Source organism: Bifidobacterium gallicum DSM 20093 = LMG 11596 (assembly GCF_000741205.1).
GTDB lineage: Bacteria > Actinomycetota > Actinomycetes > Actinomycetales > Bifidobacteriaceae > Bifidobacterium > Bifidobacterium gallicum.
The window spans coordinates 173,015-288,357 of record NZ_JGYW01000005.1 but is presented as its reverse complement, the minus strand read 5'-3'; the positions used below and the strand labels follow the sequence as shown (position 1 = coordinate 288,357).

The window sequence follows — 115,343 nt, the reverse complement described above, 5'->3', positions numbered from 1 at the left end:
TTGGTCATGTGGGCTTTTTGGCCGAATTTGAAAGCTTCCAGCTTGATGATGCGATCGACCGCATCACTGCACGCGATTACATGGTGGAAGAACGGTTGGTGGCGCATGTAGACGTGTGGTTGCCAGGCCATGACACCCCGTTGGTGGACTGGGCGTTGAACGATATCACGATTGAACGGTCGGATCGCGGCAAAATGGTGGAATTGTCGATTGCCGTGGATGGTGTGGAAATGAGTTCGTTCGGCTGCGATGGCGTGATCGTGTCGACGCCCACGGGATCGACAGCCTATGCGTTCTCGGCCGGAGGACCGATCATATGGCCGGATGTGGAAGCGCTGCTCATGGTGCCGTTGGCTGCGCATGCACTGTTTGCGCGGCCGATTGTGATCGGTTCGGATTCCACATTGTCGTTCTATATTTCCGAGGATTCCTCGTCCGACGGTTGGATTTGCTGTGATGGACGCCGCCGACGCCAACTGCCCAAGGGCACGCGTATTGACGTGCGTCAATCCTCAGCCCGACTCAAACTTGTTTCGTTGTCACAAGTGCCGTTCACAACGCGATTGGTGACGAAGTTCGATTTGCCTGTTATCGGTTGGCGTGAACAAGCGCAAATCGACCATGGCCACCATCAGCCGTCCCGACAGGAACGCGATCGTGACCATCACCGCAATGCTGAAGGGGTGGAACACGGCACCACCTTGCACGGACTGGTAGACTATGACGACGTGCAGCTCGACTAAATGGCATGCCGCATACGTCATGGATGCCGTGAACGAATGCGCTGCACGTAAAGGACTTGCATGCTTGAAGAACTTGAATTGACTGACTTGGGGCCGATTCCCCATGCCACGATCCAACCCTCGGCCGGTATGACGGCGATTACGGGTGAGACTGGTGCGGGCAAATCGATGCTGCTCAACGCAGTCAAACTCATTTGTGGCGGTCAAGCTGACTCGTCACGTGTGCATCCGGGGTCCATCCGAGCATGGGCACAAGGCATTTTCGTGGCCAATGACGGTGCAGCCGCATGGCAAGCGGCCAAGGAAGCCGGTGTTGAGGATGATGATGGCGAACTGTATTTATCACGTACTGTGCCGGCCCAAGGGCGTTCACGTGCCGTGCTCAACGGTAAGACAGTGCCCAGAACCGTGTTGGCGCGTATCAGCGAGGACCTGATCACCGTGCATGGCCAAGCCGACCAGTTGCGTATCGCATCCCCGGCCCGGCAACGTGAGTTTTTGGATGACTTCGCCAACAATACCGAGCAGCGCATCGCCTATGAGCAGGCGTGGCGCGCCTACCATGCCGCCGTACAACGGCTTGAACGGTTGCGCACCCAGGAAGCCGACATGATTCAGCGCGCCGATTATTTGCGTGAATCAATTGCTCGCATCAACCAGGCCGACCCGCAACCAGGACAGTTGAACGAGCTTAAAGCGCACCGTTCACGTATTGAAAACGCCGCCCAAATTGAACATGGTGTATCGATGGCGATGGCCGCATTGGACGGGGCGCCCGAAGAAGGGGTGGAAGGCACGATCAACATGTTGGGCCATGCCGCTGCAGCATTGCGCAACATCCATGTGGGCGGCGTGTTTGACGAACTGGCTAACCGTCTCAACTCCACCGTCGCCGAACTTGACGATATCCGCTTCACGCTGGCCCAACAGCTACCTGATGAACATGACGCAGCAGATCTTGACGAATTGAATGCGCGTATCCATGAACTCAACGAACTCGTACAACGCTGGGGTCCCACCCTCGACGACGTCATCGCATGGCGTGACCAGGCCATGCTGGATTTGGAAGACATGGATGCCTCACCGGAAAAACAGGCCGAATTGGAAAAACAACGCGATAAGGCGTTGAAACACGCGATGACAGCCGCCAGGGCATTGCATGACACGCGAGTCAACGCCGCGCAAGCGCTATCAGTCAATGTGACCAAAGAACTGGACTCGTTGGCCATGCCGGGAGCCGAATTGGATGTGCAAGTGCGTGAACGCGCCACACTTGATGCCAACGGATTGGACGATGTGGAGTTCCTGTTTCGGCCGTTCCCCGATTCACCACCATTGCCCATGGGCAAAAGTGCATCCGGCGGTGAGCTGAGCCGTCTGATGCTCGCCATGGAACTGACATCGGCCAGCACCCACATGCAGCAGCATGCCAAGGGGGAGCCGGCCATGACGTTCATTTTTGACGAAGTGGACGCGGGTGTCGGCGGCAAAGCCGCCATGGAACTGGGACGCCGTCTGGCAATCCTGGCACGCAGCGCACAAGTCATTGTGGTCACGCATTTGCCGCAAGTGGCAGCTTGGGCATCCAAACAATTTGTTGTGACCAAAGGTGATGGTCCTGGCGGCATCGAAACCACCGTGCGTCAAGTTGAGGGCAACGAACGTCTGAAGGAAATCGCCCGCATGCTGTCTGGCTCCAGCACCAAGACATCACATGCCCACGCGCAAGAACTGTTGGCTGAATGCGTGTTGTGATCAGGTTCGCAGCCCCGTATGGTCAAGCACAAACACGCCACTATGCAGAGGTGTCACACTCAGGGAGGAAATCGTGATGGACACACCAGTCGCACAAGTCAACGCTGGCAAAGCCGCAATCTTCGATTTGGACGGCACATTGCTCGACTCGCTTGGCGTATGGAAACAAGTCGACGAAATCTTTCTAGCCAAACGGGGATTCGCTGTGCCCGACGACTACATGCAGACTATCGCCGCGCTGCAATTTCATGAAGTTGCGGCGTACACGATTGAGCGTTTCCATTTGGATGACACGCCGGAAGCGCTCATGGCCGAATGGGATGAGCTGGCTGCCTACCAGTACGCGCATGAGGTGGGCACGAAGCATGGCGCTCGCGAGTATTTGATGCAGCTCAAACGCACAGGGGCCAAACTGGCCGTGGCCACCACATTGTCGCCAGCGTTGCGCCAGCCCGCGTTGGAACATGTAGGGTTGTGGAACCTGTTTGATGCTGTGGTCGGTGTGGAGACAGTGGCTCATGGCAAAAGTGAACCTGATATTTATTTGCGAGCTGCCAAGCTGGTTAGTGTGCCAGCTGACCATTGCACCGTGTTTGAAGACATTTTGCCGGCCATCAAATCGGCGAACCGCGCAGGCATGACCACGTATGGCGTGTATGATCCGTCGTCGGCGATGCTGTGGGATCAGATTCAGCGGGAAGCCACTGGCACGATTCATGATTTCACGCAAGCGCCGCGCGTGTTGTGACGCGGGGAATTGCGGGGTGGAATCGCCACGCGGGGTTGGCGGAAATAAAGATGGCCAAACACAATGATGCCCGTCCGTACAGGAACCGGACGGGCATCAGTAGAACAGAGCCGGGGTTAACGGAACTTTAGAGTTCGGCGGCCGATTCGGCAACGAACCGCTGCATGCCGTCCACGGGCACGACGTCACGGAAACGCACATCAGCCGTTTCCAAATTGCGCAGCATGGCCGGAATCGTGGTGCCGGTGGCGCGGGAAAGTTCATCCATGCACTCAAAATCAGTGCCCGTGGCATCCAAGCCCAACGACTCGTTGACAACACGCGGGAACTTGTACGGGCTGGCCGTCGCCAACAGTACGCGCGGAACCTGCGTGTCGCGTGGCATTTGCTGCATCACGTAGTACCCGCAAGCCGTATGCGGATCGATGACGTAATGATGGTCGTTCCAGCACTGGCCAATCATCTCACGCACCTGGTCTTCATCAGCCCAACCCGTGTTGAACACGTGACGGATGCGTGCGAGCAACTGTTCGGGAACCTGGTAGGCGCCCCATTCGTTGAGGTCGTTCATGACGTCGGCCACGAGATTCGGGTCGTTTTCCGCCAAATAATAGAGCATGCGTTCCAAATTCGACGACACGAGAATGTCCATGGACGGCGAAATCGTCTCAAAGAACGGGCGCTGCTTGTTGTACGTGCCCGACACGAGGAAGTCGAACAGCACATTGTTCTTGTCGGACGCCACCACGAGGTCGCGCACGGGCAGGCCCATGCGCTTGGCATAGTAGCCGGCCAGAATGTTGCCGAAGTTGCCCGTGGGCACAATGAATTCGACTTCGTCGCCCACATTGATCGCCTGGCTTTCGAGCAGCTGGGCATACGCGGCGAAATAGTAGACGACCTGCGGCACGAGACGACCCACGTTGATTGAGTTGGCGGACGAAAGCACCACATGCTCGTCCGATTTGAGCTGTTCAGCGAACTGCGTGTCGCCAAAAATGCGCTTGACCTGCGACTGCGCGTCGTCAAAGTTGCCTTCCACAGCGCTCACGTGCACGTTCGCACCCTGCTGCGTGGTCATCTGCAGCTCCTGCACACGGCTAACCTTGCCTTGCGGATAGAACACGGTGATACCGGTACCGGGCACGTCGGCGAATCCGGCGAGCGCAGCCTTGCCCGTGTCTCCGGACGTGGCCGTGACAATCATGATTTTCTCACCGTCGCCCGTGGTGGGGGAGGTGCAGGCCATGAAGCGCGGCAGGATCTGCAGGGCGACGTCCTTGAACGCGCAGGTGGGGCCGTTGAATAGTTCGAGAATGTAGTCGTCGCCAACTTGCTTGAGTGGTGTGATGCGTTCATCGGACCACTGCTTGCCGTAGGCGCCGTCAATGCAGGCGCGCAGTTCCTGCTCGTCGAAGTCGTCGAGCAGCAGGCTTAGGACTTCATAGGCGATTTGCTGGTAGCTTTTGCCGGCGAGCGACGCGACGTCGACTTTGGCTTGGCCCAGCGCGTCGGTGACGAACAAGCCGCCGTCATCGGCGATGCCCTTGCGAATGGCCTGCTTGGCGGTGAGTGAATCGGTAACGCTTCTGGTGCTATGGAACGTGTTCACTGGTCGATGTCATCCTTAGCGACTGGGGGATAATGCGAGCACCAGTGTAGCGGCACTCGTGGGCAGTGAGGGGGGAAGTCCCAAGCATTGGACGATATGGTGTCAACGGCTGCGAAGGTTGGCAGAAACGGTTATTGTTGTCAAATATATCACATGCATGGCAGGGTTTTGGTGCACCCCGTTTGTGTGGCGTACCGGGCTGTGAGCCGGTGAGCAATCAATGGAAGTGAGGAATGGCAGTGACAGCGCAGCAACAGGAATCGGCGGCAACGCGGCAGGCGGCTGGCGGCAATGATGTGTCCACTGTTGACGCGACAGTGTTCAAGGCGGTATGCGACATGGCGCAACGTGCGCGTGAGGCGCAGCACCGGTTGGCTGCGGCCGATGCCGCGCATAAGAACGCGCTGCTACTCGCGATTGCCGATGCGCTTGATCATCGTGCCGATGAAATTGCCGGCGCCAACGAACTTGACATGCAGGCCGCGTTTGATGCGGGCATGGATGCGGGCAAACTTGACCGTTTGAAGTTTGATGTGACGCGTGTGGCCGCGGCCGCGCAAGGCGTGCGCAATGTGGCGTCGCTGGCTGATCCTGTTGGTGAAATTGTGCGTGGATACACGTTGGAAAACGGTGTCAAACTGCAGCAGGTGCGTGTACCGTTCGGTGTGGTCGGCATGATTTACGAAGCCCGTCCGAATGTGACTGTGGACGTGGCCAGCTTGTGTATCAAGTCGGGCAATGCGGCGATGCTGCGTGGCGGCCACGCGGCTGAACGTACGAACGCAGCCACGCTGGCGATCATTGGTGACGTGTTGGAATCGTTCGGTTATGACCGTGGTCTCGTCGCCACTGTCGATCAGTACGGACGTGCTGGCGCCACGGCTTTGATGGAAGCCCGCGGGTTTGTTGACGTGCTCGTGCCGCGTGGAGGGGCCGGCCTGATTCAGTCGGTGGTGCGCAATTCGCGCGTGCCTGTGATTGAAACGGGTGCGGGCAACGTGCATATTTATGTGGACGCTACTGCCAACCTAGACGATGCGGTGCGCATTGTGATCAATGCCAAAACCCAGCGCATCGGCGTATGCAACGCCGCTGAAAAACTGCTGGTGCACCGTGATGTGGCGGCCACGTTCCTGCCGATGGTGGCGAGCGCGTTGAGCCAGGCCGACGTGGTACTGCATGTCGATCCCGTCTCGCGTGCGCTGATTGAAGCCGGCGGTATTGAAGGTGTGCAGCTGGTGGACGCCACTGTGGCGGACTGGGACACCGAGTACCTGTCGCTGGACATGGGTGTGCTCGTGGTCGACAGCGTGGATGACGCAATCGCGCATATCAACCGCCATTCCACGGGACATACCGAATCAATCATTTCCGAAGACTACCGCAGCATCGACGCGTTCACGTCGCGCATCGATTCCGCTGTGGTCATGGTCAACGCCTCCACGCGTTTTACTGATGGCGGCGTGTTCGGGTTTGGCGCCGAACTGGGCATTTCCACGCAGAAAATGCATGCGCGCGGTCCCATGGGCTTGTCTGAAATGACCACGACAAAATGGATTGGTTACGGCATGGGTCAGGTGCGCGCATGAGCACAATGATGATGTCCACTACCGTCAACCCGTCCGATGCCGCCAAGGACATGACTGACGGGGAGCCGCCGTCCATGCAAGTGGCGCGGCAACACGAGGAATCCGCCAATGGCTACGCCGTCGACGAACATGCCGACGTGACCAACGAGGACAGCGAGTGTCGCGACGTTGACACAGGCGCCACAGCTGCAGATGCAGACACGAACGCAGACGGTGATGATGCTGACATGGCCACGTCCAGCATGGAAAATGATGGGGACGATAGTGCCGATGACATCGATGCCGAATCATGCGACCCGTCCACCTGCGACAACCCGTGGCACTGGGATTTGACGAACCCGATGATCGGGCTGAAAATCGCCTCCGAACGCTTAAGCATCGTCCGATACGTGTTCCTCGTGTCCATCGAGGATGGCATCGCATCCGCCGCGCAACGCGCCTCACTGGAATATTCGGACGCCGTGCTGATCGGCTGGCCCGAAATGGATTCCGCACAAGTTGTCTCACCCACGGCGCTGCAATGTTCTACCATGCGTGAACTCATGCGCCAATTGGAACATTACATCGCCAAATTCAGTGCGGACGAAGCACGCGGCGACATTGACGGCATGACCAACATGCTGATCGCCATCACGCATCGCGTCGCCGAAATCCGACGCATCTACGAACCCTCCTTCCCGCTACCGACGTTCGCGGAAATCCGCCGTGTCGTCCAGGACGAATGGAACGAGGACATGGGCAAAATCGACCCGGATGCCACAGGCGATCCTGAAGACACGGCCGTGCAAGGTACCCTCGACATGGGGGCCGATCCCGACGCGGGCCCGTCATTGGCGGAAGCGCTCGCCGAGGAAATCCGCCACGAGGACGGATTATCGGCGTAAGTTCAACAGGTGAAACAAAACCCAGAGTGTTGAGTGGACGAGGACACGACTTTCATCATGGCACACAAGGAACCAATGGCGCCTGACACGCGAGTCTCGAGTGACGCGACGGCAGCGTACAGTGGCGCTGAACCGGGTCGGCGTATGGCTGAACTGTCGAACCAGCCGCATGCCGCAGCGCACGCCGTAGATATGCAAGCGCGACGTTCAGCGCGTGGCAACTGGCATACACGCCCGCGCATCGGCATCATGGGCGGCACCTTTGATCCGATTCATAACGGCCATTTGGTCGCCGCGTCCGAAGTGTCATGGGTATATGATCTTGATGAAGTGATTTTCGTGCCGACAGGCCGGCCCGTGTTCAAACTGGACAAACAGGTCACCAACGAAGAGGACCGGTATTTGATGACGGTCATCGCCACGGCATCCAACCCCAAGTTCACCGTGTCGCGCGTGGATATTGACCGGCCAGGCGTGACGTACACGATTGACACGTTGCGTGACATCCGCGCATTGCATCCGCAAGCCGAACTGTTTTTCATCACGGGCGCGGACGCTGTGGCGGAAATCATGCAATGGAAAGACGCGGAACGCATGTTCGATGTGGCGCATTTCGTGGCCGTCACACGCCCCGGGTATTCCGCGGCATCCGCGCACAACCTGCCCAAGGGGCGCGTGGACATGCTGGAAATTCCCGCGTTGGCTATTTCCTCAACGGATGTGCGCCACCGTGCGGCCACGGGCGAGCCCGTATGGTATCTGGTGCCTGACGGCGTGGTGCAATACATCGGCAAACACGGGCTGTACCGGCAAGACTGAGCTGGGACCGGCGTGCCGGAAAGCCAGAGCTAAAACCAGAGCCAGCATGCCGGCGTGCCGGCGTGCTGCGGATGCGCGGGCGACTGACTGTCAATCCATGGCGTGGCGCTCGCGTGCCCATGGTAGTGACGGTGGTGACGCGCCGATTTGCGTGTCCATCATCGGCGCATTCTGCCGCACCCGTCGTATGAGCGCATTACACTGGGGGTTCGGTATCACGCACCCTTAATGTCTGGAGATACGGTGAGCTCAATCCTTGAAGGAAAGCCAGATAAAAACCTCATTCTCGTCACGGGACGTGCCCATCCGAAACTGGCTCGCGATGTCGCCGACCAGTTGGGCATCGATGTGCTCGAGACCACCGCATACGACTTCGCCAACGGGGAGATGTATGTGCGGTTTACCGAGTCGGTGCGTGGCGCCGATGTGTTCGTGTTGCAAAGCCATTCGTCGCCCGTCAACCAGGCGATCATGGAACAACTGATTATGATTGATGCGCTCAAGCGCGCTTCGGCCCGCTCGATTACGGCGGTATGCCCGCTGCTGGGCTATTCACGCCAAGACAAGAAGCATCGTGGCCGTGAACCCATTTCCTGCCGTCTTGTGTTTGACCTGCTCAAGACCGCAGGCGCCGACCGCATCATGAGCGTGGATTTGCATGCTGCACAATCCCAAGGATTCTTTGATGGACCAGTGGACCATCTGATCGCGATGCCCGTGCTCGTGGACTATATTCGCGACCGTTTCGAAGGTCATCTTGACAATGTCACCGTTGTCTCTCCCGATGCGGGCCGTATCCGTGTGGCCGAGCAGTGGGCGCAGCGCCTGGGTGGCGGCCCCTTGGCCTTTGTGCATAAGACGCGTGATATCACGCGGCCCAACCAGGCTGTGGCCAACCGTGTAGTCGGTGACGTGGTGGGCAAGGATTGTGTGCTCGTTGACGATCTGATCGACACGGCCGGCACGATTGCCGGCGCCTGCCATGTGTTGCGCGATGCTGGAGCCAAGTCGGTGACCGTGGTCGCCACGCACGGCGTGTTGTCCGATCCGGCCGTACAACGGTTGAAAGAATGCGGTGCCACCGAAGTGGTGCTTACCGACACGGTGCCGATTCCTGAAGAGAAACGCTGGGACGGTCTGACGGTGCTGTCAATCGCGCCGCTGCTGGCCAGCGCGATCAAGGCCGTGTTTGCCGACGATTCCGTGGCTGAACTGTTCGACACGTATCCCGAACATCACGGCACGGGATTCAAATTCGCCTGACGGCCGCAAACGGTCCGTTCGGCGTGTAACGTTGAAATACCGCCCTTACCGCCAGGTAGGGGCGGTTATTTTTTGCAACGGACTGGACTTTGTCGGCCCTTGTGGCATAATAAAGCGTGGCGGTCACGACCGCCGTTCCCCCATGGTGTAATGGCAGCACACGGGTCTTTGGAACCCTTTGTCTTGGTTCGAGTCCAGGTGGGGGAGCACCCATGGCAATGGTCCGACATCGGTTCGTCGATGTCGGACTTTTGTATTGTTTGTGGGCATATATGGTCGGCTTGTCGCCAGAGCGCATGATTGACCCGTCATGATGCGCTTCACGCATCCGGGCCAGCCGGGCACCGATGGCGGCCTGAACAAGGAGATCAAAACTGTTGCTGGTACTGGCAGGCACCATCGGGGCAGGAAAATCATCGCTCGCAGGCATCGTCGGGTCGCATTATGGCACTGACGTGTTCTATGAATCGGTGGATGACAATCCCGTACTTGACTTGTATTACAAGGATCCCAAGAAGTACGCGTTCCTGCTGCAAATCCATTTCTTGAACAAGCGGTTTGAATCCATCAAGAAAGCCTACAAGCACAACAACAATGTGCTTGACCGTTCGATTTTCGAAGACGCGTTGTTCCTTGACTTGAACGTCATCAACGGCAACGTGACGCGCACGGAACAGCATATTTATCACGAGTTGCTCAACAACATGATGGAAGAGCTTGAAGGCATGCCGAAGAAGGCACCGGATTTGCTGATCTACATTGACGTGAGCTTTGAAAAAATGCTCGAACGTATCAAGAAACGCGGCCGCACTTTCGAACAGATTGAAAATGACCCGTCGCTGTACCACTATTATCAGCAGGTGCATGACGCGTATCCACGCTGGTTTGACGAATACCATATGAGCCCCAAGATCCGTATTGATGGCGACACCTACGATTTTGTCAATGACGACGCGGCCGCCGACCATGTGCTCGCCCAAATCGATGATGCGTTGCGTGACCTACGCTGAGTGTCGGGTCGCATAAGCGCGCCACAACGGCGGTATCAAGATATTCCAAACAGCCAAGGACCAGCGCGTCTTGGCCGTTTTCTTCGGCTTCGTGGTGTACGCTCAAGAGCGTTCCTGTTGAGTGCCGTCAAAGGTGCGGATGCGCGTCTTGGGCTGCACTTGACAATCCATCCACGTCACACATCGGCTGCATGGGCAGCCCAGGAGGCAGGAAAACCATGGCATTGACGGCGGCGATTGTTTTGGCGGCAGGTGAAGGCACGCGCATGCGTTCCTCAACTCCCAAAGTGCTGCACGAGTTCGCGGGCCGCACATTCCTGCAACGCGTCATGACGTCCGTGGGCCAGCTGGGTCCGCAAACGCTGGCCGTTGTCGTGCATTACCAGGCTGAACGTGTGGCGCAAGCAGCCCGCTCATATGACGCCGGCGTGTGCATTGTCGACCAGGATGACATTCCTGGCACGGGTCGTGCCGTGCAGTGCGCGATGCAACAGTTGCAACAAGACGCCCCCCTGGAAGGTCCAGTGCTGATCGCCGCTTCCGACATGCCGTTGCTTGACACGGAAACATTGAACCAGCTGCTTGATTTCCATCACAACAGCGGCAATGCGGCCACCGTGTTGACCACAATCCTGGACGATCCGACGGGCTACGGCCGTATCATCCGCGACTCGCAAGGCGACGTGCTGGGCATTGTGGAGCAGAAGGACGCCAACAGCAATGAGTTGGCCGTACGTGAGGTGAACACGTCGGTATATGTGTTTGATGCCGCCGTGTTGAGCGCCGCCATCGCGAACCTGGATTCCAACAACGCCCAACATGAGTTTTATTTGACCGATGCGCTCAAAGCCGCCAAAGCCCATGGCCGTGTCGGCGCGTTCGCCGCACCCGATCCGTTGAGCGTGGAAGGGGTGAACGACCGCGTGCAACTGTCACGACTGGCCAAAGCCTACAACCATCGCATCGCCGAAGCATGGATGCGTGAAGGCGTGACGGTGCTCGACCCCGACACCACCTGGATTGAAGACACCGTCATGATCGGCCAGGATGCCGTGATCCTGCCGGGCTCGTTCCTCAAAGGCAACACGGTCATCGGCGCACAAGCCCAAATCGGCCCCTACACGACGCTGATTGATGCCAGGGTCGGCGAAGGCGCTGTCGTGGAGCGTTCCCGCGTACAGGAATCGCATATCGGCGCGCATGCCACAATCGGCCCATGGACGTATTTGCGTCCGGGCAACGAGCTGGGCGAAGGCTCGAAGGCTGGCGCCTATGTGGAAATGAAGAAAGCCCATATCGGCAACGGCACCAAAGTGCCGCATTTGAGCTATGTGGGTGACGCCACGCTTGGCGAGCACACGAATATTGGCGGTGGCACCATCACAGCGAACTATGATGGCGTGAACAAACATCACACCACCATCGGCTCGAATGCGCATGTGGGCGCTGGCAACTTGTTCGTCGCCCCAGTCACTGTCGGTGACGGCGTGACCACAGGCGCCGGCTCAGTGGTACGCCATGATGTGCCGGCTGACGCGCTCGTCTATTCGGAAAACACCGAGCATGTCGTGGAACATTGGCAGCCCAAGTCCGGACAGTGAACCGACCGCGACGAATGCCTGGGGTTAGCTGCCATGAGCGCACGGGGCCGATGGAACGCCCCGCACCATTCCAACTATCCTGATCAACACCAATACCGCCCCTGATCACCACAGGTGATCGACACACGTGAAGGAGCACACCACTTATGACCGCATTGCAAGAATCCATTGATCTTGTGCGCACGGCCGCCCAAGCCGCCGACCGTCTCAAAGCCACCGACCCGGTCGCCTATGATGTCAGCGACCGTCTGGGCATCACCGACGCCATGCTGATCGTATCCGCAAACAACGAACGTCAGGTGCTGGCGATCGCCGAAGAAATTGAAAAAGACCTGTACCTCAACCACAATCATCTTGAACCGCGCTCGCGTGAAGGCGTGGCCGAAGGCCAGTGGATCCTGATCGACTACGGCGACATCATCGTCAATGTGATGCACGACGATTCACGCTTGTATTACAACCTCGAGCGTCTGTGGCGCGACTGTGAGAGAATCGCATTGGATCTGACTGCCAACGGCCCTGACGACACCACCGACAGCGTTGCGGACGCTGCCGACTCGTCTGAAGAGTGAACCTCATGCCTACCACACGCACACTCAACGGCCAGAGCCGCACGCTGACCATCGTGCGTCATGGCCAGACCGCCTACAACAACCAGCATCGTTTCCAAGGTCGCATCGACATTCCGCTCGATGAAACGGGTCTATGGCAAGTCGCCCAGACCGGCCATGCTCTGCGTGAGTTGTATGTGCACGACCATACGGACTGCCATCCGTTTGTTGTGTCATCCGATTTGACACGCGCCATGCAAACGGCGCATGCGTTTGCTGATGCACTCGGTTTGCAAGTGCATACGGACAAACGGCTGCGTGAACGCTGTTTTGGCGATTGGGAAGGTGAATCGGTGGAAGATGTGGCCGTCCGCTTCCCGCAGGATTTCGAATCCTGGCGTGACGGTGGCGGTGGTGAGATGCGTCACGGCGCCGAAGACCGCATGGCTGTGGCATCGCGCGGCATGCAAGCCATCGCCCACTGGTCGCGTGTCGCCGGAGCTGACAGCGACCTGTTCGTGTTCTCGCATGGCGCGTTCATCGAGCAGACATTGCAGGGCATGTTCGGCATTGCCCAAGCGTTTCCCGACTTTGTGTCCGTTTCATCAATGCGCAACGCGCATTGGGCGCGGTTGACCAACGCGATGCTGACACAGCCTGACCGTTGGATCCTCAACGACTACAATCACGGGCCGGCCATTGCCGACACGCCCCAATGGTACGAGCCCCACACCAACACGCAACAATCCGCCTGACCGCAACGCTTGGGCAGCTTCGTATGCCAATGCCGCGTTGCATCAGGCCACGGAGGCAAGGTGGGCAATAATCATGAAAAATTTTTTCAAAGGCTTGAGTTTCTCCCAACTGTTCGCGGGTGCGTTGGCGGCCGTCACCTCGTTCCTGCTGTCGGCGAAGATCGGCATTGCCGGCTCCGTCATCGGCGTGGCTGTCGGTTCCATCGTGTCGGCCACGGCCTCGCAGCTATATAAGAACGTCATTGACGAGTCGGGCAAAAAAATCAAGAAACAGAAAACCACAACGATTGACGCTCCAACACTGGACGAACTCGACGCGGCACGCACCCAGCAGTTGCCAGCAATAGGACAGTCCGAATCCGAGCAGTCCCAGCAGCCTACCGACTCGCAAGGCACCGACTCACAGACCGCCACGCGCACCGTCACGTCCACCACGATCATCACACCGTCCGACTCGAGTCCGATTGCTGACGACACTACGGTGCTCAAGCAGGAGGACGATTCGCGAACCCGGCCCGACACAACGGCTGAGAGGGATGCGAGCCAGGCGGAAACTGCGGAACAGAACCCGGGGCAGGCATCAACGCAGGATAATCAAACGGCATCGGAAGATGCGGTGCGTCGCGCCCGCCGGATCAAGCGCGTGGGCATGGTTGTGGCCATTGTCAGTTCGCTGGTTGCCGTGGGGCTTACGGCGTGGCTGATTTTGGCGTTTACGGACGGCAAGGGCACGGATTCCGTCGTGCGTGACGTGGTGACGCCAACGCAGTCCGTGACTCCTTCTGAACAGCCGCAGGGCACGTTGCCTGTGACTCCCGCGCCTGAACCGACGCAGACGCCGTCCGCCACACCGTCATCTCCGAGCCCCTCGGACTCGCCGTCGCCAACGCAGTCACCCACGCCGTCTCCCACGTCACCTTCGCCGACTCCGACGCTATCCGACTCGCCCACGGATCCCGTGACGCCGTCTCCAACCCCTTCAGATTCACCGACTCCGACACCGTCCGACTCGCCCACGTCACCAACCGACGACAAGGCGGCCGACAGCAAGTCAAGAGACAGCAAAACCGGAGCCGACGCCGCGCGTGGTAGCCAGACGGGAGATGCACAGGGGAGCGCGTCCGGTACGTCCGCCCAGTAACTGCCACAGACTGGTGATGCCGCACGCAAGCGTCGCGCACGGCAAGGGTCGCGGGGATTTCATTGATTTCCGCGGCCCTTCGCATGGCGTAACGAGCCCCACATCCCGATTCCGTACATACGCTGCGACACGCCGAATTTGCATGCAGGCGGTGAGTGTCGTAATATAACAAACCGTTGCCTTGGAAACACGGCAGCAGAACACAACTCAATATTCGGGGCTATGGCGCAGCTGGTAGCGCATCTCCATGGCATGGAGAGGGTCAGGAGTTCGAATCTCCTTAGCTCCACCAACGCATCACCAAGGTGGTGCTTAGGGCATGGCCAATCAGGTCAAGCTTTCCTTCGGGGCTATGGCGCAGCTGGTAGCGCATCTCCATGGCATGGAGAGGGTCAGGAGTTCGAATCTCCTTAGCTCCACCCACGAACCGGAATCCTTACGATTCCGGTTTTCTTGTAGTTGGGCAGCCTTACGGAAAAACATGGTGCCTGCATTCCCACGCATCCATGGGCGCAATTTCAGGATGTTCCCTGTTCGTTTCCGATAGAGTGGACAGTACTTCACGAACACTTCGCGAAACGAAAGGAACCGCCATGGTGACCATGACCCCGGAAATCATTGAATTTGTCAACGAAAACCTGTGCTGGGTGACAACGATCAGCCCGGAAGGGGAGTTGGATCTGGGCCCCAAGATGTCAATGTTTGTACTCGACGACTCCCACTTGGCCTACCACGAGCGTACGGGCGGCAAGGTTTATGAGAATTTGAAGTCGGGCAGCCCCTTGGTGGTGGCATGCGCGAATCTCGCTGAAAAGGTCGGCTACCGTTTCCGCGGCACGGTGACGTTGCACACGGAAGGTGAGTTGTTTGATGAGCAGGTGCGTTTGGCTGCCGAGCGTGGCACGAAGGCGCCTGTGTGCATTCCCGTGCTGGAGATCACGCAGATTGATGATTTGACGTCGGGCGCCAACGCGGGTAAGCGTATCGCATGATCGATCACGTCATCTTCTTGCGCCACGGGCGCACCGCATTCAATCTGGCCCGGCGTATGCAAGGCCAGATTGATGTGCCACTTGATGTGGTTGGCCATTGGCAGGTCGATCAAAGCGCTTACGCGCTGGCGCAACGCTATTACTGGGCGAAAGTGTCCGGTTTGGCGCACCGGGCGGGTACGGCGTCGCGTGACGGTTCAGCCCATGCGTATATGGCACCAACCGTGCCGGCCGACTATGTGACGCCAAACGAGGGACGAGCTCAAGAACTTGAGGCTATGGGTGAGCAAGTAGCTGCGCAGTACCGTGAGGTGCCGGCGTCACAGCGCACGATGCTCGTCTACAGTTCCGATTTGTTGCGGGCTCAGCAGACGGCCCACGCGTTCGCCGACATCATGGATTTGCCCGTGCATGTGGATGCGCGGTTGCGTGAACGTGATTTTGGCATGTGGGAAGGCATGACACGTGAGCAGATTGCCGAACAGTATCCGGAAGGCTACCGTTCCTGGCGGTTGCATCAAGGTGGTGAAGCCGCGTTCGGTGTGGAAAGCCGCTACGATTTGGGCCAACGTGGCGCCAAAGCCGTATGCGATTTGTGCATGGACGCGAATGCGGCTTGTACGGGTTCGGGTGACGAGTCCCATGTCACGTTGATGGTCGTGTCGCATGGTTCATGGATTGGTGCCACCATTCAGACGTTGCTCGGGTTGGATGTCAATGCCAATTCCACGATCAACGGCATGCGTAACGCGTTCTGGTCGACGCTGACCCCTCCTGACGGTGAGCAGATCACACCGGGTTCGTGGCTGCTGGACTCCTATGATGAGGGGCCGGCCGTCGCGGCGATGACTGATTGGGAGAACGGACCGCAATCCTTGCATACGGCGGACATGCCTGTGTGGAAGTCGGTCAGTGGGCCCAAAGCCTGAACTGATCATGACGAACCGGTGGTGACGCACTGGTGGCGGGTGGCTTGCGATGCCCATCCGCCATCGGTTCGCGCATAAGTCGGCACGGTACGACTACAGTAGGCGTTTGGCCGAAAATCCGCAGTCGGGCCTGCACGGTGTTCCTTGCGGGCGCATGGCGTTACGGGTTTGGGCTGGTGTGGAACGTGCCGAGGTGAGCTTGGAACGGCTTGGTTGCCGATGGTTCCACACGTCTTGGCGGATGCCGCGGTTGCCGGCAGTGGACCTATCGGAAGGCGGTGACGATCATGCTGCGCATGTTCAGCACAATCAACGGGCAAATGGAACAGATTGACGAGCCTTGCGAAGGCGCCTGGCTGAGCCTGGCTGACCCGACCGACGTGGAACTGGCCACAGTCTGTCAAAAAACCGGCATCGATCTGGCTGATTTGCGCGCACCGTTGGATGATGAGGAACGTTCCCGTGTTGACGTGGAAGACGGATACACGATGATCATTGTCGACATTCCGACAGTGGAAAGCCGTGGCGGCCGTGACTGGTATGAGACGATTCCGTTGTCAATCATCTTGACCAAGGATCTGATCATCACCGTGTGCATGCAAGACACTCCGGTGTTGCATCCGTTCATGGAGGGCACGATTCGCGGATTCAACACGGCCATGCGGTCACGTTTCATTTTGCAGATCCTGTATCGCAACGCCACGATGTATTTGCGCTATCTGCGCATCATCGACCGGGAAACCGACAAGCTTGAACTGCGGTTGCGGTCGGCCATGCAGAACAGGGAAATCATGATTTTGCTCGAAATGAGCAAAACATTGGTGTATTTCGCCACGTCGCTCAAATCGAACGAAATCGTCATGGAGAAACTGACGACATTGCCCCGGTTCAAGCAGTATGCCGAAGATGAGGATCTGCTCGAGGACGTCATCATCGAAAACAAGCAGGCCATCGAGATGGCGAACATTTACAGCGGCGTTTTGGCGAACATGACCGATGCGTTCGCGTCGATCGTGTCGAACAATTTGAGCAATGTCATGCGTATCTTCACGATCATTTCGATCACGCTGTCGGTGCCCACGCTGATTTTCTCGATGTATGGCATGAACTTTCAGGCTGGCATGTATGGCATGCCATTGTCGGGCTCCCCATGGGGGTTTGTGATTGTGATCGCGATCGCCGTGCTCGTGTCGGTGCTTGTGTCCTGGTTCCTGACACGTTCACGACTGTTCAAATAACCCGTTGGCCTCAACTCTTGACCGTGGAGGTGTGATGTGATTGGACGTCAACCATTGCATCTGGTGCGTCGTGGCATGGCCGTAGCGGCCAGCGTGGCCATGTGTGCGGCCATGGCGGCATGCGGCACGTCGGTGTCGGTGACACCGCAAGGCCAACCGGACGGTCCTGTGCTTTCGATTGGCATTCCCGTTGACGAACCCTACATGGGGTGGTATGCGGACGGATCGTTTTCCGGGTTTGATGTGGACGTGGCGCGTTATGTCGCCCAAGTGTTGGGCTATGGCTCTTCACAAATCACCTTCCACGCTGTGACACCCGCGAACGCGGCCGCCAAATTGCAGGACGGCACGGTGGCGTTGGTTGTGGGCGACCAGACGGTGCCTGCGGGCGATGATCAGGATGACGCCCAAGATCCGCAAGTTTCCGTGTCCCAAGCGTATTTGCGTGTGCCGGATGCGTTTCTGGTGGTCGAAAACGGGGACCATACGTTGACGCGGCCTGACCAGTTGCAAGGCCAAAGTGTGTGCGTGGTTACGGGCACGGCGGATCGTGCGCTGGTGCAGGAGACGGTGTCCGACGTGCATGTCAGTGAACAACCCTCATATCCGCAATGCGTGTCCGCATTGTTGACGGGAGTAGTGCAAGCTGTGGCCGGCAGTGAGCCGGTGATCCGCGGTTTGGCCGCGCAAACGGGTGACCAATATACGTCGGTCATGGATGCCACGTTCGGCTCACAAGGCTATGGTGTGGCCGTGGCCGGTGACAAAGCCAAAATGCTCTCACTTGTCGATGACGCGATCGGCCAGATGATTGCGAGCGGCGAATGGACCCGAGCCATGGAACGCTTGCAAACTGACGAACCGGGACTCAACGGCGGCAAATCCGTCAAGGCGCCCACGGTGCATAAGGCTGACGCGAAGCAGTGAACGATAGCTGCGAGAATGGCAGAGGGTAGGCGGTGATGCCTGGTTGTCCCGTCTCACGAGCTGTTGGCGACGCGGTGGATGGCTAGGTTGAGTGGCATTGTCACATGCTGGCCATGATGCGCCGCCCTGTCCACAGAAAAACCCATACTTTTCCCTATGAGTGACACTGAGAAAAGCGCAATCGCGCCGTCCGATGAGACGAGCACGCCGTCGTTCCGCTACGATGCCGCACTCGCACAGACCATCGAAGAGAAATGGCAAACGATTTGGGACCAGCAGGGCACGTTCTGGGCTGCCAACGTCGCTGGTGAGCTGACGGATGGCCAGGGCCGTCATGCTGAGGGCCGTCCTTCATTCTTTGCGATGGACATGTTCCCCTATCCGTCGGGCAAGGGTTTGCATGTGGGTCATCCGTTGGGCTATTTGGCTACGGATGTGGTCAGCCGTTATCACCGGATGAAGGGTGAGAACGTGCTGCATGCGATGGGCTATGACGCGTTCGGTCTGCCGGCTGAGCAGTATGCGGTGCAAACTGGCCAGCATCCGCGTGTCACGACGGAGCAGAACATCGCGAATATGCGTCGTCAGTTGCATCGTATGGGCTTGAGTTTTGACGACCGTCGTTCGTTCGCGACGATTGAACCCGGCTATGTGCGTTGGACCCAGTGGATTTTCTCGCGTATTTACGATTCCTGGTATGATGCCGAGGCGACCAATCCGTCGGGCACGAAGGGTTGTGCCCGTCCGATCAGTGAGCTGGAAGACGAGTTCCGTTCTGGCAAGCGTGCCATTCCGGGCCATGAGGGTCAGGCGTGGGATTCGTTGAACGAGGCGGAGCATGCTGATGTGCTCAACGAGTTCCGTTTGTCATACATTTCCAAGTCCCCGGTCAATTGGTGTCCTGGTTTGGGCACGGTGTTGGCTAACGAGGAGGTTACGGCCGAGGGTCGTTCGGAACGTGGTGATTTCCCCGTGTTCCAGCGTGAGCTGCGCCAGTGGTCGATGCGCATCACCGCGTATGGCCACCGTCTGATTGAGGATTTGGATACGATTGACTGGCCGGAGAAGGTCAAGCTCATGCAGCGCAACTGGATTGGCGAATCGCATGGCGCGTATGTCGACTTCCGTGTGCCGGCGGCAAACGGTGATGAGACGCTCAAGGTGTTCACCACGCGTCCCGACACGCTGTTTGGCACGACGTTCGCTGTGGTCTCGCCTGAGCATCCGCTGCTCGCCCATGTGCCCGAACAGTGGCCTGAGGGCATCGACCCGTCCCAGCGTGAGCTGTGGACTGGCGGTTATGATTCGCCGGTGCAGGCTGTGGCCGCGTATCGTGCGGCCGCCGAGCAGAAAACAGCGCGTGACCGTGTGGAGGATGCGGGCAACAAGTCCGGTTTGTTTACCGGTTTGTTCGCGATCAACCCGATCACGGGTGCGCGTCTTCCCGTGTTTACGGCGGATTACGTGCTCATGGATTACGGTACGGGCGCCATTATGGCTGTGCCTGGTGGTGACCAGCGTGATTATGATTTCGCAATCAAGTATGGTCTTCCTGTTATCTACACGGTTGAGCCGTTGCCGGATTGCGGCATGACGCTCGCTGATTTCGAAGGGCAGGCTCCTTTTGTTTCTCATGATGGCATCGTGATCAATTCCAGCGTCGACGCCACCGCGTCTCGTGGTGATGCGTTGTCGCTCAACGGGCTGCGTGTTGATGATGCGATTGCGAAGGTCAACGAGTGGCTTGACGAATCCGGTCAAGGTCAAAGCACGGTGACGTTCCGTCTGCGTGACTGGCTGTTCAGCCGTCAACGCTACTGGGGTGAACCGTTCCCGATCGTCTATGGTGAGGATGGCGTGCCGCATCTGCTGCCTGATTCGATGCTGCCGATCAACTTGCCTGAAGTGCCCGATTATGCGCCCAAGACGTTCGACCCTGAGGATGCTGATTCAAGTCCGGAAGCCCCGTTGAGCCGCAACGAGGACTGGGTGAAGGTCACACTCGACTTGGGCGACGGTGAACGCACGTATTACCGTGACACGAACACGATGCCGAACTGGGCGGGTTCGTGCTGGTATTACATGCGTTATCTTGACCCGCATGATACGACGCATATGGTCGAACAGGATGAATACGACTATTGGATGGGGCCGAACCATAATGCGACAGCCGGCAAATCCGGTGGCGTGGACCTGTATGTGGGTGGTGTGGAACATGCCGTGCTGCACCTGTTGTATTCGCGGTTCTGGCATAAGGTGCTGTTCGACTTGGGCTACGTGGATTCTGCTGAACCGTTCCACAAGCTGTTCAACCAGGGCATGATCCAGGCGTATGCGTATCGCGATGAGCGTGGCGCCTATGTGCCGGCTGAAGAAGTTGAGGAAGTCGCCGGTTCGACTGATGGTGGCAACGAACCACAGTTCACGTGGCAGGGTGAATCGGTGCGCCGTGAATTCGGCAAGATGGGCAAGAGCCTGAAGAACATTGTCACACCTGATTACATGTATGAAAACTATGGTGCTGACACGTTCCGTCTTTATGAGATGAGCATGGGTCCGTTGGATGAGTCGCGTCCATGGAACACGCGCAACGTGGTCGGTTCGATGCGTTTCCTGCAGCGTTTGTGGCGCAACGTGATCGATGAGACGACCGGGGAAGTCACGGTCGCCGATGTCACCCCGGATGACAAGACGTTGAAGCTGCTCAACAACACGATCGCCGATGTGACGGTGGAAATGGAAGCGATGCGTCCGAACACGGCGATCGCCAAACTCATCGTGTTGAACAACCATTTGACGGGCTTGGACACGGTGCCGCGTGCCGCGATTGAACCGTTGATCCTGATGGTGGCGCCTGTGGCTCCGCATGTGGCGGAGGAATTGTGGTCGCGTCTGGGCCATGACACGTCTCTGAGCGCCCACCCGTGGCCGCAGGCTGATGAACGTTATGTGGGTCAGGACACGGTGACCGCTGTCGTGCAGATTAAAGGCAAGGTGCGCGCCAAGCTTGAGGTCAGCCCCGACATTGACGCTGCCACATTGGAAGAAATGGCGTTGGAAGCCGTGCAGGACCGTTTGGGTGGCAAAGCGCCACGCAAGGTCATTGTCAAGGCTCCCAAGATCGTCTCGATTGTGCCAGCGGAATGATACATGCCTGACGCGTCTTGCCTCATAGCATGGCATCGCCTGAGGCGCAAGCATGGTGGATAACGGTTTGGTTTTCCACAATGGTTGTGCCGGCTCGACAACACACCCATGGTTGCCACACAGTGGAACCATGGGTGTGTTGCATGATGGGCAGGAATTGTTGCATCCGCCGCTGCCGCCAACCGATACGACGCGACGTTCAAGCGAACGCTCGGCGTCGTTGGAGTCGGTGGTGCGGGTGCGTGCGTCGGATGGCGCTGACGACGCGGTGGTGCATCAGCGGCGCACGGCTGCACGCGTGCTGATCGATCCCAAGCATGCAATCATTGTCATTCTCGTGTTGTTGGCCGTGTTGGCGGCCAGTGTGACGATGCTCGTGCAACAGGCGCTCAACATGGGCGCGTTGAGTGTTGCCGGGGATGCGGGTGCCGCGTCCAGCCAGACGGACCACGGGTCGGCTCATTCTTCTGGTTCCGGGCAGCCGGATACGTCTGGTGCGCTTCATGATGACACCACACCAACCCCTCAATCCTCGTCGGACGTTGGCGCACACCCATCCGACGTGCAAGCCTCGCCAACTCCTTCCGCATCATCGCCATCCGCTCCTTCACCGTCTGCTCCAGCTCAAACACAACCTGCTGAATCGTCGGACAGTGTCGATGAGGGGTTGATTGACTTGAATACGGCGAACGCTGACCAGTTGCAAACGATCAACGGTGTGGGACCGGTGATGGCGGCGCGCATTGTCGAGTATCGTAACGCGCACGGACCGTTCACGAGTGTGAACGAACTGATGGCGGTCAAAGGTATTGGCGCGAAAACACTGGCGAAAATCGCGCCGTTCGTCACCGTCAACGTGAAAGATGCGCGATGATGGCGTGGGGGAGCGTGCAGGCGTGGGCGCGCGCATGGTTGCGCACGTTGCGCATGCCTGACGGATGCGCGCCCGTGTCGCGTATTGCCGGTAGCCGTGACTGGCGGTTGCTACCGGTTGCCATGCTGATGTGGGCGGTGACGTTGGCGATGCAAACCGTATCCATGCCATGCGTGGTCGATCGGAGCGTAATCATCTGGGCGATTGGGCTGGTGGTGTTGGCGCTGACCGTCATGATGGTTGCTGTGATCAGTACGGGGCGCGCCTTGAATGCGTGTGGTGGTGGCCGACGTCATGTGGGTGGCCAACTGGTCGTCATGCTCACAGCCGTGCTGGTGGTCGTGGTCAATGTGGGGGTGCGGCAGTTGTTGGATCAGGCGGACCCGGTGACGTTGCTCATGGGCAGCGAGTCACAACGGGCCGTACCACGACAAGTGTCAATCACGTTGCGTGAGCCTGCGCATGCCAGCACCAAACGTGGCATGGATTGTCAGGCGCGGGCCGTGGTGGATGCCGTGCAATCCGATGGTGTGATGCAACCGTCGCATGCTGCCGTGTTGGCGATGGCGACGTATCCGGATTGCAGCCAATGGTATCGTGGCGCCACCATGCGTATGCGCGTCACCTTCACCCAAGCGGCCTATGGTCGCGAAAGCGTGTGGGTGTTGGCATCGCCCGAACCGTCTGCTGGAGTGTCATCAGCATCCTCAACGGCGAGCGCATTGCAAGGCTCGGTGCACGCGTCCTGGTGGTGGCGTGGCGTGAACCGAATGCAACGGTCACTGCTACATGCCACGCGCGGTTTGCCTGACCAAGGTCGTGTGCTCGTGCCCGGTTTGGCGATGGGCGTGTTGGGCCATGACAGTCCTGTCGCTGTTGAGGGCCAGGAGATTGTGGATGCGGATTATGCTCAATGGTTGACGCAACGGTGCAAAGCGGCCGGCATCATGCATATCATGGCGGTTTCTGGCACGCATTTTGTGCTCGTGCGACGCTTGTCGGCGTTCATATGCCATCGACTGTTGGCACCGCGTTGGATGAATGCGGGGATGGCGTTCATGTTGTCGAGCGGATTGGTGATGCTGATGCAACCTTCCGCGTCCGTCAACCGCGCGTTCGTCATGTCCTGGTTTTCCACCGTGGCCATGCTGGCCGGGCGACGCGCGCAAACCGGGCACGCGTTGTCGTGCACGATGATCGTGATGCTCATGGCCGATCCGACCGCGGCCAGTGACTTGGCATTCGCACTGTCGGTTGGCGCCGTACTTGGTATCTCCTGGTTGGCGCCAGTGTTGCAACACTGGTGGCGCACCTGGCTGCCGCGCATGCTGGCTGACATGTTGGCGGTCAGTGTGGCGGCGCAACTGTTCGCATTGCCCATACAAACGCTGATGCAACCGGCGCTGCCACCATGGTCAATAATCGCCAATCTTGTGGCCAACCCGTTGTTGGACGTGGCCACCATATGCGCGTTGGGCGCATTGATGACCAGTTGGCTTATGCCACAGTTGGGCCACATGCTCGCCTATGCGGCGTCCTGGGGGACGTGGCCCATTGCGCTCGCCGCCCAATGGTGCGGTGACGAACATGCGCAGATTGACTGGATGCCAGGCTGGCAGGGTGCGCTCATGTTGGCGCTTGTGTTCGCGTTGATGCTCATGTGGGTCATATTGGCTGCACGCGCAGGCCACATAGTGACGGCCATGATGAACAACGGGACGAGCCCGATGCGACGTACGTTGAGTAATCGAATAACCGTGTGGCGTGAACAAACGTGGACGGAACTTGACACGGTGCAGTGGAAGGAGCGTGATCATGCACGCAAAACGCGCAAGCGATGTCCACCGATACGGCGACATTGAAACCATGCGAGCAAACCAGTCGGCCAATTGTGTGATCGTCCAAGGGGGCGACGCGTTCCTCAACCGTCAACAAGTGCTGGAACTGGTGCGGCAAGCCAGCGAGTACCATCCGGAACGTGACGTGGTGGAACTGGATGCAACCACAGCCACGCCGATGATGTTTGAGGAAGCCATCAGCCCCAGTCTGCTGTCCGACGCGGCGAACGTGACCGTGTGGAACGTGCAGAACGCGGATGAACCGTTCATCAATGCGATACTCGAGTGGCTCAAACAAGCCGGACACGAACCCGACCCGTCGTTCGTGGTGGTGTCCAAAGAAGCGGGACCCAAAGGCAAAGCGGTAATCGAGCGGTTGAGAAAAACCGGGGCGCAAGTGCTTGACGTACCCGATTTGAAAAAAACCGATGCGAAACTCAACTATGTGCTGCAACGTTTTGAACGTCACCAGCGGCGTATCGAACCGATGGCCGCCCAACAGTTGGTCGCCGTGTTTGGTGAGGATATCGGCGCGTTGAACGCGATGTGCGAACAATTATGTTTCGACTTCGACGAACCGGTTACGTTGGACCTGGTGGAACGCTACCTGGTTGCCAACCCGCAGGTCACGGGATTCAACGTCGCCGACCTGGCGTTGGCCGGACGTGTCCAGGATGCCGTCATCGCGTTACGCAACGCTGTGGCGCAAGGCACCGAACCAATCCTGCTCGTCAGCGCGTTGGCGATAAAACTACGCTCCCTGGCCAAAGCCGGAGCGGTCAAAGCCGGACAAATCACCGCGGCGGAAACGAAAATGGCGCCGTGGATGCTCAAAAACGCGACCAAACAGCTGCACGGATGGACCAGTCCGGGACTGGCCCGATGCATCCGTCTGCTGGCTTGGGCGGATGAACAATGCAAAACAAACGGAGCGGACCCGCTGTACGCGCTCGAACGATGTGTAAGCAGCATCGCGGCGCGAGGCATGCATTAAACCGATGGCACCACGTGCCCGCATTGGAAAGGCAATCATGAACGAACCGACCATCCGTTGGCAAGCACCCAGCGCTGAACACATGCGCCAAGCCGGCGCACGCATCGCCAAACTCGTACACGGCGGTGACGTAATCTTGCTGTCCGGCCCGCTAGGCGCCGGCAAAACCACGTTCGCCCAAGGATTCGGGCGCGCATTGCACATTGACGAACCCATCGTGTCACCCACGTTCACAATCGCGCGAGAACTGAACGGACAATTCCCGGACGGCACACCCGCCACGCTGATCCACGTGGACGCCTACCGGTTGGGCGGCAACGATTATGCGCCGGGACAAAACAGCGTCGACCGGCTGTTGGACGAACTGGAATCGATTGGCTTGGACGAGGAACTCGAATCCCCGGGAGCGCACAGCGTCATCCTCATGGAATGGGGTGAACAAATGGCGGCAGCGCTCGCACCGCAACGGCTCGAAATCCATATCGACCGGCCATTGGCTGAACCGGACACGAACCATGAGGCAAATTCCAAGCCGATACCAAGCGAAGACGCCTACGGTGAGTTGACGAGTGAAGGCGAGCGCACAATCACAATCACCCCAGTCGGCGACCAATGGGTTGCACGCTTGCAAGACCACTTGGCGTGACCTGGCAAACCTTGCCGACGCAACGCCTTCATCCCACATTCGAAACGCCGCCAAGAAAGCGGCCCCAAACGTCGACCAACCGTCGACACTAAGGAAGCGAGCATGCTCACACTCGTCATCGACACCTCATTCGGATCGACCGTCGGATTCGTCGGACACGCCCCGATCCTCGACGCTGATTCACGCAGCCACGTTGAACACTTGCAAACCAACATTGATCAGGCAGCCCAACAGGCCGGCATCAACCCGCAGGACATTCGACGGATCGTCGTAGGCCGCGGACCGGCCCCCTACACGGGGTTGCGCGTCGGACTGGTCGCAGCCAAAGCGCTCGCCGTCGCCACAGGCGCCGACGTGCTCGGCCAGGATGATCTGACACCGAACGCGACAATGATGCGCCTGGCCCACCTTAAGGATGCGCGCGTGGCTGACGTCGATTTTCTGGCCGACGTGCCGCAAGCCGTCAATCAGGACAGCGCCAACACCGTCTATGCCACGTTGTGCGTGAACGATGCGCGACGCAAGCAACTGTATTTCACGTTGATTTGCGAACCGTATGCGGATGAAGGCGCACGCACCGTGCTCATCGACATGGACATTGATGCGGCCGACTCAATCGTCACACGCGTCAACACGGCTGTGGCGGCTTACGAAGCCGAGCATGCGGGCGTGCACATGGTGGTGGACGTGGCGGGACACGGCGCCGGAACCTATGCGGACAGTTGGCAAGCCATCGCTTCGTTGGGCAGTGTCATCGACCATTCATTGCTGGACTGCGGAGCCGCCGGACTCGAGGAATTCGCCGCTTGCGCACAACGCGACAGTGACCACAGTGACGCGGGCGTGGATGTGGAACCGTTGTATTTGCGCCGCCCGGACGTGTCCGTACCCAATCCGCTCAAGCATGTGCTCAACCATGGGGCCGCTGACAAGAACGAGACGGACGGCAGCGGGCAGGCGAATACGGCGAGCACGAATACGCCGGATGCCAACGATGGGCAGGCCGGGCCCACCGACTCCCGCACCACGGGGCAGTCGCACGCATGATCAGCGATATCACGAGCCTTGACCGTGACGACGTGGTCGACGCGATCAGCATGCTCGAAACGCAACTGTTCGGCGCGGGCGCATGGACCGCCAACATGGTGCGTCAGGAACTCGACGCGCCCGCGCGCACCTATCTGCTTGACCTCGACGAAACCACACGGGCAGACGAAAATCAACCCGCGGTCAATGGCATGATGGTACGCGGCTACGCGGGATTCTGGTATGACGGTGATGACGCGGAACTCATGACCATCGGCGTCAACCCCGTCTGGCAACGCCAAGGCGTGGCCAGCATGCTGTTGCGCCAACTGATTGCACAAGCCCGCGACCAAGGCGTCGCACGCATGCTGCTCGAGGTGCGCACCGACAACGAACCGGCGTTACGCCTTTACGAACAGTTCGGATTCACGCGTCTGGGACTGCGCAAACGCTACTACATGCCCGAAGGCAAAGACGCTTACACGATGGCGTTGGACCTGCAACCACGCGTCGTGGGATTCCAAGCCGCGTAAACATACGAGACGGGCCGTCTGCATGAAGCGACTGGCCTGATGGTGGTTGACGCGCTCGCCCTATGGTGTGAGTAGGCTGGAACCGATCAAAGAATTGGCGGCCGCCTTCCACATGGGCGTGCGCCGCATGGTGTCAAGGAGCGGAAAAGAATCCCATGAGCGAACCGATTGTGCTCGGCATTGAATCCACGTGCGATGAAACGGCGGCCGCCGTGGTGCAAGGCGGCGTGCTGCTGTCCAACGTGGTCGCCTCGTCGATGGATGAGCACGCCCGTTATGGCGGCGTGATTCCCGAAATCGCGTCACGCGCGCACGCCCAACAGTTCACACCGGTGGTCACGCGCGCACTGGCGGACGCCAACATGGATTTGGCTGACGTGGACGCGATCGCCGTGTCCGCCGGGCCCGGCTTGGCCGGATGCCTGGCTGTGGGCGTGTCTGGTGCGAAAGCGTTGGCGTGGGGTGCGAACAAACCGTTGTATGGTGTCAACCATGTGATCGGTCATATCGCCGTAACCCAACTGCAATTCGGGCCGTTCCCGACAGACACGCTGGCCCTGATTGTTTCCGGCGGACACACGTCACTACTGCACGTGCGCGACGTGGCACGCCACGTGGACGTGGTAGGCACCACATTGGATGATGCGGCAGGTGAATGCTTCGACAAGGTCGCACGCCTGCTGGGCTTCCCGTATCCGGGCGGACCACACATCGACCGTCACGCCCAGTTGGGAGACCCGCATGCGTTGCGCGTGCCGCAAGGCTTGACCCAAGGCAAAGCCGGCAAAGCCCATCCCTATGATTTCAGCTTCTCCGGAGTCAAAACCGCCGTGGCACGCTGGGTGGAACAACGCCAGGCGCAAGGCCTGCCGATTCCCGTGGACGACGTGTGCGCATCATTGGCCGATTCCGTGGCCACCGTGTTGTCACGTAAAGCCATGCAAGCCTGCGAAACATTCGGTTCCAACACGTTGATCGTGGGCGGAGGGTTTTCCGCGAACTCGCAACTGCGCGCCAAACTGCAAGAATACGGTGCGATCCAAGGCGTGGACGTGCGCATCCCCGAATTGCAACTGTGTACCGACAACGGCGCCATGGTGGCCATGCTCGGCTCCAACCTCGTCAACGCCGGCGTGGCACCCTCATCAGCGGACTTCGCGATTGATTCGGCCATGCCAATGAACCAAATCGTGATGCCGTAACCCATGGTCCATCGCCATGATGTGCCGTGCGTCTCATGCGGTTGCGACAACAGGTGCCGACACGTGGCGACAAGTGACCAACAACGCGAAACGCCGATGATTTGCGCTCACATCGCATTCGTGTAATATTCATGTCTTGTGCGCTGGAGAAATCCGGAGCATGACATTCCTGCGTAGCTCAGTTGGCAGAGCATCCGACTGTTAATCGGACGGTCACTGGTTCAAGCCCAGTCGCAGGAGCCCGTTACGAATCCCTACGGCATGTGCCGTAGGGATTTTTCGTTTCAACGGCAGACGTCAATCATCATACCGTTGCTGCAACGGATTCCTGATGCATGATCAATGGGCACGCGGGACACGTTGATTGTGCGACTGGTTGGCCGTAGCATGGGTGATTCAACCGGCATAGGGGCGGGTGCATAGGATCGCGGATGATCAAGGGGGATAGGCCATGGGAAAGCGCAACGGGGTAGGTGTGCATTGCGGCAACACATGTGCACCTGAAGAGCGTGAACGGTTGTGCACGATGCTGCCATTGTGGTTGACGGATGTGATGTGGGGAACAGAGTGTGTTGATGATCCTTCGACGCAGCGAGCGTTGACCAAGGGCGCTATGGCGATATGCACGTTGTGCGCGTTCCGGTTGGAATGTTTGGCACAAGCCATGGCGTGCGGTGAACAGGACGGCATTCACGGGGGATTGCGCATCAGCACGCGTCGTCGCCTGGCTGGATGGGTGCGGGCTGATGAAACGGATGGTGTGCGCTCGCGGCTGGGGGTGAATGCTGTGTTGCGATGGTTGCGTGGCAATCCTCAGGCCATTGCCATGGCTCAGCGTGCGGATGGTGATGAACGCCGTCATGAACGTCAAGGTGTGCGTATCGGGTTTCAACCGGCGGATGTTCGTGTGGTGGTGTGTGCCGTGGTGCGTTTGGTTGGTGTCAGTACGAACGCGTTGTGCATGGCTTTGGCGTTGCACCGTTCGGGTTATGCGGTGCGATTGGTGGATGCGTCCGTATCGGGCGCGTTGCTACATTGGCGTGAGCGCGTGGCCGGCCAGGGTCATACTGATGTCATACGGGTTGATGATATGGGTAGGTATGATGAACCGTTTGCGGGTTTCACTGTGGTTGATGCGGGGTCGCGTGACATGCGTCGGGTATGCGGGCTGGTTGACGCCTGTGATGTGGCATTGTTGTGTACGGATACCAAGCCGGACCATCTGCAACGCACGGCGCAAGCGCATGGGTTGATGGGTGCTGCGCATAGCGTGTTGTTGGGTCGTTGTGATGAGGATGGGGAACGCGAGGCGCGCGCATGGTGCAAGCAGCATGGCGTGGGGTTGTGCGCTACGGCGATAGTTGAACAGGAACGCTATGGCGATCTGGTGAATGGGGGTGTGATGCCATCACGGCTTGGCGTGTTTGCGGCATTGGCCCAGGAGCTGGTGGCGCAACTGCCGTATGTGACGGCTTGTTGACCACATGCAGTGTGGCAACGCTTGAACAGTGGTGCGACTCCTGCAATAATAGACCATTGGTTGGGGCTGTCAGGGTTGATGGCGAACCATGATGCTGCGGGCATCATGACAGGACGATGCATGAGGGGATGACGGTATGCAAATCAACAAGGCGTTGCATCATACGAGCGGTCAGCTGACACGCATGAAGAACCATAATCATCAGGATTTGACGTTGCGTCTGCCAGCGCAGGTACGCATATGGGTGCGTGTGCAAGCCGCGACGCAAGGTGTGCATGATAGTGATGTGGTGCAACGCGCGTTGGATCATCATCTTGACACGCTGCACCCGTCAGCATGCCATAACTGCAAATATGGCCAGTCTGGTGACATACGACGGTTGAAAGCCCGGCTGGGCAACAGTACGAAACGTCAGGTGATTGAGAAAAGCGCCATGTTGAACATGAGCATGAACCAGGCCATCGCCACCTGTCTGACTTTGGAAATGAACGACTCGATTTGAGCTGTGCTTGCTTGGCATGCGTGCCTTACGTGTGGCATATGCCAAGCCATGCGAACAGTCACAGTGCAATGATGCCGCTGACCATGTTGTATGCGTATGACGTGACGCATTGTGACACTCTGGCCACGCGTGGCCAGAGTGTCACACCGGGATGATGCCGTTGGTTGAACCGTTGCTATGACGCCACAACTGCGCCGGTTGGTGTGCGCTGCCGGCGTGGTGGTGTGGTCCGTGAACCGTGTGCCCGTATCTGATGATGGTGTGCGATGGCGAAAGCCGCCATCGCCAGCTTCTTACAACAATGGGGCTGGCATACCGTCAGGGGAGGTTCATGTGATGGGCACGCATACGAATCGTAGGGGATGTCAACGTGTGGTGGCAGCGGCGTTGAGCGCCGCGTTTGTCATGGGATTCGCCGCGCCAGGCGCATACGCCACCGGTGGTGAAGGTGACCAGAGCGGTACGGGAGGCAGCCAGGCCATGGGCTTGGTATGGGCGTACAAGGATGAGAACACTGGATCGTTCGGTCCGGCATCGGATATGCAAAGCGTACTGAACGCCTACCAGTCGGTGAACCTGCCGATCAGTGACGCCGGCCGTACGCGAGCGCAACGCGCCTTGGATGAGTCACGAGCGGAATGCGAATTGACGTTCGCCAACAAACATCCGGGTGAGGGACCAGCCAATTGCCGTGTGGTCGGTGTGGGTGTCGCCTACAACTCCACGTTGGGTAAGGATGACGGGTCAGGCAAAGCCGTCACCAGCTCATGGATTGATGAATGGAACAACACAGTCGCACCACGTACGTATGCGCATGAAGGCCAAACCTACCGGGTTGGTGACCCGTTTGAAGATGATCCATCCACGTCGGTGCGTGCACTGATGGAACGGGGCGCGAACAAAGGGGACACGGGCATCATCATTTTGACGTTGAACAAATACCAGCCGCAAGGACCCCAGGAGTACGACCTGTCCGTCAGTACGCAAACCGCAGCGACCACCACGTCCGCGGGCGCAACAAACCCGGTGAGCGACACGATTAAGCTCTCACGGGGCAACTCGGATATCACTGAACAAGTCAATGGCACAATCACGTTGACGTGGCGTGGCGTGGACGGTTCCACACGGCAAACATCCAAGCAGTTCAACGCCACCAACAACGCGAACACCACTGTGTCATTCACCCACACGCAAGTGGATTCCTCTTGGCAATGCTGGCCTGCTGGCAAATTCTGGTTTGACGTGACCATACCCAAACAAGGCAAAATGAAAACGGCCGCAACCCATCAGGGAGAGAATGACGCGAAAGAATCCTGGTCATCCACACTGCCCGACCCCAGCAAGACCATCGTCAACGCGGCCGGTGACACCATCGCCAATCCCAACGAATACCTGCCATCAGGCAGTTTGTACACGGCAACAATAACGGCACAATCATCCGCGTCCACACGATTCTGGCTCTACGACACAATCCGCTTGGGTGCCGACCGCGTGCATATCGGCGCTGTGGACCATGACGACCTGTCCGCCGTTTATGTGACCGATCCGAGCGGCAAACGCGCAGGGGCTGACATCAGTGTCGACGATTCCGTATCAGGACAACGCACCGTCAAAGCGTTTGTGAAAACACCGGCATCCGGGTTGTACACGCTGGTTGTACCACAAGCCACCGTGCCTTCCGACAAGGATTATGTGATTCATGACGACTCATCAGCATGTTGGAACGGGGACGGACACATGTGCCAGTCCGGCAACGGGCGTGAAGTGACCAAAGTGACCCCAACCCCCAATAAAAGCTGGGTGTTGGACGAGCAAGGCGTATTAAGCGCGAACGACCCGCAATGGACCAACAAGACAGGAGCTGACACCAAAACATTCGTACCCGGCGACAGTGTAGGAGCCGTAGTCAACGGTCGCATACCCGCGCACCTGTTCAACATGTTCACCTCCTATCAGATCATCGACGATTGGACCGCATCAGCACCATACATCGATTGGAACCGTCCCCAGGATGTGCGCGTATACGTGGACGGTCAAGACCAAACCAACGAATTCGATATCACCATCGACCCCACTGCACACCGCACCATCGCCACCGCACATTCATCATTCCTACGCGCCACCGCGTTCAACACCACCGACAAAACCGTCACCCTGTATGTGGCCGGCGTATTCAAAAAGAACCCCACCCCAGGATCCAACACCACGATGACGAACGCGGGCTTGGAAATCTGGAACAACGAAGACAAACCAACCAACAAACCACCCGTCTACACCAGAACCCCACACCCCAACAAAAGTTGGAGTGTTGACGAAGGTAGCGCGAACCAAAGCGAAGACCCCGAATGGACCAACCAGGTCAGCGCCGATCAACGAACGTTCATCCAACACGACACGTTCGCCGTAACAGTCAACGGACTGCTACCCAAAAACCTCGCCAAAGACCTGCACACCTATCAGATTGCAGACAACTGGGACCAAGCCGCCACCTACATCGACATGGACTCGCTGAAAGCCACCATCAGCGTAGACGGCGTCGACAAAACCAGTGAATTCACCATCACCACCTCACAACACACGACCACTGCCACGGCCAAACCAACACTGCTCAAAGCAAGCGCCAACCAAACCAACGACCGGACGGTACGCATGGTCATCACCGGCACGTTCAAACCCAACGCGCTCAAAGCCGGCCACAGTGTCACCATACCCAACCAGGGATGGGAACAATGGAACAACCAGCCCGTCACCACCAACCAGCCGCCAGTAACCATCTGGACACCCAACCCGGACAAAAGCTGGGTGCGCCTAGGTGCAGACGGCCAATGGGACACTGTCATCGACCCGAAAGAAACCAACACGACAGGAGCTGACAACATGGTCTTCCTCGACGAAGAACGCGTCGCCTCCGTCGTCAACGGCACCATCGCAGCCAACCTGGCAACAACACCATCCGCGCTCGCGCTCATCGATGATTACGCCAACGCCGACTATATTTGGGATGCTGACGATCCGGCGGCCTACAAAGTGTATGACGTTGACGTGGACACGGATGCGGCATCCTCATTTACTGATATCGCGCGTAAAGGACGCGACGTGACAGCTCTGTTCACCATTGCCAAAGATGGCACGATGGTGACAGCCAACGCCAAACCCGAATATTTGGCGCAGCTTCAAGGCATGGGCAAAGCGCGCCAACTCACGTTGCTCATCCCGGGAACCATACGGTATGCGCATAGTCAAGGCGCCGCGCAAGTACGCCACGACTTCGGCAAGCAAGCCGGTGACGAAGTGGCGTTCTGCACCAGTCCGCAAGGCCAGGCGTTGACCAACCGTGGTGCGCAAACCATAGCGGACACGCGAGAAGCAACCAATGAACCCAAAATCTGCGGCTACGTGCCTCCAGTAGTCAAAGACGTGGTCGCGGAAGCATCCCAAGGAGGCGACCAGGAAAGCGTGAACGGCAAAACCGTGTTCCCAGGTCAACGCGTCGAATACCAATTGACGACACATCCCAAACTCGCCAGCAACCTCGCCTACGACGTGCGCCAAGTGATTATCCGAGACGAATACGACCCATACTTGCATCCAGACAGGCAAACCATGGAAATCACCGACCTGCACACCGGCAAAAGCGTATCCAAACAACACTATGAAACCGTATGGGACGACACCGCCCACACAGTCACCCTCACATTGCGCGACGACTACGTGGCCACGAACTGGCCCAAAGGATCCGACCCGAGCATCATGATCCGGTTCGAAGGCACCGTAGACAACAACGCGCCCACCGATAGGAAAGTCGCCAACAAGTGGGCGTTGACGCTCAACAACGCGCTCACCCCATCCAACATCGTGCACAACACGCCACCCGACACGACGCCCGACAAACACATCACCCAACAGGACGCGAGCATCGACATTGACGGCAAAACCGCGTTGCTCGGCGACACCATCTACTACCAGATCACCTTGGATGCAGCCAAGCTCACCGAACACAACACCGCCTACCAAGTCCACCGGTTAGGCATCATCGACGACTGGGACGAAGAATACCTGCGTCTCAACGAACCAGCCGTACACATCCTCAACGACAGCGGCCAAGACGTAACCGACGCGTTCAACATCCAGCACAAGGACGGCGTCACCTACGCATTCGCCAAACTCGCCGACACCCACATCCCTGCAACCGGTGAAATCATCCCGGGAGACCCACAACCCGACGATCTGGCCGCCTACGCGACACGCGACCATGATCCGCTCACCGAACCCAGCATCGACCAAACCATGCTAGGGCACACCTACACTCTCGTACTACCCATGAGCGTCATCAAAGTCAGCGACAACACCACCATCACCAACCAGGCAACCCAAATCACCAACAACCATCGCGTGCAAACACGCCAAGTAAGCACGCCACTACAACCAATCAACCCATCCAAAGACGTAGTCGTCACCATAGGGGAAACCAGCGCCAACAACACCAGCATCCGCAAAGGCCAAACATTCCTCTATCAACTCGACTCGAGCACACTGCCAGCCAACCGCGCCTACCCGCAAATCACCCAATGGGACATCACCGACCCATTAGACACCACCCACGACCGATACACCGGCCAATGGGCCGTATACGCCACCCATGACGTATACGATGGCGACATGATCATCGCCACCACCGGCGAACGCATCGCAGGCACCACCATCGACCCCACCCCCTACGGAGGTGAACTGTTCACCCTACAACACAACAACCAAGGCGAACTCACCATCAGCGCCACCCGACGCTGGCTCGACCTGGCAAGCGCCGCAGACACCATAGGATTCCGCGTCTACATACAATGCGAACGCATCGCACCAGGAGACCACATCACCAACACATTCCAAGAAACCATCAACGGCACCACACGCCCATCCAACACAGTCACCACGCACACACCAGACCTGACAGCCAGCATCACCGTAGAAAAATACGATCTGGCCACAGGTCCCAAAGAAGGCGACCGCGACACCACAGACAAGGCACTCAACATGACCAGTGACACCACGCCAATCGGCATCACCATCACCAACACATCCAACACCGACGACACCGGCGCCGGCATGAGCCTGACCAACCTCACCCTCAACGACCAACTCATCAACGGATCGGGCGAACTGACCAACATCACCTACCCCGACAACTGGAACGAACTCATCCTCAAACCAGGCCAATCCATCACCCTCGAAGCCACACTCACCGGCGTCCACGAAGACGACACGCATACCAACCGCATCAACGTCACCGCCACGCCCATCATCGAATGCCCCATCACCGACCCCGACCCATTCGACAACACACCAGGCACCAGCGCCAACACACACTGCGCCGACACGCAAGCCGTAGCCGACCACGACGACTGGAACGGCAAACGCCCCGCAGCGCTCGCCCACACCGGCACAAATGTCATGTGGATCGTGATTGCCGCACTGGTAGCCGTATTCGTAGCATGCGCGCTCATAGGATTGGCATCAGCGCGTGGCATACGCCATGCACATCGCAAGTCTGGCGCGCACAGCAACCGTTGATAACACTCAAGCAGTCCGTCGCCTGAGTCCAACACACAACAGAGAAAAGCGGTCCTATGGGCAGTACCCATAGGACCGCTTCATATGCCTGCCATTATCGGCATACATATTTCTTCTCATCAATTTTTCGCGCAATATCATTCAAATCCTTATCCATGGCACGGTCTTCCGTTGAACCATCACGCAACTTGGGAGCCTTGCAATCAAGCATGTATTCATGACTGAAATAAGCTGAAATCGCAATAACAATAATGGCTAATACCACCCAACCCATGACCACCTCCTCATTATGGTTTATTTGTTATGCCAAAGCCGGTGAGTGCCGTACATGCCCTGAGTTGGCTTACAGTACCGTGCTGAGCCATGTTCCTGCAGGAATCGAGCGTCGGTATCCCATGGTCGTACCATTGGTTGTGCAAGTAAAAGTCGCATCGCTTAAATGGTATGACGTCAGCATTTGCATTTGCTGGGATGAAGCCAAGAAGTATTACAGTACTGAATAATGCACCTATTAAAGTTTTAGCTTTATTCATATGCACCTCTCGTGAGAGTATTTGAATGTCCTTCCCAATGATATGCATATATAATCTAATTTTAAATAAATAATATTTATAAAACAGAACATGTGTGAATCGAAAAGCATGTAGATGGGATAAATTTTAATAAAATGTATATTTTTGAAGCTATGTAAGGGACGTCCAACGTATTGCTCTGAAACCATATCGTTCATGAATAGTTGTTTATAACGCCAATATTCAAGTATTGGCGCGCCTTGCCAGCCAATACCCTACGATAAAGAAATGCAAGCGACAACAAACCACCACAAGGGGTGACCATGGCGGACGCCGTCAACGAATGGGAGCGTCTCGCCCCCACCTACAACGAAGGCGTATTGACACTGCTGCGACGCGACCAATCCCAGATGTACATCGCATTACTACGCTACGCATTCCAACCACTCGGCGCGGAACTCTACAAAGAACGACTCATCATGCTCTTCAACGAGGGCCTACGCCAACTCACCCAAGCCAACCTCATCGACCAAGACACACGAGACAATCCCGCATCCCCACTCCACAACGGCGAAACACTACTCGTGGAACTGAGCAAAGAAGAACGCGGCCGATACCTCTGGATCGCCAGCATCCTCGACCAACACACCCAACGCTACAAATACACCATCACGCCACGCTGCCGACGCGCCATGGACGCACTCGAACAACTCGAAGACAGCACCACCATGCTCTCCGGCGCACAAACCAACAGCATCATCGACGTAGTGGAACGCGTACGACGCAAACTCACCACCGACCCAGCCGAACGCATCCAACTACTCGAAAACGACATCACCCAACGCCAACACCAAATCGACCTACTCAAAGCCGGCCTTGACACCGAAACACTCACCCCACGCCAAGTAGGCGATGAAATCGGCGTAATCCTACGCATGCTACGCGGCATCCCACGAGAACTCGCCGAACTAGCTATGACCGAACAACACAACGCCAGCGACATACGATTACGACAACAAGACCACAACCTCGACGTCGACGACATCCTCAACCTCTACCACCGCGACTACCGCATGGCATTCGAAGAATCCGAACAAGGCCAACGATTCCACGAAGCGTTCCAAATCCTATTCGACGAAGGCGGCGCCACCCAACTCGCCGACTCAATCGCCGCCATCCGCGCCAGCAACCTCGTCACAGACGACAACGCACGACTGCTCAACACCGTCAGCATGGAACTCGAACGCGTCGAATCCGGCATCCTCAACGTACAAGACAAGCGACGCCAATCCGACATCGCCGTCCAACAACTCGTCAACCAAGTCAGCAACACCGTCTACCGCACCATGTCAACGGCACTGACCACATTGTTTACAACCGCCGGCCACGTCACCGGACCAGCATCAGCATCCCCATTCATCACCCAATCCGCCGAAGGCAGCTATCTACCCGTTCCAGAACGCGCGCTCGCAACAGTTGTGAACGTTGACGTTCCTGAGCTCGGGGTTTCGGGTGACGTTGAACCATTCGACGTGGGCGACATGATCCGTAGGGGAGGCCCGCAAGTGCGACGCATCGCCACGTTGATTCTCGAGCAGCCCGTGCTGCAGGACGATGGGATGATCGATTTGGCTGCCAGTTTCAACACTCTGGGCGCCCAGGACCGTCGCGCTTGTGAAATAGTTGGCTTGCTTACGCTCGACGGCCGTCAGGAGCCTGGCACATCGCTGTGGCGGTGTGTGGGCGACGACGGCACTCCCGTGATTTGGCGCACCCCTTCTTGGATTATTTCCGCAGACCACCTCATGGCAATCGTAAAGGACATGACATGAACGACACGATCGATACCAGTTTCGACGAAAACGACACCAACCCGGAAGACATCGCCAACCCCAACGCTTTGTTCCCGGAGGACTGTTCCGTCATGAGCCTTGACGCGCGCCGTGCAGCCATCGCGCTCAAAACCGAACGCTATATCACCGGTGAACTTGTCAGCATGGTCAACGACCACTATGAAGAAGTCGTCACTTCGTTGAACAACGACCTGCTCGAACTGCATTATTCGGACACTTACGATGTCATGTATGCCACGCCCGTATCCCAACAGGAAGGGTTGCCGCGTTCCGTCAAGAAACGGTCACGCCTGAACGCCCCGATGATGCAATTGCTGTGCATAGCGCGTGACCGTGTCGCCGAATGCGAAGCGCAACGCATCATTCCCGAGGAATGGTGGATTTCGCGCAGTCTGATCAAGACGGCGTTGACCACGGGAGCCGGATACCTTGCCTCACGCATTGATGAAGCCGGTATCGACGCTGAAGTCGACAGCCTGATTCGTAGCGCCATCAACTACGGGTACTTCCAATCCTTGGAGGACGATCCCGACACGTATCTGGTCCAACGCATTGTGCCGGCCATCATGACGCTTGACCAGGTCCGGCAATGGGCGGCCCAAGCCAACCAGCCGCCCATGGATACGGCACCCGACATATCAACGGTTGCACCACGCGCCACCATGAATGATGTGATAACGGATGAGCCCACCACGCCCGGCATGGAAGTCACGGCGGTAACCACGCAATACACGATGGACGACCTCTTCGAAGAAGGACAATGATATGCGCGACGATACCACAGCGATAATCGCCAACCGATGGATGCTCCACCAACGCCAACTGGTCAATTGGGGCAGCTATGACGGCTACCATACATTCGAACCGTCATGTGATCCGACGATGCCTGTCACGCTGTTGACAGGGGCCAGTGAATCAGGCAAATCCACGCTCCTCGACGCGCAAACCTCACTGTTCTATCCCACTGGCATCCCGTTCAACAAAGCATCCAACTCAGGTCGTAGCGAACGTAGCGACTACACCTACATTCGAGGCCTCATCGCCAAAGGTGCGGACGGTAACGCCACCTATCTACGCGGTACTGGTTCCACAGGCATGCCGATGCCCGTGTGGAGCGCCATCGTAGACACCTACATCAATCACACGGACGGTTCCACAATCAGTTGCGCCAAATTCATGACCCTCGCAGCCGGAGCCGATAGCAGCAGCATCCACAAATGGTTCCTGGTCAGCGATGAACCCATCGATCCGCGTCTTATGGACCGGTATCGCAATGAACCATTCAACAAATCGCAATTGCGGGCCACCTATCCGAACGCCCAGATTTACACAACCCAACAGTCGTTTCAAGAAGTCATGTGGCGTCGACTCGGTGTCAACGAGCATGCGTGCCGCATGCTGTACCGCATGCAGTCGGCGCAAACACCCAACCAGCTTGACGACATCTTCAAACAAGGTGTGCTTGACGTTCCGCAAGCCTTGCAATACGCCAAAGACGCCGTTGAAGACTACGAACGCTACACTGAGATTTTCAACGAACTCAAGAGCAAACAACAACGGCTCAACCAAGTTCAAGCCATCCTTAGCCAATACGAGACCTACGAGGTCAGCCGTCAACGCACGCGCCAATATCTGCCGATTGATCCGCAAACATCAGAAGGTGAATCCGTCATCCTCGCATGGATCAATACGAGTTTGGCACACCATGTCCGTCAATCCATTCCGCAGTTGGTCACCGAGCGTGAGCATAACAACCGTATTCTTGCTTCGGTCCAAGAAGATGCCGCCAAAACCGAAGAACGCATCAAGGAAATCCAGGCGCAACTTGACAAACATGGTGGCACCCAGCTTCCACGACTCGAGGAACAACGACGCCACGCAGTCAGTGATGAACGGCGCGCGCGTAGCCATGTCAATGAGCTACGCCCACTGCTCGAACCATTGGACCTCACCATGCCCGACAATCAGGAAGCATGGGAAACGCTGCATGATGAAGCTTCGGATTTCTTAAATCATGAGCATGAGCGCCGTATGGAACTCGACGATGCAACAATGAACGCCACGCTGTCCGTCCGAGAAACCCAACAAGTCCGCGACCAGATCAAAGCCAAGATCACACAAACCCAACAGCAAGGCGTGCGTATCGCCGCCGACAATGAACGCGTTGCCGCACGCGACGCGCTGGCCCAAGCCGCAGGTTTGAGCGCACAAGACCTACCCTATGTGGCGGAACTCATGGATGTGCGCAAAGATGAGGAACAATGGCGTGATGCCATGAATGTCGTATATGCGCCATTAAGCCAGATCATTCTCATTGACCGTCGCCATGAACAAGGATTCGCCAAAGCTGTCAGCGAGCATCTGGATGCCCATGCGATCATGCGGCGCAATTGGCGGTTCGTGGACCTCGATCAGCATTATGACGATGCGCCCAATGAAAGCATGCTTTCAGAAAAATTGCGGTTCAACGATACCAGCCCGTTCGCCGCATGGGTACGCCATGCTGTGCAACAACCCCAATATGACGCCGTTTGTGTGGAGCATATCGATGACAGCATCACAACACGCCAAATCCAAACGGATGGACAGTTCAAGGAAGGGACCCGAGGCGCGTATGGTTCCAAGAACATTGCCGACCTGATCGGATTCGTAGACCCGGAATACTTGGCGCAACTGGACACACAGTATCGGGCAGCGCAGCTGCGTTACAACGAAGCGGAAAAAGCCAGGTCCGCAGCCAAGGAAGCATTGAAGACGTTCGAAAACCAGCATGACCTCTATCGTGACGTAACCAAGCTGACATGGAACGAGGTAGACGTGCGCTCAGCGGTGCGCACAATCAAAGACCTGGAAGAACGCATCACACGCATCACAAGTGATCCTGATATCCAGCAGCTTACCGAACAGCTTGAACGCTGCCAGCAGGACAAACGTGACATAGACCAGCGTGTGGCCGAACTGACCAACCAGAGTAACCATCAGCAACGTTTGATTGAACTTGAACAACACTGGTTGAAAAACGTGCCTGAATCGGCCGTCGGGAAGACACATGTCACACCAACGGCACAGCGTGAACTGGCCGTCCTGGATCCGCACGCCATCGAATTGATGCGCCAAACCATAGACAACCAGTTCGGAGCAGCCAACACGACTGATAGTGAACGCGCGGCAATCATCGTGGGATCAACCAAAACAGGTGACACGAAAGTCCCTGACGACGATGACATCGCGCGGTTCAGGGACATGATCCTTGGAAAAATCAGTCAGGCAGCCATGGCCAAACTCAAAGAATGTCGCACCTTAACCGATGAGCAAGCCACAGTAGTCGAACAAAGCATGTCCGCATACGTGGCGAACCATGCCGACGTGGTGGGACCATTGGAACCATCGGTCAACGATATTGAAGGATATCGCAACGAACGGCGGCAGTTACAAACCCAAATCGCGCCGACAGCGTTAGACGAACAATACCGACTCTGCCTGGGACGTATCCAAGATTCCCTGACACAAATCAACGCGGCATTGCGCAGTGACACGCGCAAAATCACAGATACGTTAGACAACATCAATACGATGTTCGAAAAGTTGCCATACGGCCCAAAAAGCGGACGCATGCGAATCCAAGTGACCATCAAACCGCCGTCACACACGTTCAAAAACGCGCTCAACGATGCAATCGACCTGATGCGCGACTGGAGTTTACAAGGAGCACATACGCGTAGCCAGGACGAAGCGACATTCCAAGAACTGCAGCCAATCATCACAATGTTGACCACACTGCTCGGCAAAGTCAGAAACCAACCAGGCGTTGAACAATACGGAGCCTTCGACCTCGACCCACGCTGCCGCACAGCATTCGCCGTGGACGTGGATAACCCCGACGGCACAAAAGAACATCTGAACACCACAGGCGGCAAATCAGGCGGCGCATTACAAGAATTGACGTCGTTCGTGTACGGCGCGGCATTGATATACCTACTCGGAGGAGACGTGGACGGCCATCCGGGATACACCACAATCTTCCTGGATGAAGCATTAATCAAAGCAGACGGCAATTACACGGTGCGCGCACTCAAAGTACTGCCCATGCTCGGATTCCAAATCATCGTCTCGGCTCCCGAAAGCAAAACATCAGAAATCATGCGTCTAGCCACCAAAGCCGTGGTAGCCGTCAAAGATCCCAAGCAGGAACGCACCACGCTACGGCGCGCAGAACGGGAAAACATGCCGTGAGCAATCAAGAGCACTGATATGACACCAGATGCGCAGTTCGCGCTTTATGAGGAAGAGGTAGTGAGGTATGGCTGACTCCGGTGACCAAAAGATGCGCTCGCAGTTCCCGGACTTGGAACGTGTACGTACGCAAGCGAACCGTGATCTGATAAGGAATTTATCTGACACAATGGTGCCTTGGCCTCGACGCATACCATTCCGTTGGCCGACACAAGCCATACTGGAATCGCACGCCAGCGCATGTTATGCACATGAGCGTAGTGTGCGAGAATATTGCACGCGCCAAGGGCTTATGCGAAGCGAAGTGACCAAGCGCATCGGCGGCCGTTCCGTAAGCTTAACTGGTGCCATTATCATCCCGGATCAGGAAGCGGCACTGCGGGTTGCTGATGTCGCAATACGGAAGCAATACGCACAGGGAATGACTCGCATACGCCAGTTGCACGATCAGCTTGCCGTCAGTGATCAGACAGCTAGGCGCGTTATACACCTCATGCGAACCGAGAGTGATATTGACTTTTTGTTGCTTATCCAAGCGACCCAATGTGTCAGTAATGTGCTGAAGGAAATGGGATACAGACTTGATTCCGGATTCCTTGATATTGGCTGTGAAGACTGCGCTTCAACTACTACTGTGCCACGATGTGCACCTCATGTGCAATGTGTCACTGATGAGCAGGGCAAAACATCACGGGTGATTCATTTGCCGTGGTCCGCTCGGGAACTGCCGCTCGCAGGATTTAGTGCGAAATGGTTAGGTTCGCAATCATCAGTTAGAAGACGAGCCTTGACTGCATTGCTTGGTTTGGATGGAATACAGTTCGTGGAACGGCCGGGGGAATTGCGATTACGATATCTTGCTAACGAGTATGAACTGTTAATCAGCAAACCGTGGACACCAGACACGGATCACCAAGTGGATATGGTGATTATTGTCGAGAACAAAGATACCTATCAGCACATGCCAAATATGCCACAGTTTGGTCGAGGTGTTGTTGTGTTTGGACAAGGACGCGTAGCGCAAAAACTGGTATCACAACTGCTACCTTGGATCACGCAAGTGCCTGTGGTGTATTGGGGTGATATGGATGCCGATGGTTTGGAAATTCTGGACGGATTACGTGGGTCTGGGGTGTGCGCCTATTCAGTGCTTATGGACGAAAATGCGTATGCGGAATATGCGGATTTCGCTACAGCGCTAGATGCGGCGAGCCGACCTATCGTATTACATGCGCCCAAGCAGACTCCATCATTGACGCCAGATGAACGTGATTTGTATGTAGCTTTATCTGAGGGAGGCTCACATTCCGAGGCGCCTCGCATAGAGCAGGAGCGTATTCCGTTAGACGTGGCTTGCCGTGCGATTGCTGCGATTATGCGCAATATGCAGAAGGAAAATGGCATGCGCCCTGATGAAGATGCAGATTGTTGTGTGGATGATCAGACGGGGGATAGGTAGCAATCTTTGACTGTTGGGAAATAACTGTTGGGTATTAACATATAGTTCCTATCCAGTATGGCAGTTTTCCATATCGATGCAACACGCCGATTTGCAATAGTTGGGGATGTTGTGTAAGTTTACTGACTGTTGCCGGAACACAACGAATCTGGTAGCGCGCATTCCTGCGTAGCTCAGTTGGCAGAGCATCCGACTGTTAATCGGACGGTCACTGGTTCAAGCCCAGTCGCAGGAGCTTGTAGAGCGAAGGCCCATCGGAAATCTGATGGGCCTTCGTTGTTTTTGCGAATGCGTGAGGAGCAACCATGAGCCTCAATCAGGAAGACCGGCGCGCGTTGGAAGAACTGTGCGCGGAAACGTTGGATGAACGCCTTGCTTATGTGCGCAAGCCATTCATGGTGCTATGGGCGGCCGTGCAAGAAGCTTCGGCTGAAGTGGAAGAGGATTATGGCCTCTCGGCCGATTTGGCACAGGTGTGGGTGGCTGAACAATTGCGACGTATCGCTGATTCGCTCGTGGACCGTTTGGCTGAGAAATCCATTGCGCACGGCATGAGCAAATCCAATGTATCCAGGGCTGCCGGAGCTGCGCCGTCGAATGCCAATCGGCGCTTCCCGCGCCTGAGGGAGGGAGCGGTGCGCGACCGCATGCTCATAGATGAGGTCCTTGACCAGTTCGAATCATGAAACTCGGGTTCATCATGCGGATGGGCATACCGGAATACATGAAGCTATGGCGCTGAGGCGACATGCAAGGCAGTTATGCACATACCCGTGCCCGGCGCCATTGTTCTCCACAATCATCGTCAGCATTTGATTCTTGATGCCTTTCTGCTGCACAGTACAAGCATGACTCAACACGAAGTGTTTGCGGATTCGTTCCACGGATTCAACGATGAAACCGTGCCATGAATCTGCTGTTGAATCGGCTGCTATGCAAGCAGCGCGCAGGGATGCGCAAGGGTGAGGGGAGAGGCCGATGGCGGGTCGATCATTATGGGGTCCAGGCATGCGCCACCATGAGTATGTCAAGTATTGCCAGCGTATGATGCGTCGGATGCAGGAACGGTGGCGTAAGCAATGGGCGGATATGCAGGGGCGCCTATATATCACCTGCTGCATAGGCATGTTGGCGCTATTGTCCATGATGGCGAGCTCGTCATGGGTGCCCTTGGCATCAGCTACACAGCAGTCAACATGTCAGGCGACGTTGCTGGCGCCTGTGGCCAATGCCCGGATCATCGCAGCGTTTGATGGTCCTGCGCAACCTTGGCTTGCCGGACATCGCGGCGTTGACATGGAAGCCAAGACTGGCGACCAGTTGCGCGCACCGCTCGATGCCGTCGTTTCTTTCGTAGGATCAGTGGCGGGAAAGTCAGTGGTGAGCCTTCGTGGGGAAGTGGGCACCTTGACTTTTGAGCCGGCGGCCACACAGTTGTCGGTGGGAGCGAGCGTGCAACAAGGCGAGGTGTTTGCACATGTGGAGGGGCATTCCGACCATTGTGATGACCATTGTGTGCACTGGGGTGTCAAGGTTGGCAATCGTCAATACCGAGACCCTGAAGCATTATTGACTGCGCAACGCATCGTGCTCAAACCATGGTAGGTATGCCTCGCGTAATGAATATACGGTGATGCAGGCACAATGCGGCTCGCATGCCATGGCATCATGAAAATCCAAGAAACCAGCGGCCGAAACCCAAGATTCCAAGAGCTCAAACAGTAGGAGTCCTACTGGTCACAGGCCTGCATCAGCCAATGAAATGTATCCGGGATCGATCAGTTCGCGTTTGAGATTGCCTGCATAGACCACAGTCACTGGCCAGCTCAATATTGAGGTGCGCATTGCCCCTTCGCCCTGTACGCTCAGGAAATTCAGTGTCGACAATGATTGATCGGCATTGAGCGTGTTGCATATGATGGCCGCCTTATCCGCGAATACATTGCGATCCTCGAATCCGGTCAACCATTGTTTGCCATTGACGATGTCTTGCATATTGCTCACATAAGCGCCGAATCCCGTCACCAAAGGCCAAGCGTCACTGGATTTCACCACGGGGCGCGATGCATGATCACCATGATCACTCTGTGGCACAGTGGGTGCTTGTTGGGCATCCGGCACTTGGGCGCGCTCCAGATCTTTCTTACCCGTGATATTGCTGACAATGCTTAGAATGTCAATCGAAGGGTTGATATCTGCCGCTGACCCCACATAATCCAATGCTCCCAGTTCAGCGACCACATTGTTGGCCACATAATCGTTCATCGCGATGACTCCGTCGATGGCTGCAAGATGGTCATCATCGCCATCGGCCTCAAGGCGTCGTTGCAATTCATGTTGTACCATGTCGGGTTTTGTGGCTTTGAACGAGACATCTTTCCAATCCTCATTTGTGGTTTGCGATGTCAGCGTGCCTGAAACGGAGCGCATGGTGCCATTGAGAAAATATGGGCGTAGTTCTTCCCACATCCCAGTGAATGCCTGCTGATTGAACAATGCAGTGGGATCCGTTGTCTCGTCGGCGTTTGTTGGATCAGTCCCTAGTGGCAGCAGTATTTCAACATATTTGGGGTTGTCTTTGGAAACGCTGTTCATGGCGAGCTTGTTGATCATTTGGCGCGCTTGCATGCGACCAATCGCGGCGGCGTCAGCAAATTGGATGTATGCGTCAGGAGTGAATTCAGGAATCATGTCACTCAACACGACCACATGCATGCCCGCATGCTTGGCCAAGGTAAGTGCGGAAGCTAGACGGCTCCAGGCGCTGGCGTCATCCGTGTCACGCTGATCCGGCAATGGCTGGCTGACCAAATCGCCATAAGCCAGCATCGTTTGATCACGATGCACAGCTGGAGCGACCATAATCGTGGTGGCATGGGATTCATTCTGTGCATCAGCGTATGGCTCATCTTGATTGTTGCCGACTTGCTGCACCACATAATCCTGAATCGTATGGCTTTGTTCTTCCAACGTTGACGACGTTGTTGACATGATATTTTTCTTGGTGAATCCCTGACTGACCAACGCGTTGGTGACTGCAGGAACAAATTGGTTCCACCGATTGAGCGGTACGGACGTGGCCAACGTAAACTCTGTGGATGGCGTGAACAATGCCACATGACCATGGTCGACAGTGACCGGGGTGGTGGACGACGCGGTGGACGATGTGGTGCCACAGGCTGCCGCTGTCATGATCAAGGCCGTGGAGAGCAACCCCGCGACTGCGTTGGTGAGACGTTTAAGCAAGGGATGGTTCAATCGACTACGCCGCCTTCTGCAAGGAATTGCGCCACGCTATCGCTTGCAAGAATCCAACGGTGTTCTGGTGGGTCACACCGTGACACCGCGCTGCATACAACAATGGCATGGCACAGTGTGGGACGATCCCACACCAATGCCATGCCATTCTACCCATGACGCATGCCTAGCAACCAATGACGTTCCTCACGTGTTGTGATGTCGCCTTGGTGTCTAGGTGGGGAAACTACTTGGTCTGCAATGCTTTGGCCAGTTCCTCATCGAGGGCGTCCATGAACCCTTCAGTATCGAGCCACTCATGATCCGGGGCAATCAGCATGGCCAAATCCTTGGTCATGCGACCGGACTCAACCGTGCTCAAAATGACCTGTTCGAGAGTTTCGGCAAAGTGGGCCACTTCAGGTGTATTGTCGAGCTTGGCGCGATGCTTCAAACCGCCAGTCCACGCATAGATGGAGGCAATCGGGTTGGTGGAGGTCTTCTCGCCTTGCTGCCAACGACGGTAATGGCGCGTGACTGTGCCGTGTGCCGCTTCCGCTTCCACCGTCTGTCCGTCCGGGGTCATCAGCACCGAGGTCATCAATCCCAGCGAGCCAAAACCTTGGGCGACGGTATCGGACTGCACATCGCCATCGTAGTTCTTGCAAGCCCACACATAGCCGCCATGCCACTTGAGCGAGCTGGCGACCATGTCGTCGATGAGACGATGCTCATAGGTCAAGCCGGCCTCTTCAAAGCGCTGGCGATATTCCGTTTCAAAGACCTCGGCGAAAATATCCTTGAATTCGCCATCGTAGGCTTTGAGAATCGTGTTCTTGGTCGACAAATACACCGGGTAGCCGCGCAACAAACCATAGTTGAAGCAAGCGCGGGCAAATCCGCGGATGGATTCATCCAGATTGTATTGGACTTGGGCCACACCGGCACCCGGATAGTCATACACTACATGCTGAATCGGCTCGGAGCCGTCGCTTGGGGTGAACGTGACAGTCAACTGCCCAGCGCCCGGCACCTTGAAATCCGTGGCTTTGTATTGATCGCCGAATGCGTGCCTGGCCACCACAATGGGCTTGGTCCAACCTGGTACCAACCGTGGAATGTTCGAGATGACGATAGGCTCGCGGAAGATTGTGCCGCCAAGAATGTTGCGGATTGTGCCGTTGGGCGACTTCCACATTTTCTTGAGACCGAACTCTTCCACACGTGCTTCGTCAGGGGTGATGGTGGCGCATTTGACGCCAACATGTTCGCGTTTGATGGCTTCCGCCGCGTCGATGGTCACCTGATCATCCGTGGCATCGCGATTCTCGATACCCAGATCGTAGTATTCGAGATCGATGTCCAGATAAGGCAGGATCAGGCGGTCCTTGATATCTTTCCAGATGACTCGCGTCATCTCGTCACCGTCGAGTTCGACGACTTTGCCTTCAACCTTGATCTTGGCCATGTTCTTTAGGACTCCCTTAATTCGGTTCATTACCGTCACCACTCTTCATAGCGGCCGTGTGTTACCTGGCGAGCAAGATGTCCACCATGTGTCGTGTCAATGAGACCCATTAGCCTGTGAGTCATGGCTCAGGAAATTGAAATCGGTCTTGGCAAGAAGGGCCGTATGGCCTACGGTCTTGATGACATCTCCATTGTTCCGTCACGACGCACACGTGACCCCCACGATGTGAACACCACATGGCAGGTGGACGCATACGAATTCGATGTGCCGATTATCGGCGCCCCCATGGATTCTGCGATTTCGCCACAAACAGCCATTGAACTTGGGCGATTGGGCACCGTTGGCGTGCTCGATCTCGAGGGTCTGTGGACACGTTATGACGACCCGGAACCCATGTTGCAGCGTATTGCCGAATTGCCTGATGACAAGGTGACAGCGTATCTGCAAGAGATTTATCAAGAGCCCATCAAAGCGTCACTGATCAAACAGCGTTTGACGCAAATTCGTGAAGCCGGTGTGGTTGTGGCGGGTGCCTTGTCTCCGCAAACCACGCAGGAATTCCTGCCGGCCGTGCTTGAAGCGGGCGTGGACCTGTTCGTGATTCGTGGCACTGTGGTGTCTGCTGAGCATGTGTCCACCGACCATGAGCCGCTGAATTTGAAGCAGCTGATTTATGAACTCGATGTGCCGGTCATCGTTGGCGGCGCTTCGGACTATACGTCGGCATTGCATCTGATGCGTGCGGGAGCCGCCGGTGTGCTCGTCGGATTCGGCGGTGGTGCAACCAGCGCCAATTCGTTGACGGTTGGCATTGACGTACCCATGGCCACAGCCATCAGTGATGTGGCTGAAGCGCGCCGTGATTACATGGATGAATCGGGTGGCCGCTATGTGCAGGTCATCGCTGACGGCGGTACCGGGTACACCGGTAATTTCGTCAAGGCGCTGGCCATGGGTGCCGATGCGGTCATGCTTGGTGTCGCGTTGGCTCGTGCCACGCAGGCTCCAGGCCGCGGCACGCATTGGGGTGCTGAAGCCCGCCACGATTCATTGCCTCGCGGCGTGCGGACTACTCCTGGCACTGTTGGCACACTGGAGCAAATTCTTCATGGTCCAAGCCACCGTGCCGATGGCACGTTGAATTTCTGCGGCGCCCTGCGCCGTGCCATGGCATCGACAGGATATGTGGATTTGAAGAACTTCCAGAAATGCAATGTGGTTGTCACGCCGACCGGGCGTTGATCTATCGATCCTGAATACGCTGCGTAATAGTCGCATGCCAGCAAGGTCCCACGTCAATCGTTGGTGCCCATGCGGCAGCAGCTGCTAGGCAGCATCGTGATGTTGCGCGATGGCATTGCAATAACGGATAACACCCGTTTCAGTGCCATCGCGTTTTTTTCATTGGTGGTGCGCTACCGCACGCAACGGTAGCGCACAGCAGTGCCGTATCGAGTCAAGAGCATGGCAGAGCTATATGCTGCATCGTCAGCAATATCAATATTCCAACCTACCAAAGCAGGACTGCGTGAAAACTCAGCCCATATCGGCGACCGTGCATACCCAGCGACTGCCGGTGTTGCGGAACGCAAACGTGCACCAGCATGTCTTGTTGCCGATGCCGAGCAGCACGGAAGCGCTGAACTGGCGTTCGTCAGTGAACATGCCGTTGATCAACAGCGGAATGGGTGGGTAGGCTTGAGCGAATACGCCGTCATATGAGGTTTGCGGCAGCACATACTCGGTGATCAAATACCCATACGTTTCCAACCGATCCAAGCATTCCTCAGTCATCGCCAGTTCGAGGCAGTCAAACGGCTGGTGGCCACGCAGCACCTCAGCACACAGGCACGTGATCCTACTGGTCAACTGGGCCATGGCCTGAGCTTGGCCTTCCGTGAGATTCGGCATTACTGCAGTGATATGGAACTTCGTTCCTTGGCCGTCATTGCGCAACGTAAGCACACCATCAAACACCGGCAGTCGAGACGGACGACAGCAGTGACGCATATCCTCTGGATCGGCAATGGTATCAAGCATGTGTTCAACCCCCTTCGGCTATACACAATCGTTACTCACATCGTTACCCACGGCCCCCCGACCGTGGCACTGCCACAATATGCAGAAGAACGCCTATATGCAAGCGTCACCGGTGGGCATTTTGTGAAAATTCGGGCGTGTCGTCTAAAAAACCGCTCAAAACACACTCAAAATCCACTCGAACACACGCACAACACGCATCGCACGAACCATGTGAGCCACGCAAATCTGCGAACCACTCACCACAACGTTCTTCCTCGCCCATTTGGCCGGTGACACGGCAACCATCCCGGCAACTGTTCTCAAGGGGAACATGCTGATGGGGCAAGCGCGTGGTCGGCGCTATACTCGTTGGCATGTTGCGTCAATATGGTTTGGAAGATATGGTCTCAACGACCGAGCAGGATACGATCTATTCGTTATTGGCCAAGCGCTCTGCCGCTGACCCCGGCGACCTGATTGCTCAACGATTGGTCAGCGACACCGATCGCCGTTGGCTTGATGTGACGGCGGGGGAGATGCTGGCCGAAGTGCGCAGCGTCGCCAAAGGACTCATGTCTTTGGGGGTTCGCCAGGGATCAATGGTGGTGCTCTACGCCGAAACCTCATACGATTGGGGAGTCATCGATTTCGCCTGTGCGGCGATTGGTGCCGTCAGCGTGCCCATTTACGAGACTGATTCCGAGACGCAAGCCGCATCGATTGCCGACGAAGTCAAACCTGTGGTGGCATTTGGTGGCGATGAAGCGCACACGCTGGTTCTAGAACGCATTGCGGCAGACCGTGAGGGTTTTGATTATGTGTTCAATTTTGCCCATGGGGCGTTGGATGCAATGATCAACTTTGGCGAAAACATTGATGATGATGCTCTCGACGAGGCCATTGGACGTGTTCGCGCCGATGATTTGTTGACTATCGTCTACACGTCCGGCTCAACCGGAAAGCCGAAGGGTGCGATGCTCTCGCACCGCAATTTCATGCATATTGTGCTCAACGCCTACGAAGTATTGCCCGATATGCTTTACAAGCCTAACCGTTTGCTGTTGTTCTTGCCGTTGGCGCATTGTTTCGCCCGATATATTCAATATGTGTGCATCGGCGGCCATGGTGTGGCCGGATATGTGGGCAACGCCAAACATTTGCTTGCCGACATGCGTTCGTTCAAGCCCACGTATTTGCTTGGTGTACCGCGTGTGTTTGAAAAGGTCTATAACGCTGCATCCCAGAAGGCCGGTGTTGGCGTCCAGGGACGCGTTTTTGCGAATGCATTCAATCATTTTGTGCAATGGTCAACGATGATGAACAATCATGAGCACCCCACACGTGCGCAAAAAATGAAACATGCGTTTTATATGGGTACCGTGGGCAAGTCCATCCGTTCGGCATTGGGTCCGAACCTGCATTATCTTGCGTGCGGTGGCGCGCCAATCAACCCTGATCTGGTCCACTTCTTCAACGGCATGGACGATTTGATGTTCATTCAGGGGTATGGCATGACCGAAACCGCCGCTCCGATGATTGTGAATTGGCAAGAAGCCAACCGTGCCGGTTCCGTAGGCCGTCCGGGTCCAGGCATGGCTGTGTCGACAGCTGATGATGGCGAGATTTTGGTCAAGGGACCGAACGTGTTCCTTGGCTACTACAAGAATCCCCAGTTGACTGATGAAGTGCTCGAGCCTTCCGGTTGGCTGCATACTGGTGATTTGGGCACGATTGATGATGAAGGATTCCTCTATATCACGGGACGCAAGAAAGATTTGATCATCACGGCGGGTGGCAAGAACGTGACGCCCGCGCCAATGGAGAGCACGATTCGCAATTGTCCGATCGTGTCCCAGGCTGTGGTTGTGGGAGACAACAAGCCATTCATTGCGGCACTTGTGACGTTGGATTTTGAAACGGTGCGTGGTTGGCTTGCCGACCGCGGCCTTGACGCCGATATGGCCAAGGGAGACATTGCCAACTCTGATGCCGTGCGCGCGTTTGTCCAGCAGTATGTTGACAAAGCCAACAGTGAGGTGTCGCGAGCCGAATCGGTGCGCAAGTTTGTGATTCTCTCCGATGATTTCAATCAGGAAGATGGCACGCTGACAGCCAGTATGAAAGTGGTGCGCGCCAAAGTGCTCAGCAAGTATGCGTCGGTCATTGAAGGTCAGCTCTACGCGCCCGTGCCATCGAATTTGCATGTGCCGATGAGCGTGCAAATTCTTGAGCGCACGAATGAAACGATGCGCAATGCTGCCGAATCAGTGTCGAACGCCGCGAATTCAGCCAAAGACCGAGTGCAAGGCATGCTCAAGAGCAATGCAGATGGTACAGATACTGCTAACACTGCGGATGTGACGCAGGATGCAGACACCGCGCAGCCCATGCAGGATCCGGTGGCCCAGGCCGCCGTGGACGCGGCTTCAGACGTTGCCGTCGACGTGGCCGAACAGGAGGGCTCGACGCGGGACTCGGCTGGTTCATCGACGCTCGCCAATCACAGCTGAATTCGGTTGGGGTCGGTGCGCTCAACGTCCAGCACCGACCCTACAAATGGGTAACAGAGTAACCGCATGCACGATTGATCAGCATGCCAACCATTGTTTGATGAACAGGAGCCCCCATTGGCCATCCGCCCCATTCGTGTCGTCCCCGATCCCGTGTTGCGTACGCAGTGCGACCCGATTAAGGAAATCACTCCAGCCATCCGCCATCTTGTGCAAGATCTGCTTGACACGGTCGACGATCCGGGTCGTGCCGGCTTGTCGGCCAATCAGATTGGTGTGCCGCTGCGTGCGTTCTCCTACAATATCGACGGCAAAATCGGCTACATTCTCAATCCTGTGCTTGAAGAGACGCGTGGGGAGCAGTATGGCGATGAAGGCTGCCTTTCCGTGCCGGGACTGTGGTATAAGACGCGCCGTGCTGACTACGCCCGTTGCCGCGGCATTGATTTGGATGGCAATGAGGTGGTGTTGGAAGGCGACGGTATTATGGGCCGCATGATTCAGCATGAAACCGACCATCTGGACGGTCATGTGTATCTGGACCGCCTGGAGAAAGAGGAACGTCGCGCAGCCCTCAAGTATATGCGCGAACATCAGCAGTGACCGGGTGTGCAGTTCGGGAATGATATTCATTATTCCCGCCCACCACGCATAGGTATCAAACCGTTGGCGTTCTGCACGATTCGTAGATGATCTGATACTGTTCATGCCCTATCGTCATATGACGACAGGGCATGCTATATTGTGCGCTTGTGTGTCAACCCGGATGAATCCGCAGTCGCAGGCGGAGGAAGCCACCCAATATTGTCTACAGACACACACCCATTTCGCGTCATGTCCGCGACGGCCTGTGTCGGTCGGCCAAGGGCTGGCCCGTTTCAATGACGGGTTTGTTCCAAGCTGCACGCAGGTACGCATGGCCAGGCAAGAACCGACAAGAAAGGTAGTCACCCCATGGCTCAAATCACTATGAGCGAGATGCTGAACGCTGGTCTGCAGTTCGGTCATCAGACCCGCCGTTGGAACCCGAAGATGAAGCAGTACATCATCACTTCGCGCAACGGCATTCACATCATCGATCTGTTCAAGTCCCTGGACATGATTGATGTTGCTTATGACTTCATCAAGACGACTGTCGCCCACAATGGCACTGTGCTGTTCGTTGGCACCAAGAAGCAGGCCAAGGACGCCATCGCTTCGCAGGCCACTCGCGTGAACATGCCATACGTGTCCGAGCGTTGGCTCGGTGGCATGCTGACCAACTTCCAGACCGTCTCCAAGCGCGTGAACCGCCTCAAGGAACTTGAGGAAATGGACTTCACCGATGTGCATGGCTCCGGTCTGACGAAGAAGGAACTGCTGCTGCTCGAGCGCGAAAAGGACAAGCTGGAGCGTCAGCTCGGCGGTATCCGCAACATGACCCGTACTCCTTCGGCCATGTTCGTCGTGGACATCAACAAGGAAGCCCTGGCTGTTGAGGAAGCTCACAAGCTGGGTATCCCGGTTGTTGCCATCGTCGACACGAACACCGATCCGGAGACTGTTGAGTATCCGATTCCGGCCAACGATGACGCAATCCGCGGCATCGAGCTGCTGACCCGTCTCATGGCTGATGCCGTGGCTGAGGGCCTGCTTGAGCGTTCGGGCAAGGGCACCAAGGCTGAAGGCGATGCCGCTGAAGAGCAGCCGATGGCTGCTTGGGAGAAGGACCTGCTCAAGGAGAACGCCCACACCGTGTCGGAAACGGTGACCGAGGATCTCGAGAAGCAGGGCCCGAAGGATGCGAAGTACCCGCACGAGAGCCTGGATGCCAAGTCCGAGGAAGCTCGCGCCGCCGGTGCTGACGCCGCTCAGCAGGCTGCTGCCGACGTGGCCGCCGACAATGCCGACGAGACGCCAGTGCTCAAGGCTGAAGAGGCCGCTTCGATCGCTGATCACGACGCTGACCAGAACTGAGCCACCGAACCCCGATTCAATCGGATTATCCGACCGGACTGCATGACGGGAAAACCGCATGACGGGAATACCAACCAGTGCAGTCCGGTTGGAATCGGTGCCAGCAATGGATGACTGAATCCAACATTATTCATTTTTTATTGAGGAGCATTACATGGCTATTACCGCAGCTCTGATCAAGCAGGTGCGCGAAGAGACCGGCGCCGGCATGATGGATGTCAAGAAGGCTTTGGAAGAAGCTGAAGGCGACGTCGCACGCGCCAAGGAAATCATCCGTGCCAAGGGCATCCAGGCCGCAGGCAAGCGCGAAGGCCGCAAGGCCCAGGAAGGCGTTATCGCTTCCACCGTTATCGGTGAGGATGGCGAGCAGTTCGGCTACGCCCTCGAAGTGAACTCCGAGACCGACTTCGTGGCCAAGACCCCGAAGTTCGTGGACTTTGCCGATAAGGTGCTGGCTGATGGCATTGAAGCTGAAGCCGCCACGGTCGACGAGGTGCTCGAAGCCCCCGCAGGTGACAACGAAACCGTGAAGACGGCTGTTGAAGAGGCCGCTGCTCTCTTTGGCGAGCACGTCAAGCTCGGCCAGTTCGCCCGCATCCAGGGTCCGCACGTCGAGATCTACGCACACAAGAAGTCCGCTGAAATGCCGCCAAGCATCGTGGCCATGATCGCCACCGATGAGAAGGGCGCTGACGTTGCCCATGAGGCAGCTCTGCAGATTTCCGCCATGGGCGCCCGTTGGCTGACCCGCGAGGATGTCCCGGCTGATGTCGTGGAATCCGAGCGTCGTGTCGCCACGGAGAAGTCCCTGGCTGAAGGCAAGCCGGAGCAGATTGTCCCCAAGATTGTTGAAGGCCGCCTCAACGCCTTCTATAAGGAGAACGTGCTGCTCGAGCAGGCTTACGTCAAGGATCCGTCGAAGACGGTTGGCGACCTGTTCCGCGAGGTGGATGGCCATGCTCTGGCTTTCGTGCGCCTCGAGGTCGGCAAGGCTGAAGAGGCCGCTTCCGACGAGTGATGCTGACGCGTCACCCCAGTGGTGATGCAACCCATTGCAACAGAGCCGTGGTTTCCTAGCGGGAACCACGGCTCTGCCTTTTCCATAGTTGCTTACCTGTCTGCGATGCCCACTACTCTAGAGCTCGATTAACGACAAATCCCAAGATTTGTGACCAGAAAGGTATTGCATGGCAGAGAATGCAATCAGCAAACCACGTCGCGTACTACTCAAGCTTTCGGGGGAAGCGTTCGGCGGCGGACGTGTGGGCATCGACACGAATGTGGTCCGTCGGATTGCCGAAGAAATTGTTCCTGCAGTGCAGCAGGGCGTACAAGTCGCCATTGTGACCGGTGGTGGCAATTTCTTCCGTGGAGCCGAACTGCAACAGGCCGGTATCGACCGTTCGCGTGGCGACTACATGGGCATGTTGGGGACTGTGATGAATTGCTTGGCGTTGCAGGATTTCCTCGAGCAGGAAGGCCAAGCCACGCGTGTGCAGACTGCAATCACGATGGGGCAAGTTGCCGAACCATACATTCCGTTGAAAGCCATCCGCCATCTGGAAAAGGGCCGTGTGGTCATTTTCGGCGCTGGCGCCGGCATGCCATACTTCTCCACCGATACCGTGTCGATCCAACGCTCGTTGGAAATCCATTGTGACGAAGTGTTGATGGGCAAGAATGGCGTGGACGGTGTCTATACGGCTGACCCGCGCAAGGAAGCTGACGCTCAGCGTTTCGCCACATTGAGCTACAAGCGCGCGCTCGTTGACAATCTCGCGGTCATGGATGCCTCCGCCATGGCGATGGCCCGCGACAACGACCAGACGATTCGCGTGTTCGGCTTGGAAACCGCCGGCAATGTGACCAAAGCGTTGCTCGGCCAAGGCATCGGTACACTGGTATCCAACGGGGATTCAACGCTCGCCTGAATATCAACTGATTCGAGTGGACTTCCACATGGCACAGCTGGAAGTTAACTCCTGACGGTTCATGCGACAACACGCGTTGCGGATTTCGCGACGCCCAACACCCATCGTTACAATCGTGCCAATAGTAATCCATCGAAGGAGCAAACATGGCAACTCTCGTAGACCAAGCCAAGGATCAGATGGCCAAGACTGTCGAATCCACGAAGGAAAACTTCTCAGGAATTCGTACAGGCCGCGCCAACCCGGCACTGCTCAACGGCATTGTCGTTGACTATTATGGGGCTCCCACGCCGCTGAAGGCTGTGGCGACAATCGGTGTGCCCGAACCGCGCACGCTGTCGATTACCCCGTTTGATGCTTCCCAGACCAACGCTGTGGAGAAGGCGCTGCGTGATTCCGATCTGGGTGCATCCCCGCGTCGCGATGGCAACGTCATCCGCTTGACGATGCCGGAACTGACTGGGGAACGCCGTAAGGAATATGTTAAGCTCGCCAAGACCAAGGCCGAAGACGGCAAGGTTGCTGTGCGCAACATTCGCCGCAAGGCCAAGGAAGCCATTGACAAGGCTGTCAAGGATGGCGAAATGGGCGAGGATGAAGGCGATCGTTTGCTCAAGGAACTCGATAAGCTGACCAAACAGGTCACCGATGAACTTGACACGTTGCTTGAAGCCAAGCAGAAGGAAATCATGGAGGTCTGAGACCTTCAAATATCGGTGAAGGCTCCGGTTCGTTACGCCGGAGCCTTCACCATGCTGGTGTAACGATTGGCTCCACACCCCCATGGTGCCTGTCGATTGAACACAAAGGAATACTGCGATGACACAATCTCATGATCCTCATGCCACCGAAGCTGAGCAACGGCTCGATGCCATCAACAAAAAGACAGGCCGTAACATGCCGCAAGCCATTGTAACGGCCGTATTGCTCGTCGCGGTCATCCTTGCCTGTCTGCTCATCAACGTGCAGCTGTTCGCCGTACTTGTTGATATTTTCATGGTGCTGGCATTGTGGGAACTGCGTGTCGATTTTGCCGTGGCCGGGTTCCGCATCCCGTTTGTTACGTTGGCGCTGTGCTCGATTGCCACATTGGCTTCCGTATTTTATGCGCAAGACCATGTGGTCACGATGGGCCTGTGCGTCATCGCGTCGCTGGTTGTGGTGGCCGTCATGGCCACGCTCAATCTGACGCTGACAGGCCGCACCGACACTGCGGTGCGCGGCAAGGTGCTGGCCGACGGCAGCATGGCTGTTGACATGCCGCAACGTAGTGCGATTGACAATGTGGCGGTGTCCATGTTCACCGTGCTCTATATTCCGTTGCTCGCTTCGTGCATCATCATGCCGTTGACGTTCAACGGCCATCCCGTATCCCATGCGATTCTGATCGTGTTCATGCCTGCATTGAGCGATACAGGTGGCCTGTTTGCCGGCGCTTGGCTCGGCAAACACAAGCTCAGTCCGCGTATCTCCCCGAAAAAGAGTTGGGAAGGTTTGGCCGGTTCAATTCTGTTCGCGATGGCCGGTTCCTATGCCGTGTTCGCCTGCACCTATGATGCCGCTATCTGGGCCACACGCTGGTGGGTGCCGATTATCGCCGGCTTCATTATCGGTATCGCAGGCACGTTCGGTGATTTGTGCGCGTCCATGCTCAAACGTGATTTGGGCATCAAAGATATGGGCCACTTGCTCAAGGGCCATGGCGGCGTTCTTGACCGCGTCGACTCGATCCTGCTGGCAGCGCCGTTCATCTGCCTGCTGTTGTGGGCCACCGGCCTGTGACAGTGGCTCGCCGTGTCGTTGACTTACTGATTTTTTGATTTCCGCATCCCGTTTCCCTAGGAAGAGCACCAACCATGAGCACAACCTCGGCTTTTCGATCCACAAGCTCCGCAAGCACAGCCCATGATGCATCCGCTGACGCTCCTGAAACCGGTATCACACCAGGAGGCACTAGTGGGCCGTTTCGCGATGTGCTCGCCAAGGACCATGCACGCCGTGGCAAGCCGCCGCTGCATTTTGCCGATTTGACCAATGAGGAGCGTATTGCCAAGGCCAAAGAGTTGGGACTGCCGAAGTTCCGTGTCAACCAGCTGGCCAAACATTATTATGACCATTTCGATGTCAATGCGGCTGACTTCACTGATTTTCCTGCGGCTCATCGTGGGCAAGCCGCACAAACGTTCTTCCCACAATTGATCACCGAGGTCATGCGCCAAGTCGCCGATGACGGACAGACCATTAAAACGCTATGGGATTTGTTTGACGGATCGCGTATCGAATCGGTGCTCATGCGCTACCCGAATCGTGCCACACTCTGCATTTCCAGCCAAGTGGGATGTGGCATGGGGTGCCCGTTCTGCGCCACAGGACAACTGGGATTGACACGCAACATGTCTACAGGCGAGATTCTCGAACAGGTACGCGTAGCGGCACGCATGATGCGCGAAGGTGAAGTAGCTGGAGGACCAGGACGCTTAAGCAATATCGTCTTCATGGGCATGGGTGAGCCTATGGGCAATTACAAATCCGTAATGTCCGCAGTGCGCCAGATCAGCGCGATGCCACCTGATGGGTTTGGCATTTCCGCACGCAACATCACCGTCTCCACAGTCGGTGTGGTGCCAGGCATCCGCAAACTGGCCCAAGAGGGTCTTCCGGTGCGACTGGCAGTATCTTTGCATGCGCCTAGCGATGAGCTGCGCGACAAACTCGTACCGATGAACAAGCGCTTCAATACCAAGCAGGTGTTGGATGCGGCTCATGATTATTACTTGGCATCCAATCGCCGTGTCAGCATTGAGTACGCGCTGATGCGTGGTATTAATGACCAAGCTGAGCATGCGCGACTGTTGGCTAAACGACTCAACCATTACGGTGACAATTGGGCGCATGTGAATCCCATTCCGCTCAACCCGATCGAAGGGTCCAAATGGACCGCCTCCAAACCTGAGGATGAACAGCAGTTCCTCGACATTCTGCATCGTGCGGGCATCACGGCTACGATGCGCGACACGCGTGGCCAAGACATTGACGGTGCCTGCGGCCAGCTTGCCGCCAAAGTCAAGAATCAACAGTCCTGACATAAGTACACCTCTACACATATACAGGCCCGGAGGAGTGGAACAATGCCGACTGGCATTTCCAATTCCTCCGGGCCTGTGCTATTGATGGGTTATTGCCGCTTGACAATATTGATGACCAGGCTGGCAATACCGCATAGTATGCCTCCAATAGGCCAGCAAATCCAGAACATGCTGGAATCGTTTGGCGAGATAATGCCAAACAGCCATAGCAGTCCAAAGCAGGTGGCAATCAGCATGATAATGCCGCACACCGCACCCGTGAGACTGTCTTGATCTGTGTTATGCCCATGCTGCCCTTGTTCATCCTCTTCCGCATGATTGTTGTATGCATCCACGTTGATGCGTGCATACATGATGCCGGCATACACAATGCTCGTCACGCCGATGCCAATCAGGATCAACATGATGGCAGCGGGCCAACCATCATCAACATGCAATGCTTCGTCGGCAAACACCATAACCACCACACCCATGAATATCGCTGCAATACCACTGATCACTCCTATGGCAAGAAGATTGGCCGCATGGTTGTGGTCCTGCTCGGTGTAAAAATCCTCAATATACGGGTGACGTTTCATGAATTGGTCATGACTCAGTCCCGCTGGAATCAGCAATGCCAAACCGATGAGCACTCCAATGGCCAACACAATGAACAACAGCGCGTCATTGGCTGGTGAACTGCCCAACACGGAGTTTGCCGGATCGAAGAATTGTGCCAGACCTACACCCAGGATGATGGCCCCCACGCCCAGTGAGATTTTGGCGGCGAATTGCCGCATATGGCTGTCGTACCCAGTCATATCCTGCGCCACATTCGGCATGACGGGTTGGCTAGGCAATGAGGCAGCCATGGATACTGGACCATTGTAGCCATCGTGACCGTCGTGCATGAGAACCGTGTCTTGCGATGTTGGTCGTACTGCAGGGGGTGCGGGCTGGGTGACATCACCCAATACCAAGTCATCGAGGCTGACGGTAAACAAATCGCAAATGATTAGCAGCTTATCCATCTCGGGATACGCTTTGCCGCTTTCCCATTTGCTGATGGCTTGCCGAGATACGCCAACAAGCATCGCCAACTGCTCTTGGGTCATATGGCGGTTAGCGCGCAATGACACCAGATTGTCACTGAAAGTCATGATTTCCTCTCCACTCTCGCCGTTCACATCCTGGTGATGCGGCGGCATAGCGACCACTGTGCCAGCACAACGTGAAGCTTGTCTACCAACTTTGGGTTGCTTGAGATAATGCAACCGCAACGTGCGCGCAACCTGTGGTTGCATCTGCGGTATTCCAACGGTTTGAGCCGACAGAACAGTTGAGCATTGATGTCAGATGATGCCCCATGACTTATGTGCGCAGCGCGATGAAACGTTTGTACTGTGAGCAGTTGTGAACTGTTGGTACCATGAGCCGGTAGTCTGAACTGCAATACTATGAGGCAACCATATCAACGACTGGAGTAAGCATGTCATTGGCCATACGAGTCATTCCCTGTCTGGATGTCGATGCGGGACGCGTGGTGAAGGGCGTGCATTTTGAAAACCTCAAGGACGCCGGAGATCCTGTAGAACTTGCCGCCGAGTACTATCGGCAAGGCGCCGATGAGCTCACCTTCCTTGACGTGACGGCATCAAGCTCACATCGCCAGACAATGATTGATGTGGTCACGCGTACCGCCGAGCAGATTTTCATCCCGTTGACCGTGGGTGGTGGCGTTCGTAGTCCGGAAGACGTGGATTCCTTGTTGCGTTGCGGTGCCGACAAAGTTGGTGTCAACACAGCGGCCATCAACGATCCAACATTGATTTCACGTGTCGCCGAACGGTTTGGCAACCAGGTGCTCGTGCTTTCGGTGGATGCCCGCCGTGAGCAAGGGGAACGGCACACGCAATCAGGTTTTGAAGTCACCACGATGGGTGGCCGCAAATCCACCGGCATTGATGCCATTTGGTGGGTCAAGCGAGCCCAAGAATTGGGTGCCGGCGAGATTCTGCTCAACTCGATGGACGCTGATGGCACACAAGAAGGTTTCGATTTGGAAATGATTCGTGAAGTGCGTCGTGAAGTCAGCATTCCGATCATCGCTTCAGGCGGTGCGGGCAAAGCCGCCGACTTCCCGCCAGCCATCGCTGCCGGCGCCGATGCGGTGCTGGCCGCATCAATTTTCCATTACGGCAAAGTCACCATCGGTGAAGTCAAGCAAGCCATCAAGGACGCCGGATACGAAGTGCGTTGATTGGTGAGATGCGCAAAGCCAAGCGTGCCACCTGTATTCATGGCTTCATCAATAAAAGAAACGGTATATCACTCATGACATCATTCGATAACACCATCACATTGGATCCGCAGATTGCCAGCCGGCTCAAACGTGACCAGGCCGGTCTGGTCGCCGCTGTGGTGCAGCAATGGGACACGCAAGAAGTGCTGATGGTCGGCTATATGGACGATGAGGCGTTGCGTCGTACGTTGACCACAGGCCGCGTGACCTTCTGGTCACGTTCACGCCAGGAATACTGGCGCAAAGGCGACACTTCGGGCCATGTGCAATTTGTCAAGTCGGTGGCGCTCGACTGCGACGGTGACGCACTGCTCGTTCAGGTCGACCAGGTCGGGGCGGCTTGCCACACGGGTAAGCATTCGTGCTTCGACGAAGGCGGTCAGCTGCCTGTGGTGGTTGGTGAACGCCCTCAAGAATAAGCAAAACCCAGGAGCAACAATCTGGGTGCAACAGTATGCATGACAACAATGATGAATGAAGACGGGTGAATAAGAATGACACAGGCGACGGATGGCATGTCCAAGCAGCAGCTCACGCACAATCACGACACGTCATGGTGTGATGTGACCGGTTTGATGTGGGGACAGACGTGGCCCAGCCGTGACCAGTTCCATGAGCTCGCGGCCCAAGGCTACCGCATCATCCCCGTGGTTCGTCGACTGCTGGCTGATTCGTTGACACCCGTAGGATTCTACGAGCGTCTTGCCGCCGGCCGGCCCGGTACATTCATCTTGGAATCGGCCGAATATGGCGGCACATGGAGCCGCTACAGCTTCATCGGTGTCGATTCCATGGCCCAGTTGCGTTCGAACAACGGCCAGGCGGATTGGCTTGGCACGGTTCCGCAAGGAATCCCACAATCGGGTGATGTGATTGACGTAGTGCGCGCGGTGCTCAACGAGCTTAAAGCGCCCGACATCAAGGGACTGCCGAATTTGACCGGCGGCTTGGTCGGTTCCGTGGGATGGGATGCGATTCGCCATTGGGAACCCACGTTGTCCGGTTCAGCTCCCGATGAGACCCAGCAAGGGGAGCTGACCTTGGCGCTGGCGACCGATATGGCTGTGGTGGATCATGTGGATGGTTCCGTATGGTTGATTGCCAATGCTGTGAATGTCGACAATCAGGACACGCGTGAGGATGAAGCGTTCCATCATGCGCTCGATCGGTTGGACGCGATGCAGCGGCAAGTAGCCACCGTTGTGCCGGGGGAGGCCAAGGTCAGTGTGCTCGACCCGCAAGCTGCGCAACCTGAACTTCGGTTCCGTACGGCGCGAGCTGACTTTGAGGAGGCCGTTGAACAGGTCCGTCAGCATATCATTGACGGCGACGCGTTCCAGATTGTGCTGTCCCAGCGTCTTGACATTGATTCGCCAGCCCAGCCGTTTGATGTCTACCGTGTGCTGCGCACGCTCAATCCCAGTCCGTACATGTATTTCATGACGTTGACTGACGTGCAGGGGCGTGATTTCAACGTGATCGGGTCAAGTCCGGAAACGTTGATCCGCGTGGATGATGGACATGCCATGACGTTCCCGATTGCAGGCTCGCGTCCGCGCGGCGCGACTGTGGAAGAAGACGAAGCTTTGGCGTCCGAATTGCTTGCAGATCCCAAGGAAACGAGCGAGCATGTCATGCTTGTCGATTTGTCGCGCAACGACTTAAGCCGCGTGTGCTTGCCGGAAACGGTGGAAGTGGTGCGGTTCATGGACATCAAGCGGTTCAGCCATATCATGCATATCTGCTCCACGGTGACGGGCACGATTGACCCTGATTTGAGCACGCTTGACGTGTTCACGTCCGCGTTCCCCGCTGGCACGCTTTCCGGTGCGCCTAAACCGCGTGCCATTGAGATCATTGATGAGCTTGAACCTGCGGACCGTGGCATTTACGGCGGTACGGTCGGCTATTTCGATTTCTCAGGCAACATGGATATGGCCATTGCGATTCGTACGGCGTTCATTCGCGACCATGAAGCCAGTGTGCAGTCAGGCGCCGGTCTCGTATTGGATTCCGTGCCGGCTACGGAATGGATGGAGTCACGCAACAAGGCCGCGGCAAGCGTCGAGGCCATCAAGATCGCCGCGCAACTGCGCAATCTGTGACCTAGTGACGCGGTATACGTAAGCCGGGCTTTGGATTGATTTATCCAAAGTCCGGCCCACGTATATGTATGGTTGGTGTTAAGCGATCAGCTCGTCAGGATGCTTGGCTTGTGCATCCTCGTCGGATTAGTTCTGGCGGTCCGCTTCAGCTTGCGCTTTCTGCTCGCGTGCAGTGCGTTCCTTCTCCAGCTTGCGCTGTACGGCCTCTCGCGCTTCCTGCAGATGCTCCGCTGTCTGTTCGCGCAGCTCTTGCGCCTGGTCTTGCAAGTCATGCCGTTTTTCGTCGGCATGTGCCGCTTTGTTGAGTTCCATGTTGGTTTTCATTTCTTCGACTTTGGCGCCGACCGTGTTCTTCAGTGCTTCGAATGTGCTGCTCAAACCCATGTTGGGTCCTTTCTTTTGGGAAGATCCGTTGTCCTGCTCAGTTTGTGCTGGTGCGTTTTTCCTTGTACTTGTATTATTCATGACCCACATGGCCGTAGCCTGCGCATCGAGCGGGCGCGTTCCTGCCTATTGCCTGACCATACCCAGTGAGCGCAAGCGATACACGTTGATTTGTTGGGAATCTGTGCCAAATTGCGGTCATACCAACCAATTCCTCGGGGGTTGTTGTAGTCTGTCGGGTACTGTCCAGCGTTACCGGCATCACAATCGTATGATCTGGTGCCCTGAAGCGTTGTGACTGCAATCAGCTCCACCAACGGCGCGCAATTTATGAAGAATGCCCGCGCGGAAGAGCTGTCTGACGACCCTGGCGAAGGAGGAGCATTGTCTGTCTTGGATGATCTCGTTGCGGGTGCACTGGAAGACCAGCAAGCTCGTGAACAACAGACATCATTGGCGCAACTTCAGGAAATGGCGGCTGCAGCCCCAGCCCCGCTGGATGCCAAGCGATGGCTTAGGGACGCGGGAAGTGTTCCTGTGATTGCCGAGATCAAACGTGCCTCCCCGTCCAAGGGACATTTGGCAGACATTCCTGATCCTGCCGCATTGGCGCGCGAATATGAGCGCGGAGGCGCCAGTGCGATTTCGGTACTCACTGAGGGACGGCGTTTCCTGGGATCTCTTGACGATTTGGACGCCGTACGTGCAGCCGTATCAATCCCTGTGCTGCGCAAGGATTTCATTGTGACCGACTATCAGATTTGGGAAGCGCGCGCCCATGGCGCCGACCTGGTGTTGCTGATTGTCGCTGCGCTTGACGATGCCCAGCTCAAGCATCTGCTGGATTTGACGCATGAGCTCGGCATGACGGCTTTGGTGGAAACCCATACGCGCGAAGAGATTGATCGCGCTATCGCTGCCGGCGCCCAGGTCATCGGTATCAATGCGCGCAATTTGAAGAACCTCTACGTAGATATCAACGTGTATGCCGATTTGGCTGACAACCTTCCCGATGAGGTCATCAAGGTTGCCGAATCCGGTGTATTCGGTCCTACGGAATTGAAGAATTATGCACGAGCCGGCGCGGATGCCGTGCTCGTTGGCGAAGGTGTGGCAACCGCGCATGACCATGTGCTGGCCGTACACCGACTGATCAAGGCAGGAGAACAAGTGAAGTCTTCGGAACAGACCCCGCTGGGCACCCATGAAGGCCCGTATTTTGGTGAATTTGGTGGCCGCTTTGTGCCAGAGGCGCTGATTACGGCCATTGATGAACTGGAACAGGTCTATGACGAGGCCAAAAAGGATCCGGAGTTCCAAGCTGAACTCAAGCGTCTTAATGAACAGTATGTGGGCCGTCGTTCCCCGCTGACCGAAGCACCACGCTTTGCACAGCGCATTGCCGAACGCACCGGCATTGAGCCGCGTGTGTCCCTCAAGCGCGAAGACTTGAACCATACAGGCGCCCACAAAATCAATAATGCGTTGGGACAGGCGCTGTTGGTCAAGCGTATGGGCAAGACGCGTGTGATTGCGGAAACGGGTGCCGGCCAGCATGGTGTGGCCACCGCTACGGTGTGCGCGATGATGGGACTCAAGTGCCGCATCTACATGGGTCAGATTGATGCACGCCGTCAGGCGCTCAATGTGGCACGCATGCGCATGCTCGGCGCAGAAGTCGTGGAAGTCACGGCAGGCGACCGTATCCTCAAGGATGCCATCAACGAAGCGCTGCGCGATTGGGTGACCAATGTGAAAGACACACATTATCTGCTGGGCACTGTCGCCGGTCCGCATCCGTTCCCCTCGATGGTGCGTGATTTCCAGAAAATCATCGGTGAGGAAGCCAAGGAACAACTGCAGGAATGGTATGGCATTGACCATCCTGATGCCGTCGTCGCATGCGTGGGTGGCGGATCGAACGCCATTGGCGTGATGAATGCATTCCTTGATGATGAGCGCGTGAACCTCTATGGTTACGAGGCCGGTGGCGATGGACCCGAATCCGGCCGTCATGCCATCCGCTTCGCCCCAGGTACCGGTGAATTAGGCATGTTCCAGGGCACGAAGAGCTATGTGCTGGTCAATGATGAAGGCCAGACGCTCGACACCTACTCGATTTCCGCCGGTCTTGATTACGCCTCCGTTGGTCCTGAGCACTCGTGGCTCAAGGATATCGGCCGTGTCAATTATTCATGGGCGACTGATGAAGAAGCGATGAACGCGTTCAAGGACCTGTCCGAGACCGAGGGCATCATTCCCGCAATCGAATCGTCGCATGCCATTGCCGGCGCCTATAAAGCGGCCGCCGATCTGAAAGCCAAAGGCTATGAGCATCCGGTCATGATTGTGAACATTTCCGGCCGTGGTGACAAAGACATGAACACGGCTGCCAAATGGTTCGGATATTTGACCGATGAGCAGGAAGCCGCTCTCGAAGGCAACGGTACGCCAGGTTCACACACTGCCTGAGCCTTGGCAATGAGCATATCCAAGAATCGTATGAAGACTATGAGGACACTACTATGACACAACATGACCAGAGCACTGCCGCAACACCCTCCGGCCAGCCGCTTGGCATCAAGCACCAGCCAAGCCCTACTGCAGCGCGCATCGATGAGTTGAAGACACAGCATAATCGTCCGGCATTCATTGGCTATTTGCCGTTCGGTTTCCCTGACACTGCCACAAGCGTGGATGCGGTACGCACCCTTGTCGAAAATGGCTGCGACATCGTGGAAATCGGTCTGCCATACTCCGATCCCGTTATGGATGGCCCCGTTATCCAGCGGGCCAGCCAGATTGCCATTGAGAACGGTGAGCGCATTGCCAACGTATTCCAAGCTGTGGAAGCGGTGGCTGCCGCTGGTGGCGTGCCGTTGATCATGAGCTATTGGAATCTGATTTTCCATTATGGCGTTGATGCGTTTGCGCGAGATTTCGCCAATGCTGGTGGCGCCGGCCTGATCACGCCCGATCTGATTCCGGATGAGGCGGGAGAGTGGATTGAGGTTTCCGACCGGTATGGACTTGACCGTGTGTTTATGGTCTCTCCGGATTCCACTGATAAGCGTTTGGGTATTGTGTCGCGTAATGCGCGTGGCTTTGTCTATGCGGCTTCACGCATGGGTGTGACGGGTGAACGTGACGCCATTGATGTGGGTCCACAGACGCTGGTGCGTCGCACGCGTGAAGCCGGTGCTGACCATGTGTGTGTTGGCATCGGCGTGTCCAATGCCGAACAGGCTCAGCTGGTTGGTTCCTATGCGGATGGCGTCATTGTCGGTTCCGCGCTCGTGCATACGTTGCTTGATGGCAATGGCAATGCCAAAGCAGATCGTGGCGCCGCTTTGGCCGACTTGGCCAAGACAACGGCATCCATTGCTGAAGGTGTGCGTACTGCACGTCAATAATGAGGTGCATGCGCGTGTGCGCATGATGCTCATGCCGCATGCTTGATGATGCGCATTCAAGCGTTGTGGCATGCGGTTGCCATGCAGGGAAGGGTTCATCGTCTTTTGATGATGAACCCTTCGCGCTACCATCGTGAAGCATGACAACACTTGCCTATATTCCTTCGCCTACGATTTCTCAATTTGAGCTTGGGCCGTTCACGATTCATATTTATGCGTTGACGATGTTGCTGGGCATCGTGGTGTGCGTATGGATGTTGACCGTGCGCTGGCAACGCTATGGCGGCACTTTTGACCAAGTGCTGGACACTACGCTTGTTGCTGTGCCATGTGGCATTGTGGGAGCTCGTCTTTACCATGTGGTGACCACTCCCGAACGCTTCTTTGGCCCCAACGGGGATTTCGTGGAAATCTTCCGCATTTGGAACGGGGGGTTGGGTATCTGGGGAGCCATTCTTTGTGGCGCATTGGGTGCTTGGGCTTGGTGTCATCACAAGCGTTATCCGATGGCATTGATGGCTGATGCCATCGCACCGGGGCTGTTGGTGGCTCAGGCCATTGGCCGTTTGGGCAACTGGTTCAACCAGGAGTTGTATGGCAAACCGACCACGTTGCCGTGGGGCCTGAAATTGAATAACCAAGGTACGGCCATCGGTTCAAGTGAACAATGCTATGACGGGGCCACCTGTCCTACCGGCACGTTGTTTCATCCCACATTCTTGTATGAGATGATTTGGAATCTTATCGGTGCGGCGCTCATCATCTGGATTGGGCACAAGACAATCAACAGGTTGAAGGCGGGTTCGTTGTTCGCGTTGTATGTGATGTGGTATACGGCGGGTCGTACGTGGATTGAAATGTTGCGTATTGATTTTTCGCATCAGATTCTGGGCTTGCGCGTCAATGTGTGGGTTTCGATTATCGTGTTCATTCTTGGCGTTGTGGCGTTCATTATCATTCAGCGAGTGGGCACATCCACGCAGGTTCTGGCCAACAAGCTTGAATCCATCACAATGCAGGAACGCGACCAGCAGGAAGAATCACAGCACGCGTAGTGGACGGCTGCACCCGCTTCGTCTGCGACAATCCATAGAATGCACTGTATGACTGCTATTCAAATCGCACCTAGTATCCTGTCCGCTGATTTCTGCAACCTTGAGCGTGACTTGAACCGTATTGCCAATGCGGATCTTGTTCATGTGGACGTCATGGACCATCATTTCGTGCCGAACCTAACGATGGGTGAGCCCATTGTCCAGCGCATTTGCGAGGTCACTCCGGTTCCGGCGGATGTTCATCTGATGATTGAGGACCCTGATCGTTGGGCTCCGGAATTCGCCAAGCTTGGTGCAAAATCGGTCACATTCCATATGGGTGCGACGCATGCTCCTGTGCGTTTGGCCCGTCAGCTGCATGATATGGGTTGTGAGGCTTGTTTCGCGGTGCGTCCTGCGGAACCGGTAGAACCTATTTTCGATATTCTTGAAGAGTTTGACACGATTCTGATTATGACGGTGGAACCCGGATTCGGTGGCCAGAAGTTCCTTGGCAACCAAATGGACAAGGTCCGTCGTCTGCGTGACGAAATCACGCGTCGCGGTTTGAAGACGAACATTCAGGTTGATGGTGGCGTGAGCCCTTCCACAGCTCCGATTGTCGCTGCCGCAGGCGCCAATATTTTGGTGGCGGGTTCCGCTGTGTATGGTGCGGATGACCCGGCTGTGGCCATTGATCAAATCCGTGAAGCCGCACAGGCTGCGTACCGCGACTGAACTCCAAGCCACCGGCATGCCTAACTGCCGAATATCGAACAACTACAAGGAATGCGACCAATCATGAAGACATTTGAATCGCTGTTTGAGGAACTCCAGCAGAAAGCCGCCACGAAGCCTGAAGATTCGTTGACGGTACAGGAGCTGGAAAAAGGTACCCACTTCATTGGCAAGAAGATTGTGGAAGAAGCGGGTGAAACTTGGATTGCCGCCGAATACGAAGGCGCTGAACGTACCGCTGAGGAAATGAGCCAGCTCATTTACCATCTGCAGGTCATGATGATTGACCGTGGCATCACACTTGAGGACATCTATAAGAACCTCTAGTCCGCCATTGCACAATTCTCTGGAATCTTACGGTCCCGATGTCGCCTCTGTACCGGTGTTCGGGGCCGTTCGATTTGCATGGACACTCAACCGTTGACAGTCAATGAGGCCCATGCTCTTTTGAAGCTCGTGGAATCGTCAGGATTGCCGCTTGTTTCGCACCTATGACCACATCGAGCAGTACATACCATGGAGGAAACCATGCTGCGTATCGCCGTGCCCAACAAGGGCATGCTTTCAGAACCCGCTTGGACCATGCTTGAAGAAGCAGGCTACCGTTTGCGATCCAATCCGCGTCAACTGGTGGTGGAAGACCACGATAATGATGTGGAACTCTTCTATCTTCGTCCGCTCGACATCGCCGTATATGTAGGTCGAGGAACAATCGACGTGGGCATCACTGGACACGACTTGCTGCTCAATTCGGGCACTGATGCCAAGGAGCATATGGAATTAGGATTCGGCGCTTCCACGTTCCGTTTCGCCGCGCCCAACGATTCCGACATTCATACGCTCCAAGACGTGCAAGGCAAGCGTGTGGCGACTTCCTTCGACAAGCTCGTCCATGATTATTTGCAAGCCCATGGTGTGCAGGCGGAAACAATCCACTTGGATGGCGCTGTGGAATCCTCAGTGCAACTTGGAGTGGCCGATCTGATTGCCGATGTGGTATCCACGGGCACGACGCTGCGCAATGCGGGCCTACGCATTTTTGGTGACCCAATTGTGCATTCCGAGGCTGTGCTGATCCGCTCGCCACGCTTGGATCAAGACAATGAACGTCTGGTGCGCTTGAGCCGACGTCTGCAAGGCGTCTTGACGGCCAAACGCTATGTGCTCATGGACTTTGACATCCCTTCCGACAAAGTGGCGGAAGCGGTGCGTATTACGCCAGGTTTTGAAAGCCCGACCATTTCCTCGCTGCACGAGAAGCAGTGGTCTGCTGTGCGTGTCATGGTGCCCAAAGCTGAAGTCAACCATCTTATGGATAAACTATATGAAATTGGTGCTCGCGGTATCATCGTTACGGCCATTCAAGCCACACGCATGTAACTGCAACACCTGCTCATAATGACGACCCCATGGGCTGGCCTCGTGTCAGCCCATGAAACCATGATGGAACGTACGATGGCACCAAAACTTATTCGCAAGTACAGCCCTGAAGCCCGGGACGTGATTTTCACCATACCCAACCTCATCAGTCTGTTCAGGATTCTGTCCATACCGGTCATTGCGTTCCTCATCACCAAACATCTCATGATTGCCTCGTTGATTGTGCTGGCCGCTTCAGCCGCATCGGATGCGCTTGATGGATACGTGGCGAGAACCTTCAACCAGGTCAGCAAAATCGGCCAGATTCTCGATCCGATTGCTGACCGGTTGCTGATTTTCTTCAGCGTGGGGGCATTGGCAATCAATCAAGTGATTCCGTGGTGGATGCTCATCGCCGTAGTGTTACGCGACGTCATGCTGGGCGTGCTGAGTCTCGTGATGGCCCAACATGATTACGGTCCGTTGCCTGTGCATTTCGTGGGCAAGGCTGGTACGGCGGTACTGATGTTCGCGATTGTCGGACTCATGGTCGCTGAAATCGACGCGTCCATGTACTGGTCGCAGCTGCTGCATTTGATTGCCGTGGCATGTGCTATTTGGGGTATTGCACTGTATTGGACGGCAGGCATCATTTACATGGCACAAGCCTTGCCGTTATTGCGTACCGACCAACCCTCGTCTACGCTGGCGGAAACGCTCGCGGCCCCTCATGAAGACAATCACGACTGACTATGGCACGGGTCACGGCGTATATGGCGCACTGACAGCACCACTCATAACGCGTAGAGCAGAGGAGTCGAGCATAGAAGGGCAAGGATGATGACGCAGCAACTACCGCCGTCGCATGCGGTGGAAGGAACGAACCGTCCCAAACATCGACGTGCCGTGTTTTCCAAATCCTACCGTTCCATCGAATCTCATCATGCGCAATCACCGGACCAACTCGCCGGGCAGCCACAAGCAGCGGCTCGTTCAAAAGTCCATCATGATGACTCCATGCAACTGATTGATGATTTGATCAATAGGCCCTATGACGCGTTGTATGGTGATGCACGGTTAGGGGTACGCCCAACATCGGGTGTGCGTTATTGGTACACACGCATCGTGGTGTTTGTCATCTGCGTGGCCGTAGGGTTTTACGCATGCCTGTTTGTGCGCCAACTCAACACCGATCCACGCAAAGAAGTGCGTGAAAGTTTGGCGTCGCAGCTCGAAACCAACACTGATGAAGTGCGTGACCTCAACAAGCAGATTGAACAGTTGCGTACACAAATCGACCAACAAAACACGCAGCACGGACTCAGCGCCGCCCAACGTATGGTGCAACATGACGATATGACTTCGGGCCTGCTGCCCGTCGAAGGTCCAGGCATTACAATGAGTTTGGCCAATTCGGTGTCGGCCCAAGGCACCAGCATCAACGCACCGGCCGATGGTTCCGCAAAAATCCGTGTCATTACCGATACCGATTTGCAACAGCTAGTGTCGCTGTTATGGCAAGGGGGAGCCGAAGCCATCGCAATCAACGGACACCGGCTTGGGGCACAAACGTCCATCCGCACAGCGGCTGGATCCATTTTGATCGGTACCGATCCCGTCCATAGCCCGTATCGCATTCAGGCAATCGGTAACGCTGACGCACTGGCGGAGTGGATGGGCAGCAAACATCTCGCAGCATTGTATGACTCATACAATCGAGCCGGCATTCATCCGGAAATCAGCAAAGAGCGGATGATGCGCCTGAATGCAGCCACGGCTGGCGGTATAGTGGTTGCCCAGAGGAGTGAATAAATGGCAGCTGTATTAGGTCTTATCATCGGTATCGTCGTCGGCGTCTTCGTGCGCCCTGACATTCCCGTGGTGCTTCAGCCATATTTGCCGATTATGGTGGTCGCCGCATTGGATGCGCTACTGGGAGCCGCCCGAGCCTATTTTGAACGCAACTTTTCCGATAAGGTGTTTGTGATTTCATTTTTCGCCAATGTCATCACCGCCACGCTGCTGGTCTTGCTCGGCAACCAGCTTGGTGTGGGCTCGCAGTTGTCCACCGCCGTCATCGTGGTATTGGGCATCCGCATCTTCTCCAATGTTTCCACTATCCGACGCTTCATCTTCAAAGGCTGAGGCAAGCCGGACAAGGACCGTGAATGAATACCCGTCAAGAACGTCCAACAGCCACGCATTCCACAGAACCGTCATCGTCCAACAGTGGCGAGCACAGTAATAATCCTGCTGAAGAAATCACACACAAGGATTTGCTGCGCAAGATTTCCCAACAACGCGCGCAAGACAGGGAGAATGATTCCACCCAGACGGGCGCGTTCCCTGTGGTCAATAAAACCTCCAAAAACAAACTGAAAAACTCCTCACGCACGTTGCGGTCGCGGCTGGCTTCCAGCGTGCTTGTCGCGTTGTTGTGCGCCATGTTGGGCTACGGATACGTCATTCAAATCAACAACACCGACATGACGTACGAAACGATGAGCGAGACCGAGCTGACGCGTCTGATTTCGGAAACCAGCATGCAAGTGGACCGTCTCAAAGATCGTAAAGACCAGCTCAGCGCGCAGCTTCGTTCGCTGCAAGCCGCGGCCGACAAACAAGCGCAAGCCCAGAAAATCGCGGAGGAGAACGAGGCAGCGAGCGGTATCCTGTCGGGCAGGCTGCCAGCCCAAGGTGAGGGCATCATTGTGCGCATCACGCAGGGAACCAAGCAAATGATTGATCCCTCGATTCTGTTCACGCTGATTGAAGAATTGCGCAACAGTGGTGCCGAAGTGATTTCGATTGACGATGTGCGCGTGGTGACGTCCACGTACATTGCGCAGGGTGACGGCGCGTTGATCTGTGATGGCGCCATGCTGAGCACACCATATTTGATCAAAGCGATCGGAGACCAAAGCAACTTGCAGAACGCCGTCAATATGGCGGGCGGTGTCGGTTCCCAGCTCACTGTCAAATACGGTGCTAAGGTGTCCATAGAGACCTCATCCGATGTGAAGATCACCGAGGTCGCCCATAGCAGTGATTTTGAGTATGCAAAGATTGTAGAATAACGACTATGACTGAACCGATTCCTAGCGCAGGCGAGACCACAATCATTGGTCTGCCCGCCATCAATTTCCCCGTGACCACAACGTCGGACCGTCCACTGACGCAAGAGGATCTCGAAACCATCGCCCGTCTGCCAGATGGGGCGGGACTGCTGATTTCAACGCGTGGTGCCGTGTCGGGATCGCGGTATCTGCTGGACGTTGATGAAATCAGCGTCGGCCGCGACCCTCGTGCCGATATTCTGCTCGACGATTCCACGGTATCGCGTGCGCATGCCGTATTCCGCCGGATTAACGGCACCTATCACGTGTTTGATGCGGGCAGCCTGAATGGCACGTATGTCAACCGACAGCGTGTCGACAACGCGCCGTTACGTAACGGCGACGAAATCATGGTCGGCAAGTTCCGTCTCGTGTTCTTCACGAATACCGCTGTCTCTCGCGTTTGAGTAATCGTGCACACGTGCCAGTATTGTGCGTGTGCAGCAACGTGAATGCAGAAGGAGGAGTGCTTTGTCAGCTTCCAGCCAGACCGTGCAGCTCGCTTCTGCAGACGGTCATGGTATTTCCGCCAACCCCAGCGAAGGCTACGCACCGATGCCAGCGCAAACGAAACTGCCGCACCACCAACGCGGCGTGCGTTCGATTCATGCAGCCCAACCGCAGATCATGGGCGGACTTGTCCAAGGCGAACTGTTTGACACAGCGGACAGTGAACGTTTTACTCGTGGTTATCGAGGCACAGTGGCCTCAAAAATTGCGGGTATCACGTATCGGCAGTTAGATTACTGGGCTCGCCAACATATCGTCGAGCCGTCGCTCGCACAATCGCAAGGATCGGGATCACGACGATTGTATTCGCTCAAAGATGTGATTATTCTTGCCGTGTCCAAACGCTTGCTTGATGTTGGTATCAACTTACAGAACGTGACACAAGCCGTGCAGTTTTTGATGGACAAAACCACAGCACAGCTGGAGCACACCACAATACTGTGTGACGGCATGTACGTGCATGAATGCGCGAGCCCTGACCAAATCGCAGCGCTGCTGGGGGAGGGCAAAGCCGTGTTCGGCGTGTCGGTGGGCGCCCTTTGGCACCGTATTCATGATGCACTCGAGTCGGAACCGTATACCGAACTTGACGATAACGATGATGACGTTCCTGTACTGATTGCGCTCGATGATGTGGATGAACTGGCGGCTGAACGGGCTGAACGTATGGAGCAGCGTTTCGAGCAGCGTTTCGAACATCGCCAACACGTCATGCAGGAACTCAACGAGCACACCAGGTTGTGAGCACGATGCCTAGTGCACCGACGCTAGTAAGTATGTAGTCAAGAAATGTGCAAGAGGGAGAGGGAATCATGAACGCATTGCCGGCCATTGTTTGGGTCATTGCCGCGGCATGCTGTTTGCTGGTCATTGGCATTACCGTGGTGCGCAGCCACTATGTCACGCGCGTGGAGCAACCCGTACAGCCAGTGAGTTGGACGATGGTGGGAGCCCATCTGCTGACGCTTGTTATGATCGCATTGCCCTACGCTTTGTTTTTGGGCATGCGGGATCAGATGCCCGCATCATTGTTGGCAAAATACAATAGCGTCGGCATAGTCAGCGCTGTTATTGCAGTGCTGCTCGTGATGGTGCAACTCGTGCTCATGTATCTGCAAGCTCGTCGTGCGATGATGAGCCAGATTGACGAAACGTTGGAACACGCGCAACGGCATTAATGCAGCCGCCGCTCGTCGGGACATCATGTATGCAAGCGCGCACAAGCCGCGCAAACCAAGCCGCCTACATCAGAGTGCGCAATTCGGTAGAGATGCAAGGGATTCGCATCACATATCAATGAGGGGCTGTCCACCACATTGGGTGGGCAGCCCCTCACCGTGAAATCTCACGCGGTATTGCAGAACGTCAGTACTGGCGTTCTAGCGCGGGTCTCAGCCGTTGACGCGGTCGATGCCGGCCTGCACATCAGCCAGGACGGTGTCCCAGGACTTGATGAAGGCAGCAACGCCATCAGCCTCGAGCTTGTCGGTAACGGCCTTGAAGTCGATGCCGAGAGCAGCGAGCTGGTTCATGACATCGTGAGCGTCATCGAACGTGCCTTCGATGGACGGAGCGCCATTGCCGTGATCAGCCAGAGCCATCAGCGTCTTCTCCGGCATCGTGTTGACAACGTCGGGAGCGACGAGCTCGTCAACATACTTGGTGTCGGAGTAAGCCGGGTTCTTGGTGCCCGTGGAAGCCCACAGCGGACGCTGCACCTTGGCGCCCTTGGCAGCCAGATCGGCCCAGCGCGGATCCTCGGCGAACTTCTTCTGGAACAGTTCATAAGCGAGGCGAGCGTTGGCCACAGCGGCCTTGCCTTCGAGAGCCTTGGCCTCATCGGTGCCAATCTCCTCAAGCAGGGCGTCCACAGCGGTGTCCACGCGGGACACGAAGAAGGAAGCCACGGAAGCGATGTGCTCCAGCGGGTGGCCGTTGGCGTCAGCCTGGGCAATACCCTCGATGAACGCATCGATAACCTGCTCGTAGCGCTCGAGTGAGAAGATCAGCGTCACGTTGACGGAGATGCCCTTGGCGAGCGTGGCGGTGATGGCCGGCAGACCTTCAAGCGTTGCCGGGATCTTGATCATCGCGTTCGGACGGTCAACCTTCTCCCAGAGTTCCACAGCCTGCTTCTCGGTCTCTGCAGTCTCATGAGCCAGACGAGGATCAACCTCGATGGACACGCGGCCGTTGACGTAGTCGGTGGCCTCAGCGATAGGGCGGAAGATGTCGGTGGCGTTACGCACATCGGTGGTCGTCAGCTCGCGGATAGCGGTTTCGACGTCAACCTTGCCGAGCTCCTTGAGCTGGGCGTCGTACGGGCCGACCTGGGAGAGAGCCTTCTGGAAGATGGAAGGGTTCGTGGTCACGCCAACAACGTTGTCGTTGGCGATGAGCTCCTGCAGGTTGCCCGACTCGATACGTGTGCGGGACAGGTCGTCCAGCCAAATCGAGACACCGTTATCGGAAATGCGCTGAGTTGCTTCAGTCATTTGGTTATTTCTCCTTGATTCCTCAATTGGATCAACAATTCACATTATTCTTGCAAGTCTGAACAAATGATTGCAAGAAAGGAAAAGGGGCGTGTCCTTGCGGACACACCCCCTACAACATCACTTGGTGCTTTCGATGGAAGCCTTGGCGGCCTCAACCACATGCTCGGTGGTGATGCCCAGATCAATCATGTTCTGAGCGCCGTCACCCTGCAGACCGAACTGCTCAATCGAGACAGGCTTGCCATAGGTGCCCAGGTACTTGTACCAAGGCATGGCCAGACCGGCTTCAACGGAGACGCGAGCCTTGACGGAGGCCGGAAGGATACCTTCCTTGTACTCTTCGTCCTGCTCCTCGAACCATTCCATGGACACCATGGAGATGACGCGGGCCTTGATGCCTTCTTCAGCAAGCTGCTTGCCAGCGGCCACAGCCCACTGCACTTCGGAACCCGAAGCCATGATGATCACGTCCGGCTCGCCATCGGTGTCGAGCAGCACGTAAGCGCCCTTGCGCACGCCTTCCTTGGCCTTTTCGGCGGTTTCAGCCAGCGTCGGCACGCCCTGGCGCGTCAGGATCATGGCCGTAGGCAGCGTGTTGTTCTTCTCGAAGAAGTAACGGTATGCCTCAGCGGTTTCCCACTGATCGGCAGGACGCACAACTTCGAGCTGCGGGATGCCACGGAACGAAGCCAAATGCTCGATCGGCTGGTGGGTCGGGCCATCCTCGCCCAGAGCCACGGAATCGTGAGTCCATACATACAGGTTCGGGATCTCCATCAGGGCCGACAGACGCACAGCGGCACGCATGTAATCGGCGAACTGGAAGAACGTGCCCGAGAACGGACGCGTGTCGGAACCCAGCAGAATGCCGTTGGTGATGCAGCCTGCGGCGAACTCGCGCACGCCGAAGTGCAGCTGACGGCCGTACGGGGACACGTCAGGCCACTGCGTCGTAGCGTACTGGGCAGGAGCGAAGGACTTGGCGCCCTTGATGTTCGTGTTGTTGGAACCACCCAGATCAGCGGAACCACCCCACAGCTCAGGCATGACCGGAGCGATGGCATTGATTGCGGCACCCGAAGCCTTACGCGTGGCAACCTTGTCGCCAACGTTGAAGCCAGCTTCGAGCTCGTCGATAGCGGCGTCGAAGCCCTCAGGCAGCTTGCCGGCCTTGATGCGCTCGTACAGCGCAGCCTTGTCCGGGTTGGCCTGGGCCCAAGCCTGCAGCTTCTCGTCCCATTCCTTGTGGGCTTCCAAACCGCGCTCAGCAACCTTGCGAGCGTGAGCCAGAGCCTCTTCGTCGATGGCGAAGGACTGGGCGGCGTCGAGGCCGAGAGCCTTCTTGAGGCCGGCGACAGCTTCCTCACCCAGGGCCGAACCGTGCGAGGACGGATCGTTGGTCTTGCCCGGGGTCGGCCATGCGATCAGCGTGTCGACCTTGATGAAGTGAGGCTTGTCGGTGACCTGCTGGGCCTTCTCGAGCACAGCGGTCAGGCCTTCAACATCTTCCTTGTAGGAGCCGTCAGGCTGGATGAAGCTGATTTCATCGGTGTACCAGCCGTAAGCCTTGTAGCGCTCGATGACATCCTCGGCGAAAGCGATCTTGGTTTCGCCTTCAATCTGGATGTGGTTGGCGTCGAAGATCACGAACAGGTTGCCGAGATCCTGGTTGCCGGCCAGCGAGCTGGCTTCGCCGGAAACGCCTTCCTCAACGTCGCCTTCACCGCAGATGACCCACACATTGTGGTCGAACGGCGAGGTGCCCTCAGCGGCGTCAGGATCGAGCAGTCCGCGCTCGAAACGCTGGCCGTAGGCGAAACCGACAGCGGAGGCGACACCCTGGCCCAGAGGACCGGTCGTCATTTCGATGCCCGGGGTCAAGCCGACCTCAGGGTGGCCCGTCGTGCGCGTGTCAGCGCCGCCACGGAAGTTCTTGATGTCATCAATCGTCAGGCCATAGCCCGAGAAGAACAGCTGCACATACTGGGTCAGCGAAGCATGGCCGCCCGAGAGGATGAAGCGATCGCGACCCGCCCAGTTGGGATCGTTCGGATCATGCTTGATGAAGTGCTGGTAAAGCGTATAGGCAATCGGAGCCAACGAAATAGGCGAACCGGGGTGGCCGTGGCCAGCGTGCTGTACAGCGTCGGCGGAGAGAGCCTTGGCCATGTTGATGGCGCGCTCGTCCAATTCAGACCAGGTGATATCGGTCATTGAGATCTACTTTCCTTCCAATACTTCGGGCGGAACTCGGTGAGGCGGTATGCCGCTTCGTTCCTCCCTCACATTGCCCTTTCATAGTAACGTTGTCAACAGACTTACTGAGGTTGCCCCAATCCTAGTGTTTTGAACCTATGTGCTTGGCATGGGGGTTGTCGCGGCAATGCGATAAACATGGTTCTTTTTCAATATGGAGACATGCTCGCGGCCGGCTGATTAGCACTCTGGCGCCAAGAGTGCTAAACCAGTACTCATGGATGTTGTGTGATGCATGTGGATGCATGTGGTGGTGATGCGGTGAGCGGCGCGAACTCGCGCTCCGCGTTGCCTTCCGCTATGCCAGCCGTTTCGGGCAAACCGGACATTTCAGTCAAATCCGGGAATGAATCGGATTGATTCGGATTTGGTTCCAGTAGTGGATCGGCGACTCGACACTCCACTATTAGCAAGACATTCAGTAGGACATTCAAGTCAGGAAACAGGGGGAGCGATGGCACAGACCCGGCGCATGTTGGTATTACGTGCAGTGGTCGAAGACTATATTCGCAACCAGGAGCCCGTGGGCTCTTCAGCCTTGGCGAGACGCCATGATCTGGGTGTGAGTTCCGCGACAATCCGTAACGATATGGCCGTGTTGGAAGCGGAAGGGTATCTCATCCAACCGCATACGTCGGCAGGACGCATTCCCACGGAAAAAGGGTATCGCTATTTTGTGGACCGATTGGCGACTGTAGTGCCATTGTCACAAGCGCAACGGCAAGGCATCGGCACATTCCTGGCCGGGTCGGTCAATCTGCAAGACACATTGCGGCGTGCCGCACGGTTGTTGTCGCAAATCACCGGGCAAATCGCCGTGGTCGCCTCGCCATCATTGTCAAAATCCACGATGCGGCATGTTGAATTGGTGCCGATTGCCACCAACACGATGTTGGCTGTGGTCATTACCGATACTGGTCGTGTGGCGCAGCATGTGCTGGCGGCTCCGGCAATGCCGACCCCCGATGATATCCGGCGTGTCGCGCAGATTGTCAACCGTATCTGCACGGGGCATGGTTTGAGGGATTGCGCGGGTCGTATCCGTGCATTGCGGTCCGATGATCTGGGCAGTTGGGACACTGATTTGACGGTGCGTCTTGCAGCCGCGTTGGATGCCATGGCCGATGAGGAACATGCCAGTGATTTGTACATGGCCGGCACCGCCCGTCTTGCACATCGCGAAACCTCCCAAGATTTGGGACCATTGTTTGACGCGTTGGAGGAACAAGTGGTCATCATGCGATTGATGACTGATTTAAGTGAGCATCTTGATGACCGCGGTATCGGTATCGCCATCGGTTCGGAAACCAAGACGCCCGGTTTGATGCATGCCTCAGTGGTGACCAGCGGCTATGGGCAGGACACCACCAATCACGGCCATAAAGCGGACGATGATTATGCGCATTCGGATGCCCGGCATATGGCGGATGCGGCTGAGACATCCTTTGGCTTGAGCGAACCATCCTCCAGTTCTGCGGTCACGCCCGTCGCATTCGTGGGATCAATTGGCCCCACTCACATGGATTACGCCACAACAATGGCAGCCGTGAGCACCGTGGCATCCTATTTGACTGAGTTTCTGGGCAATGAACGGCCACAGTAAACCAATACCGGCGAATACCAGCGAACAACAGCCAATACCAGACGAGCGCACCCGCCAACTATCAACCAACTAGCAACATCAACCATCTATCGACCACCTCCATCACGAAAAGGAATGAACAGTGACCGATTATTACGAGATCCTCGGTGTGAGCCGTACCGCATCCGAAGAAGAGATCAAAAAGGCGTATCGCCATAAGAGCCGCCAATATCATCCCGATATCGCCGGTCCTGAATTCGAGGAGAAATTCAAAGAAGTCAACAGCGCCTATGAAGTGTTGTCCGATCCCGACAAACGCCAGATGTACGATGCGGGCGTGGACCCGAACAACCCGCAGTCCGGGTACGGCGCAGGTTTCTCCGGTATGGGCGACATGGGCGACATTTTCAGTTCGTTCTTCGGTTCCGCGTTTGGGGCCGCTTCCGGCTCCGGCCCCATTCCGCGTACGCAACCGGGCAGGGATTCGCTGGAATCGATGACCATTGATTTGCGTACTGCCGTGTTTGGTGGCAACCAGAAGTTCACCGTTGACACGTTCGGCGTGTGTAACCAGTGTGGAGGCAGCGGCTCGCAAGATGGCAGTCAACCACAAACCTGTCCCGATTGCCATGGATCGGGCCAGGTGCAAAAGATGGTGCGCACCATGTTGGGCACGATGATGTCATCGTCGCCATGTCCTACCTGCCAAGGCCACGGTACCGTAATTGAAGACCCCTGCACAGTATGTCATGGTCAAGGCCGTGTGCGTGTCAAGCGTGACATGACCGTGAGCATTCCAGCCGGCATTGTCGATGACGCGCGCATACGTCTTGCCCACCAAGGTGAAGTCGGCGAATGCGGTGGTCCTGCAGGCGACCTGTATATTGATGTGCGCATCAAGCCCGACAGGCAGTTCACGCGTCAAGGCAATGATTTGCATTGCTGGATTCGCGTACCGATGAGTTGGGCTGTGCTGGGTCATACGGTTGAGATCGACACGTTCGATGGCATGCACAATGTCGATATTCCTGCGGGTTGCCAACCCGAGCAAACGGTCACAGTCAAGAATCTGGGCGTGACCGATATACGGGACAATACCGAGCGCGGCGACCTCATCGTGCATGTGAATGTGGAAATTCCAACCAAGCTCAACGATAAGGAACGATCTCTCATCGAGCAATTCTGCGACATGCACGATGATGAGGATGGCCAGTTGGACTGCAATGCCAAGCCGGTTGCGCCGGCCAAAAAGGGATTCTTCACGAAGTTGAAGGAAGCGTTCAACTAATACCAGTGAATACTGGTAATACTGGGTTGAATGCCAGTAATACTGGGTTGAAATGCTGACTCAGTGTGGTGTGGGCTTCGGGGTGCATGCCCGACGGTCACACCACACTGAGTTCACAATACCGGGTCCACCATGCTATCAGCGCTATCAATCTAACAGCGAGCGGCACATGCGCCGGTACTGGTTGACGTAACCGCCGCCAAAGAATACGCAATGGCCCGCAATCGGATAGAGCTGCCACAACGTCACGCGTCGATCAAACCCTGCTTTGAGCGGGTGCACCGATGTATAGCCGTCCATAATGCGGTCAAGATAGCTCATGCCGAACAGGTCAAGCATGGCCAGATCCTCTTCACGATGGCCGCCGTGGGCAGCCGGGTCAATCAATATGGCATCCACTTGTCCGCTATCAGCCGTGTACATGACATTGCCGCTCCACAAATCGCCGTGCACACGTGCGGGTTTGTCGTCACGGGCTTTGCCCAACAATTCCGGCAACGCCTCGATTACTTCCTGGGTCAAATCCATGTCGGCGTCCCTGAGCTCGCCACGCGCAATGCCGAGCTCGACCATCGGCCTCAAGCGTCCCTCGGCATAATATGTAGCGACATCAGTCCATGACCCCGTATCCATCGGCACCGGGTCCTGCAACGGTCCGAAATAACAGGTGCCGTCGTACCCGTCAGGAGCCGACCCGAAATATTGGGCACCGGCATCATGCATGCGCGCGAGCGCGGCTCCGAACCGGAATGCGGCATCAGGCGTGGGGGAGCAGGGGCTCACACGCTCAATGTCAAGATAGTTGTCTGCCCAATCCACTACTTCGACCACACGTGGGCCGCCCTGGGCATGGGCTTGGCCGAGCCATTGCAATCCTTTGGCTTCGCAGGCAAAAAACCCTTGGGGACTATACGCGCGAGATTTCCGATAGGTGCTCATGGCTTTCCTCCTGTGTGGTGGCCATTCGTGGTTTATGAATCGCCTGTTGAACGACATTGTTGGTTCGCCCGCTGACATTGAGTTGGGTGGGCGTGACGTTGCTGATGATTGGACTGTTATGCGTTCGGGTGTCGCTGTGATGCGGTCTGCTCTGCGGTTATGCCTCACGTTGCTGACTTTTTCTGGGGCAGCGGTAACGTATTGGCTGTAAAGAACCATCGAATAGCTAGCGGGGATGTATGAATTTCTTCCAAGCCATTGTGTTGGGGCTGGTGCAGGCATTGACTGAATATTTGCCCGTGTCTTCCAGCGCCCATATCCGCATTGTCGGCGACTTGATGCTCGGCAGCGATCCAGGTGCGGCGTTTACGGCCATCATCCAATTGGGTACGGAACTGGCGGTTCTGCTCTATTTCCGTCACGACATCATCAATATTTTAAAAGGCTGGTTCAGTTGTTTGTTTGGTCGTGAGGGCAAAGATTGGCAGCATCGTCTGGGCGCGTCGAACAAGGATGCCCGGTTGGGTTGGTATATCATCATTGGCACGATTCCTATCCTGATTGCGGGTGTGCTGTTCCAGGACGCGATTGAAACGACGCTGCGCAACCTGTGGATTACGGTCTTCGTGCTGTTTGCGTTCGGTATTGCGCTGTGGATTGTTGACGAGCGTTCCCGCCAGGTCAAAACGATTGAGGATATGACCGTACGTGACTCCATTTGGTTCGGTATCGGCCAGATGCTGGCGTTGATTCCTGGCGTCTCTCGCTCCGGTGGCACAATCACGTTTGGCCGTGCCATGGGATACACGCGTGAGGCCGCGGTGCGTGTGAGCTTCTTGATGGCGATTCCTGCAGTGTTCGGCGCCGGTATTTTGGAGGCCGTCAAGGCCGTGCACGACGCTCAGACGGATGCGTTGTTCCCCGGTTGGGGTGCCACGATCGCTGCGACCATTGTGGCGTTCATCGTTGGCTATGTGGTGATTATCGGGTTCCTGAAGTTCGTTTCCACGTTCTCGTACAAGGCGTTCGCCATTTACCGTATCGCGTTGGCCGTTATTGTGGCGGTGCTGCTGCTGACGGGCGTGCTTTCCCCGTTGGAGGGTGTGCCGGTGGGTACGAACGCTTGATATGGCGTCAGTGCCGATGAACAAAAGGCCGGTCCTGTACCGTTGGGTGCAGGACCGGCCTTGTTTTTATGATTTCTGTTTATTCTTTGTCGTGGGGATAATCACGCAGGAACGACTCCGCCTCACTGACAAGCTGTTGCACGGCGGGTGAGCCCGAAGCAGCAATGGCTTTGGCTCGTTCATTCATGTCATATTCATGTTCAAGTTCCGACACAAAATGCTCAAGCTCAGGATTGTTTTGAGTAAGCAGTGAAGCGCGAGCGCGCCATTGCTCGGCTTTGCGCGGCAAATCGCCAAGGTCGAGTTTGAAGTCAATCTGCTGGTTCAGCGTTTCCATGAGTTGCAAGGTGCCTTGCGGACACAAATCATTGCCCAAGTATTTGGGCACCGACACCCAGATGGAGGTCGTGTCGAACCCTTCTTCGTCGGCTGCGGCGTCCAGTACGTGCGGAATGCCGATCGGACCGCTGTATTCCACGCTTTGATCGGCCCCGTTGCCTTCCACTGTGATTTCCAATGGCAAAGGACGCGTGTGCGGGCAGTCGGCAAACATGGCTCCGAGTGTATAGATATGGGTCACTTCGAATTCTTCGGCCAGACGCAGGCTTTCCCGGCAATATTCCAGCCAGCCGTAGTTGGGTTCCGGCCCCAATTGTGCAAGGATATGCAACGTGTCGCTGATCGAGATGTCATAAAACGTGGTTTGTGGCCACAGGATGCGCCGAAAGCCTTGGATACTGCACTGAATGGGTCGTGATACCTGGTAATCGTAATAGCCATCACGATTGATGTGGCCGACTTCGACCGACGGATAGTGGGAAACGAGCTGACGAATGACGTCAGTAGCACACTGATCCGCGTCGTTCCATCCATCAAACGCCGCGACCATGATGATTTGCGGTTTGGGCCCTTTACTGTACATAGTCAATACTGTAGCGCGTTCAAGGATTCAGGGGTGATCACGTCCGCCTGCCGCTAATGATTGTTGCATTTATATTACGAAGCCGCAAAAGGATGCTACGATGCTGTACACTATGGGCTTTTGTACCGAATATGTGCTCTCTGGCAGATAAATCACGTCTGCAATACGCTGCTTTACGGTGTTACTTCGTCTAATTATCGCGTCAAGTTCAGTGAACACCGTTCCCTGTGGCATATATGGCGGTGTCCCTGTGCGTCGGTGCGTGAGCGGATAGTTGTGATGGGGTATGGGGGGCGGCAGGTTGAAAATCTATGACCTATGAATCGATACGTAGTGCGGGGCGGTGCATTATCACGATATTTGAGACGGCAAAAAGCGTCGGTCCAAACATGCTGTAAGCCTCGGCGATCGCTGTCAGGGCAACCGTTTGCTCAAAAACGACACGCCGGATTTGCAAATCACATGAATGTGTTTATAGTAGTTACTCGTGCTCAGGCAGCGACGAACTGCCGGGAAGCATACGCGGACATAGCTTAGTTGGTAAAGCGCGACCTTGCCAAGGTCGAGACCGCGGGTTCGAGTCCCGTTGTCCGCTCTAAGGTCCGATGAGTCTGACAGACCTTACGGTGGGTTAGCCAAGCGGTTAGGCAGCGGCCTGCAAAGCCGTATAGACGAGTTCGACTCTCGTACCCACCTCTTGGAACTTCGGTTCCTCGCACGACCCGGGCGGTTGGCGCAGTGGTAGCGCACTTCCCTGACACGGAAGGGGTCACAAGTTCGAATCTTGTATCGCCCACGCGTCAGCAAGCAATTGCTGGTCGATAATTGAATAGCTTTGGGTGATTGGCGCAGCGGCTAGCGCACTTCCTTCACACGGAAGGGGTCATAGGTTCGATTCCTATATCACCCACGAATCGGAACACTGTTTCGGTTACGCGGACATAGCTTAGTTGGTAAAGCGCGACCTTGCCAAGGTCGAGACCGCGGGTTCGAGTCCCGTTGTCCGCTCTAAGGTCCGATGAGTCTGACAGACCTTACGGTGGGTTAGCCAAGCGGTTAGGCAGCGGCCTGCAAAGCCGTATAGACGAGTTCGACTCTCGTACCCACCTCTTGGAACTTCGGTTCCTCGCACGACCCGGGCGGTTGGCGCAGTGGTAGCGCACTTCCCTGACACGGAAGGGGTCACAAGTTCGAATCTTGTATCGCCCACGCGTCAGCAAGCAATTGCTGGTCGATAATTGAATAGCTTTGGGTGATTGGCGCAGCGGCTAGCGCACTTCCTTCACACGGAAGGGGTCATAGGTTCGATTCCTATATCACCCACGAATCGGAACACTGTTTCGGTTACGCGGACATAGCTTAGTTGGTAAAGCGCGACCTTGCCAAGGTCGAGACCGCGGGTTCGAGTCCCGTTGTCCGCTCAAGATGCAAGTCGAGCCCGGCTGTTTAGTCGGGTTTTCTTGTGTCGGAAGTCAACCTGGGCGGTTGGCGCAGTGGTAGCGCACTTCCCTGACACGGAAGGGGTCACAAGTTCGAATCTTGTATCGCCCACAAGTGCGATAGTCAATATCGCACGGCAACAACTGAATGAATCCGGGTGATTGGCGCAGCGGCTAGCGCACTTCCTTCACACGGAAGGGGTCATAGGTTCGATTCCTATATCACCCACCCTATGGGGATTCGTTCATGTGCTATGCGGACATAGCTTAGTTGGTAAAGCGCGACCTTGCCAAGGTCGAGACCGCGGGTTCGAGCCCCGTTGTCCGCTCCAGCGACCCGGTGCATGCACCGGGTCTTTTTCATTTTCAGCCCTGAATTGACACGTGTCCGGTGATGGTGAAGCAATGTCAAGACACAGCCATAGTTTTAAGCATTGAAATCTCAGTCCAGGCCTGCACCTTGTACCGCGGGCCCCGATAGCAAAGGACACCCCATGGCTGAACACAGCATCTCCCTGACGATTGATGGCGAACAGAAGGAGGTGGATGCGGGCCTGACAGGCGTCGAACTGTTTTCGGACAACAAAGACATCATCGCAGTACGCCTCAATGGCGAGCCCCGCGACCTCTATACGCCGTTGAATGATGGCGACATCGTGGAATCCATCATGCTTGATTCCCCGGACGGCTTGGCCATCATGCGCCATTCCGCCACGCACGTCATGGCCCAAGCGGTGCAAGAGCTGCGCCCCGATGCCAAACTTGGCATCGGTCCGGTCATTGAAAACGGTTTTTACTATGACTTCGACGTTGAGGAACCGTTCACGCCCGACGATTTGAAGACGATTGAAAAGACGATGCAGCGCATCATCAAATCGTCGCAGCGTTTCCAGCGTCGCGTGGTGACTGAGCAAGAGGCTTTGGATGCCGAAGCCGATCAGCCGTACAAGATTGAGCTGATTGAAGACAAAGAAGCGGCTCTCGACACCGAAGCGGCCCAAGATATCAGCCACAAGGAACTGAGCTTCTACGACAACATCGACCGTGAAGGCAATGTGGTGTGGACGGATTTGTGCCGTGGACCGCACCTGCCGAACACGCGGTTCATCAAGGCGTTCAAGCTTGAACGTGCGGCTGCCGCTTATTGGAAGGGTTCGGAAGCCAATCCGATGTTGCAGCGCATCTATGGCGTGGCATTCGCCACGAAGGATGAGCTCAAGGCCTATCAGCAGCGCATGGAAGAAGCCGCCAAGCGTGATCACCGCAAGCTCGGCCAAGAAATGGATCTGTTCAGCTTCCCCGATGAGATTGGTCCGGGTCTGGCAGTGTTCCATCCCAAGGGTGCAGCCATCATCAACGCGATGGAAGACTATTCACGAGACATGCATCGTCGCCACCACTACAGCTTTGTGCAGACCCCGCATATCACCAAGGGCAAGCTGTACGAGACTTCCGGACATTTGCAATGGTACAAGGATGGCATGTATCCGGCCATGCATTTGGATGAAGAGAAGGACGCCGAAGGCAATATCGTCAAGCAAGGCTTCGACTACTATCTCAAGCCGATGAACTGCCCGATGCACAACCTCATCTTCAAGTCGCGTCAGCGTTCCTACCGCGAACTGCCGCTGCGTCTGTTCGAGTTCGGCACAGTTTACCGCTACGAGAAGTCGGGCGTCGTCCACGGTTTGACGCGTGTGCGCGGTTTGACCCAGGATGATTCGCACATCTACTGCACGCGTGAGCAGATGAAAGATGAGCTCAAGAACCTGCTGCAATTCGTGCTCAAATTGCTCAAGGATTACGGTCTCAACGACTTTTATCTGGAACTGTCCACGAAGGATGAGCACAAGTTTGTGGGTTCCGACGAAATCTGGGAAGAGGCAACGAACACATTGGCTGAAGTCGCCAAGGATTCCGGTCTTGAGCTCGTGGCTGATCCGGGTGGCGCTGCGTTCTACGGTCCGAAGATCTCGGTGCAGGCCCGTGACGCCATCGGCCGTACCTGGCAGGTATCCACAATCCAGCTCGATTTCAATCTGCCAGAGCGTTTCGGTCTTGAATACATCGCCAAGGACGGCACCCACCAGCGTCCTGTAATGATTCACCGCGCGTTGTTCGGCTCCATTGAGCGTTTCTTCGCGATTCTGCTCGAGCATTATGCGGGCGCGCTGCCTGCTTGGATCGCTCCGGTACAGGCGTTGGGTGTGCCCGTTGCCGACGAGTTCGCTCCACATCTGCAGCGGTTCATGGACTCGCTGGAGGAAGACCTCGTGCGTGTCGAGATTGATTTGTCGGACGACCGTTTCGGCAAGAAAATCCGTAACGCATCCAAGTCGAAGGTGCCGTTCATTTTGATTGTTGGTGAGGAAGACATGTCCAACAATGCCGTGAGCTTCCGTTTCCGCGACGGCAGCCAGCTGAACGGCGTGCCCGTCGACGACGCCCGCCAGTGGATCCTCAAGGCGATCAACGAGCGTGTGCAAGTGAACTCCGCCGACGATTTCCAGCAGCTTATCGGCGCTGAATCGCACGAGTGACGTCACCTGGGTGCGGCATATATTTCCGCACTCGCACAGGGAACCGGATTAGTTCGGTTCCCTGTTTTTGATTACCGTGATGTGAATCATGGCGAATCCATGCCTCACATGCATGCGTGCCGTATGCAACGCGCTGCATTTATCGAATCATGCGGGTACGCTGCTGAGGATGGACATAGCGAGAAGGAGGATCCTGCCATGCTGGAGAAGTTGAGGCCGGGTTTCAAGCGCTTCATCGAACCTATTGCACGTGGCTTGGTCCGGCTTGGTGTTACCGCGAATGCCGTGACGGTTGTTGGCGCGGTTGGGACCACCATTGTCGGCATATGGGCCGGCCTGACCGGTTGGCTGTTCGAAGGTGCTGTGGTACTGACGCTGCTCGTGATTTTCGACTCGCTTGATGGCTCCGTCGCCGCTCTGACCACCGGTGGCACGAAGTTCGGTTCGTTCCTTGATTCCACACTTGACCGTGTTGCGGATTGGGGCGTCATGATGGGCGTGCTGATCTACTTCTATATGCAGCAGGTCGCGTGGAGCCAAGTAACGAACATGACGCGTAACGATTTGATCTCCATCGTAGGCATGTGCTGCACATTGTATGCCATGATGACATCGTTTGTCACGCCCTACGTGCGTGCCAAAGCGGAAAGCTTGGGCGTGGACGCCAAGGGAGGCATCGCTACACGCTCGGACCGATTGACGATTATCCTGATCGGCATGGCGCTGACCGGTTTGTTCCATGCCAACCTGATTCTTGTTGTCACGATGGCGTTGCTTGATTTGTTGGGCACGATTACCGTGGTCCAGCGCATCATGGAAGTGGACCATGGTATTGACGAAGAACCACGTCAACATGGTCAGATGGATGCATACGGATATGTGCATGAGCATGAAGAAACCATGGAAGCACACGCTGACGAACGCTAAGGAAAGCGACTGGCATGGATGAAATCATGGTATGGATCGCGCGGCATGCCAAGTATGTGCCGGAAGGCGCTGGTGCGGGCGGTGTTTGATGCAGCCGCACAGGTCACATGGCTTTGCCACCCCGCATCGGTACGCCAGCTGGAACGTAACCTCGCGCATGTGACATCGGACAGTGCACAGGGCGACGGCATCACTGGGCAATCAGCTTGCCATGTGATGCCGCCCAAGGGCACTGCGGCCTACCGGCGACTGCGCACACTGTCACGTCAAGCCATGCGCTCGTATTTTGCATATTTTGCGGAAGCCATGACTGTGGCAGGTCGTTCGCGCCAGCAGCTGCTAACCCGTACGCGCGGTGCGGGATATGGTCTCAAACCGTTGATGGCATGGTGCCGTGAGCATCATTCATCCGCTCCTTTGGCCATGGGACACCAAGGCAATTGGGATTATGCGGGATTATGGGGTGGTGAACATGGTGCCCCAGTGGTGACCGTGGCCGAACAGCTGACCAATGCGCAACTGCTGGACACGTTCATGCAGATTCGTGAAGAACTCGGCATCCACATCATGCTGGCTGGGTCGGGACACGTTACGCAACGGCTTGAGCGCAGACTGGTGCAGTCGCCCTGCCTGGTACCGCTGCTGGCTGATCGTGACCTTGGCAGCCATGGCGAATTCGTCCAGGCATTCGGATCGATGATCCGCGTGGCCAGAGGGCCCGCAGTGTTGGCATTGCAAACGGGATTGCCGCTATATGTGGTCAACATGTATCGCGAGCGTTTGCATGGAGCACGACGCAAAACTGCAGGATGCGGCTATGGGTATGTATTGCAAGTGCGTGGACCTGTGCTTGTCGATCACGATCTTGCCACCATGGACCATGATCAAGCCATCCATGAGCTGACCCAAGCCTGGGTGGATATGTGGAGTGAAGGGATTCGTGAACATCCGCAGGATTGGCATATGATGCAACCGATCTTTTTGGAAGATCTCGATATGAACCGATTGAAAGGGGTTCCCGACGCCGTACGTGATTTGCGCCATGCCATGGATGATGCATCGCGCAACAGTGACGATGCTGATTCAAGCAGTCAAGATGAGGTGAACAGGACACAGTGAGCACTACCACACAATCCATCATGTCGGTGAAGGACCAAGCACAAATCGACCCTCTGCATATCACTCGTGGACCATCGGGCGCCGCACAATTCAATCGTGCGTTGCGCATCGGCATTGTGTCGCCCTACTCGTTTGAAACGCCGGGCGGTGTGCAGAACCATATTCGCGATTTCGCGTTGCAGCTGATGGATCGTGGCCATCAAGTGTCGGTGTTCGCTCCAGGGCGTCGCACCAAAGACATGCCGTTATGGGTACAAACCACGAATTCATCGTTTGCCGTGCCCTATAACGGGTCTTGGGCTCATTTGAGCTATTTCCTCGCAGCAGGCCATGAGACACGCCGTTGGGTACGTCAAGGCCATTTCGACATTGTGCATTTGCATGAGCCGGAAGCGCCGTCGTTGGCCCATAAACCGATCATGATGAAAGATGCACCACCATTGGTGGCCACGTTCCATGCGTCCATTGAGCCGTATCCTCGTGCGTTGAAACTGTTTGAACGCTATCTCAACCGCTGCCTGGAACCTATTCGGGAAGCCATTTTTGTGTCTCCTGCTGCGCAACAGACGGCAGAGCATTATTTGCCGCAGCAGATTACACGCCAAACGATTCCCAACGGCATAGACCGTCATAGTTTCACCGACGCCTCATCCAAAGGCCAATGGATGGCGACGCATGAGCGACCGACCATTGGTTTTCTTGGCCGCATGGGGGAGGAGCGCAAAGGATTCCGAGTGTTCGCGGCTGCTGCCGCGCAGGTGCTCAAGCAGGTTCCACAAGCGCGATTCTTGTGTGCTGGCGACGGAGAGGATGAAGCGCGGCGCATGGTCGAGGAACTTGCAAAAACCGACAACATCGATGCTGCACAGTTGCTTGATCATATGGAGTTCCTTGGGCGTATCAGTGATGCCGACAAAGCCTCCTTCTACCATTCGTTGAGCTGTTATGTGGCGCCGCAAACCGGCGGTGAGAGCTTCGGTATTGTGCTGGCTGAAGCCATGGCGGCAGGATGTCCTATTGTCGCCTCCGATCTTGATGCGTTCGTCAGTGTGACGGAACAAGGCCAAGATGCTCAATTGTTCGCCGTGGGACAGCCCGATGATTGTGCAAGGGCCATTCTTCAAGTGCTCAATGATCGGCGGCAAGGACAGCAGTTGTCGGCGGCGGGATTGCGGCGTTCGAAAGACTTCGATTGGCCCACAATTACCGACCAGGTCCTTGAGGTGTACGCACGCGCATTGGGCCATAAGTAAGTCTTGTCGTTGAACCGCCATAGAATCTATTCGTTTGTATTCATCCCGTCAACGCCTAGGAGCAATTCATGTCCGGACATTCCAAGTGGGCGACTACCAAGCATAAGAAGGCTGCCATCGACGCTAAGCGTGGCAAGCTGTTTGCCAAGCTCATCAAGAACATCGAGATCGCAGCCCGCCAAGGTGGTGGCGATCCCGACGGCAATCCGTCGCTGTATGACGCCATCTACAAGGCCAAGAAGGCTTCCATGCCGGCCGACAATATCAAGCGCGCTGTCAAGCGCGGTTCTGGTGAAGAAGCCGGTGGCGCCAATTACGAGGACATCGTCTATGAAGGATATGCTCCCGCAGGTGTTGGCCTGATCATTGAATGCTTGACTGATAACCGTAACCGTGCAGCAGCTGAAGTGCGTTCCACGCTGACCAAGGGCGGCGGCTCGTTGGCCACTACGGGTTCCGTGAGCTTCAACTTTGAGCGCAAGGGTGTCATCGTCGTGCCGTCCGAAGGTGTCGATTTTGACGACCTGTTTGAGAAGGCCGCCGAAGCTGGCGCCGAGGATGTGACGGATGACGGCGAAACCTATTCCGTCATCACCGATCCGTCCGATATGCTGGCTGTGCGCAAGGCACTGCAGGATGCCAGCATCGATTATGATTCGGCTGACATGGTCATGATGCCGAAGAACGAAGTTGAGCTCTCCCTTGAAGATGCCCGCAAGGTTTCCAAGCTTATCGACAACCTCGATGACTTGGATGATGTGCAGAACATCTACAGCAACTGGACCGCTTCCGATGAAGTCATGGCCCAGCTTGATGAGGAGTAATCAGGCATGATTATCCTTGGCGTCGATCCCGGGCTGACGCGCTGCGGGGTCGGCGTGATTGAAGCCGGCGTGAATCGCCGGCTTTCGTTTATGCATGTGGATGTGGTGCGTTCCGATTCCCACATGCCGCAAGATTTGCGTCTGTTGACGGTCTATAACGGGTTGTGTGCCAAGCTTGATGAGTTCATTCCCGATGTGGTTTCCATTGAGCGTGTATTCGCACAAGACAACCGCAGTACCGTTTTGGGCACAGCCCAAGCAGCGGGTCTTGCCATGTTGGGCGCCGCACAACGCGGCATTCCCGTAGCGTTGCATACGCCATCGGAATCCAAGCTTGCGATTACCGGCAATGGCAGGGCCGAAAAAATCCAGATGGAACGCATGGTGGCCCGGATTCTAGGCCTCAACCAGCTGCCCAAACCTGCGGATGCCGCGGACGCATTGGCCATTGCCATTTGTCACGCATTGCGACCGGCAGGTGCGATCCAAGGCGGCGAGCGCGAGCAGCATCTGACCGCGGCGCAACGTCAATGGGCGCAGGCGGCACAGCAGGCGAACCATAAAAGTGCGCGTAGTGGACGCGCCATGTAATCGTATAGACGCCTCATACCAAGAACGGACTGCACTTGAGCCCGTTCTACGTTCCATCGCGGCCTGGTCATGCGGGATGCGAACATCTGTTCGAACCGATATACTGCTACCAGAAGAGTACTCAGCAGCCCATGTCGACAATGGGTGTTGCGTGGTGTAGTGATGCATTGGCCTGGTGTGACCTTGCATGAAAGGGGACTGGCATGATTGGCATGTTGTCTGGTCAAGTGGCTGCGGTGGATACGGCTGCGGCGTTGATTGATGTGCATGGTGTCGGGTATGAGGTACGCATGGCTGGCGCTGATTTGGCCACATTGCATGTCGGGCAGGATGCCACAGTGTTCACCTCGATGTCCGTGTCGCAGGATGCGATCACATTGTTCGGTTTTCTTGACCATGCGGCGAAACGCATGTTCTTGCAATTGCAAAAAGTCAGCGGCATTGGTCCCAAAGTGGCGTTGTCGCTCTTGGGAACGCTTGATGCGGGCCAACTGGCTCATGCCATCTATGATGGTGATGCCACGGCATTGGCCAAAGCGCCGGGACTGGGCAAGAAAGGCGCCCAGAAAATCATTCTTGAACTTAAAGGCTCTCTGGATTTGGCTGCGTTGGACGATGCTTCAGGGTCGGATACGTCTGTTGCCGCATCGGCGCATGCACCTGAGGACCGTGGCCGTTTGGATGTGGTGGAAGCATTGATTTCGCTGGGTTGGCGTCAGCAAGATGCGCAACACGCTGTGGACAGTGTGATTCATGAGCAGGATTTGCCCACACCGTTGGCTGCCGACATGGTGCCTGAGGTGCTACGCGCCGCATTGACATCGTTGGACAGTGGCCATTGACGGTTGGTAGGTATGGCCTGAGTGCAACCAGGCGCGGTATGTGCACTGAATGGTTCGCGGTTACTGAGGATTTCTGAGGAATGGTGTGGTGGAACATATGGAAGACATGATGCCCGGCATCAATAGCAATGCCAATGAAGAATCGTTACGTATGATGTCGGCTGCCCCTTTGGGCAATGAACCGGTCAGCGATGAGGAACTGCGTCCTCATGTGTTGGCCGGATTCATTGGACAACCGACACTCAAAGCGCAGTTGCAGCTGTTTCTTGATGCAGCGCGCAAGCGGGATGTACCGCCTGATCATATTTTGCTGGCGGGCCCTCCAGGTTTGGGCAAGACCACGCTGGCGATGATTGTGGCCAATGAACTCGGCGTGCCGATTCGTGTCACGTCGGGTCCAGCCATCCAGCATGCCGGCGATTTGGCATCGATTCTCAGTTCATTGGATGCTGGCGAGGTGCTGTTCATTGATGAGATCCATCGACTGCCGCGAGCCGCTGAAGAGTTGCTCTATATTGCCATGGAGGATTTCCGTGTCGATGTCATGGTAGGCAAGGGGCCGGGCGCTTCATCGATTCCGTTGACGTTGCCCAGGTTCACTGTCATTGGCGCCACCACGCGTGAAGGCATGTTGCCTTCGCCGTTGCGTGCACGATTCGGTTTCACCGCGCATCTAGATTTCTATCCGGCCGATGAATTGCGCAAATTGATTGAACGTTCCGCTGCCGTGTTGGGATTGGAACTGGAGCAGGGCGCTTCGCAACAATTGTCGTTGCGGTCGCGTGGTACGCCGCGTATCGCGAACCGGTTGTTGCGTCGCGTGCGTGATTGGGCCATTGTGCATGATTTACCGCAAGTGCGCGCTGATGATGTCTGTGAAGCGTTGGCGTTGTACCAGATCGATACCGAAGGGCTGGACCGGCTTGATATCGCCGTGTTGACTGCGATTGTCAAGCAGTTCAATGGCGGTCCTGTGGGATTGAACAATTTGTCGGCGATGGTCGGTGAGGAAGCGGAAACGGTGGAAACGGTCTGTGAACCGTATCTGGTGCGTGAGGGCTTCCTGATTCGCACGCCCAAAGGCCGTGTTGCCACACAGAAAGCATGGCAGCATCTGGGCTTGACGATGCCTGATGCGCAAGATGCTGATGTCAGCAAGTTATTCTAGACTGATAGGCCGTGAAGCATGACCTTGCTTGACGTCGCACTCGACTAAGGAGCCAAGAGGTGCAATATTCCTTCCTGATTATCCTGCTCGTTTTCATGATTGTCATGATGTTCGTCCAATCACGCAAAGCCAAGCAGCAGCAACAGGAGAAGCAGAACTTCTACGCCACGCTCGAGCCGGGCACCGAGGTCATCACTATTGGTGGCGTCATTGGCAAAGTGGTGTCTGTGGATGAAGAATACGAGGAGATTGTTATCGACTCGGAAGGCTCCCATCTGCGCTTCACGTTCAAAGCGGTTTCGCGCGCCTATGTGCGTCCGGCTTTTGTGCATGACGATGAAGTCGACGAAAACGGCAATCCGTTGCCGCAGGATTCCCCAGAGCCGTCCGACTCCGAACCGGAACAGATTGAGTCGGCTGAAGTGGTGGAAACCAGCACGGAAGGACTGCCATACGGAGCCCGCGAAGTGGAAGAGTCGCAAGTCGAAGCGACGACCGATACTGAGGAATCTTCCGCTGACCAACCTTCCAAGGCCGACCAGCAGTAATCGTAATCATCCGCTCTGGATGCAGCCTGCCCACGGTGTACAATACGGATGGCAAGCGTGGCATGCATGCGCATCGCATGCCACGTCAACCATGGATTTGGATTGTGTTGATGCCGTGTCATGCAGGTGACCGTCCGTGCCAAACCCAAGAATGTGAGATGGGATTGCCCATGTCTTCTACCGATATCGTGCTGAACGCCGATTTTGATATCACCAGCGAGGATATTGCTATTTCAGCGGATGACTTCGAATATTTGGTCTCCAAGATTCGTACCATTCCGGATTTCCCAGCCAAGGGCATCCTGTTTCGCGATTTCATGCCAGTGTTCGCCGATGCCAAGGCGTTCAGCATCCTCATGCATGCCATGGAGGCTGCATTGCCGGTGCCTGTCGACCAAATTGATGTGGTAGCCGGACTTGAAGCCCGCGGCTTCCTGTTTGGACCAGCGTTGGCCGCTCATTTGGGCAAGGGATTCGTGGCGGTCCGCAAAGCCGGCAAACTGCCGCCTCCCACGAAAAAGGAATCATATTCGCTCGAATATGGTGAAGCCGCGATTGAAGTGGAATCGAACATCATCACCGAAGGCCAGCGTGTGCTGATTGTCGATGATCTGATTGCCACAGGTGGATCGGCGCGTGCTGCACGCAATCTGTTGCAAGCATGCGGTGCCACGATTGCGGGTTTCAGTTTTGTCATGGAACTCGATGGTCTTGACGGCATTGAACGTCTTGGCGATTATCCTACGAGTTCATTGCTGCGCATGCCGGCATAAAATGAAACAATCAGGGTGCATCGCACCCTGTTTTTGTATAACGGTAAGGCAAATACAACACACCATTACACAGAGGAGAAGTGATGGACCTCTATGAATATCAGGCGAGGGAACTGCTGCAGGAAGCGGGGATTCCTACGCCTGAGGCCATCTATGCCCGCAATGTCGAGGAAGTAGTAGAGGCGCTGCCCAGCATGGGATTGCCCGCTGTCATCAAGGGACAGGCAAAAATCGGGCATCGTGGGCAAGCCGGTGCGGTGCGCCTGGTGCGCACTGTGGAGGAAGCCAAGGCGGCGGCCGAGCATATCCTGCCGATGTCCATTCAGGGCCATGAAATCAATGGTGTGTTGGTTGCCCAGGCCAAAGACATTCGCAACGAATACTATGTGTCGATTTCCGTGGATCGTTCCACACGGAGTTTCTGTGTGCTGGCCACCTCACAAGGCGGCACTGAGGTTGAGCAGATCGCACAGGAACAGCCTGACGCGGTCAAGCGTCTGCACATTTCCAAGCTTGAGGACTTTGATCAGGCTGCCGCCTTGGACATGGCTGCCCAGATTGGCTTTGAAGACGCCGATGTAGCCCAGGCTGGCGATATTCTGTACCGCATGTGGCAGTGCTTCACGACCAATGATGCCACGCTCGTGGAAATCAATCCGTTGGCCAATGTGGCTGACGAGGATGGCAACCTGACCTTATGCGCATTGGACGCGAAGGTGTCGCTTGATGGCAATGCGGCATTCCGCCATGATGGCTGGCAGCGGTTCACTGATACTCGCGTGGCCGATACGCTGGAAGCCCGTGCCCAAGCCGCAGGCATGCATTATGTGCATCTTGATGGCCAAGTGGGTGTCATTGGCAATGGCGCCGGACTTGTGATGAGTTCCATCGACGCCGTGACGTTCGCAGGCCGAGCGCAAGGCAACGGCATTAGTGCCGCGAATTTCCTTGATATCGGAGGTGGCGCATCGGCTGAAGCGATGTGTCGCAGTCTTGAAACAGTGTTGGCCGATCCCAAAGTCGAATCGGTGTTCATCAATGTCTATGGCGGCATCACGTCTTGTGAACAAGTGGCATTGGGCATTCTGCAGGCCATTGAGGAACTGGGCGTGTCAAAACCTCTGGTGGTGCGTTTCGATGGCAATGCGGCCAGTGAAGGTTTGCGCATCCTGCGCGAGTCAAAGCTTGACACAGTGCATGTGGCCGAGACGATGGAACAAGCTGCCACCCAGGCCGTAAGCTTGGCAGCATCCGTTCTGCACAACACGGAGGAGACGAAATGAGCGCATTCATTGAAGACAACGCCCCGGTCATTGTGCAGGGCATGACTGGTCATCAGGGCATGACGCACACGTTGCGCATGCTCAAGGCCGGAACGAATATCGTGGGCGGTGTCAATCCACGCAAGGCCGGAACCACAGTCCTGTTCGAAGGCGCCCACGATGGCGAGGACGTGCACATTCCTGTGTATGCCACGTGTGCCGAGGCCAAAGAGGCTACGGGAGCGAAAGCCAGTGTCGTGTTTGTGCCACCACGGTTCGCCAAAGACGCTGTGGTGGAAGCCATTGAAGCGGGCATCGAGCTCATTGTCGTCATCACGGAAGGCATCCCCGTCAATGATTCCGCCTATTTCGTGGAACTCGCCTTGAGCCGCGGCGTGCGCATTGTGGGACCAAACTGCCCGGGGTTGATGACACTTGGCGAATCGGAGCATGCTCGCGGAGTCAATTTGGGTATTATCCCTGATGGCATTGTGTCCCGTGGTCCCTTGGGGCTCGTGTCCAAATCGGGTACGTTGACCTATCAGATGATGGCCGAGTTGTCGGATATCGGTTTCACCGCATGCCTTGGTGCCGGTGGCGACCCGATTGTGGGCACGATGCTGCGTGAAGCGTTGCAGGAATTCGAGCAGGATGACGACACTAAAGCCGTCATCATGATTGGTGAGATTGGCGGCAAAGCCGAACAGGAAGCCGCGCAGTGGGCCCATGACCATATGACGAAACCGGTGGTCGCCTATATCGCCGGATTCACCGCTCCGGAGGGCAAGCAGATGGGTCATGCCGGCGCCATCATCTCCGGTGGCAAAGGCACTGCTCAAGATAAGAAGGAAGCGTTGGAAGCCGTAGGCATTCCTGTTGGCAAAACACCGAGTGAGGCTGCGCGCCTGATGCGTGAGGTGTTGGCCCAGCTGTCATGATGAACAACCGTGCGCTGCAACAATGTCTGAGGGGAGCGGCGGCCTCCGCCGTTTCCCTGGCCGTATTCTGCCTGCCATTGGGATGTTTTCTTGCATTGGCGTTGCTGATCGTGTCCATGGAAGAAAGTGGCGTCAATCTGTCGTCTTCAACGGTTCCGTTGACGCAAATGGTGATGATGCTCACCCAAGGCGTGGGCTTGCACACGGATTCGCTGACTACAACGATCATGCCGTTGCTGCTGACTTTCCTGATGATTGTGCTGATCCGCGCGTTCACGATCCGGTTTAAACTCGATTCCGTGGCCGCATGGATTTGCGGCGTTGTGGTTTGGGTGGGATTGCAACTGGCATTGACACGGTCCGCCACGTCATTGCTCGTGGATTCCACCGGGCTCATCATGGTCAAAACCGCTCTCGTGTTCACGTTGGGGTTTGTATGGGGTACGGTGCCGGGATCGTTGACTGTGGGGCGTGTCAAGTTGTATTTGCATACGCATGTCTCCAAACCGCTGCGCCATACATTGATGGCCGGCTTGCGTTGTGCATGCATCCTGTTGGGCGCTTATCTGCTGTGCGGCCTGGTCACGTTGATTTGTTGGGTGGCGATGGGTGCCCAGGGCATGGGCAATATTTGCAACCAGCTTGCCATGCAGAACGGCTCTCGCGTCATCGTGTTCATCATGGCGTTGGCTTGGCTGCCCAACTTGTGGTTGTGGGCATTGTCCTGGCTGTTCGGCGCGGGGTTCCATATCGGGTCCCTGGCCACGTTCTCACTGTGGCAAGGCTCAATCAAAGGACTGCCGGCACTACCCGTGTTCGGTTTGTTCCCCACGGCGGTGCACAGCGACGCCCTGCGTTCGTTGTTCTTGTCTTTGCCGTTGGTGATCAGTGCGGTCGTGGGATTGTCGGTGTTTGTGTTGCGTCGTGGTTTTCCCATATTTTCCGCTGATTTCCGTACGCATCGACATGACTCAACCAACCGGAGCAATGCCGCCCGTGTCGTAGAAAGCCATAGCGGATCGACGAAGAACACGCGAACCCGCGAACCAGCCACCAACAATGACAAGGCACAAGATCAGCGGTCCGGCCAGCCTTCACCATGGGATGACGGCATGCGGCAATGTGTCAATTGCGCCTATGCGGCTGGCGCGTTCTGCATGATCGCCGCCATAGTCTGTTTGACGTTAAGCGTGCTGTTTGGCGTTTCCGATGGTGCACTGGGTGAGAATCGCCTTGCCCATGTTGGTGTGGATGTGACAGCATCGACGTATGCCGTGGCGCGACCAACCGCTATCGGGTTGTTCGCGGCGTGGTTGTGCGCTGTGGTGGTCGCAGCCGCCGTATTCGGCGTGCGTGTGTTGATGGCGCGACGTGCACGGCAACAGATTTCCGCTGGTGCGACAGCATCGGCAGAACCCGAAGAAGAAGAGAAGAGAAAAGTCCACACGCCTCGTGTGGTCAATTCGAACCCCACTATGAAGGAGCACAACGGTGACAACGAACCGACCATTACGACGAGCCCTCGTATCGGTCTTCCATAAGGAAGGCATTGAGGTTCTCGCCAAGGCCTTCATCGCAGCCGGTACTGAAGTTGTTTCCACGGGATCACCCGCACATCGTCTGGCGGAGCTTGGTGTGAATGTCACCGAGGTCAGCCAGGTCACCGGATTCCCCGAATGCCTCGACGGTCGAGTCAAAACATTGGATCCGCATATCCACGCCGGCATCCTTGCCGACATGACGAACGCCGACCATGCGGCACAGTTAGAGCAATTCGGCATCAAGCCGTTCGACCTGGTTGTGGTCAATCTGTATCCGTTTGCGGATACCGTGCGTTCCGGTGCAGACAAGGACGCCATTATCGAAAAGATCGATATTGGCGGACCGTCGATGGTGCGTGGCGCCGCGAAGAATAGTGCGACGGTGGCGATTGTGACCGATCCGGCCGATTATGCGCTGGTAGCCGCACGCATTGAGAATGGCCAAGGCTTCTCGCTTGAGGAACGTCGCTGGCTGGCTGGCAAGGCTTTCGCCCATACGGCGGCTTATGACGCTACCATCAACGAGTGGACGAGCGCCAATTGGACCAAGCCCGCAACCATTGCCTCCGATGGCGCACCGCAAGATGAGGCTCAGGACACCGATACGTTCCCTGCCACGTTCACGCGCACTTGGGACCGTGCCCGCGTGCTGCGCTATGGTGAAAACCCGCATCAGCAGGCGGCGTTGTACACTGATCCGCTTGATACCGCCGGCTTCGCCCATGCCGAACAGCTTGGCGGCAAGCCCATGAGCTACAACAATTATGTGGATGCCGATGCGGCATGGCGTGCCGTATGGGATTTCCGCGGACAGATCGCTGTCGCTGTCGTCAAGCATAACAATCCTTGCGGTTTGGCCATTGGCCAGACCGTAGCCGAGGCGCATCGCAAGGCCCATGCGTGCGACCCGATGAGCGCTTATGGTGGCGTGATCGCAGCCAACTCCACGGTGACGATGGAAATGGCCGAGCAGGTCCGTCCCATTTTCACCGAGGTGATTGTGGCTCCCGATTATGAGCCGGCGGCCTTGGAACTGTTGCAGACCAAGAAGAAGAACCTGCGTATCCTCAAAGTGGCAGAACCGGCCATCAACGCGCAGCAGTTCCGTCAGATTGATGGTGGTCTTCTCATGCAGTCCACTGATCTGATTGATGCTGAAGGTGACGATCCGAAGACGTGGACACTTGTTGCAGGTGAGCCGGCTGACGAAGCCACACTCAAGGATCTTGAGTTCGCATGGCGTGCAATCCGCTGCGTCAAGTCGAATGCGATTCTCATCGCGCAGGATGAAGCCACTGTCGGTATTGGCATGGGACAGGTCAACCGCGTGGATTCCGCCAACCTGGCGGTGGAACGCGCGAACACGCTGGATGAGGGCCGCAATCGCACTCAAGGCGCAGTGGCCGCATCCGACGCGTTCTTCCCATTCGCTGATGGTGCGCAAATCCTGATTGATGCCGGTGTGAAAGCCATTGTGCAGCCGGGTGGTTCGATCCGTGATGAGGAAGTGTTCGAAGCGGCACGCCAAGCCGGTGTGACGATGTACACCACGGGTACGCGCCACTTCTTCCACTGATTCACCGCATAATCCAGTGGCAATCCAACCATGATTGCTTTGCTCAACACCGGCATTTATGAATGCATGCGAGTAGGGTAGAGCGCATTGGATGGCAAACGGGTCCGGTGTGCGACTGATGTCAGCCGCACACCGGACCCGTTTATCATAGGTACGGTTGAAACGCGTTGCTAATGGAGGATCACATGGGCCACCCGTTCGTGTCGGAAGAACATGAAGGCAAACCATGGTTTGAATGGGCGGTGGCTGTTGTCGTAGTGGTGGCCGCCATTATCGCTGCGTTTGGATATATCATGGCCGCCACACTCGTACTGGGTGTGACGGCCATGATAACGGGGCTGGTCCGCGCAGTCATGCGCGAACACAGCCCCTGGAAAATCCGTTCCGTAGCCTTTGACACGGTATGTGGCATCGGCTTTGGAATCGTGCTGTTTGCCTTAGGCCTGAGTATTCGGCTGCTGACCGTATGACTCGACCGTTTCATTGGCTTTGGCAACATAGCCGTACGGAGAGGCAAGGTCAGCTTCCTCTTCAGTCAGCGTGACATTGTCGTCTTGCGCGGCAACATCCTGATAATCTTGCGTTGCGACCGGCTTCTGAGCCGCAGTCAACGCCACGGCGGCAGGATCGGCATCGGCCAGTGTCGCATTGCCCTGCGAGCCGGCGATGATTTGCGACACAATGATGACGAGCGCCACCACAGCGGCAGCCAGAATCGCGCAAACCCAGAATACCCACAGCTGCGTGAGCGGCTCCTTGGCCAATCCCTTGCCATGGGCGAAGATGGCGATGCCAGTGGCGCGCACAGGGTTGATGGAAGCGCCCGTGACTGGGAACGACATGGCGGTTGCGGCAGCATAGGCGATGCCCATGGCCACGCTATGCGAACGCTTGGCCACACCATTCTTCTTCATCGTGACCACGGCGGTAGCGACCACAATGATCGAAGCCACGAGTTCAACGATGATGGCCATGGTGATGTTGAAATCAATGCCGAGCTGGCTCAGCTGCGAAGCCATCGAGGAGCCTTCACCGAAACCGTTGATCACCATCGTGTACCAGGCGGACGCGGTGACTTGCTCGGAGGTTGGGATGATCCATGCGAACAGGCCGCCCGCGCAGATGGCGCCAATGATTTGGGCGATGATGTAGAGGATGCCATCGAGCACGCGTGTCTTTGAGGTCAGCATGGCGGCCACGGTGATGGCCGGGTTGAACTGGCCGCCGGAGATTTTGGCGAAGATGAAGGTGACAGCGGCATAGATGACACCCACGCCAACGGCGACGAACGCCATGTCGGTGCCGTAGAACGCCGTGCCGAGCGAGAGCATCATGTAGATGGCGAAGCAGATGATCAGGCTTCCTGCGAATTCGGCGAGCACGCGCGCCCACAGTGAATGGCGCATCGGTGCCGATGCGGGCTCCGAATCGTCAGACTGGAGCATTGGCATAGGCTCTGAAGTAAATGCAGTCATGTTGGTCCTTTATAATTTCTCAACGGAACGAAGATTGCTTCGTCCGGCCGCCGCCCTAGCGCGATGGCCCATGCTGCACCATACTAGCCGGCTATCTTACCGATTGCTGGGAAAAGTTGGTGCGCAGTCCTTATTCAACCGATACCCCCGTCCAAGCAGTGTGATCTGTCGGGGTGTCATGGCCACGTTGGGAGAACGATGCCACACGCATATAGCCAAGCCAAGAAAGCTCATGAGTCGGGTAATAATGAGGGGATTCGACTGCAGAAGATTCTCGCGCAGGCAGGATTCGGTTCACGCCGCAAATGTGAGGAAATGATCCTTGACGGACGTGTTGAAGTCGATGGGGAACTGGTGACTGAACTGGGTTCTCGTGTCGATCCGAAACGTCAGGAAGTGCGCGTTGACGGTTCGCGTATCCGTCTGAACAACCGTCATGTCACATTGGCGCTCAACAAGCCCAAGCGCGTGTTGTCGACGATGGACGACCCGAAGGGCCGTTACACGTTGCGCGACATTGTGGGTGACAAGTATGAGCGTATTTTCCATATGGGCCGTTTGGATTATGATTCGGAAGGCCTGATTTTGATGACGAATGATGGCGAGCTCAGCCAGCACGTCATGCATCCGCGTTACGAGGTCGCCAAAACCTATGTGGTGACGTTGGACGGCCATTTGAGCGGCAATGTGTGCCGCCGTCTCGTGCGTACGGGTGTGCAACTCGATGATGGCTGGATCAAGCTCGACCAGTGTTCGATCATTGACGCGAACCGTGAGACCACGATTGTCAAGGTGGTGTTGCATTCGGGCAAGAATCGTATTGTGCGCCGTATTTTTGGCGCGATCGGATTCCCGGTTCGCCGTCTGGTGCGCACGCAGATTGGTCCGATCAAGTTGGGTGATTTGAAACCCGGTTCGTACCGTGTGCTCTCCGATGCTGAGGTGCGTTCCTTGTCGAAGGCGGTGGGTCTGTGATTACCGTGGCTATGGATGGGCCTGCCGGCGTCGGCAAGTCCTCGTCCGCGAAAGCGTTGGCGAAGTATTTCGGATACGCCTACTTGGATACGGGCGCCATGTACCGGGCGTGTGCGTTATGGTGCATGGAACAGGGTATTGACCTGGATGCGGAAATAATCAATGAACAACTCGTGACCGAAATGGTGGGCGAGTTGTTTACGGGCGACCATATTGATATCACGGTCGATCCGGATGCACCCAAGGTGAGCATTGACGGCCGTGACGTGACCGAAGAGATCCGCTCGTCGCAAGTGTCCAAGCATGTCAGCAAAGTGTCCAACATCATTGCCGTGCGTCATATCCTGATTGCCGCCCAACGCGCCTACATCGCCGCGCAAGGTCCGGAGGAATCGTTCAGTCAAGGCCGCGGCATAGTGGCTGAAGGACGTGACATCACGACTGTGGTGGCCCCCGACGCTGAGGTGCGTGTGCTGCTGACGGCCCGTGAAGACGTGCGCCAGGCCCGTCGTAACAGGCAGGCTGCCAAAGGCGTGGGCGCCGAGGATGTGCAGGCGCGCGACCAGATGGACGCCAAGGTGACGTCGTTCATGACGGCGTCTGAGGGTGTGACGACGGTTGACAATTCCGATTTGACGTTTGAACAGACGTTGGACGTGCTGATCGGCCTGGTGGAAGATGCCGAGGAAGAGCAGGCATATGCCGAGTATTCCGCGAATCTGGAAGGCTATGAACTTGATGAGGGCGACGAAGGCCTGATTGACGGGTCGTCATTCCTGGGTGAGGAACGTGAAGCCCAGGCCAAGGCTGTGGGTGTGCTCGCAGTGGTGGGACGTCCGAACGTCGGCAAGTCGACGCTCGTGAACCGTATTCTCGGCCGACGTGCCGCCGTGGTAGAAGATACGCCTGGAGTCACTCGTGACCGTGTCTCCTATGATGCCGAATGGGCGGGTACGGATTTCAAACTCGTGGACACGGGCGGATGGGAAGCTGACGTTGAGGGCATCGAATCGGCTATCGCTTCCCAAGCGCAGATTGCGGTGGAGCTTGCGGACGCCGTGATCCTCGTGGTTGACGGTCAGGTTGGTTTGACGGCCAGTGACGAGCGTATCGTGCGCATGTTGCGTGCGTCAGGCAAACCGGTGACGGTCGCTGTCAACAAAGCCGATGACCAGACAGCCGAATATGCGGCTTCCGAGTTTTGGAAGCTCGGTCTTGGCGAGCCGTTCCCGATTTCAGCCATGCACGGCAGGGGAGTCGGTGACTTGCTGGACGCCGCACTTGACAAGTTGCGTCAAGCCGAGCGCACGAGCGGATTCCTGACGCCGACCGGGTTGCGTCGTGTCGCTTTGGTGGGACGTCCGAACGTGGGCAAGTCCAGTTTGCTCAATCAGCTGTCGCATTCCGAACGTGCCGTCGTCAATGATTTGGCTGGTACGACGCGCGATCCTGTCGACGAAATCGTGGATATTGACGGACAGGATTACCTGTTTATTGATACGGCGGGTATCAAGCGCCGTCAGCACAAGCTGTCGGGGGCTGAATATTATTCATCGTTGCGAACGCAAGCGGCTATCGAACGTTCCGAACTGGCGCTCGTGTTGTTTGACGCGTCGCAGCCGATTTCGGATCAGGATCTCAAGGTGATGAGCACGGCTGTGGATGCGGGACGTGCCGTGGTGCTGGTGTTCAACAAGTGGGATCTGATGGACGATTTTGATCGTCAGCGCATGGAACGCTTGTGGAAGACGGAGTTTGAGCGTGTCACGTGGGCGCAGCGTGTCAATTTGTCAGCCAAAACAGGGTGGCATACGAACCGTCTGTCCCGTGCGATGACACAGGCTCTGGAATCCTGGGACAAGCGCATTCCGACCGGCAAGCTCAACGCGTTCCTGGGCCGTATCCAGGCCGCCCACCCGCATCCGTTGCGTGGTGGCAAGCAGCCGCGCATCCTGTTCGCTACGCAGGCTTCGTCACGTCCGCCACGGTTTGTGATTTTCGCCACGGGGTTCATTGAGCATGGTTACCGCCGGTATTTGGAACGCCAGTTGCGTGAGGAGTTTGGATTTGAGGGTTCTCCTATTCAGATTTCCGTGAACGTGCGTGAGAAAAAGAAGCGCAAGTAACCTTCCCATGCTGTCTGGGCCTGTAGCCTGAGCGATAAGCGGGCAAGATGAGGGCAGTCATGGGCAGTCATGGACAATGAAAAAAGCATATTGAAAACCCAAGGGTTGGCGGCTGGAGCATGGTCGAGCTGTCACAACCCTTGGGTTTTTGATTGGCGGCAATGGTGTTGGGGTTCCTGCGCAACCCAATGGTTGCCTGGCGGATGCAGTGAAGTCCTTGCCTAGGTTATGCCAAACCTACGCGCGTCAAGTTGTCGCGCACGTGGGCGCAGCTAGCATGGAATTTGTCGATTTCCTCATCGGTCAAATCCAAGTGCATGACCTCTTCTACACCATCGGCGCCAATGACGCACGGCAGTGACGTGAACAGGCCGCTCTCACCGTATTGGCCGGTCATCAGTGTGGAGCATGGCGTGATGTAATGCTCGTTGGACACGATGGCGCGTACGATGCGTGCGGCCGCGTCGGCTACGGCGAATTCGGTGCACTGCTTGCCGGCGTAGGTTTTGTAGCCGCCTTGACGTGCCAGATCTTCAATTTCGGCAAGCGCCATGGCGAATCGTTCAGGCTGCTCGGCTTGCAGTTGCGCCAATGGTTTGCCGCCAATGTTGACGGTGCTCCAGGCAGCGAACATGCTGGCGCCATGTTCGCCAAGCATGTAGGCGCATATGGAATGCTGGTCATATCCGGTAACGCGGGACAGTGCATATTTCAACCGGCTTGAGTCGAGGGCTGTGCCCGTGCCGATGACGCGGTTGGCATCAATGCCGGAGATTTTCCAGATTTCTGTGGCGACCACGTCGCACGGGTTGGCGATCGTGACCCAGATGCCTTGGAATCCGGCGTTGGTGATGGGTTCGATGAAGCGTTTTGCCGTATCGGTCGTGTAGAACAGTTCGCCGTCGCGGTCGATGGCGGAGCGTTGTACATCTCCTGCGGCGTTGACGATGATGTCGCATTGGGCGAGTTGCGCATAGTCTTCGCCGGCGTTGACCAATGCCACGTTGTGCGGGCAGAATGCCAACGAGTCGCCCAGGTCTTGCACTTCAGCGTCAAGTTTGGCTTGTTTGCTGTGTTCGCCCGAGCAGATGTCGGTCATGATGAGTTCATCGGCGATGCCTTGCAAGATGAGGCTGTTGGCTACATGTGCGCCGACGTGGCCCATGCCGATGATGCCGATGCTGGTGACTGTTCCCATGCGTGCTCCCGTTCTGTGGTGTGGTTGGTGTCTATGGCGTTATGTCGTGTGATAGTTGGGTTGGCCATATTCTATGAACAGCATGCTGCGATATGGTTGTTCTATCGGTCATCTTGCCTAGTGGTGAACATTGATTCCATATAGTGGGATTGTTGGCACTGTTGTTACTTTGCAAGGCAGATGCCGCCTTGTTTGTTGAGGGGGGTTCGCGATGGGGAAAATAGTGGAATGTAGAGTGGAAGCATCTATGCGTGAGACGTTGTTCTCGCGCTTCACTAGTCTGGCGACGGCGGATTGCGCGGAGATGGTGGGCAGGGTACACCGGTAGTGGCTGCATCCTTAGCTGTTGCATATGGGCTTATGGTCAAGGAGGAGTATATGCGAGTATTTGTGGCAGGGGCATCAGGTCGTGTGGGCACGTTGTTGACACGTGACCTTGTTGAGCAAGGCAATGACGTGGTGGCCGCGTCGCGCCATCCTGAACAATTCGCGGGACAGGACCATGTCACTGCTATGACGCTTGATCTTCATGCGCCAGTGGAACAGTTGGCTGAAGACCTTCATGGGGTTGACGCTGTCTATTTCGTTGCCGGATCGCGTGGCAAGGATTTGTTGCAGACTGATGCGTTCGGCGCGGTCAAGCTCATGATGGCCGTCCAGCAGGTGGGCATCAAACGGTTCATTCTGTTAAGTTCCATGTTCGCTGATGAGCCGAGCAAATGGGATGACCCGAATTTGCGCAACATCACCAATTACAATATCGCAAAGTTCTTCGCCGACCAGTGGCTCATGACGCGCACGGATTTGAACTATACGATTGTGCAGCCATGCAATCTGGTGGAAGAGCCGGCCACAGGCAAAGTTGCGTTCGGCGTGCAGCACTCCACAACCAATAGCATCGGCGACGTGGCCGCAGTGCTCGCCGCCGTGTTGGACAAGCCGAACACATATCGCAAGATCATCATGATGTCCAATGGTGATATCCCGATTGCTGAAGCCGTGGCACAAGTCTGATTGGCGATACAGTTGCTGATGCATAGCGACCTGTGCAGGTCCTGCATGGGTCGCTATATTAATAAGCTTAACCAGCGCAAGACAAACATTATGATATTGCGCTTATATGTGAGGCATATGCATTGCCTATCTAGAGTATGAAAATCGAGAGTATTTTTATGACTATCGGTTTTCTTGACCGCCAATGCGCCCCGCAGGAGCGGGGTGGGTGTGTGCGGTAGCCGTACTCGTTGTCGGCGTTCCGGCTTGGCATTTGTTGCCGTGCCGGTGTCGTCGCTGGGAATGCTCCTGAGCGAGCTGTTCCCGGACTTGGGTTTTGCTGATACGTCGCCATCCATCCTTGCGTGAACGTCGCGCGAGTATGTTGCGGCTGGCGATAATGTCGGCTTGCCCGGTTCTTCCACAGCACACGCAGTGGAAGACGCTTTGTTTGGTGCGGTTGCGTTTGTCCACGCACCCGCACGAGGGGCAGGTCTGTGAGGTGTAGGCGGGGTTCACCTTGGTGATGGTGATGCCTTCGCGTTCCTTGAGTGCCTTGAGTTTCTGGTTGACGGCGTTGCGTCCGGCGCGGGATACGAGACGGTTCATGTCCTTGCCGAGCCGTGGGGAGCGGAAGTCGAGGTCTTCGACCACGAGTTCACGTACCTGTTCGTCGGCTATGAGATTGAGGACGCGGTTGGTTTCGTTGGCCACGTAGTTACGTATGCGTCGGTTGAGGTTGCGGTAGCGTTTCGACCGGGATGGTTTGATACCGGATGCCTGTAGCGCCTTCGTGAGGTTAACGAGTTCTTCGTCGCGTTTTTTGAGCCATGCGTAGAGTTTCAAGCCGTGCACCCGGCCTTCGGACGTGGCGAACAGTGAACACATGCCCCAATCCAGTCCGAGCACGTCCCCGTCCTCGCGGGGATTGGTTTCGGGTCGGGTGGTGAGCAGGTGCGGGACAAGCTTACCGTTTCCAGTGACTTGCAGTTGCAGGTGGTTCGCAAGTGTTTCCGTGCCGTTGGCGAGATGTTCCTCCATGCGGGGGTCGGTATTCAGGGGGATACGGACGGGACGGTCTTTTTCGAGTGTGCTGATTCGCGCCCAGTAGCGGAACCGGGTGGCGGTATGCGGCTGTTCGATGACGGCGATTTTCCCGTCCAAGGACATGGTGCGGCAATGCGCTGGGTCGGGCAGTCGCATGACATGACGGACGCGCTTCATGATCCGACGTGCAAGCCAATGGGCTTCATCGTCTCCGGGTTCGTACCATGCGTGCTTGAGGTCGATGCGGAACAACTCGATTTTCAGCGGTTCATCGAGCGTGCTGTCGCGCACGATACCGCGGAACCTGTTCTCGGCCAGTTCCATCCACGATACCAACATGCCACGGTACTGGCGGGACACGGAATCCCACTGTCGCTGGGACAATCCGCCACCCAGCGGTTTCGTGTCAATCCAGCGCGGAAGCTTGCCGGTGGTATGCCATTCGCGTTGCCACATGGCGGCGACGGTCTTCAACCCGTCTTGCCAGAGGGGGAGCATTGCGACGATGGCGTTCACCTTGGTTTTGGTTGCCCATTGCGAGGTGTGGTAGGCAGAGTATATGGTGCCGGGTTTGCTACTCATGGTTCACCTCGCCGTTGCGTTCCGCTTCGGCCTGTTCAACCACCCGCGTCATCTTCTTGGCGTGCTCGCTACGGCGCTGTCCATATAGGCGGGCGCAGAACGAATAGATGATGGCAATGAGGTCGGCCACGAGGTCGGCACGGTCGTTGTCGTTCTCGTTGACGACGACAATGCGCCGCCCCCGCTGTTCGAGAAACAGCCTGAACCAGTTGAAACCGAACCGGGTAAGCCTGTCCTTGTGTTCGACAATCAGCGTGCCCCAGTCATCACGCTTGAGCAACGCGGTGAGCTTGCGGCGTTTGTCGTTCACACCGGAACCGACCTCCGCAACGGACACGGCGACGCGGTAGCCGTTCTTTACCGCCCACCGCTCCACACGCTCCTGCTGTGCGGCAAGCCGGGTGTGCCGTTTGGGACCGTCTGGGACGCGGGAGTACACAGCCGCGTCCATGAGCATGTTTTCTTCCGGGTCGGGGATGATGATGTGTCCCACCTCGTCCTGATACGCACCCTTGATTTTTCCCGCCTTGTAGCGGTTCCAAGCCGCACGGTACTGAATGCCGTGCTTGCGTGCGTATTCCGAAAGATTCATACTCTCTAATGTATCACAGAATGCTAGATTGTACTAGAATAAGAAGAACTAGTTACACGACCTATGAGTTTATGCAGGGAGGGGATTCCGATTAACTTTCATTGCCCACGATTCCGGCAGCCCGCGATAAGTCATCAATATCTGCTTCCCATCCACTTGCAATGGCCAGCTGCACAACATGAGCCAAGCGTCAGACAAATGCCTATGATGCTGATTTGAAGATTGGGAGGTATCGATCGTAGTTCATATTGTTCGGTAATCGGTATGGTGGAGTTGTAATGAGTGTCGTATAAGAACAATGACCCCGATACTATGGCGCAATCGTCACGATTGGCAGTGGGGTCGGCGAATCCTAGTGTGGTGCGCAGTGTAGGCGTTATGTTTTCCGAATGTGGTGCAGTGCAGCGTAACGTGTGATCAGAGGTTTGGACTATATCACCCACAGTAATCAATGCATTGCAATATGTATGAACTAATGGCTTATTCATTATGGTGGCGACAGATGGATACAATGAGGACATTGAATCAATCCATTGCAGGACTTTATGCTCGGCACTATCTTGAATAACACCCAAGGTGCCACCGTATCCGTCATCAATACAAATGGCTTGCATCCAGAACCGTAATGATGTGAATACGGCATGATTGACCAGCGTCGAGTCCCGCTCCTAGGGTAGCCGCGGAATTCGCAAATCATGAACCATCATGTCAAGCACTGACGGCATGATCAATCCTTCCCAGCAATTCCTTGAGATAAGGCATGCTCTGTCCCGATTTCAATCGATCAACCGACTCCAGAGCACCTTCGAACCCCAAGAAGCTGTACGCATGGGTACAAAGATGAGGATAAATCCATGGTCTCATCTCATCGACAGTTAATCCAGTCGCTAATAGTGCTGCAAGCAATGTGAGAGTACTGGTGTCCAAATACGTACGTTCCTGAAGCTTACTCAAATAGGAAAATGTGAAAAACGCCTCTTCCTATTATAGCAAGGGAGGGATGTTTTTTGTGTCATCTGTCGTAAAGAATATTAGTGGGGATTAATGCAGCGCGTGACCCGTTCATGACTGAGGAAAGACCACAAGAAAGCCGCCGTTGTTCCGAATCGTTCCGCTAACTGATTTCAAACAATATACCGACTTGTGAAAACCGTTGGAATTCCAACGTTCCAAGTCGGGCCGGCGGGATTTGAACCCGCGACCCCTTGCTAGTTTGAAGGGTTGATTCGCTGGTTTCTGTGAGATTCGTTAGGTGCGTTTTCGTTGCAATGACGTCGGTTCTGTTACCTTCGCCAGATTCGTTGATTACCACTGATTTCGCCGTTCTCAGGGGTCATCGTGTCTGAATCGCGTCTGAGCCTCAGATACGATTCAGACTACAGAGATTAGGCCGGGACTCCCCGATGACTGGGGAACAGCACCTCATGCCACTTGCGTGCGCATCAGACGGTTGAGGCTATTCAAGTGTGGCTTCACTGCCATCGCTAGGACAAGTCGCCACATCTTCTCCATCCACGGTCAAAGTGGCGGTCCATTTTGTGCCTTTCCCACCCTTTATGGCCGGATCGGGCAGGTTGGTGGAGAACTTTTCAGTCGTGAAATCTGAAGCAAAGGTTCCCGGATAGTTCTTTTGCTCGGAGGTATTCATGTCAAAAACGAACCGCGAATACTCATTCGTCGAGAATACGTTTTTGAAGCCCGCTTGAGTCATATACCCAGTTTCCGAATCGGTGAACATGATTGAATACATCACGGACTCATTGGCGTCCATTAGCGGATTAGGAATCTCCACGCTGAGTATTGTCCCATTGTGCTCAAAGTGACGCTCTGTAGATGGTCGTTGTCCCCCGTGCACGTTCCCGACAACCCGCTAGCCAGAGGCTGCGCCTCGGCGCTAGACGAAGAATTGGTTTGGGCTGTCTTTGGATGACGAATCCGCCTTAGTGTCCGTGCCGCCGCAAGCAGCGAGCGACACAACTGTCAGAATACTTAGGACAACAGCCGCTGTCTTCTTTCTCATCCTTTCTTCTCATCAAAAGTGACTTGTCTTCATTAAATCAGAATGTTTCTGGGTCTCGTATATCGACTTCGCGCACTTCCTGATAGATGGTAGCGATGTCATTGAGGTTGATGCGGAACTGGCTGCGGGCATGCGGAGTCCACTTGTCGCCCGCAAGGGTTGCCTTGTCGCCGGGGTCGTAGACGGCCTTGCCGTCTTTGAACGCTTGGAGGAATAGACCGAAGCTGGTGGAGATGCCGAGGGTGATGAGTGGGCCGAACTCGACCAAGGTGTTGCCGTCCTCGTCCTCGCGCAGGTAAGGTACGTATGCGGCGCGGTTGTGCTTGCGCTGCCAGTGACCGAGCAGTTTCAGGTACGACCATCCGGCGGCAAGGTTCCTTGTGCCCTTCTCGTAGAGGGCGATCATGCCGTTGGGATCGAAGTGCTTCGCGTCGGTGAAGCCTTCCAGAACTAGTTCGAGTTTCGCACTTGGCTTGTCCTCGCCTTCGCGCTGAATGTCACCAGAAGTGAAGTAGTAGCTGGTCGGGTTGCCGTCTTCATCGATGGTGTGCACATGTCCATACTTGAGTACGAAGTCAACCGTGGACAGGCGCCCTGTTTCGGGAAGATCGGGCTGGGGAGTGAAGAGCGTGACTTTGTGGTTGTAGCGGCGTTCCAAGGACTTCTGTTTGATGGCTTTAAGCTCCCAGATGTCGAAGTCTGGCCCGGGGATGGCATTCTCACCCACGCCTAGTTCCGCTTCCAGAGTGAGACCGGGAGCGTTGGGGGCGATGTATGGCCTGACGATGGCGCCGTCGTTGTTGAGTCG

General features: G+C 56.3%; 95 protein-coding genes, 17 tRNA genes and 1 pseudogene (2 of these 113 running past the window's edge). 96 read left to right on the top strand and 17 right to left on the bottom strand.

Translation table 11 applies throughout. The features are described from left to right. The 3 genes from BGLCM_RS05755 to BGLCM_RS05745 form a co-directional block, all read left to right on the top strand. Positions 1-743, top strand: partial view of an NAD kinase gene (locus BGLCM_RS05755; RefSeq protein ID WP_006294726.1) — the 3' portion only. 265 nt of this gene lie to the left of the window's left edge; the window shows 743 of its 1,008 coding nt (coding positions 266-1,008); the start codon falls outside the window, past its left edge; it ends in the stop codon at positions 741-743. 60 nt (positions 744-803) lie between these two features. After that, complete coding sequence (recN, locus tag BGLCM_RS05750; RefSeq protein ID WP_006294725.1) at positions 804-2,498, top strand: DNA repair protein RecN; 1,695 nt, start codon at positions 804-806, stop codon at positions 2,496-2,498. Between the two features lie 76 nt (positions 2,499-2,574). Beyond that, positions 2,575-3,246 carry an HAD family hydrolase gene (locus BGLCM_RS05745; protein ID WP_006294724.1) on the top strand — a complete coding sequence of 224 codons (672 nt, stop codon included), beginning with the start codon at positions 2,575-2,577 and terminating at the stop codon, positions 3,244-3,246. 127 nt (positions 3,247-3,373) lie between these two features. On the opposite strand, the gene thrC is transcribed toward BGLCM_RS05745, so the two are convergent. Further along, entirely contained in the window at positions 3,374-4,858 is a 1,485-nt protein-coding gene (gene thrC, locus BGLCM_RS05740) for a threonine synthase (RefSeq protein ID WP_006294723.1), read from the bottom strand. Between the two features lie 233 nt (positions 4,859-5,091). On the opposite strand from thrC, the gene BGLCM_RS05735 reads away from it, so the two are divergent. From BGLCM_RS05735 to BGLCM_RS05600, 28 genes are all read left to right on the top strand, one after another. Then, positions 5,092-6,447 carry a glutamate-5-semialdehyde dehydrogenase gene (locus BGLCM_RS05735; RefSeq protein ID WP_006294722.1) on the top strand — a complete coding sequence of 452 codons (1,356 nt, stop codon included), beginning with the start codon at positions 5,092-5,094 and terminating at the stop codon, positions 6,445-6,447. Positions 6,448-6,788: 341 nt separating this feature from the next. After that, positions 6,789-7,331: a hypothetical protein gene (locus BGLCM_RS05730; RefSeq protein ID WP_044085121.1), complete on the top strand. Its 543-nt coding sequence runs from the start codon at positions 6,789-6,791 to the stop codon at positions 7,329-7,331. Between the two features lie 144 nt (positions 7,332-7,475). Beyond that, positions 7,476-8,150, top strand: coding sequence for a nicotinate-nucleotide adenylyltransferase (nadD, locus tag BGLCM_RS05725; RefSeq protein WP_238548643.1), 675 nt, complete (start codon positions 7,476-7,478; stop codon positions 8,148-8,150). 228 nt (positions 8,151-8,378) lie between these two features. Then, a complete protein-coding gene (locus BGLCM_RS05720; protein WP_006294718.1) occupies positions 8,379-9,413 on the top strand; it encodes a ribose-phosphate diphosphokinase in 1,035 nt (344 codons plus the stop codon). Positions 9,414-9,549: 136 nt separating this feature from the next. Further along, positions 9,550-9,620: transfer RNA gene (locus BGLCM_RS05715), tRNA-Gln, on the top strand. A gap of 170 nt (positions 9,621-9,790) precedes the next feature. Continuing rightward, positions 9,791-10,423 (top strand): deoxynucleoside kinase, encoded by a 633-nt coding sequence (locus tag BGLCM_RS05710; protein WP_006294716.1) that lies wholly within the window; start codon positions 9,791-9,793, stop codon positions 10,421-10,423. A gap of 218 nt (positions 10,424-10,641) precedes the next feature. Then, positions 10,642-12,024 (top strand): bifunctional UDP-N-acetylglucosamine diphosphorylase/glucosamine-1-phosphate N-acetyltransferase GlmU, encoded by a 1,383-nt coding sequence (gene glmU / locus BGLCM_RS05705; protein WP_006294715.1) that lies wholly within the window; start codon positions 10,642-10,644, stop codon positions 12,022-12,024. A 146-nt stretch (positions 12,025-12,170) separates the two neighbouring features. Beyond that, positions 12,171-12,596, top strand: coding sequence for a ribosome silencing factor (gene rsfS / locus BGLCM_RS05700; protein WP_006294713.1), 426 nt, complete (start codon positions 12,171-12,173; stop codon positions 12,594-12,596). A gap of 5 nt (positions 12,597-12,601) precedes the next feature. Next, positions 12,602-13,330, top strand: coding sequence for a histidine phosphatase family protein (locus BGLCM_RS05695; protein WP_044085031.1), 729 nt, complete (start codon positions 12,602-12,604; stop codon positions 13,328-13,330). Positions 13,331-13,403: 73 nt separating this feature from the next. After that, positions 13,404-14,471, top strand: coding sequence for a hypothetical protein (locus BGLCM_RS05690; RefSeq protein ID WP_006294710.1), 1,068 nt, complete (start codon positions 13,404-13,406; stop codon positions 14,469-14,471). Between the two features lie 216 nt (positions 14,472-14,687). Beyond that, positions 14,688-14,763 (top strand) — tRNA-Ala (locus tag BGLCM_RS05685). 54 nt (positions 14,764-14,817) lie between these two features. Further along, positions 14,818-14,890, top strand: a tRNA-Ala gene (locus BGLCM_RS05680). A 174-nt stretch (positions 14,891-15,064) separates the two neighbouring features. Continuing rightward, positions 15,065-15,463, top strand: a complete 399-nt coding sequence (locus tag BGLCM_RS05675) for a pyridoxamine 5'-phosphate oxidase family protein (RefSeq protein ID WP_006294708.1) — start codon at positions 15,065-15,067, stop codon at positions 15,461-15,463. Then, positions 15,460-16,392, top strand: coding sequence for a histidine phosphatase family protein (locus BGLCM_RS05670; protein WP_006294707.1), 933 nt, complete (start codon positions 15,460-15,462; stop codon positions 16,390-16,392). The genes BGLCM_RS05675 and BGLCM_RS05670 overlap by 4 nt, the downstream gene beginning before the upstream one ends. Positions 16,393-16,679: 287 nt before the next feature. Beyond that, the gene (locus BGLCM_RS05665; RefSeq protein ID WP_006294706.1) at positions 16,680-17,630 is read left to right on the top strand and encodes a magnesium transporter CorA family protein; all 951 of its coding nucleotides are present in this window, start codon (positions 16,680-16,682) and stop codon (positions 17,628-17,630) included. A gap of 36 nt (positions 17,631-17,666) precedes the next feature. Beyond that, positions 17,667-18,557 (top strand): transporter substrate-binding domain-containing protein, encoded by an 891-nt coding sequence (locus tag BGLCM_RS05660; RefSeq protein WP_044085030.1) that lies wholly within the window; start codon positions 17,667-17,669, stop codon positions 18,555-18,557. 156 nt (positions 18,558-18,713) lie between these two features. Further along, positions 18,714-21,704: a leucine--tRNA ligase gene (gene leuS / locus BGLCM_RS05655; protein WP_006294701.1), complete on the top strand. Its 2,991-nt coding sequence runs from the start codon at positions 18,714-18,716 to the stop codon at positions 21,702-21,704. Between the two features lie 130 nt (positions 21,705-21,834). Beyond that, on the top strand, positions 21,835-22,578 hold the full coding sequence (locus BGLCM_RS05650) for a ComEA family DNA-binding protein (protein WP_006294700.1): 744 nt from the start codon (positions 21,835-21,837) through the stop codon (positions 22,576-22,578). Beyond that, positions 22,575-24,440 carry a ComEC/Rec2 family competence protein gene (locus tag BGLCM_RS05645; RefSeq protein WP_006294699.1) on the top strand — a complete coding sequence of 622 codons (1,866 nt, stop codon included), beginning with the start codon at positions 22,575-22,577 and terminating at the stop codon, positions 24,438-24,440. Before BGLCM_RS05650 ends, BGLCM_RS05645 begins: the two co-directional genes overlap by 4 nt. A 4-nt stretch (positions 24,441-24,444) precedes the next feature. Then, entirely contained in the window at positions 24,445-25,410 is a 966-nt protein-coding gene (gene holA, locus BGLCM_RS05640) for a DNA polymerase III subunit delta (protein ID WP_006294698.1), read from the top strand. Positions 25,411-25,447: 37 nt separating this feature from the next. Next, positions 25,448-26,056, top strand: a complete 609-nt coding sequence (tsaE, locus tag BGLCM_RS05635) for a tRNA (adenosine(37)-N6)-threonylcarbamoyltransferase complex ATPase subunit type 1 TsaE (RefSeq protein ID WP_044085118.1) — start codon at positions 25,448-25,450, stop codon at positions 26,054-26,056. A gap of 102 nt (positions 26,057-26,158) precedes the next feature. Continuing rightward, entirely contained in the window at positions 26,159-27,103 is a 945-nt protein-coding gene (gene tsaB, locus BGLCM_RS05630) for a tRNA (adenosine(37)-N6)-threonylcarbamoyltransferase complex dimerization subunit type 1 TsaB (RefSeq protein ID WP_006294694.1), read from the top strand. Continuing rightward, on the top strand, positions 27,100-27,615 hold the full coding sequence (gene rimI, locus BGLCM_RS05625) for a ribosomal protein S18-alanine N-acetyltransferase (RefSeq protein WP_006294692.1): 516 nt from the start codon (positions 27,100-27,102) through the stop codon (positions 27,613-27,615). Before tsaB ends, rimI begins: the two co-directional genes overlap by 4 nt. Positions 27,616-27,770: 155 nt before the next feature. Then, entirely contained in the window at positions 27,771-28,817 is a 1,047-nt protein-coding gene (gene tsaD, locus BGLCM_RS05620; protein ID WP_006294691.1) for a tRNA (adenosine(37)-N6)-threonylcarbamoyltransferase complex transferase subunit TsaD, read from the top strand. A gap of 167 nt (positions 28,818-28,984) precedes the next feature. Continuing rightward, positions 28,985-29,057, top strand: a tRNA-Asn gene (locus BGLCM_RS05615). A 211-nt stretch (positions 29,058-29,268) separates the two neighbouring features. Continuing rightward, positions 29,269-30,297 carry a WhiB family transcriptional regulator gene (locus BGLCM_RS08070; RefSeq protein ID WP_052295096.1) on the top strand — a complete coding sequence of 343 codons (1,029 nt, stop codon included), beginning with the start codon at positions 29,269-29,271 and terminating at the stop codon, positions 30,295-30,297. Between the two features lie 136 nt (positions 30,298-30,433). Beyond that, the gene (locus BGLCM_RS05605; RefSeq protein ID WP_006294687.1) at positions 30,434-30,799 is read left to right on the top strand and encodes a hypothetical protein; all 366 of its coding nucleotides are present in this window, start codon (positions 30,434-30,436) and stop codon (positions 30,797-30,799) included. 336 nt (positions 30,800-31,135) lie between these two features. After that, positions 31,136-36,364 carry an LPXTG cell wall anchor domain-containing protein gene (locus tag BGLCM_RS05600; RefSeq protein ID WP_238548642.1) on the top strand — a complete coding sequence of 1,743 codons (5,229 nt, stop codon included), beginning with the start codon at positions 31,136-31,138 and terminating at the stop codon, positions 36,362-36,364. A 94-nt stretch (positions 36,365-36,458) separates the two neighbouring features. On the opposite strand, the gene BGLCM_RS05595 is transcribed toward BGLCM_RS05600, so the two are convergent. After that, positions 36,459-36,638: a hypothetical protein gene (locus tag BGLCM_RS05595; protein WP_006294684.1), complete on the bottom strand. Its 180-nt coding sequence runs from the start codon at positions 36,636-36,638 to the stop codon at positions 36,459-36,461. 561 nt (positions 36,639-37,199) lie between these two features. On the opposite strand from BGLCM_RS05595, the gene BGLCM_RS05590 reads away from it, so the two are divergent. From BGLCM_RS05590 to BGLCM_RS08305, 7 genes are all read left to right on the top strand, one after another. Then, a complete protein-coding gene (locus tag BGLCM_RS05590) occupies positions 37,200-38,708 on the top strand; it encodes a DUF3375 family protein (protein WP_006294682.1) in 1,509 nt (502 codons plus the stop codon). After that, positions 38,705-39,493, top strand: a complete 789-nt coding sequence (locus BGLCM_RS05585) for a DUF4194 domain-containing protein (RefSeq protein WP_006294680.1) — start codon at positions 38,705-38,707, stop codon at positions 39,491-39,493. Before BGLCM_RS05590 ends, BGLCM_RS05585 begins: the two co-directional genes overlap by 4 nt. A 1-nt stretch (position 39,494) precedes the next feature. Next, positions 39,495-42,962, top strand: coding sequence for an ATP-binding protein (locus tag BGLCM_RS05580; protein WP_006294675.1), 3,468 nt, complete (start codon positions 39,495-39,497; stop codon positions 42,960-42,962). Positions 42,963-43,254: 292 nt separating this feature from the next. After that, positions 43,255-44,421, top strand: a complete 1,167-nt coding sequence (locus BGLCM_RS05575; protein WP_006294674.1) for a DUF2220 domain-containing protein — start codon at positions 43,255-43,257, stop codon at positions 44,419-44,421. A 162-nt stretch (positions 44,422-44,583) separates the two neighbouring features. Next, a tRNA-Asn gene (locus BGLCM_RS05570) sits at positions 44,584-44,656 on the top strand. A 70-nt stretch (positions 44,657-44,726) separates the two neighbouring features. Then, a complete protein-coding gene (locus BGLCM_RS05565; RefSeq protein WP_006294673.1) occupies positions 44,727-45,107 on the top strand; it encodes a hypothetical protein in 381 nt (126 codons plus the stop codon). Positions 45,108-45,477: 370 nt separating this feature from the next. Further along, a complete protein-coding gene (locus tag BGLCM_RS08305; protein WP_162013709.1) occupies positions 45,478-46,026 on the top strand; it encodes a M23 family metallopeptidase in 549 nt (182 codons plus the stop codon). Positions 46,027-46,158: 132 nt separating this feature from the next. On the opposite strand, the gene BGLCM_RS05555 is transcribed toward BGLCM_RS08305, so the two are convergent. Both BGLCM_RS05555 and BGLCM_RS05550 read right to left on the bottom strand, forming a co-directional pair. After that, on the bottom strand, positions 46,159-47,613 hold the full coding sequence (locus BGLCM_RS05555; RefSeq protein ID WP_148401522.1) for a type 1 periplasmic-binding domain-containing protein: 1,455 nt from the start codon (positions 47,611-47,613) through the stop codon (positions 46,159-46,161). Positions 47,614-47,905: 292 nt separating this feature from the next. Continuing rightward, complete coding sequence (locus tag BGLCM_RS05550; RefSeq protein ID WP_044085028.1) at positions 47,906-49,126, bottom strand: NADP-dependent isocitrate dehydrogenase; 1,221 nt, start codon at positions 49,124-49,126, stop codon at positions 47,906-47,908. Between the two features lie 123 nt (positions 49,127-49,249). Here BGLCM_RS05550 and BGLCM_RS05545 point away from each other — a divergent pair, with 123 nt between their 5' ends. Continuing rightward, the gene (locus tag BGLCM_RS05545; RefSeq protein WP_006294667.1) at positions 49,250-50,371 is read left to right on the top strand and encodes a GuaB3 family IMP dehydrogenase-related protein; all 1,122 of its coding nucleotides are present in this window, start codon (positions 49,250-49,252) and stop codon (positions 50,369-50,371) included. A 294-nt stretch (positions 50,372-50,665) separates the two neighbouring features. Here BGLCM_RS05545 and BGLCM_RS05540 read toward each other — a convergent pair whose 3' ends face one another. Next, the gene (locus BGLCM_RS05540) at positions 50,666-51,169 is read right to left on the bottom strand and encodes a hypothetical protein (protein ID WP_006294664.1); all 504 of its coding nucleotides are present in this window, start codon (positions 51,167-51,169) and stop codon (positions 50,666-50,668) included. Positions 51,170-51,525: 356 nt separating this feature from the next. Between BGLCM_RS05540 and BGLCM_RS05535 the strand changes: the two genes are divergently transcribed. From BGLCM_RS05535 to rlmN, 8 genes and pseudogenes are all read left to right on the top strand, one after another. Continuing rightward, the gene (locus BGLCM_RS05535; RefSeq protein WP_006294662.1) at positions 51,526-53,661 is read left to right on the top strand and encodes an AMP-dependent synthetase/ligase; all 2,136 of its coding nucleotides are present in this window, start codon (positions 51,526-51,528) and stop codon (positions 53,659-53,661) included. Positions 53,662-53,778: 117 nt separating this feature from the next. After that, entirely contained in the window at positions 53,779-54,264 is a 486-nt protein-coding gene (locus BGLCM_RS05530; protein WP_044085027.1) for a peptide deformylase, read from the top strand. A 351-nt stretch (positions 54,265-54,615) separates the two neighbouring features. Beyond that, a pseudogene (rpsB, locus tag BGLCM_RS05525) lies at positions 54,616-55,389 on the top strand (30S ribosomal protein S2); the annotation flags it as partial. A gap of 382 nt (positions 55,390-55,771) precedes the next feature. After that, a complete protein-coding gene (tsf, locus tag BGLCM_RS05520) occupies positions 55,772-56,635 on the top strand; it encodes a translation elongation factor Ts (protein ID WP_006294657.1) in 864 nt (287 codons plus the stop codon). A 169-nt stretch (positions 56,636-56,804) separates the two neighbouring features. Further along, positions 56,805-57,548, top strand: a complete 744-nt coding sequence (gene pyrH, locus BGLCM_RS05515) for a UMP kinase (RefSeq protein WP_006294656.1) — start codon at positions 56,805-56,807, stop codon at positions 57,546-57,548. 146 nt (positions 57,549-57,694) lie between these two features. Continuing rightward, the gene (gene frr, locus BGLCM_RS05510; RefSeq protein WP_006294654.1) at positions 57,695-58,249 is read left to right on the top strand and encodes a ribosome recycling factor; all 555 of its coding nucleotides are present in this window, start codon (positions 57,695-57,697) and stop codon (positions 58,247-58,249) included. Between the two features lie 118 nt (positions 58,250-58,367). Beyond that, positions 58,368-59,330 carry a phosphatidate cytidylyltransferase gene (locus tag BGLCM_RS05505; protein WP_006294653.1) on the top strand — a complete coding sequence of 321 codons (963 nt, stop codon included), beginning with the start codon at positions 58,368-58,370 and terminating at the stop codon, positions 59,328-59,330. Between the two features lie 74 nt (positions 59,331-59,404). Continuing rightward, positions 59,405-60,631, top strand: a complete 1,227-nt coding sequence (rlmN, locus tag BGLCM_RS05500) for a dual-specificity RNA methyltransferase RlmN (protein WP_081450375.1) — start codon at positions 59,405-59,407, stop codon at positions 60,629-60,631. A 92-nt stretch (positions 60,632-60,723) separates the two neighbouring features. Here the strand turns inward: rlmN and BGLCM_RS05495 are convergent, their stop codons facing one another. Beyond that, complete coding sequence (locus BGLCM_RS05495; protein ID WP_044085106.1) at positions 60,724-61,773, bottom strand: helix-turn-helix transcriptional regulator; 1,050 nt, start codon at positions 61,771-61,773, stop codon at positions 60,724-60,726. A gap of 329 nt (positions 61,774-62,102) precedes the next feature. Between BGLCM_RS05495 and hisF the strand changes: the two genes are divergently transcribed. The 3 genes from hisF (at position 62,103) to BGLCM_RS05480 (ending at position 65,020) form a co-directional block, all read left to right on the top strand. Next, a complete protein-coding gene (hisF, locus tag BGLCM_RS05490; protein ID WP_006294650.1) occupies positions 62,103-62,873 on the top strand; it encodes an imidazole glycerol phosphate synthase subunit HisF in 771 nt (256 codons plus the stop codon). Between the two features lie 74 nt (positions 62,874-62,947). Continuing rightward, positions 62,948-63,334: a phosphoribosyl-AMP cyclohydrolase gene (gene hisI, locus BGLCM_RS05485; RefSeq protein WP_044085026.1), complete on the top strand. Its 387-nt coding sequence runs from the start codon at positions 62,948-62,950 to the stop codon at positions 63,332-63,334. Between the two features lie 96 nt (positions 63,335-63,430). Continuing rightward, on the top strand, positions 63,431-65,020 hold the full coding sequence (locus BGLCM_RS05480; protein ID WP_044085105.1) for a chorismate-binding protein: 1,590 nt from the start codon (positions 63,431-63,433) through the stop codon (positions 65,018-65,020). A 126-nt stretch (positions 65,021-65,146) separates the two neighbouring features. Here the strand turns inward: BGLCM_RS05480 and BGLCM_RS05475 are convergent, their stop codons facing one another. Then, entirely contained in the window at positions 65,147-65,404 is a 258-nt protein-coding gene (locus tag BGLCM_RS05475) for a hypothetical protein (RefSeq protein WP_044085024.1), read from the bottom strand. A 384-nt stretch (positions 65,405-65,788) separates the two neighbouring features. Here BGLCM_RS05475 and BGLCM_RS05470 point away from each other — a divergent pair, with 384 nt between their 5' ends. The 13 genes from BGLCM_RS05470 (at position 65,789) to BGLCM_RS05410 (ending at position 76,752) form a co-directional block, all read left to right on the top strand. Further along, a complete protein-coding gene (locus BGLCM_RS05470; RefSeq protein ID WP_044085104.1) occupies positions 65,789-67,876 on the top strand; it encodes a bifunctional indole-3-glycerol phosphate synthase/tryptophan synthase subunit beta in 2,088 nt (695 codons plus the stop codon). Between the two features lie 53 nt (positions 67,877-67,929). Next, positions 67,930-68,817, top strand: a complete 888-nt coding sequence (trpA, locus tag BGLCM_RS05465; protein WP_006294644.1) for a tryptophan synthase subunit alpha — start codon at positions 67,930-67,932, stop codon at positions 68,815-68,817. A 140-nt stretch (positions 68,818-68,957) separates the two neighbouring features. Continuing rightward, positions 68,958-69,872, top strand: coding sequence for a prolipoprotein diacylglyceryl transferase (gene lgt, locus BGLCM_RS05460; protein ID WP_006294643.1), 915 nt, complete (start codon positions 68,958-68,960; stop codon positions 69,870-69,872). Between the two features lie 39 nt (positions 69,873-69,911). Then, positions 69,912-70,589, top strand: coding sequence for a ribulose-phosphate 3-epimerase (rpe, locus tag BGLCM_RS05455; protein ID WP_044085022.1), 678 nt, complete (start codon positions 69,912-69,914; stop codon positions 70,587-70,589). Between the two features lie 63 nt (positions 70,590-70,652). After that, positions 70,653-70,916, top strand: coding sequence for a phosphoribosyl-ATP diphosphatase (locus BGLCM_RS05450; RefSeq protein WP_006294641.1), 264 nt, complete (start codon positions 70,653-70,655; stop codon positions 70,914-70,916). A gap of 201 nt (positions 70,917-71,117) precedes the next feature. Continuing rightward, positions 71,118-71,969, top strand: coding sequence for an ATP phosphoribosyltransferase (gene hisG, locus BGLCM_RS05445; RefSeq protein ID WP_044085021.1), 852 nt, complete (start codon positions 71,118-71,120; stop codon positions 71,967-71,969). Positions 71,970-72,044: 75 nt separating this feature from the next. Next, positions 72,045-72,698 carry a CDP-alcohol phosphatidyltransferase family protein gene (locus tag BGLCM_RS05440; RefSeq protein ID WP_044085103.1) on the top strand — a complete coding sequence of 218 codons (654 nt, stop codon included), beginning with the start codon at positions 72,045-72,047 and terminating at the stop codon, positions 72,696-72,698. A 267-nt stretch (positions 72,699-72,965) separates the two neighbouring features. Further along, the gene (locus BGLCM_RS05435) at positions 72,966-73,760 is read left to right on the top strand and encodes a DUF881 domain-containing protein (RefSeq protein ID WP_006294638.1); all 795 of its coding nucleotides are present in this window, start codon (positions 72,966-72,968) and stop codon (positions 73,758-73,760) included. After that, positions 73,761-74,093 (top strand): small basic family protein, encoded by a 333-nt coding sequence (locus BGLCM_RS05430; RefSeq protein ID WP_006294637.1) that lies wholly within the window; start codon positions 73,761-73,763, stop codon positions 74,091-74,093. A gap of 23 nt (positions 74,094-74,116) precedes the next feature. Then, a complete protein-coding gene (locus BGLCM_RS05425) occupies positions 74,117-75,025 on the top strand; it encodes a DUF881 domain-containing protein (protein ID WP_081450374.1) in 909 nt (302 codons plus the stop codon). A gap of 5 nt (positions 75,026-75,030) precedes the next feature. Continuing rightward, positions 75,031-75,471: an FHA domain-containing protein gene (locus tag BGLCM_RS05420; protein WP_006294635.1), complete on the top strand. Its 441-nt coding sequence runs from the start codon at positions 75,031-75,033 to the stop codon at positions 75,469-75,471. Positions 75,472-75,691: 220 nt separating this feature from the next. Continuing rightward, positions 75,692-76,318: a MerR family transcriptional regulator gene (locus BGLCM_RS05415; protein ID WP_044085100.1), complete on the top strand. Its 627-nt coding sequence runs from the start codon at positions 75,692-75,694 to the stop codon at positions 76,316-76,318. A 68-nt stretch (positions 76,319-76,386) separates the two neighbouring features. Beyond that, a complete protein-coding gene (locus BGLCM_RS05410) occupies positions 76,387-76,752 on the top strand; it encodes a hypothetical protein (protein WP_052295093.1) in 366 nt (121 codons plus the stop codon). 213 nt (positions 76,753-76,965) lie between these two features. On the opposite strand, the gene tal is transcribed toward BGLCM_RS05410, so the two are convergent. Continuing rightward, on the bottom strand, positions 76,966-78,069 hold the full coding sequence (gene tal / locus BGLCM_RS05405) for a transaldolase (RefSeq protein ID WP_006294631.1): 1,104 nt from the start codon (positions 78,067-78,069) through the stop codon (positions 76,966-76,968). A 120-nt stretch (positions 78,070-78,189) separates the two neighbouring features. Next, complete coding sequence (gene tkt, locus BGLCM_RS05400; protein WP_006294630.1) at positions 78,190-80,286, bottom strand: transketolase; 2,097 nt, start codon at positions 80,284-80,286, stop codon at positions 78,190-78,192. A 496-nt stretch (positions 80,287-80,782) separates the two neighbouring features. On the opposite strand from tkt, the gene hrcA reads away from it, so the two are divergent. Together hrcA and dnaJ are read left to right on the top strand one after the other, a co-directional pair. After that, a complete protein-coding gene (hrcA, locus tag BGLCM_RS05395; protein ID WP_006294629.1) occupies positions 80,783-81,931 on the top strand; it encodes a heat-inducible transcriptional repressor HrcA in 1,149 nt (382 codons plus the stop codon). 121 nt (positions 81,932-82,052) lie between these two features. After that, entirely contained in the window at positions 82,053-83,198 is a 1,146-nt protein-coding gene (gene dnaJ / locus BGLCM_RS05390; protein ID WP_006294628.1) for a molecular chaperone DnaJ, read from the top strand. 147 nt (positions 83,199-83,345) lie between these two features. On the opposite strand, the gene BGLCM_RS05385 is transcribed toward dnaJ, so the two are convergent. Next, entirely contained in the window at positions 83,346-84,137 is a 792-nt protein-coding gene (locus tag BGLCM_RS05385) for a fructosamine kinase family protein (RefSeq protein ID WP_006294626.1), read from the bottom strand. Between the two features lie 239 nt (positions 84,138-84,376). On the opposite strand from BGLCM_RS05385, the gene BGLCM_RS05380 reads away from it, so the two are divergent. Continuing rightward, positions 84,377-85,264 (top strand): undecaprenyl-diphosphate phosphatase, encoded by an 888-nt coding sequence (locus BGLCM_RS05380; RefSeq protein WP_006294625.1) that lies wholly within the window; start codon positions 84,377-84,379, stop codon positions 85,262-85,264. A gap of 79 nt (positions 85,265-85,343) precedes the next feature. Here the strand turns inward: BGLCM_RS05380 and BGLCM_RS05375 are convergent, their stop codons facing one another. Further along, the gene (locus BGLCM_RS05375) at positions 85,344-86,186 is read right to left on the bottom strand and encodes a PAC2 family protein (RefSeq protein WP_006294624.1); all 843 of its coding nucleotides are present in this window, start codon (positions 86,184-86,186) and stop codon (positions 85,344-85,346) included. Between the two features lie 522 nt (positions 86,187-86,708). Here BGLCM_RS05375 and BGLCM_RS05370 point away from each other — a divergent pair. The 27 genes from BGLCM_RS05370 to BGLCM_RS05240 all read left to right on the top strand — a co-directional run bounded on the left by BGLCM_RS05370 (position 86,709) and on the right by BGLCM_RS05240 (position 103,997). Continuing rightward, positions 86,709-86,781: transfer RNA gene (locus BGLCM_RS05370), tRNA-Gly, on the top strand. A 30-nt stretch (positions 86,782-86,811) separates the two neighbouring features. Next, positions 86,812-86,882 (top strand) — tRNA-Cys (locus BGLCM_RS05365). A 28-nt stretch (positions 86,883-86,910) separates the two neighbouring features. Continuing rightward, positions 86,911-86,982: transfer RNA gene (locus BGLCM_RS05360), tRNA-Val, on the top strand. 41 nt (positions 86,983-87,023) lie between these two features. Beyond that, positions 87,024-87,096, top strand: a tRNA-Val gene (locus tag BGLCM_RS05355). A gap of 25 nt (positions 87,097-87,121) precedes the next feature. Beyond that, positions 87,122-87,194 (top strand) — tRNA-Gly (locus BGLCM_RS05350). 30 nt (positions 87,195-87,224) lie between these two features. Further along, positions 87,225-87,295 (top strand) — tRNA-Cys (locus tag BGLCM_RS05345). Between the two features lie 28 nt (positions 87,296-87,323). Then, a tRNA-Val gene (locus BGLCM_RS05340) sits at positions 87,324-87,395 on the top strand. 41 nt (positions 87,396-87,436) lie between these two features. Next, positions 87,437-87,509 (top strand) — tRNA-Val (locus BGLCM_RS05335). A gap of 25 nt (positions 87,510-87,534) precedes the next feature. Then, positions 87,535-87,607, top strand: a tRNA-Gly gene (locus BGLCM_RS05330). 58 nt (positions 87,608-87,665) lie between these two features. Beyond that, positions 87,666-87,737, top strand: a tRNA-Val gene (locus BGLCM_RS05325). A gap of 44 nt (positions 87,738-87,781) precedes the next feature. Next, positions 87,782-87,854: transfer RNA gene (locus BGLCM_RS05320), tRNA-Val, on the top strand. A gap of 27 nt (positions 87,855-87,881) precedes the next feature. Then, positions 87,882-87,957, top strand: a tRNA-Gly gene (locus BGLCM_RS05315). Positions 87,958-88,119: 162 nt separating this feature from the next. After that, complete coding sequence (gene thrS, locus BGLCM_RS05310) at positions 88,120-90,165, top strand: threonine--tRNA ligase (protein WP_006294623.1); 2,046 nt, start codon at positions 88,120-88,122, stop codon at positions 90,163-90,165. Between the two features lie 198 nt (positions 90,166-90,363). Next, positions 90,364-91,092 carry a CDP-alcohol phosphatidyltransferase family protein gene (locus BGLCM_RS05305; protein WP_069187325.1) on the top strand — a complete coding sequence of 243 codons (729 nt, stop codon included), beginning with the start codon at positions 90,364-90,366 and terminating at the stop codon, positions 91,090-91,092. 18 nt (positions 91,093-91,110) lie between these two features. Beyond that, complete coding sequence (locus BGLCM_RS05300; RefSeq protein WP_148401521.1) at positions 91,111-92,211, top strand: phosphatidylinositol mannoside acyltransferase; 1,101 nt, start codon at positions 91,111-91,113, stop codon at positions 92,209-92,211. Between the two features lie 20 nt (positions 92,212-92,231). Then, positions 92,232-93,464, top strand: a complete 1,233-nt coding sequence (locus tag BGLCM_RS05295) for a glycosyltransferase family 4 protein (protein ID WP_006294620.1) — start codon at positions 92,232-92,234, stop codon at positions 93,462-93,464. Positions 93,465-93,532: 68 nt separating this feature from the next. Continuing rightward, positions 93,533-94,288, top strand: a complete 756-nt coding sequence (locus BGLCM_RS05290) for a YebC/PmpR family DNA-binding transcriptional regulator (protein ID WP_006294619.1) — start codon at positions 93,533-93,535, stop codon at positions 94,286-94,288. Between the two features lie 6 nt (positions 94,289-94,294). Next, positions 94,295-94,879 (top strand): crossover junction endodeoxyribonuclease RuvC, encoded by a 585-nt coding sequence (ruvC, locus tag BGLCM_RS05285; RefSeq protein ID WP_006294618.1) that lies wholly within the window; start codon positions 94,295-94,297, stop codon positions 94,877-94,879. A 203-nt stretch (positions 94,880-95,082) separates the two neighbouring features. After that, positions 95,083-95,721, top strand: a complete 639-nt coding sequence (gene ruvA / locus BGLCM_RS05280) for a Holliday junction branch migration protein RuvA (protein ID WP_006294617.1) — start codon at positions 95,083-95,085, stop codon at positions 95,719-95,721. 97 nt (positions 95,722-95,818) lie between these two features. After that, a complete protein-coding gene (ruvB, locus tag BGLCM_RS05275; protein WP_006294616.1) occupies positions 95,819-96,889 on the top strand; it encodes a Holliday junction branch migration DNA helicase RuvB in 1,071 nt (356 codons plus the stop codon). Positions 96,890-96,948: 59 nt separating this feature from the next. After that, entirely contained in the window at positions 96,949-97,437 is a 489-nt protein-coding gene (gene yajC, locus BGLCM_RS05270; protein WP_006294615.1) for a preprotein translocase subunit YajC, read from the top strand. 170 nt (positions 97,438-97,607) lie between these two features. Then, positions 97,608-98,210: an adenine phosphoribosyltransferase gene (locus BGLCM_RS05265; protein WP_044085094.1), complete on the top strand. Its 603-nt coding sequence runs from the start codon at positions 97,608-97,610 to the stop codon at positions 98,208-98,210. An 83-nt stretch (positions 98,211-98,293) separates the two neighbouring features. Then, a complete protein-coding gene (gene sucC, locus BGLCM_RS05260; RefSeq protein WP_006294613.1) occupies positions 98,294-99,493 on the top strand; it encodes an ADP-forming succinate--CoA ligase subunit beta in 1,200 nt (399 codons plus the stop codon). After that, positions 99,490-100,410: a succinate--CoA ligase subunit alpha gene (sucD, locus tag BGLCM_RS05255; protein ID WP_006294611.1), complete on the top strand. Its 921-nt coding sequence runs from the start codon at positions 99,490-99,492 to the stop codon at positions 100,408-100,410. Before sucC ends, sucD begins: the two co-directional genes overlap by 4 nt. After that, positions 100,407-101,951, top strand: a complete 1,545-nt coding sequence (locus BGLCM_RS05250; RefSeq protein ID WP_006294610.1) for a cell division protein PerM — start codon at positions 100,407-100,409, stop codon at positions 101,949-101,951. The genes sucD and BGLCM_RS05250 overlap by 4 nt, the downstream gene beginning before the upstream one ends. Beyond that, positions 101,902-103,527: a bifunctional phosphoribosylaminoimidazolecarboxamide formyltransferase/IMP cyclohydrolase gene (gene purH, locus BGLCM_RS05245; protein WP_044085020.1), complete on the top strand. Its 1,626-nt coding sequence runs from the start codon at positions 101,902-101,904 to the stop codon at positions 103,525-103,527. The genes BGLCM_RS05250 and purH overlap by 50 nt, the downstream gene beginning before the upstream one ends. 185 nt (positions 103,528-103,712) lie before the next feature. Beyond that, on the top strand, positions 103,713-103,997 hold the full coding sequence (locus tag BGLCM_RS05240; RefSeq protein WP_420796153.1) for a DUF3017 domain-containing protein: 285 nt from the start codon (positions 103,713-103,715) through the stop codon (positions 103,995-103,997). On the opposite strand, the gene BGLCM_RS05235 is transcribed toward BGLCM_RS05240, so the two are convergent. After that, on the bottom strand, positions 103,965-104,972 hold the full coding sequence (locus BGLCM_RS05235; protein WP_006294608.1) for an MIP/aquaporin family protein: 1,008 nt from the start codon (positions 104,970-104,972) through the stop codon (positions 103,965-103,967). The genes BGLCM_RS05240 and BGLCM_RS05235 overlap by 33 nt on opposite strands. A gap of 228 nt (positions 104,973-105,200) precedes the next feature. Here BGLCM_RS05235 and BGLCM_RS05230 point away from each other — a divergent pair, with 228 nt between their 5' ends. Both BGLCM_RS05230 and der read left to right on the top strand, forming a co-directional pair. Next, positions 105,201-105,977: a pseudouridine synthase gene (locus BGLCM_RS05230; RefSeq protein ID WP_006294607.1), complete on the top strand. Its 777-nt coding sequence runs from the start codon at positions 105,201-105,203 to the stop codon at positions 105,975-105,977. Further along, positions 105,974-108,103 carry a bifunctional cytidylate kinase/GTPase Der gene (gene der, locus BGLCM_RS05225; protein WP_006294606.1) on the top strand — a complete coding sequence of 710 codons (2,130 nt, stop codon included), beginning with the start codon at positions 105,974-105,976 and terminating at the stop codon, positions 108,101-108,103. Before BGLCM_RS05230 ends, der begins: the two co-directional genes overlap by 4 nt. 226 nt (positions 108,104-108,329) lie before the next feature. Here der and BGLCM_RS05220 read toward each other — a convergent pair whose 3' ends face one another. Continuing rightward, entirely contained in the window at positions 108,330-109,301 is a 972-nt protein-coding gene (locus BGLCM_RS05220) for an L-lactate dehydrogenase (RefSeq protein ID WP_006294604.1), read from the bottom strand. Positions 109,302-109,679: 378 nt separating this feature from the next. On the opposite strand from BGLCM_RS05220, the gene BGLCM_RS05215 reads away from it, so the two are divergent. Beyond that, positions 109,680-110,315: an NAD(P)H-binding protein gene (locus BGLCM_RS05215; protein ID WP_044085017.1), complete on the top strand. Its 636-nt coding sequence runs from the start codon at positions 109,680-109,682 to the stop codon at positions 110,313-110,315. A 162-nt stretch (positions 110,316-110,477) separates the two neighbouring features. Here BGLCM_RS05215 and BGLCM_RS05210 read toward each other — a convergent pair whose 3' ends face one another. The 4 genes from BGLCM_RS05210 to BGLCM_RS05195 form a co-directional block, all read right to left on the bottom strand. Then, on the bottom strand, positions 110,478-111,923 hold the full coding sequence (locus tag BGLCM_RS05210) for an RNA-guided endonuclease InsQ/TnpB family protein (protein WP_044085016.1): 1,446 nt from the start codon (positions 111,921-111,923) through the stop codon (positions 110,478-110,480). Beyond that, positions 111,916-112,515 (bottom strand): IS607 family transposase, encoded by a 600-nt coding sequence (locus BGLCM_RS08455; RefSeq protein ID WP_006294200.1) that lies wholly within the window; start codon positions 112,513-112,515, stop codon positions 111,916-111,918. The genes BGLCM_RS05210 and BGLCM_RS08455 overlap by 8 nt, the downstream gene beginning before the upstream one ends. A 1,456-nt stretch (positions 112,516-113,971) precedes the next feature. Next, entirely contained in the window at positions 113,972-114,307 is a 336-nt protein-coding gene (locus BGLCM_RS05200) for a hypothetical protein (RefSeq protein WP_148401520.1), read from the bottom strand. Positions 114,308-114,572: 265 nt separating this feature from the next. Next, on the bottom strand, positions 114,573-115,343 hold the 3' portion of the coding sequence (locus BGLCM_RS05195) for an MvaI/BcnI family restriction endonuclease (RefSeq protein WP_006294197.1). It continues 648 nt past the right edge of the window; only the last 771 of its 1,419 coding nucleotides appear in the window; the start codon falls outside the window, past its right edge; its stop codon occupies positions 114,573-114,575.

Coding starts and splice junctions, on each gene's coding strand:
- BGLCM_RS05415 (WP_044085100.1), top strand. CDS start 75,692: ATGGGCGGACTTGTCCAAGGCGAACTGTTTGACACAGCGGACAGTGAA.
- BGLCM_RS05730 (WP_044085121.1), top strand. CDS start 6,789: ATGATCGGGCTGAAAATCGCCTCCGAACGCTTAAGCATCGTCCGATAC.
- holA (WP_006294698.1), top strand. CDS start 24,445: ATGCGAGCAAACCAGTCGGCCAATTGTGTGATCGTCCAAGGGGGCGAC.
- leuS (WP_006294701.1), top strand. CDS start 18,714: ATGAGTGACACTGAGAAAAGCGCAATCGCGCCGTCCGATGAGACGAGC.
- BGLCM_RS05430 (WP_006294637.1), top strand. CDS start 73,761: ATGGCAGCTGTATTAGGTCTTATCATCGGTATCGTCGTCGGCGTCTTC.
- BGLCM_RS05690 (WP_006294710.1), top strand. CDS start 13,404: ATGAAAAATTTTTTCAAAGGCTTGAGTTTCTCCCAACTGTTCGCGGGT.
- BGLCM_RS05230 (WP_006294607.1), top strand. CDS start 105,201: ATGCCACACGCATATAGCCAAGCCAAGAAAGCTCATGAGTCGGGTAAT.
- BGLCM_RS05425 (WP_081450374.1), top strand. CDS start 74,117: ATGAATACCCGTCAAGAACGTCCAACAGCCACGCATTCCACAGAACCG.
- BGLCM_RS05550 (WP_044085028.1), bottom strand. CDS start 49,126: ATGGCCAAGATCAAGGTTGAAGGCAAAGTCGTCGAACTCGACGGTGAC.
- glmU (WP_006294715.1), top strand. CDS start 10,642: ATGGCATTGACGGCGGCGATTGTTTTGGCGGCAGGTGAAGGCACGCGC.
- BGLCM_RS05580 (WP_006294675.1), top strand. CDS start 39,495: ATGCGCGACGATACCACAGCGATAATCGCCAACCGATGGATGCTCCAC.
- BGLCM_RS05600 (WP_238548642.1), top strand. CDS start 31,136: ATGGGCACGCATACGAATCGTAGGGGATGTCAACGTGTGGTGGCAGCG.
- BGLCM_RS05535 (WP_006294662.1), top strand. CDS start 51,526: ATGTTGCGTCAATATGGTTTGGAAGATATGGTCTCAACGACCGAGCAG.
- tkt (WP_006294630.1), bottom strand. CDS start 80,286: ATGACCGATATCACCTGGTCTGAATTGGACGAGCGCGCCATCAACATG.
- BGLCM_RS05565 (WP_006294673.1), top strand. CDS start 44,727: ATGAGCCTCAATCAGGAAGACCGGCGCGCGTTGGAAGAACTGTGCGCG.
- ruvB (WP_006294616.1), top strand. CDS start 95,819: ATGGAAGACATGATGCCCGGCATCAATAGCAATGCCAATGAAGAATCG.
- pyrH (WP_006294656.1), top strand. CDS start 56,805: ATGGCAGAGAATGCAATCAGCAAACCACGTCGCGTACTACTCAAGCTT.
- trpA (WP_006294644.1), top strand. CDS start 67,930: ATGACACAACATGACCAGAGCACTGCCGCAACACCCTCCGGCCAGCCG.
- BGLCM_RS05575 (WP_006294674.1), top strand. CDS start 43,255: ATGCGAAGCGAAGTGACCAAGCGCATCGGCGGCCGTTCCGTAAGCTTA.
- hisF (WP_006294650.1), top strand. CDS start 62,103: ATGTCATTGGCCATACGAGTCATTCCCTGTCTGGATGTCGATGCGGGA.
- BGLCM_RS05385 (WP_006294626.1), bottom strand. CDS start 84,137: ATGAGCACCTATCGGAAATCTCGCGCGTATAGTCCCCAAGGGTTTTTT.
- BGLCM_RS05645 (WP_006294699.1), top strand. CDS start 22,575: ATGATGGCGTGGGGGAGCGTGCAGGCGTGGGCGCGCGCATGGTTGCGC.
- BGLCM_RS05475 (WP_044085024.1), bottom strand. CDS start 65,404: ATGGGTTTGAGCAGCACATTCGAAGCACTGAAGAACACGGTCGGCGCC.
- BGLCM_RS05665 (WP_006294706.1), top strand. CDS start 16,680: ATGCTGCGCATGTTCAGCACAATCAACGGGCAAATGGAACAGATTGAC.
- BGLCM_RS05495 (WP_044085106.1), bottom strand. CDS start 61,773: ATGACTTTCAGTGACAATCTGGTGTCATTGCGCGCTAACCGCCATATG.
- BGLCM_RS05720 (WP_006294718.1), top strand. CDS start 8,379: ATGTCTGGAGATACGGTGAGCTCAATCCTTGAAGGAAAGCCAGATAAA.
- frr (WP_006294654.1), top strand. CDS start 57,695: ATGGCAACTCTCGTAGACCAAGCCAAGGATCAGATGGCCAAGACTGTC.
- BGLCM_RS05210 (WP_044085016.1), bottom strand. CDS start 111,923: ATGAGTAGCAAACCCGGCACCATATACTCTGCCTACCACACCTCGCAA.
- BGLCM_RS05290 (WP_006294619.1), top strand. CDS start 93,533: ATGTCCGGACATTCCAAGTGGGCGACTACCAAGCATAAGAAGGCTGCC.
- BGLCM_RS05670 (WP_006294707.1), top strand. CDS start 15,460: ATGATCGATCACGTCATCTTCTTGCGCCACGGGCGCACCGCATTCAAT.
- BGLCM_RS05675 (WP_006294708.1), top strand. CDS start 15,065: ATGGTGACCATGACCCCGGAAATCATTGAATTTGTCAACGAAAACCTG.
- recN (WP_006294725.1), top strand. CDS start 804: ATGCTTGAAGAACTTGAATTGACTGACTTGGGGCCGATTCCCCATGCC.
- BGLCM_RS05305 (WP_069187325.1), top strand. CDS start 90,364: ATGCTGGAGAAGTTGAGGCCGGGTTTCAAGCGCTTCATCGAACCTATT.
- BGLCM_RS05555 (WP_148401522.1), bottom strand. CDS start 47,613: ATGACAGCGGCAGCCTGTGGCACCACATCGTCCACCGCGTCGTCCACC.
- tsaD (WP_006294691.1), top strand. CDS start 27,771: ATGAGCGAACCGATTGTGCTCGGCATTGAATCCACGTGCGATGAAACG.
- BGLCM_RS05735 (WP_006294722.1), top strand. CDS start 5,092: ATGGCAGTGACAGCGCAGCAACAGGAATCGGCGGCAACGCGGCAGGCG.
- thrS (WP_006294623.1), top strand. CDS start 88,120: ATGGCTGAACACAGCATCTCCCTGACGATTGATGGCGAACAGAAGGAG.
- BGLCM_RS05250 (WP_006294610.1), top strand. CDS start 100,407: ATGATGAACAACCGTGCGCTGCAACAATGTCTGAGGGGAGCGGCGGCC.
- BGLCM_RS05745 (WP_006294724.1), top strand. CDS start 2,575: ATGGACACACCAGTCGCACAAGTCAACGCTGGCAAAGCCGCAATCTTC.
- tsaB (WP_006294694.1), top strand. CDS start 26,159: ATGCTCACACTCGTCATCGACACCTCATTCGGATCGACCGTCGGATTC.
- BGLCM_RS05695 (WP_044085031.1), top strand. CDS start 12,602: ATGCCTACCACACGCACACTCAACGGCCAGAGCCGCACGCTGACCATC.
- BGLCM_RS05235 (WP_006294608.1), bottom strand. CDS start 104,972: ATGCTCCAGTCTGACGATTCGGAGCCCGCATCGGCACCGATGCGCCAT.
- BGLCM_RS05595 (WP_006294684.1), bottom strand. CDS start 36,638: ATGGGTTGGGTGGTATTAGCCATTATTGTTATTGCGATTTCAGCTTAT.
- BGLCM_RS05220 (WP_006294604.1), bottom strand. CDS start 109,301: ATGGGAACAGTCACCAGCATCGGCATCATCGGCATGGGCCACGTCGGC.
- BGLCM_RS05590 (WP_006294682.1), top strand. CDS start 37,200: ATGGCGGACGCCGTCAACGAATGGGAGCGTCTCGCCCCCACCTACAAC.
- BGLCM_RS05215 (WP_044085017.1), top strand. CDS start 109,680: ATGCGAGTATTTGTGGCAGGGGCATCAGGTCGTGTGGGCACGTTGTTG.
- BGLCM_RS05540 (WP_006294664.1), bottom strand. CDS start 51,169: ATGCTTGATACCATTGCCGATCCAGAGGATATGCGTCACTGCTGTCGT.
- BGLCM_RS05450 (WP_006294641.1), top strand. CDS start 70,653: ATGAAGACATTTGAATCGCTGTTTGAGGAACTCCAGCAGAAAGCCGCC.
- BGLCM_RS05265 (WP_044085094.1), top strand. CDS start 97,608: ATGTCTTCTACCGATATCGTGCTGAACGCCGATTTTGATATCACCAGC.
- hisG (WP_044085021.1), top strand. CDS start 71,118: ATGCTGCGTATCGCCGTGCCCAACAAGGGCATGCTTTCAGAACCCGCT.
- BGLCM_RS08070 (WP_052295096.1), top strand. CDS start 29,269: ATGGGAAAGCGCAACGGGGTAGGTGTGCATTGCGGCAACACATGTGCA.
- BGLCM_RS05605 (WP_006294687.1), top strand. CDS start 30,434: ATGCAAATCAACAAGGCGTTGCATCATACGAGCGGTCAGCTGACACGC.
- ruvA (WP_006294617.1), top strand. CDS start 95,083: ATGATTGGCATGTTGTCTGGTCAAGTGGCTGCGGTGGATACGGCTGCG.
- BGLCM_RS05435 (WP_006294638.1), top strand. CDS start 72,966: ATGCAACTGATTGATGATTTGATCAATAGGCCCTATGACGCGTTGTAT.
- rsfS (WP_006294713.1), top strand. CDS start 12,171: ATGACCGCATTGCAAGAATCCATTGATCTTGTGCGCACGGCCGCCCAA.
- rpe (WP_044085022.1), top strand. CDS start 69,912: ATGCACTGTATGACTGCTATTCAAATCGCACCTAGTATCCTGTCCGCT.
- tsf (WP_006294657.1), top strand. CDS start 55,772: ATGGCTATTACCGCAGCTCTGATCAAGCAGGTGCGCGAAGAGACCGGC.
- rimI (WP_006294692.1), top strand. CDS start 27,100: ATGATCAGCGATATCACGAGCCTTGACCGTGACGACGTGGTCGACGCG.
- BGLCM_RS05585 (WP_006294680.1), top strand. CDS start 38,705: ATGAACGACACGATCGATACCAGTTTCGACGAAAACGACACCAACCCG.
- BGLCM_RS05295 (WP_006294620.1), top strand. CDS start 92,232: ATGTCGGTGAAGGACCAAGCACAAATCGACCCTCTGCATATCACTCGT.
- BGLCM_RS05440 (WP_044085103.1), top strand. CDS start 72,045: ATGGCACCAAAACTTATTCGCAAGTACAGCCCTGAAGCCCGGGACGTG.
- BGLCM_RS08305 (WP_162013709.1), top strand. CDS start 45,478: ATGCAGGAACGGTGGCGTAAGCAATGGGCGGATATGCAGGGGCGCCTA.
- ruvC (WP_006294618.1), top strand. CDS start 94,295: ATGATTATCCTTGGCGTCGATCCCGGGCTGACGCGCTGCGGGGTCGGC.
- hrcA (WP_006294629.1), top strand. CDS start 80,783: ATGGCACAGACCCGGCGCATGTTGGTATTACGTGCAGTGGTCGAAGAC.
- BGLCM_RS05505 (WP_006294653.1), top strand. CDS start 58,368: ATGACACAATCTCATGATCCTCATGCCACCGAAGCTGAGCAACGGCTC.
- BGLCM_RS05375 (WP_006294624.1), bottom strand. CDS start 86,186: ATGTACAGTAAAGGGCCCAAACCGCAAATCATCATGGTCGCGGCGTTT.
- tsaE (WP_044085118.1), top strand. CDS start 25,448: ATGAACGAACCGACCATCCGTTGGCAAGCACCCAGCGCTGAACACATG.
- sucC (WP_006294613.1), top strand. CDS start 98,294: ATGGACCTCTATGAATATCAGGCGAGGGAACTGCTGCAGGAAGCGGGG.
- BGLCM_RS05480 (WP_044085105.1), top strand. CDS start 63,431: ATGTCCAAGCAGCAGCTCACGCACAATCACGACACGTCATGGTGTGAT.
- BGLCM_RS05410 (WP_052295093.1), top strand. CDS start 76,387: ATGAACGCATTGCCGGCCATTGTTTGGGTCATTGCCGCGGCATGCTGT.
- BGLCM_RS05300 (WP_148401521.1), top strand. CDS start 91,111: ATGAAATCATGGTATGGATCGCGCGGCATGCCAAGTATGTGCCGGAAG.
- hisI (WP_044085026.1), top strand. CDS start 62,948: ATGACATCATTCGATAACACCATCACATTGGATCCGCAGATTGCCAGC.
- BGLCM_RS05380 (WP_006294625.1), top strand. CDS start 84,377: ATGAATTTCTTCCAAGCCATTGTGTTGGGGCTGGTGCAGGCATTGACT.
- BGLCM_RS05240 (WP_420796153.1), top strand. CDS start 103,713: ATGGGCCACCCGTTCGTGTCGGAAGAACATGAAGGCAAACCATGGTTT.
- nadD (WP_238548643.1), top strand. CDS start 7,476: ATGGCTGAACTGTCGAACCAGCCGCATGCCGCAGCGCACGCCGTAGAT.
- lgt (WP_006294643.1), top strand. CDS start 68,958: ATGACAACACTTGCCTATATTCCTTCGCCTACGATTTCTCAATTTGAG.
- rlmN (WP_081450375.1), top strand. CDS start 59,405: ATGAGCACAACCTCGGCTTTTCGATCCACAAGCTCCGCAAGCACAGCC.
- BGLCM_RS05545 (WP_006294667.1), top strand. CDS start 49,250: ATGGCTCAGGAAATTGAAATCGGTCTTGGCAAGAAGGGCCGTATGGCC.
- tal (WP_006294631.1), bottom strand. CDS start 78,069: ATGACTGAAGCAACTCAGCGCATTTCCGATAACGGTGTCTCGATTTGG.
- sucD (WP_006294611.1), top strand. CDS start 99,490: ATGAGCGCATTCATTGAAGACAACGCCCCGGTCATTGTGCAGGGCATG.
- BGLCM_RS05650 (WP_006294700.1), top strand. CDS start 21,835: ATGGGTGTGTTGCATGATGGGCAGGAATTGTTGCATCCGCCGCTGCCG.
- BGLCM_RS08455 (WP_006294200.1), bottom strand. CDS start 112,515: ATGAATCTTTCGGAATACGCACGCAAGCACGGCATTCAGTACCGTGCG.
- BGLCM_RS05420 (WP_006294635.1), top strand. CDS start 75,031: ATGACTGAACCGATTCCTAGCGCAGGCGAGACCACAATCATTGGTCTG.